Origin of the sequence: Flavobacterium sp. N2038, from assembly GCF_025947185.1 — a bacterium.
In the GTDB taxonomy this organism is placed as follows: domain Bacteria; phylum Bacteroidota; class Bacteroidia; order Flavobacteriales; family Flavobacteriaceae; genus Flavobacterium.
Genome location: NZ_CP110001.1, coordinates 4152338 through 4267680 on the forward strand (window position 1 = coordinate 4152338; position 115343 = coordinate 4267680).

Consider the following 115343-nt stretch of genomic DNA (forward strand, 5'->3'; position numbering starts at 1 on the left):
AATAAATGATGAGGATTCTTAAAAGAAAGGCGACGACATACTCTCCCACATAACTGCAGTACCATCTGCGCAGGCGGGCTTAACTACTCTGTTCGGGATGGGAAGAGGTGAGCCCCGCCGCAATAACCACCTTAAGGTCATTGTTGGCGGTTGTTGGTTTATGGTTGTTGGTGTTTCCACGGGCTACCAACCATCAACTGTCAACTGCAGCTTCGCTGCAAATATCTTAACATACTGAGATAAAGAAACATAAAAGTATTTAGAAAGTTTCCTCCCGAGAGCTTTCGCTCTCGGGAAAAGGGTGTACATAAGCTTACGGATTATTAGTACTACTCGACTATGACATTACTGCCTTTACATCTATAGCCTATCAACGTGGTCATCTTCCACGATCCTTAAAAGAAATCTCATCTTGTGGTGGGTTTCGCGCTTATATGCTTTCAGCGCTTATCCCTTCCAAACGTAGCTACTCTGCGGTGCCCCTGGCGGGACAACAGATACACTAGAGGTTTGTCCAATTCGGTCCTCTCGTACTAGAATCAGATCCACTCAAATTTCTAACGCCCACAGTAGATAGAGACCGAACTGTCTCACGACGTTCTGAACCCAGCTCGCGTGCCACTTTAATGGGCGAACAGCCCAACCCTTGGGACCTTCTCCAGCCCCAGGATGTGACGAGCCGACATCGAGGTGCCAAACCCCCCCGTCGATATGAGCTCTTGGGGGAGATCAGCCTGTTATCCCCGGCGTACCTTTTATCCTTTGAGCGATGGCCCTTCCATGCGGAACCACCGGATCACTATGCTCTACTTTCGTACCTGATCGACCTGTATGTCTCTCAGTCAAGCTCCCTTATGCCATTGCACTCTACGCACGGTTACCAAGCGTACTGAGGGAACCTTTAGAAGCCTCCGTTACTCTTTTGGAGGCGACCACCCCAGTCAAACTACCCACCAAGCAATGTCCCCCACAACGCGGGGTTAGGCCTCAGATAAACAAAGGGTTGTATTTCAACAATGACTCCACAACGCCTGGCGACGCCACTTCACAGTCTCCAACCTATCCTACACATCATTTATCCAAGGTCAATACTAAGCTATAGTAAAGGTGCACAGGGTCTTTTCGTCCCACTGCGGGTAAACGGCATCTTCACCGTTACTACAATTTCACCGAGCTCATGGCTGAGACAGTGTCCAGATCGTTACACCATTCGTGCAGGTCGGAACTTACCCGACAAGGAATTTCGCTACCTTAGGACCGTTATAGTTACGGCCGCCGTTTACTGGGGCTTCAATTCAATGCTTCTCCGAAGATAACATCTCCTCTTAACCTTCCAGCACCGGGCAGGTGTCAGGCCCTATACTTCATCTTACGATTTTGCAGAGCCCTGTGTTTTTGATAAACAGTCGCCTGGACCTCTTCACTGCGGCCAGCTTGCGCTGGCGACCTTTCTCCCGAAGTTACAGGTCTATTTTGCCTAATTCCTTAGCCATGAATCTCTCGAGCACCTTAGGATTCTCTCCTCAACTACCTGTGTCGGTTTACGGTACTGGTACTAATTACCTGAAGTTTAGAGGTTTTTCTTGGAAGCCCTTAGGCGCACTATCTCTTTGTCCGAAGACTCCGAGTACTATCGTATTTCCCCAAAAGATGTGGATTTGCCTGCATCTCTTATAGGTAGGTACTTCAACGAACTATTCCGTCAGTTCGCGGCGCTTTCATCACTCCGTCACCCCATCACAGTAATTAGTAGTACGGGAATATTAACCCGTTAGCCATCGACTGTCCCTTTCGGGTTCGCCTTAGGACCAGACTAACCCACAGCTGATTAGCATAGCTGTGGAAACCTTAGTTTTTCGGTGTGCGGGTTTCTCGCCCGCATTATCGTTACTTATGCCTACATTTTCTTTTCTAACCAGTCCAGCATACCTTACGATACACCTTCAACCCTGTTAGAATGCTCCCCTACCACTTACAGTCAGACTGTAAATCCATAGCTTCGGTAATATGTTTATGCCCGATTATTATCCATGCTCGTCCGCTCGACTAGTGAGCTGTTACGCACTCTTTAAATGAATGGCTGCTTCCAAGCCAACATCCTAGCTGTCTGGGCAGACAAACCTCGTTCTTTCAACTTAACATATATTTGGGGACCTTAGCTGATGGTCTGGGTTCTTTCCCTCTCGGACTTGGACCTTAGCACCCAAGCCCTCACTGCTGTGAAACATTATATAGCATTCGGAGTTTGTCAGGAATTGGTAGGCGGTGAAGCCCCCGCATCCAATCAGTAGCTCTACCTCTATATAACTATCATCAGCGCTGCACCTAAATGCATTTCGGGGAGTACGAGCTATTTCCGAGTTTGATTGGCCTTTCACCCCTACCCACAGGTCATCCGAAGACTTTTCAACGTCAACCGGTTCGGTCCTCCACTGTGTGTTACCACAGCTTCAACCTGCCCATGGGTAGATCACACGGTTTCGCGTCTAACACTACTGACTAAAGCGCCCTATTCAGACTCGCTTTCGCTACGGATCCGTGACTTAATCACTTATCCTTGCCAGCAACGTTAACTCGTAGGCTCATTATGCAAAAGGCACGCCGTCACCCCACGAAAGGGCTCCGACCGCTTGTAAGCGTATGGTTTCAGGATCTATTTCACTCCGTTATTCACGGTTCTTTTCACCTTTCCCTCACGGTACTGGTTCACTATCGGTCTCTCAGGAGTATTTAGCCTTAGCGGATGGTCCCGCCAAATTCAGACAGGGTTTCACGTGCCCCGCCCTACTCAGGATACCACTATCCTTTACACTCATTACCTATACGGGACTATCACCCTCTATGGTTCTACTTTCCAGTAGATTCTAATTCTTTGTGCAAGAAATGTCGTGGTCCTACAACCCCAGCACTGCCGTAACAGCACTGGTTTGGGCTAATCCGCGTTCGCTCGCCACTACTTACGGAATCACTTTTGTTTTCTTCTCCTCCGCCTACTTAGATGTTTCAGTTCAGCGGGTTTGCCCACCTATCGGTGTACTATGTCTTCAACATAGTGGGTTGCCCCATTCGGATATCTGCGGATCAATCGATGTGTGCTCGTCCCCGCAGCTTTTCGCAGCTTATCACGTCCTTCTTCGCCTCTGAGAGCCTAGGCATCCCCCATACGCCCTTATTTTGCTTATTGTACCAATCATAAATTTAATTATGACCGTTTTTTTTTGTCTTTTATTATTTGTATTACTACTAATAACAAAAAACGCTTTCTACTTTTTATTATTTTCTTATCTCAATATGTCAATGAACTTTATTTAGTCGAAGGTCAAAAGTCAAAAGTCGTCAAGTGAATCACTTTGGACTTTATGACTTTAATCTTTATGACTAAAATCGTGGAGAATAACGGAGTCGAACCGTTGACCTCCTGCGTGCAAGGCAGGCGCTCTAGCCAGCTGAGCTAATCCCCCATTTTCTTAGTGATGAGTTATTAGTTATGAGTTATGAATTATTGCTCATAAGGTCTCAACCTCTAAAATTTCCTTTGTTTTAAGTTAAATAGTAGTCCCGGGCAGACTCGAACTGCCGACCCCTACATTATCAGTGTAGTACTCTAACCAGCTGAGCTACGAGACTCTGTTTTACTTAATTTTCATTATTTTTAAATTAACAGCAAGAGTAATTGAATTTTAATATTCAGATCCATTCGATTCACATCTTTTTTCCTCAACGTGTGCAAGCACTAACATTCGAGGCTCTAGAAAGGAGGTGTTCCAGCCGCACCTTCCGGTACGGCTACCTTGTTACGACTTAGCCCTAGTTACCAGTTTTACCCTAGGCAGCTCCTTGCGGTCACCGACTTCAGGCACCCCCAGCTTCCATGGCTTGACGGGCGGTGTGTACAAGGCCCGGGAACGTATTCACCGGATCATGGCTGATATCCGATTACTAGCGATTCCAGCTTCACGGAGTCGAGTTGCAGACTCCGATCCGAACTGTGACCGGTTTTATAGATTCGCTCCTGGTCGCCCAGTGGCTGCTCTCTGTACCGGCCATTGTAGCACGTGTGTAGCCCAAGGCGTAAGGGCCGTGATGATTTGACGTCATCCCCACCTTCCTCACAGTTTGCACTGGCAGTCTTGTTAGAGTTCCCGACATGACTCGCTGGCAACTAACAACAGGGGTTGCGCTCGTTATAGGACTTAACCTGACACCTCACGGCACGAGCTGACGACAACCATGCAGCACCTTGTAAATTGTCTTGCGAAAGATCTGTTTCCAAACCGGTCAATCTACATTTAAGCCTTGGTAAGGTTCCTCGCGTATCATCGAATTAAACCACATGCTCCACCGCTTGTGCGGGCCCCCGTCAATTCCTTTGAGTTTCATTCTTGCGAACGTACTCCCCAGGTGGGATACTTATCACTTTCGCTTAGCCACTGAAATTGCTCCCAACAGCTAGTATCCATCGTTTACGGCGTGGACTACCAGGGTATCTAATCCTGTTCGCTACCCACGCTTTCGTCCATCAGCGTCAATCCATTAGTAGTAACCTGCCTTCGCAATTGGTATTCCATGTAATCTCTAAGCATTTCACCGCTACACTACATATTCTAGTTACTTCCTAATAATTCAAGTTTAGCAGTATCAATGGCCGTTCCACCGTTGAGCGATGGGCTTTCACCACTGACTTACTAAACCGCCTACGGACCCTTTAAACCCAATGATTCCGGATAACGCTTGGATCCTCCGTATTACCGCGGCTGCTGGCACGGAGTTAGCCGATCCTTATTCTTACGATACCGTCAAGCTCCTACACGTAGGAGTGTTTCTTCTCGTACAAAAGCAGTTTACAATCCATAGGACCGTCATCCTGCACGCGGCATGGCTGGATCAGGCTTGCGCCCATTGTCCAATATTCCTCACTGCTGCCTCCCGTAGGAGTCTGGTCCGTGTCTCAGTACCAGTGTGGGGGATCTCCCTCTCAGGACCCCTACCCATCGTTGCCTTGGTAAGCCGTTACCTTACCAACTAGCTAATGGGACGCATGCTCATCTTTTACCGTTGTGACTTTAATAGTGACTTCATGCGAAGTTGCTATGCTATGAGGTATTAATCCAAATTTCTCTGGGCTATCCCTCTGTAAAAGGTAGATTGCATACGCGTTACGCACCCGTGCGCCGGTCTCTATATCCGAAGACATATACCCCTCGACTTGCATGTGTTAAGCCTGCCGCTAGCGTTCATCCTGAGCCAGGATCAAACTCTTCATCGTATATTTTTTATATTATATTGCGATGTATTATCTAGTGGTTCTTTTCGAATCTCTCAATTCTATTACTCTTATTCTTTTGTTCCGATTTTCATCGGAACGGCTGTCAATTCAATATGTCTACGAACGTGTATTTCTTTTTGTTTCGCTTGTCTCTCAAAGCGGGTGCAAAAGTAGAAAACTTATTTCTAACTGGCAAATGTTTTTTGAAGTTTTTTTTGAAAATTTCTTTTCATTTCATACTTCCCAATTTACCAATCCGTCAATGAACTTTCCCTGTTTTGCGGGGTGCAAATGTAACATCCGTTTTTAAATCTCACAAGCTTTTTCTAATCTTTTTTTTCGAAAATTTCTTTCCGTTTGATTTAGCAGCTTGTCAGTATTTCAGGGAACGTTTGTCGTTGTTGCGGGTGCAAAAGTACACAACAATTCCAGTTACACAAGCCTTTTTGCAAACTATTTTTAATCTTTTTTATAAACCACTGGTATATTGTCTTTTACAACATAAAGTTTTTTTGATTCTTTTGCAGTTATAGATATTTTAAGCCATTTCACCTCGCTTTATCTGGTTCTGCCGTGAAGACACTAAGACACGAAGGCTTATTTCATACATCTATTTTTAATCTCACAAAGGCACAAAGGCGCTAAGTTTTCTTTTTTTCTTCTCGAAACGTCTTTTCTTTCGTTGAATTTCTTCCGAAAACTGATCTCCTAGCCCTGATAGAAGAGGAAATCCTTTTTGCGGCGGGGTTTGCCGCAAAAAGATTGAAGCGGATAGCAGGATCAGCTCCTTATTAAAAACAAATCCCAAATTTTTTAAATTGCTTCGCCTGTTCGCTGTCGCTCTAGTCCAAATTCCAAACTTAAAAAGGCTTCGACTTCGCTCAGCCGGACATTACTATATATATTAGGTATAGGCGAATTAGATTTTCTTTGGAGATACTTATTATACGCAACGTAGATGCACTGCTGTGCGTCTCTACGGTGAATTGGGACGCAATTATAATGTTATACATATATATGTACAAAAAACAAACCCGACAGGTTTTGAAAACCTGTCGGGTTATGAGAATAAAATCTACTTTTATTATAGTATACTTATATATGTATACTTTCATTTAGGCTGTCGATTGCTTCTTTTGTGATTTGAATGCTTTTTAGTTTTGCCTGATGATCAAAGATTGGACTTGTTACCATTAGTTCGTCGATTCTTGCATAGTTGATAAACTTTTTTAAGTCGGTTATTAATTGCTCTTTGTTTCCTGTAAAGGTTCCGGCTGTCATTTGGTTGACATGGAAACGTTCTGCTTCATCCATAATATCGTCTAATGACGGAACTGGGGGCTGCAAACCTTTACGGTCGTTTCTAATTAAATTTAAAAACATTTGATACAAACTTGTAGACAATAATTCTGCTTCTTCGTTTGTATCTGCCGCAATAATATTCACACAAGCCATTGTTTTTGGTTTGTCTAAATATTCTGAAGCCTGGAAATTTTCGCGGTAAAACTCAAACGCCTGAATCATTAGTTTTGGCGCAAAGTGACCGGCAAAAGCATAAGGCAATCCGTAAGCTGCTGCCAAAGCTGCACTTTCCATACTTGATCCTAAAATCCATATTGGGACTTTTAAGCCTTCGGCTGGGAATGCACGAACTTTTCCTGCTTCATTTTCACTTGAAAAATACTCTTGAAGTTTGCTTACGTTTTGCGGAAAGCGCTGCGCCTGCTCAAAAAAGTCTTTCCGAATTGCTTCGGCGGTTGGCTGATCTGTTCCCGGCGCTCTTCCTAAACCTAAATCAATTCGGTTTGGGTAAAGCGTTTCCAGGGTTCCAAATTGTTCGGCCACTACTAAAGGAGAATGGTTCGGAAGCATGATTCCGCCAGAACCTACTCGAATATTTTTTGTCTGACTTGCCACATAACCAATTAAAACCACCGTTGCCGTACTTGCAACGTGCGCCATATTGTGATGTTCTGCAAGCCAAAATCGCTTGTATCCTAAAGTATCTGCTAATTGCGCTATATCTTTTGTTTTTTGAAATGTTTCTGCGGCATTACTATCCTGAGTGATGATAGCGAGCTCTAATAATGAGACTGAAATTGGGTTTTTCATATAAAAAAATGCTAATATGCAAAATTAACTCATTTATACGGATGCCTTTTGTTTTCTTATGTTAATTGAATTATAATATTCTTAAAATACTTAAAACGAGTAATTTTTAATAATTAATTATTGTTTTACGATAATTAATTATACATTTGCAATATCAATCTAACTTTTTAATATATGAAGACAACTCATATTATATCTAAAATATTATTTTACTTTACCCGATTTTTGTCTGTCGTTTATTTCTTTTTAGCGGCATATTCTGTTTTTAGTTTGGTGACGGGTTTATTTTTGACTTTTAAGGATAACGGAAAGTATTTTCAGGTTTGTTATCCTTTTACTTCTCATCCATTAATGCTTGGTGATTACAATCTCCCTTATATTCTTTTTGATTTTTTGGCTCCATTGAGCTTGTACGGACTTTTCTTTTTATTGAGTAGTAATGTTTTTAAAGTATTCTTTCAGCCTAAATTATTTACTTCAAACGGAATTTCTCATTTAAGGCGTTTCTATTTATCCAATTTATTAATTCCGAGTATTGTAATATTTGTAGCTTTCTTTTTTGTTCCGCTGGATAATGAAGTTTCACTTTTTATATTATTACACGGAATGCTCGGTGTTTTTGCTTATTTTTTAGCAGCCATTTTTAAACAAGGTTTAAACCTTCAGAACGAACAAGACTTATTTATATAACTATGCCAATAATTGTAAATGTTGATGTAATGCTTGCCAAACGCAAGATGCAGAGTAAAGAGTTGGCAGAAAAACTAGATATTACACCTGCCAATTTATCGATTCTAAAAACGGGAAAAGCAAAAGGAATTCGGTTTGATACGCTCGAAGCTATTTGTAAAATATTGGACTGCCAGCCCGGGGATATTTTAGAATACGTGGCAGAATAGCTTTCTTTTAAATCTTATTTCACTCTTATTAAATCGGTTTTTGAAGCCGACAGGTATTCTATTGCCTAATTTTTTCAAATCATAGTTTAATTCAATCATCAAAATCAATCAAAAAATGAACAGTTTATCAATCAAAAATCTCGGCAAAACGTATGAGAACGGTACAAAAGCGATTGACGATTTATCGCTTGAAATTACAAACGGAATGTTTGGTTTACTAGGTCCAAACGGCGCCGGAAAATCGACTTTAATGCGAACTATTGCCGCTTTGCAGGAACCAACTGCTGGAATTATTGAATTTAACGGAATTAATATTCTGGAAAATCCAATGTTTATCAGGCAAAATTTGGGGTATCTGCCACAGGAATTTGGTGTTTATCCTAAAATTTCTGCTTATCGCCTGCTCGATCATTTGGCGGTTTTAAAAGGAATCGTTGATAAAAAGGAACGTCACGATCAAATTTTGTATTTATTACAGCAGACTAATTTATTGCAACACAAAGACAAGGCGGTTCATTCTTTTTCCGGTGGTATGCGTCAAAGGTTTGGAATTGCGCAGGCTTTGTTGGGAAATCCGAAGATAATTATTGTGGATGAACCTACTGCGGGGCTTGATCCGGAGGAAAGAAACCGATTTAATAATTTGCTAAGCGAAATTGGCGAAAGCATTATTGTAGTTCTATCGACGCATATTGTAGAAGACGTTCGTGATTTATGCCCTAAAATGGCCATTATCTCTAACGGAAAATTGATCTTGGAAGGAAAACCAAATGAAGCAATCGATTCTTTAAAAGGAAAAATCTGGATGAAGGCGATTCAGAAAACAGAACTGAAGGATCATCAATCAAACTTTAATATCATTTCTTCAAATTTAAATTCAGGAAAAATCAATATTCATGTTTTCTCGGATGAACGACCAGATTCTGGTTTTGAATTGATATCGCCAGATTTGAGCGATGTTTATTTTAGTGTTTTAGCTCAAAATCAACTTAAAAATTAGTGTTATGCTTTCTAAATTAATTCAATTTGAATGGCATAACAATACCAAAAGCTGGACTTTTTATGCCACGTTTATCATTTATTTGGTTTTAGGATTTTTTGTGAGTGCTTTTGCGAATTTCTCTTTTTCGGGAGCTCACAAAAATAGTCCGTATGTGCTTACGTATGCGATTGGTCTGATTTCGTTGATGACAATATTTTCGATTACGCTTCAAGTCGCGCAGAGTTTTTTAAAGGAATATGAAACGAAATTTGATTCGATTATTTTCTCCTCACCTATTTCTAAGTTTCATTATTTGGCTCCAAAATTTATTACCGCATTTATAATCGCCGTAGTTTCTTTTGGAATATTTATCGTCGGAATGATTGTTGGACATCAAATGTCGTGGCTTTCTAAAAGTGAAATTGGTCCTTTTGAAATTATAAATTATCTCTGGCCGTATTTTGTAATTGTGATTCCGAATATTTTTCTGTGCCTTTCTATATTGACCGCTTTAGCGTGGCTTACGCGAAGCAAACTTTTTATTTATGTTGGCGGTTTATTAATCTACATCTTATATATTGCGGGTTCTATTTTTTCTAATTCGCCTTTATTTGCAAATGCTTCTCCTTCTTCGGCGAAAGCCATGTCTTTGGCGGCAAAAATAGATCCGTTTGGTTTGGCAGCATTTTTAGAACAAACGAGATATTGGACTGCAATTGAAAAAAATACCGAACTGGTTTCGCTTTCAGGAAACTTTTTATACAATAGAATACTGTGGATTTCGGTTTCACTGCTTTTACTTTTTGTTTCCTATCGCTTGTTTTCCTTCAGAAAAACAAAAACCAAAAAGATAAAAACGCCAAAAACTATTTCAAAAGAAGCAAAAATCCTTTCTTCGGAAATTCCAAAAAACATCGAGTTTAAAACTTTCACGCATAATTTTGCTGTTTTTAGAAGTAATATCAAACTGGATATTTTTTTGGTTATAAAAGGAATTCCGTTTTTATTGATTGTTCTTTTATTTTCGGGATTATTGGTAATCGAAATTTCGGATGAAATTGACGGCGGAATTCGATTAGCGGAAAAAATTACGGATACGGCTTTGATGATTTCCACTATAATGGATCGCCTGCCTTTTATTCTGATCTTGATTCTTCTTTTTTACAGCAGCGAATTATTAAACCGAAGCGAGAATTCGAGATTTGAAATGTTGGAAAATACCGCTCCTTATTCTCAATTTGTAGTTTTACTGGCAAAATTGACAACACTTTTTATAATTCCATTAATCCTTATTAGTATTAGTATTTTAATTGGATGTGCATTTCAGATTGCGAATGCGAATGCTCCAATCGAAATTGGTCTTTATCTTTCTTTGTTTTATTATCTCGGTTTTCCGTTGTTGTTGATCTCAATTTTAGTAATTGCGATTCAGACTTTTATTAAAAATAAATACATCGGACTTTCGGTTGCTGCTTTTGTCTGCATTTTGTTTTGTACGGGAATTGGAGAACAATTGGGAATTTCGCATCCTTTACTGCGATTTGGAGATGCTTTTAAAAGAGAATATTTTGATTTGAATGGTTTCGGAAAATATACTTTTCCGTTTCATATTTCGATGTTGTACAATTTCGGATTGGCTTTACTGCTTCTTACTTTGACTGGAATTTTATGGAAAAGAAATGCTTCAATCGTAAAAGCTTTTAGAAGAAATTCATTTAATGGCATTCAAAAAGTAACTTTCTTCTTGGGAATTATTCTTTTTATTGGTTTTGGAAGTTATCTTTTTTATAAAACGAATATCGAATATCCATATTTGACCGAAGACGATCAGAATAACTGGAGCGAGCAATATGAAACTCAATTTAAAAAATATATCAATCTTGCTCAACCTACGATTATTTCTGTAAAAAGTAAAGTTGATTTATTTCCTGATGAAAATCGTTATAAAGTAAAAGGCGTTTATGAATTGATCAATAATTCTGAAAAATCAATTGATAGTTTACTCCTATATATAGATCGAAATTCAAAGCTGACTTCTGTTGAAATTCCGAATTCTAAAAACCTGGATGATGTTTCAACATTTCATCATTATTGGTCTCTCTTAGTAAAACCTTTGAAACCTCAACAGAAAATGAAAATGAGTTTTTCTTTTGAGTCTTCGTGGTCGCCATTTAAAGGACATACTGCTTTTAATTCTATAATTGAAAATGGATCGTTTATGCGAATAAGCCGTTACTTTCCGCTTTTTGGTTATCAGGAATCGAATGAAATCAGCAGTAAAAAAGAGCGGGCAAAAAGGCATTTGAAACCACAGACACCTCTTAAAAAACTGGAAGATAAATCGGAAATTAGATATGATTTTGTTGATTATGATGCTGTGGTTTCGACTTCTAAAAATCAAACTGCAATTGGTGTTGGAGATTTAATTGGAAACTGGAAAAAAGACAATCGTAATTATTTTCATTATAAATCTAACGGTAGGATTCCGTTTCGCTTTGCTTTTTCATCTGCTGAATATGAAATTCAAAAAACGAATTATAAAGGCGTTTCGATTGAAGTTTTTTATGATAGAAGACATTCAAGAAACATCAAAAAACTCATTCAGGATGTAAAAAATACTTTAGATTACTGCCAAAGTAATTTTGGTAAGTACCCTTATAAAGCAATTCGTTATGCCGAAGTTGCTGCTTTCGCGGATGGATTTGCTGCGACTTCTTATCCGTCTACAGTTTTTATGAAAGAGAATTTTGGGTTTTACAGCAACCTCGACAATAAGGATAAAGAAGATGTAATTAATCAATTAACCGCGCATGAATTGTCGCACGAATGGTGGGGAAATTCACAAATAAGTCCGGAACAAAAAGAAGGAAGCTGGATTTTAACCGAAACTTTGGCGCAATACACCGAGTTGATGTTGTATGAAAAAGAACATGGTTTGGAAAAAGCGCTCGAAACTTTAAAAATTCATCTGGATTTATATCTGAGCAGCCGAAGTTATGATCCTGAAACGCCTTTGTATAAAACGAATTACGATACACCACATTTACCTTATGATAAAGGAATGTTGGTAATGCATCAACTTCGAGTTTTAATTGGTGAAGAAAAAGTAAATCTGGCTTTGAAAAATTTTCTGAATCATTATAAATACCCAAATCCGTTTCCTGATTCTGAAAGTTTATTAAAAGAGATTTATGCTGTTACAGATAAAAAGCTGCATTCTAAACTAGACGAAATGTTTAAGCAGATTATTACCTATTCCTCAAAAATAGAATCTGTTTCAAGTAATAAAAAGAATGGTTTTTATGAGGTTTCTTTTAAAGCTTATTCTAAAAAGTATCAGGAAAATGCTACCGGAGAACGTAGACAAATTGATAATGATACCACAATAGATATTGGAATTTATGATGAAAACGGAAAATTGCTTCTTTATCCTTTTACTATCAAAAACAATAAAGTTGAAGGGAAAATCAAACTGAAAACAGAACCTCAACGTATTGTTATTGATCCGTATTTAATGAATATTGACACTTTTATAAAAGACAACGAAAAGGAGATTGATTAGTTTTTTTGCCATTACCCGAGCGATAGCGAACTGGCGAAGCAATTCCACTAATTTCCACGAATTATTTTTTTTAGCCACAGATTAAAAGGATTAGAATGATTTTTTTGCTTGTGTTAAAGTAAAATCCAAATAATCCTTTTAATCTGTGGCTAAAAACTTTTATTTCAATTGAATCAACATCTCTTTGTGAGTTGTTTTTTCATCTTCTTTAATTTCTAAACTTGCACAATTAGATTCGACTCTTAAAATAATTTCTTCTGAATCAAAAAAGAGAACTGATTTTAAAACTAAATTTGTAGATTAAAATACCAATTCGGTTTTAGCTTATCTGCAAATGACACACAAAATTTTAATTATAGACGACGAAGAAAAACTGAGAAGTCTATTGGCACGTATTATAAAATCGGAAGGATTTGAAGTTTTTGAAGCCAAAGATTTAAAATCCGGTTTTAAAAAACTGGAACAAACGGATATTGATGTTGTTTTGTGTGATGTGAAACTGCCTGACGGAAATGGCGTTGATTTTCTTCAAAACATAAAAGGAAGTTTTCCACTTACAGAAGTTATTCTGCTAACTGCTTTTGGAAATATTCCTGACGGCGTTCAAGCAATGAAAAATGGTGCTTTCGATTATATTGTAAAAGGCGATGATAATGATAAAATTATTCCGCTTCTTTATAAAGCAATTGAAAAAGTTCATTTACAGAAAAAAGTAGAACAACTGGAAAAACGAATTAATGATAAATATTCCTTTAATACAATTATTGGAAAATCAAAAGGACTTGAACAAGTTATTGATCTAGCCCAAAAAGTAGCAAAAACTGATTCAACTGTTTTACTTACCGGCGAAACTGGAACTGGAAAGGAAGTTTTTGCACAAGCAATTCATGAAAACAGTAATCGGGTTGGGAAATCTTTTGTAGCTCTAAACTGCAGTACTTTTAGTAAAGAAATTTTAGAAAGCGAACTTTTTGGTCATAAGCAAGGCGCTTTTACAGGAGCAATAAAAGATAAAAAAGGATTTATTGAACAAGCTCATGGCGGTACCTTATTCTTAGACGAAATTGGTGAAATGCCAATTGATCTTCAGGCTAAATTATTACGTGTTTTAGAAACAAGTGAATATATTCCGGTTGGTGATACCACTCCAAAAAAATCAAATTTCAGATTAATTGCAGCTACAAACCGAGATTTAAAAACAGAAAGTGATGAACATCGTTTCCGTTCTGATTTGTATTTTCGTTTAAATATTTTCGAAATAAAATTGCCTTCTTTAAGAGAACGAATAAAAGATATTGGCGTATTGACTCATTATTTCGTTAAGCAATTTTCAGAAAAAACAAATAAAAAAACATTACATATCTCTGATGATTTTCTCCAAAAATTAGAAAGTTATTCCTGGCGGGGAATATCCGTGAACTTAAAAATATCATCGAAAGATCTGTTATTTTGAGCAATGGTGATACTTTAACTTCGGATGTTCTGCCTTATGAAATGCAGCACCAAGCCGAAAAAAACTCAAAACCAATGTCAGCTTTTTCTATGCAGAGTGTTGAAAAACTTCATATTCAAAAGGTTTTAAATTATACGAAAGGAAATAAAGCTGAAACGGCACGATTATTAAAAATTGGAATTGCGACTTTATATCGCAAGCTAGAAGAGTACAATATACAGCTGTAATCCTGCAAGATTTTCAAAACCTTGTAGGTTTAGATTTTAAATAATTTGAGCTTTAAACTTAAATAGAATACCTACAAGGTTTTGAAAACCTTGCAGGAAACGTTGATTCTCAACATAAATCTTATCATTTCAATAAAAGCTTATCATTTTGATAGGCTTTTTTTGTGCCTGATTTTTGGCACACAGCTACATTCCTTTTATTGACAGCACTTTAGCTATAACTTGATTTTTTCGGAACATATTTTGGCATAAGGAGGGAGAACATTAAAAATTCATTCCAAATGAAAAATCAAGTAACCTCAATCTACAAACAAGCCGAACGGTTTGCTGAGATAACCAAAAAATCTATTATTTCGGGCAATATCGTAAGAGCGAAGAAATGTCTGGCTCTTGCCGAACGTTTGTTTATAACCGGAAGCATCGAAACTAAAAATGCCATTTCTAATGTGTATGTTTTTTCGGTTTCTTCTTTTATGGAAATGCGCCACTGCAATATTTCTCATCTATTTCCTCAAACACTTAAAGCAGAATACATTAAGCAGGTTAATACTTCGGGAGTCTAAAGTTTAATCGAAAAAATCTGAAATCTAAAGTCTACAATCTTAAATCTAAAATAATATTATGATCACTTTTCTTTTACTCGGACTGGCCATCGTGCTGTTTGCAATTTGTTTTCTCTCTATTGAATTTTTTGAAAAAATCTAAATCATGACCGCATTATTTATTATTTCAATCGCTGTTTTCGTGTATTTGATTTATGTATTAATCAAACCCGAAAAATTTTAAATCATGTAAAAAGTGAAATGCTTTATGTGAAATGTAAACTTAAATTTTATTCATCAATTCATTTTACAAATCACCTCTCACCTTTCACTAAAAAATATAAAAATTATGAACACAGAATTATTAGGCGTCATTGGTATTTTTATCCTAACCATTATTTTAGCTATTCCTTTAGGAAAATATATTGCTAAAGTTTATTTGGGAGATAAAACCCTTTTTGATCCGATTTTCAATCCAATTGAAAAATTTATTTTTAAAATCAGCGGTATTAATTCGGCTGAAGAAATGAACTGGAAACAACACTTAAAAGCACTTTTAAGTATTAACATGGTTTGGTTCTTTCTTTGCTTTTTTGTCTTATTATTTCAGGGTTCTTTACCTCTTAATCCAGATAACAACCCGTCTATGACACCGGATTTGGCATTTAATACTGCTATTTCATTTTTAGTCAATTGTAACTTACAGCATTATTCAGGCGAAAGCGGGGTTTCTTACCTTTCACAAATCGTCTTGATGTTCCTTCAATTTGTTTCTGCTGGTATTGGATTAGCGGCTGCCGCTATGATTTTTACAGCAATGAAAGAAAGAACGACAGAACAATTGGGTAACTTTTATAATTATTTCATCAAAAGCTGTACTCGTATTTTATTACCGCTTTCAGCAATTGTAGCTATCGCATTAGTTTTTAGTGGTACACCTATGACTTTTGAAGGTAAAGATGCTATTACAACGCTTCAGGGTGATCACGTAGAAGTTTCTCGCGGACCTGCTGCAGCCTTTATTGCTATTAAACATATTGGTACAAATGGTGGTGGCTTTTTTGGAGCCAACTCCTCACATCCATTAGAAAACCCGACTTATTTCACAAATGCAGTTGAACTTTGGGCACAAATGATTATTCCGTTTGCGATGATTTTTGCTCTAGGTTTTTATTTAAAGAAAAGAAAACTATCCTACATAATCTTCGGAGTAATGACAGTTGGATTCCTATTGTTAGTAATTCCAACAGTTATGAGTGAAATCAACGGAAATCCTGCTATTGAGAAAATGGGCATTGCACAAACAACCGGAGCGATGGAAGGAAAAGAAGTTCGGTTTGGTCCAGCAATTTCAGGTTTTTGGAGTATTGCTACAACGGTAATTTCTACAGGTTCTGTAAACAGTATGCATGATAGTTCTATGCCAATTTCTGGCGCTATGCAATTATTATCTATGATGGTAAATGCCTTTTACGGCGGATGCGGTGTTGGTATTTTGAACTACTATGTTTTCATTATTCTGGCTGTCTTTATCTCCGGATTAATGGTAGGTCGTACTCCTGAATTTTTAGGTAAGAAAATCGAAGCTCGGGAAGTAAAAATTGCCGCTTTTATTGCCATTCTTCACCCTTTATTAATATTGTCAGGAACTGCTTTAGCATCCTATTTTGCTGCGCATGATACTGCAATGGGTTACTGGTTCAGCGGAAATGCAACAGGCTGGCTAAATAATCCTGGTAATCACGGATTCTCAGAAATGTTATACGAATATACTTCAAGTGCTGCCAATAACGGTTCTGGTTTTGAAGGTTTGGGAGACAATAATCCGTTCTGGAATATCACTACAGGAATCGTATTACTGCTAAGCCGTTTTATTCCAATCATTGGTCCATTGGCAATTGCAGGTTTACTGGCAGGTAAAAAATACATTCCAGAGAGTGCAGGAACTTTAAAAACCGACACCTCAATTTTCGGAATCATGACTTTTGCCGTAATCGCAATTATCGCTGCTTTATCGTTCTTCCCTGCGTTGGCGCTTGGACCTTTAGCGGAATTCTTTACTTTAAAATAATATAAAAAATGACAACTAATAAATCCACATCATTGTTTGAAAGTAAACAGGTAAAAGAAGCCTTAGTGCAGTCTTTTGTCAAGCTGAACCCAAAAATGATGATCAAAAATCCGGTAATGTTTACCGTAGAAATTGGAACAGCTATTATGTTTGCTGTCTGTATTTCAATATTAATGGGAGCAAATGATCAGGGAAGTTTTACTTATAACTTAATTGTATTTTTAATTTTACTGGCAACGCTTTTATTTGCCAATTTCGCCGAAGCAATTGCCGAAGCTAGAGGAAAAGCACAAGCCGACAGTTTACGAAAAACACGTGAAGAAACTCCGGCTAAACAAATTATGCCAAACGGAGAAATTAAAAACATTAGTTCTTCGGCATTAAAAAAAGACGATATTTTCGTTTGTGAAGCAGGTGATTTAATTGCTGCCGATGGTGAAATTATCGAAGGTCTGGCAACAATCGATGAAAGTGCTATTACCGGAGAAAGTGCTCCTGTAATCCGAGAAGCTGGCGGAGATAAATCTTCGGTAACTGGAGGAACAAAAGTATTATCTGATAAAATTAAAGTAAAAGTAACTTCTGAACCTGGCGAAAGCTTTTTAGATAAAATGATTGCTTTGGTTGAAGGTGCGAGCCGTCAGAAAACACCAAACGAAATTGCCTTAACCATTTTATTAGCCGCATTTACTTTAATTTTCGTGATTGTGTGCGTTACGCTAAAACCGTTTGCCGACTATGCCAATGCACCCATCACGATTGCGGCTTTCATTGCTTTGTTTGTATGTTTAATTCCAACTACAATTGGAGGTTTACTTTCTGCAATTGGTATTGCGGGAATGGATAGAGCGTTGCGTGCTAACGTAATTACAAAATCGGGTAAAGCAGTCGAAACTGCAGGAGATATTGATGTTTTACTTTTGGATAAAACAGGAACCATTACAATTGGAAACCGAAAAGCAACTAATTTTTATCCAACAAAAGGAATTTCTTTTGATGATTTCGTTAAATCGGCTGTTTTGAGTTCGCTTGCTGATGATACTCCAGAAGGAAAAAGTATTCTTGAGTTAAGCGAGATGATTGATGTAAAAAGTGAGACGAAAGCCAGCTTTTTACAAACTACTTCTAACATTGCACACACCATCAAATTTACTGCAGAAACCAGAACTTCTGGAGTGGTATTAAAAGATGGAACCAATATTAGAAAGGGAGCACAAGATGCCGCTAAGAATATTGCACAACAGGCTGGAAATGCTTTTCCTGACGACACTGCACAACAAGTTATTACAATATCTTCTAACGGAGGAACTCCTTTGGTTGTAATTAAAGACGGCGCAGTTCAAGGTGTTATCGAACTTCAGGATATTATAAAAACCGGAATGAAAGAACGTTTTGAGCGCTTACGCAGAATGGGAATTAAAACGGTAATGGTTACAGGTGATAACCCGCTTACGGCCAAATTTATTGCCGAAGCAGCTGGTGTTGATGATTTTATTGCCGAAGCTAAGCCTGAGGATAAAATGAATTACATCAGAAAAGAACAAGCTGAAGGAAGACTGGTTGCCATGATGGGTGACGGAACAAATGATGCTCCTGCCCTTGCTCAGGCGAATGTTGGAGTTGCCATGAACAGCGGAACTCAAGCAGCAAAAGAAGCCGGAAACATGGTCGATCTTGATAATGACCCAACGAAACTAATCGAGATTGTTGAAATTGGAAAACAGCTTTTAATGACTCGAGGTACTTTAACTACTTTTTCTATTGCAAATGACGTTGCGAAATATTTTGCTATTGTTCCTGCTCTTTTTATTACTGCGATTCCTGCGTTGCAAGGTTTAAATATTATGCACTTGCACAGCCCTGAAAGTGCCATTTTATCAGCTGTAATTTTCAACGCGATTATCATTCCAATTTTGATTCCCCTTGCGCTGAAAGGTGTTGATTATCGTCCAATTGGAGCTAGTGCCATCCTAAAAAGAAACCTTTTGATTTATGGTTTAGGTGGTTTAATTGTTCCTTTTATCGGGATTAAAGTTATTGATTTGCTGGTCTCTTTATGCATGTAAAATCACGACAGGTTTTAAAAACCTGTCGGGTTTATAAAAACTCAAATAAAAACATGACTTCGTATTACTAAGCTTCTGAAAAAAACTTAGAACCTTAGCAACGTAGTCCCTTAGAATCTTCAAAAAAATGAAAAATCTGTTTTCTATAATAAAACTTACCGTATTTACTTTGATTTTGTTTGCGGTTATTTATCCTTTAGCGATTTACGGAATTGCAAAATTAGCTCCAAATCAAGGAAAAGGAGAAACGATTTCGGTTAACGGAAAAGTGGTTGGTTACCAAAAAATCGGTCAGAAATTTGATAAGTCGAATTATTTTTGGGGAAGACCTTCGGCTGTTGATTATAATGCTGCCGGAAGTGCCGGAAGTAACAAAGGTCCAAGCAATGCCGATTATTTAGCTACGGTTCAAAAAAGAATTGATACACTTTTACTGGTTCATCCGTATTTGAAAAAATCTGATATTCCAGCTGATATGGTTACGGCTTCAGGAAGTGGTTTAGATCCAAATATTTCTCCTCAAGGGGCGCTGATTCAGGTGAAGCGTATTGCTAAAGAAAGAAAACTGGATGAAGCGAAAGTAAAAGCTTTGGTTGAATCTAAAATTAATACTGCTGTTGTTGGGCCGGAAACAGTGAATGTTCTGGAATTGAATGTCGCTCTGGATCAATTAAAGTAATACGTTTTTAAATCCGACAGGTTTTAAAAACCTGTCGGATTTGACAAAGTAATTTTGTTATTTTTGTCATCCCGAGAAACGAGGGGTCTCTGTAAGTAACTCGACAAAGAATATCAATCTGTGTCGATCTAGCAACGAAGATTTCTCCTTACGTCGAAATAACAAAACGAGACGTTAAATCAAAAACTTTAAAATTAATACCTTCACCGTTTTGAAAACCTTGCAGGAAACAAAAACGCCTTTTTACCCCAAATGTCCTAGCCCCGATAGAAACGAAAATCCTTTTGTGTGGGGGTTCCACACAAAAGATTGTAGTGGATAGCGGGAAATAGCTCCTAAAAAAAATCTACTAATAAATAATTGAATACCACAAAAATGAAAAAAATAATACTTACTGCTTTAATCGCTTTTGGCTATAGCAATTTACATGCACAAGAAGAATCAAAAAATCCGCTGACGTTTTCAGGATATGTAGAAACCTATTATAGTTATGATTTTGGAAAACCCGAAAATCATACTCGCCCCAGCTTTTTTTATAACTTTAATAAAAGTAATGAAGTAAACATCAATTTAGCACTTGCAAAAGTAAATTATACAAAAGAAAATGTTCGTGGAAACTTTGCCTTAATGGCCGGAACGTATGCTGAATATAATATGTCGGCAGAACAAGGTTTGCTGAAAAATATATACGAGGCAAATGTGGGGGTGAAAATTTCGAAAAGCCATAATTTATGGATTGATGCCGGGATTATGCCAGCTCACATTGGTTTTGAAAGTGCTATTGGAAAAGACTGTCAGGCTTTAACGAGAAGTATTATGGCTGAGAATTCTCCTTATTATGAAGCAGGAGTTAAAATTGGTTATACATCTGAATCTGGAGAATGGTATTTGGCCGGTATGTACTTAAACGGCTGGCAGAGAATAGAAAAAGTAGAAGGAAATCATACGCCTGCTTTTGGAACTCAGGTTACCTACAAACCATCTGATCGGGTTGCGCTGAACTGGAGTACATATGTTGGAAATGAGCAGCCGGATATTGACAAAAAATGGCGCTATTTTAACAATTTTTACGGCCAGTTTAAAGTAACAGAGAAAACAAATGTAACGGCTGGTTTTGATATTGGATCACAACAATCGGCTAAAGGAAGTAATAAATATGATACTTGGTTTTCGCCTGTTTTGATTCTGCAATACAAGCCAACAGACAAAATTCAGCTTGCAGCACGCGGTGAATATTATAGTGATGAAAAAGGTGTAATTATAGCGACTGAAACACCAAACGGTTTTAAAACTTACGGATTTTCAGCTAACTTTGATTACTTAGTCACTGATAATGTTATGTTTAGAATTGAAGCCAGAAATCTTTCAAGTAAAGACGAAATCTTCACCAATAAAGATAATCTTCCAACGGATATAAATACGTTTGTAACAACTTCCTTGGCGATTAGCTTCTAGGATTTATTTGCCACGAATTCACGAATTACTTTAAATAAAAATTCGTGAATTCGTGGCTAAAAAAGCATTGTGACTTAGCGCCTTAGTGGCAAAAAACATGAAAGAAGAAAAAGAAAATAATGCGCAGCACTTTCTCGATTTAATTCAGAAATCACGAAAGGGAAAGTTTAAAATCTACATTGGGATGAGCGCCGGTGTGGGCAAAACTTTTCGTATGCTTCAGGAAGCGCATTCGTTATTGAAAAACGGAATCGATGTAAAAATTGGCTACATCGAAACGCATATGCGAAAAGAAACGCATGAATTATTAGCAGGCTTACCAATAATTCCGAGACGAACCATTTTCTATAAAGGAAAAGAATTGGAAGAACTTGACGTTCAAGCTATAATAAATCTTCGTCCAGAAGTGGTTATTGTGGATGAATTAGCACACACGAACGTAGAAGGAAGCAAAAATGAAAAACGCTGGCAGGATGTTTTAGAAATTCTGGAAGCTGGAATTAATGTGATTTCAGCGGTCAATATTCAGCATATTGAGAGTTTAAATGAAGATGTAAAAAGGATTACCAACATTGATGTTCAGGAACGCATTCCGGATAATGTTTTGCGATTGGCAGATGAAGTCGTGAATATCGACTTAACATCTGAAGATTTGATTGCGCGTTTGAAAGAAGGAAAAATTTATACTCCGGATAAAATTCAGACGGCTTTAACGAACTTTTTTAAATCGGAACAGATTTTACAACTTCGAGAACTGGCTTTGAAAGAAGTAGCGAGTCAGGTCGTTCGAAAAGTTGAAAATGAAGTTCCGAATCTTCATGCTTTACGACATGAGAAACTTTTGGCCTGTATTAGCAGTAATGATAAAACGGCCAAAATTGTAATTAGAAAAGCAGCGCGACTGGCAAGTTATTACAACGGATCCTGGTATGTTTTGTATGTAGAAACTCCGCAGGAAAGCAGTAATAAAATTGCTTTAGACAAACAAAGGCATTTGATTAATAACTTTAAACTCGCCGTACAATTAGGTGCTGAAGTCATTAAACTGGAAAATTCAAATATTGCCAATGCTATTTTGACAACCGTAGAGGAAAAACAAATTACAACTGTCTGTATCGGAAAACCACATTTGAATTTATTTAAAGTAATTTTGTCTACAACAATTTTCAGACGTTTGCTGAACAAACTATCTTTATCAAATGTTGATCTTGTTATTCTGTCTTGAAAAATTTTTAAACCATATAAGTGATATAAGTTCATTTTATTAAGGGCGTTGAAATTTAACCGCAAAGGCGCAAAGTTCACTAAAGTTTTTTGTTTATACTATGGAAAAAATATTTGCGTGCTTTGCGAAACCTTTGCGCTTTTGCGGTTAAAAAAAACAATTCTAATATTTTCTTATATCACTTATATGGTTCAAAAAAATTAAATGTTTTATAAAATGAGAATTAAATGAGAATTAAATGAGAATTAAAACTAAATTGAATCTGGGTGTTGGATCGTTATTTTTGATGATCATCATTCTCTCGTTAGTGAGTGCTTATTCTGTTTTTTTGATTAAGCAGGACACAGAGAATATTCTGAAATCCAATTATAATACTTTGGAATATTCCAGAAATATGATTTCTGCATTGGATGGAATCAAATTGGGTTCGAAAGAAACAATTCAGAGTTTTGAGGAAAATCTCGAAAAGCAAACTCAAAATATTACGGAACCAGGTGAAAAACAAGCAACTGAAAAGCTGAAAGAAAGTTTTGCCCTTTTAGCTAAAAACAATGCTGATGAAAGTGTAAAAGCGCAAATTCGTCAAGATCTTTTTGCAATTATGAAATTGAATCTCGATGCCATAAAGCAGAAAAGTGATATTGCAAAACATACTGCCGAAACAGCCAATCTTTCTATTGCGATTGTGGGAACTTTATGTTTTTTGATTGCTTTTAATTTATTGGTTAATCTGCCTAATAATATTGCGAATCCAATTAAGGAATTAACGCTGAGTATTAAAGAAATTGCAAATAAAAATTATTCAGAACGTGTTCATTTTACAAGTCATAGCGAATTTGGAGATCTTGCAAAATCGTTTAATACCATGGCACAAAAACTCGAAGAGTATCACGACAGTAATGTTTATAAACTTCTTTTTGAGAAAAAACGATTGGAGACCCTTATCAATAATATGAACGATCCGATTATTGGTCTGGATAATGAAGGAATTATTTTGTTTGCCAATGATGAAGCACTAAAAATTATTGGTTTGAAATCAGAAGATGTAATTGGAAAATCATCATCTGAATTAGCTGTTTCTAATGATTTAATTCGTTCATTAATTCTGAAAGAAGATACAGAATCCCCTAGAAAACAACCTCTTAAAATTTTTGCTCATGGAAAAGAAAGCTATTTCGAGAAAGAGATTCATGGTATTACAATAACACCAACAGGCGAAGAAAAACAAATCAATATTGGTGATGTAATTATTCTGCGAAATATTACGCTTTTTAAAGAACTTGATTTTGCCAAAACTAATTTTATTGCCACAGTTTCTCACGAATTAAAAACACCAATTGCTTCTATAAAATTAAGTCTTCAATTGCTTGAAAATGGTAAAACAGGCGACATGAATAACGATCAGAAACAATTGGTTGAAAGTATTAAAGATGATAGTCAGCGCTTGCTGAAAATCACAGGAGAATTATTGAATTTATCTCAATTAGAAACTGGAAATATTCAGTTGAATATTGGAAAAAGCAATCCACATGAAATTGTAAATTATGCAGTAGAAGCGGTAAAAGTTCAGGCAGATCAAAAACAGATTCAATTGATTGTTGATGCTGATGAAAATCTTAAAAATGTAAAAGCTGACAGCGAAAAAACAGGCTGGGTTCTGATTAATTATTTATCGAATGCTATTCGATATTCATCTGAAAAAAGTACCATTCTAATTAAACTAAAAGAAGAAGCCAATCAAATGGTTTTTCAGGTTATCGACACTGGAAAAGGAATTGAACCCCGATACAAAGACAAAGTTTTCGACAAATATTTCCAGATTCCGGGCAGTCAGAAATCCGGTACAGGATTGGGGTTAGCCATAAGCAAAGAATTTATTGAAGCACAAAATGGAAGTGTTGGAGTAGAGAGTAATTTAGGGTTGGGAAGTACTTTTTGGTTCACATTAAAAGTGTAAGAAAAATTACAGATAATGAATTATAAATTGTAAATTTAAAAATGAAAAATCCCGAAGCTTTGAGACGTTGCTACAACATCGATCATTTCTACGGAATTCTAAAAATTTTAGTTAATCTTAAGTCAATTACCCTATTTAAAACCAGTAAATTAATATTCACTTAAGGTTCAATTAAGCCCAAAATACTTGCAATAAACATTCGTTAATTTTGTACTATAAAACGACAACTAAAGATGTTTTACAAAACGATTTTTCTGGTATTTCTCTTTGGATTATTTTCTGCAAATGCGCAGCAAAATGATTCGATTACAAAAATTGACAGTACTTCACATCAGCTAAAATTCAATTATAAACAATTGATTATTCCTGGTGTATTAATTGGGTACGGCGTTATTGGACTTGAAAGTGATCAGTTGTTGAGTTTTAATCATCAGATTAAGGATGAAGTTACTGAAGACATTGATGAGAAAGTTACAATTGATGACTTTTCTCAATATGCACCTGCAGCATCGGTTTATGCTTTAAATGCTTTTGGTGTAAAAGGCAAGAATAATATGCGGGATCGTTCAGTCATATTTGTGACCTCTTATGTTATAATGGCTTCAACGGTTTTAGGGCTAAAATCTATTTCACATGTAGAAAGACCTGACGGAAGTTCAAATAACTCCTTCCCTTCCGGTCACACAGCTACAGCTTTTGCCGGAGCCGAATTTTTATGGCAGGAATACAAAGACAAATCTATTTGGTACGGAATTGCTGGTTATGCTGTTGCCACAGGAACAGGATTATTTAGAATTTACAACAACCGTCATTGGTTAACAGATGTAGCAGCAGGAGCCGGAATCGGGATTCTGAGTACCAAAATCGCGTATTGGATAAATCCCTATATCACTAAAAAATTATTCAAATCATCCTCTGAAAATAAATCGACTTCTATGATCATGCCTTTTTATAATGGCCAGCAATATGGCTTGGGGTATGTAAAGGTTTTTTAAAGATTCATTTCCATAATGGGCATAAATCTATTTTTAATAGAAGTCTCAAACTCTCCGATTTTTCTAAATCCGATTTTTTGGTAAAACTGTTCTGCATTGGGTTCTGAATCTAAAATTATTTTTTTGATTTTTTCATTTCGCATTCTTTCTAAAAAATCATTCATTAAATAACTGCCCAATCCTCTTCCTATATATTCGGGCAAGATAAATAAGTTATCTAATTCTACCTGATTATTGTCTTGTATTATATAGGAATAATAACCAATGATTTTAGTTTCCTCAACTAAATTAAAAACATTATTCTTTTCAATATAATCTTCCGTTACAGTTAGATTATTACTCCATTCTGTAATTTGTTCTTCAGAATATCCCCAGTAAGCTTTTGACTTTTTGGTGATTTCTGTCAGTAGAATATGATCTTCGGCTGTGGCTTTTTGGAGCTTCATTTATCTCTTATTATTATCTGGTCAGTAAAGTTAAGTAGTTTATTCTTAACAACATTCATAAAAAAACATTCAAAAATATTTGCGTAACTCAAAAGTTACATATAAATTTACGTAACCTTAAAGTTACTTAACTATGAAAACAGAAATTAACCACAAATGGTTTTACAGCCAAACTCCCGAAGAAATCTGGATGTATCTTACGGAGACAGAATTAATTGCACAATGGATTATGCCAAATGACTTTAAACTTCTTTTAGGACATCATTTTACATTTCGTACCAATCCGATTCCAAGTTTAAATCTTGATGGAATTTTTCATTGCAAAATATTAGAAATTGTTCCTTTCAAAAAACTTGTTTACAGTTGGAAAGGCGGACCGGGAAATGATGAAACGATCTTTGACACTATTGTCGAATGGACACTGGAAAAGAAAGATAATGGTACCGAATTGTATCTTCTTCATACCGGATTTAAAGAAGAAAATGTTTCTATCCTAACCGGAATGACAGAAGGCTGGTTGAAAAAAATGGAAAAAGTAGAAAATCTTTTAAATGAAAAATAATGTCACTACCTAATCTTGATGCTTTACAAGTAATTGCAGATCCGAGCCGCAGGCAAATTCTGCAATTACTTACTAAAGAAACGTATAATATAAATGCTTTGGCTGAAAACTTTGATATGAGTCGTCCTGCGGTTTCAAAACATATTAAAATATTGCAGCAGGCAGGTTTTATTTCTATTCAGGAAATTGGACGAGAACGTCATTGTGTTTTAAATCAAAAAGGATTTAATGATGTTAAAGCCCTGATCAGTCATTTTGACCAGTTCTGGGAAAACAAACTCAGCAGACTGGAAACTATTCTGAACAAAAAGAAAGACTAATTTAAAAAACAAGAAATCATGCAAAAACAAATTTTACTTGATCTTTTAGATCATAACCGCTTTGTCTGTAATGCTACATTTAAAAATATAACTCCGGAAAACAGTCGTTTTCGTTTGAATGAAAAAACAGCTTCGGTTGGGTTTATTTACAGACATATTGGCGAAACGGCAAACATATTAGGAGCATTTTTCGGAATTAAAACGGATGTCGAAAACACAACAATCGGGCAATCTGATACTGGAAAACATTATGATCTTCAAGCCAGTCATACCTTTATGGAACAAGGATATAAAACACTCGAAGATGTTATAAATAATTCTTCTGATCAGGATTGGTTCGAAGAAGTAGAAACTTCTTTTTTAGGAACAATTCCAAGAATTAAATTATTATCGATTATTCTTTTTCACAATTCACATCATTGCGGACAAATTGCATCAGCTATTGTTAAAGGAAATTAAATCTGTTTATTTCCAATTTTCATTCGCCACGAATTCACAAATTTTCATTTAAAATAATTCGTGAATTCGTGGCGGAAAAAATATTTTTAATCTATATATCCCAAAGTTATCAGGAATAACAAAAAAACTTTACGTATTAGAAGTATTATTCTTAATCTCTCTAACTTCTCTTTTCAATTCTAAAAGCAAATCTTTCATTGCTCCGGTTTCCGTCATTTCTTGTTTTTTATCTGAACGGCCAATGTTGCATTCATATTCCCAAATCTCCAAAATATCAGACGCTTTCACTTCATAATTCGGATAAAAACTATTATCTGATTCCAAAACCAAAGCGTTCTTTTTATTTTTATTAAGACGTTTATAAACCATTCCTTCATTTTTAGTAATCAGAATATAGGTTTTGCCGTCCATCACCTCTCCTAGCTTTTCGACATAACGACCAATAATAATAGAACCAGCTTCGTGTGGTGGCATCGAATCACCTTCAACGGGAAATCCGCGGTGTTTTCCAGGTCCTAAAAAAGGAAGTGTAATCTGCTGTAAACTTTCGATATATTCCGGATCAGCATATCCGTTTAGATAACCTGCTTTTGCTTTTTGAGATACAATTTCGATATAATTTTCTCCAAAACTATCCACTTGAATTGGTAAAATAAGTCGATTGCCTTCCAGTTTTATCAAATTTTGGACATCAATTTTGCGTATATCGACAGATAATATCAAATCAATACTCATATGAAAATACAAGGCAATCTTCTTTAAAATATCATACGGAGCTTCTGAAGTTCCATCTTCGTATTTTACATATCTTCCTCTTGTAATGCTAAGGTTTTCGGCTAATTTCTCTTGTGATATTTTATGCTTAACCCTTAACGCTCTGATGTTGTCTGAAAATAAGGACATAATTAATTTGTTATAATTTAGAACATCAAATATATAAAAAAATGTTCTAATCTGTGCTAATTTTGTTTCATACAAAAACAAAGGAAAATGGCAAGGGCAATTGTACATATGGATCTGGATACCTTTTTTGTATCCTGTGAGCGACTCACAAATTCGCAACTCGAGGGAATTCCGCTTATTATTGGCGGTGGCGATCGTGGTGTTGTTGCATCTTGTTCATACGAAGCCCGTCGTTTTGGCGTTCGTTCTGCCATGCCAATTCGTATGGCAATGAAACTTTGTCCAGACGCAAAAATCATGAAAGGTGATATCGAATTATATTCCCGATTATCTCATGATGTTACCGAAATTCTTCAGGAAAAAGCACCTGTTTTGGAAAAAGCAAGCATTGATGAATTTTATCTTGATATTACCGGAATGGACCGTTTTCACGGAAGTTATAAATGGACAGATGAGTTGGCACAAAAAGTAATTAAAGAAACGGGGCTACCTATTAGTTTTTCTTTGTCCATCAATAAAACCGTTTCTAAAATTGCAACAGGCGAAGGCAAACCAAGAGGAAATCTTGAGATTCCGGAACAGGACGTTCAGGCATTTTTGAATCCGTTATCAATTCAGAAAATCCCAATGGTAGGAACGGTAACATTTCAGCTTTTATCCCGAATTGGTGTTCGCACCATTCAGACTTTATCTGAAATGCCTGCCGAAGTTTTGCAACAAATGATTGGTAAAAATGGTCTCGATATCTGGAAAAAAGCCCATGGAATTGACCATACACCTGTAGAACCTTATAACGAGAGAAAATCTATTTCGACTGAACATACTTTTACTCAGGATACAATCGATATTATAAAGCTAAAAAGAATCCTTCAGGGAATGGTGGAAAAACTGGCATTTCAATTAAGATCTGAACAATGGCTAACCTCAACAATTACAGTAAAAATTCGTTATGCCAATTTTGATACTGAGACCAAGCAATCCAAAATCGCTTATACATCAGCAGATCATATTCTGAACAAAAATGCAGCCGATTTATTCGATAAAGTATATCAGCGTCGTATGCGTCTTCGCTTAATTGGTGTTCGTTTCAGCGGATTGGTGCGCGGAACCTATCAAATCAATCTTTTTGAAGATACTCAGGAAATGCTTTCACTATATGCCGCTATGGATAAAATGAAAAGCCGTTATGGTTTTGATGCCGTAATGCGCTGTGCAGGAGCTTCTATTAAACCGAATACGAAAGACGAAATTTTAAAACGCATCAAATAACATGTATCTTAATTGTCATTCTTTTCATTCTTTGCGTTACGGCACAATTTCTCTTGATAAACTTATCGGGCAAGCTGTTTCTTGTGGCGTAAAAGCAATGGCTCTAACAGATATTAATACTGTAACAGGAATTTATGATTTTATAAGAGAATGTGAGAAAAACGAAATAAAGCCTCTTGTTGGAATGGAATTTCGTTGTAATCATCAATTGCGCTATATTGGATTGGCAAAAAATGCTGAAGGTTTAGCCGAAATGAATCGTTTTTTAACGGACCATAATTTCAGTGGAGAAGCTTTGCCTTTTCGTGCTCCTGAATTTAAATCAACTTTTGTTATTTATACTTTAGAAAATGCTCCTGAAAAACTACATGAAAATGAATTTATCGGAGTTCGTCCTCAAGAAGTTTCAGGTCTTCTAACTTCAAAACATAAAAATAAAATCTCTAAAATGGTTGTTTTGCAACCTGTGACTTTTACCAATAAAACAGAATACAATCTGCATAAAATTCTTCGGGCAATTGATACCAATATTATTTTATCAAAACTTACTGAATCTGATTATTGCAAAACTTCAGATATCATGCAGCCTGTAGAATCTCTTTTGCCATTCTACGAAAATTACCCCGAAATTGTATTAAACACACAACGTATTATTGATGATTGTAATTTTCAATATGAATTTGGTGTTCCAAGAAATAAAAAATTTTATACTGAAAACCGTCAGAGCGACATAAAAAAACTAACCGAATTGGCAATGGAAGGTTTTGAATGGCGTTATGGAAAAGAAAACACAATTGCCAGAAGACGCGTCGAAAAAGAATTAAAAGTTATTGATGAACTGGAATTCAGTGGTTATTTTTTAATTACCTGGGATATCATTCAATTCAGCAACAGCCAGGGATTTATGCACATTGGACGCGGAAGCGGCGCCAACAGCATTATAGCCTACTGTCTCGGCATTACAGATATATGTCCGATCGAACTTGATCTGTATTTTGAGCGTTTTTTAAACCTCAACCGAAAAAGCCCTCCCGATTTTGATATTGACTGGAGCTGGCAGGAACGTGATATAATCCTGAAATATATATTTAAAAAATACGGTAAAGAACATGTTGCCTTTTGTGGCACCAATGTCGAATTTAAATACCGGTCTATTTTCAGGGAAGTTGGAAAAGTTTTTGGTCTTCCGAAAGAAGAACTCGATATGCTGGCTAAAAATCCTATGACATTGCATGAAACAAACAAAATTGTAAAACTGGTTCAGCAATACGGAATGTTACTCGAAAAATACCCCAATCAACGCAGCATGCATTCCTGCGGGATTATTATTTCTGAAGAACCTATTACAAATTATACCCCTCTGGAAATGCCTCCAAAAGGATTTCCGATTGTGCTTTTTGATATGCATATTGCGGAAGAAATTGGTTTTGAAAAATTTGACATTCTAAGTCAGCGTGGTATTGGCCATATTGACGACAGCGTAAAACTAATTGCCAAAAATCAAGGTATAAAAGTAGATATTCGAAATACTTCGATTTCTAAAGATGAAACTGTATGCAATGCTTATCTGGCAAAAGGAAATACCATAGGCTGTTTTTATATCGAAAGTCCCGCTATGCGAGGTTTATTACGCCGACTGAATTGTGATAATTACAAAATTCTGGTTGCCGCATCTTCTATCATCCGTCCCGGCGTTGCACAATCCGGAATGATGAAAGAATATATTTTTCGTCATAATAACCCGAATCAATTTGAATATTTTCATGAAGTTTTCAAAGAACAGCTTGGCGAAACTTACGGTATTATGGTATATCAGGAAGATGTTATCAAAATCGCTTTGCATTACGGCGGACTTCCTGCGGCTGATGGCGATATTCTGCGTCGCGCTATGTCTGGAAAAGGACGCTCTAAAGAAGCTTTGCAAAAAGTAAAAGATAATTTCTTTTCCTGCTGTGCACAAAAAGGACATCCCGAAGTTTTGAGTCAGGAAATTTACCGTCAGATTGAATCTTTTGCAGGATATTCTTTCTGTAAAGCGCACTCGGCTTCATACGCTGTCGAGAGTTATCAGAGTTTATATCTAAAAGTGTATTACCCTGTAGAATTTATGACAGCGGTAATCAACAATCAGGGTGGTTTTTACAGAACCGAAGTTTATGTACATGAAGCCCGAATGTCTGGTGGCACCATTCATAATCCTTGTGTAAATAAAAGCGAATATCAAACGACTTTATACGGCACTGATATTTATCTCGGTTTTATGCATTTACAGAGCCTGGAGTCTAAAATTGCTCATTTAATTGAATCTGACAGGGAAAAAAATGGCGAATATCTTTCTTTAGAAAATTTCATCAATCGTATTCCGATAGGTATTGAAGGCGTAAAAATACTGATTTTCATTGGAGCATTTCGTTTTACCGGAAAAACCAAAAATCAGCTTTTAGTCATTGCAAGTTTGCTTTTAAACAATTTCAAACCAGAAAACAGAAATCTCATGCTCTTGCAGGAACCTGTTAAAGAATATAAACTTCCAACTCTGGAGCGTTCGGTTTTTGAAGATGCTTTTGATGAAATTGAACTTTTAAGCTTCCCCGTTTCCTGCAGTGTTTTTGATTTATTACAAACCAAACATCGCGGTGATATTATGGCAAAAGACTTAGTAAAATATCATAAAAGACAAATCAGAATGTTGGCGTATTTAATTTCAAGAAAACATGTTCCTACTAAAAAAGGAGCAATGTATTTTGGCACCTGGATTGATCACGAGGGGACTTATTTTGATACGGCACATTTTCCGGATAGCCTGGCGCAGTACCCTTTTCAGGGTGGAGGCTGTTATCTATTGTTAGGCAATGTCGAAGTCGATTACCACTTCCCTACCATTACGATTAGTAAAATGGCAAAAATGCCTTTTATTCCTGATCCTCGATATATGGATGCTAAAGATCAGTATCAAACACAAAATCAGATTAAAGAAGATGTTAGCCTCACACATAGAAAACCGTATCCTTCAGGACATGAGATTAACATTCCAAGACACCGACTGAAATTTTAAACAACAGAAACAGAACATTTTACGTTATATACAAATGAAGAATCAGGAATATGCCATAGTCGATATCGAAACCACAGGTGGTAATGCCAGTGGAAGCCGTATTACAGAAATTGCCATTATCATTCATGACGGTACAAATGTTCTGGATCGTTATGAAACACTTGTTAATCCACAGCAGGAGATACCACCTTCTATTTTTGGATTAACAGGAATTAATAACGAAATGGTTGCTAATGCACCAATCTTTGATGATATTTCAGAAAAAGTTTTAGAAATGCTCACAGATCGTATTTTCGTGGCGCACAATGTCAACTTCGATTATTCATTTATACATCATCAACTGGAACAAGCGGGTTTTAAATGGACAGCGAGAAAATTGTGTACTGTTCGTGCTGCTCGAAAAATCAAGCCGGGATTAGGTTCATACAGTTTAGGAAATCTGTGTAATTCTTTGAATATATCTTTAGAAAACAGACACCGTGCAGGTGGAGATGCCGATGCTACTGCCCTTTTATTTTCTCTTTTACTCGAATGGGACGATGCCGGAGAAATTGATAAAATGATAAAAAAAACGGCTCAGGATCAACGATTGCCTCCAAATCTTCCGCCAGATGATTTTAATAATTTACCTGATAAACCCGGAGTCTATTATTTTTATAATCAGGCAAAAAAAGTGATTTATGTTGGAAAAGCCATTAATCTAAAAAAACGGGTTACATCACATTTTACGGGTAATAATATTAATCCGCAAAGACAACATTTTTTACGCGATATCTACGGAATCACTTTCGAAGTCTGTGCAACCGAATTGATGGCGCTTCTTTTAGAATGTACCGAAATCAAAAAACTGTGGCCAACTTATAACAGAGCTTTAAAACGTTTTGAAGCCAAATTTGGTATTTATCAATACGAAGCCCGAAATGGTTACAAATATTTGGCAATCGGAAAAGTGAGTAAATTTCAAATCTGTATTCATGAGTTTAATAGCCAATACGATGGCATCAATTTATTGAGAAGTCTGGCAGTACAGTTCGAAATCGATCATCGCTTTTGTAAATACTCAAGACCTGAAGAAGGAGATTTTTTTCAAAATAATGAAATAAAAGATTTGCCAGATGTTTTGCTTCACAATGAACAAGTTGACAATGCAATAGATTTTTTATTAAATAACCGCCCGAGTTTTGCCATAATTGATAAAGGAAGATCTTCAGATGAACGAAGCTGTATCTGGATTGAAAACGGCCATTTTCATGGAATGGGTTATATTCCGAAAGATGTTGCCATTCATGATCCCGAAGATGTAAAAAGTTATGTTACACCTTATAAAAGCAATCAATATATTGAACATTTAATTTTTGCTTACGCTGAAAAACATCCGGGTAAAGTATTTTTTAACAAACAATTTTTAAGCAAAGCTTCCTAAACCAAATAAAATATAAAATAGAGCTGTAAAACTAACATAATGAATTATGACACTATTTAGCGATACCGAATTATTTACCCCAGGCAGCAGTGGTAAAATTATATACGATTTGCCTGATTGCGAATTAATTTTAATCGATAATTTTTTTAGCAAAGAAGAATCTGATCGTTTTTACGAAAAATTACTTCATCAGACCAAATGGAGAGAATACGAAATGGAAATGTTTGATAAAATCGTTACAGCTCCAAGAATGATTTCCTGGTACGAAGACAAAGACAATCCCGGTGCCGATCAAAAAGGTCCCGACTGGACGTACGATTTATTAACTATTCGAGGGCGCGTAGAAAAAGAAACAGAAGTAGATTTTAATAGTCTGTTGTTAAATTTATACCGAAACGGCAATGATAGCGTCGCCTGGCATAGCGATAAAGAACACAATTCAGTACCTAACCCCATTATTGCTTCTGTAACTTTTGGCGAGACCAGAATGTTCAGACTCCGACATAAATTCAGGAAAGATATTCCTCAGGTTGAGATTCCGCTGCATCATGGTTCTTTTCTATTAATGGCTGGAACAACCAATAGTTTTTGGCAGCATCAGGTTCCGAAAACAACACGAGATGTTTTACCAAGGATCAATCTTACCTTTAGAAGAACTAACCGAAATCTTTGATTTTTATAGAATTGAATCTCTTAAAATATTTTTTCACGCAAAAAAACCGTAAGATATTACTTCTTTAAAAAGTTAAAACACACACTGTATGAACCTTTTATTAGGCAGACCTTTTCTTTTTTACTATTTTTGCAACCTTTTTTTAAATACAATACCATAATGGCTTATTCTAACAATGATTTATCGCGTTTCCTGGATGCGCAGAACAAACTTTATCTTACCGCTCTTTCTGAAATCAGCAAGGGAAAAAAAGAAACACACTGGATGTGGTTCATTTTTCCACAAATAAAAGGGTTAGGTAAAAGCGATACAGCAAATCTTTATGCGATTGCCGATTTAAAAGAAGCAACTGAGTTTTTAGAACATCCGATATTAGGAAAACATCTAATTGAAATTTCAGAACTTTTATTAACCTTCAAAAGAAAATCAGCTGATGGAATTTTAGGAGACCTGGATGCACGCAAATTGCGTTCCTCAATGACTCTTTTTTCGATGGTTGAGAACACCAATCCTGTATTTCAGGAAATACTGGACGCATTCTTTTCTGGAGAATCAGATCCTCTTACTTTGTCTATTATTAATTCAACAATAAAATTATCTGCTGAACCTGTTATTATATAATTACCGTTTCCAGATTATTTATATCAAAAAGCACTGCGTAATTGCAGTGCTTTTTTTTATCCCTAAATGTAAACAACAGTATACAATAAGCTTGAAACAGACGGGGTTTACAGCTTTTTTCTTATTGAAATTTTTAAAAGAATTAATTATACCTTGCATCCTCAAATCAATCCCATATTTAACCAAATCATGACTGAAAAAATTAAAACACTTCAGATTATTCATCTTGCAGTTTGTGCAGGCACTGCCATTGCTTATTTTATTATAGGTGATCTTTCAATTGAAAAATTACAAATTCCCGCTATTGATTCCTCTTCAGTCATATATCTGGCAATTCCTGTTTTCGCATTTATACTAAGTACTTTTCTATTTAAATCACAACTAAAGCAAATCGATCCTAAATTAAATATAGAAGAAAAATTGCCTGTTTACCAGACTGCCTCAATTATGCGTTGGGCAGTTCTTGAGGGCGCCGCATTTTTAATCTTAATCCTGAAACCGGATTTTATATTATTCGGAATACTGCTTATAATATATCTTGCTTTTCTAAGACCTACAGAAGAACGAATCAATAATGATCTCTCTAATATCTAATTAAGATTCAAACAAATTTTAATTTAGCATTTTCTATGTAAAAATTAAAACGAAAGCGCCTTGTATTAAAACTACAAGGCGCTTTTATTTATCTGCAAATATTTAAATTTTAAATCTAAAATACTTATATCTATTCCTCTTTTGGTTTGGTTAAATAATAAACCGGAATTCCGGTTAACATAATCAGCACTCCCCAACCACAAGTTGAGAATTTTGTAATTAGCAAAGAAATACAAATTGCTGTTGCTACAATGATATAAAGCAATGGTAAAAATGGGTATCCAAAAGCTCTATATGGTCTTTCTGCATCTGGCATCTTCTTTCTTAAGATGAAAATCCCATAGATCGTCAGAATATAAAATATCAGTACGATGATGATTACAAAATCTAATAAATCTCCATATTTACCTGTTAAGCACAACGCCGAAGCCCAAATACATTGTGCCCAAAGTGCCCATGCAGGTACACTTGAGCTGTTTAAAACAGCCGCTTTTTTGAAAAACAAACCATCTTTGGCCATGGTATAATAAACTCTTGCTCCTGCCATAATTAAACCATTATTACAGGCAAAAGTCGAAATCATAATCATAATAGCGATAATCAGGGTTCCGATATTTCCAAAAATATATTGCGAAGCTACAACCGCTACCCTATCTGATTTTGCTGTAGCAATTTCTTCAAATGGAATTACAGCCAAATACATGATATTGGTTAAAACATATATTATGGTAACAATGAAAGTTCCCAGGAATAAACTGAAACCAACATTACGTTTTGGATTTTTAATTTCGCCTGCAATAAAAGTAACACCATTCCAGGCATCACTTGAAAAAAGAGATCCAACCATAGCTGCCGAAATTCCTGTAATCAAAGTTTTTCCACCAATTGGGAGCCAGGAATTATTTTCAGGATTATAGGAACGTGGTGTCCAGGCATCTGTCCAGTTAGCATCCCAAACAGAAGCTTTTGCTGCCAATGTAAATCCAAAAACAATTAATCCCAGCAATGATAAAATTTTAATAATCGTTAAAACGGTTTGCAGAATTTTTCCGTTTTTCACTCCACGACTATTTATGTACGTTAATAAGATAATCGTAAAAATCGAAACAATTTGTGCTGCATTGAGTTTAAACGAACCCAATTCAAACAAGACATTTTCGTCGCTTAATGGCTCATAGAGATAGGCAGCAAATTTTGAAAATGCAACACCAACAGCTGCAATAGTACCAGTCTGTATTACAGCAAAAAAACTCCAGCCGTACAAAAAAGCAATTAACTTATTGTATGCTTCTTTTAGATAGACATATTGCCCTCCGGCTTTAGGAAACATAGCACTAAGTTCGCCGTAACTTACTGCAGCAATAATGGTGATTAATCCCGAGATTAACCAAATAAGCGTTAACCATCCGGCCGATCCAACCTGCCTGGCGATATCTGCACTTACAATAAATATTCCTGATCCGATCATAGAACCTACAACAAGCATGGTTCCATCTAATAATCCGAGTTCTCTTTTAAAATGTTCCTGGTCGTTTTCTTGCATTTTTTTGTGGTTTTGGGTTGGCTAAAGATATACTTTTTTTTAAAATTTTATCATTTGATTGTTAGATTCTTGGATTAGAAAAAAATCAGTTTTAAATTTATTAAAAAATCTGTCAATCTAACTTTTAGAGTGACTTATCTTTTCATTTATAACCTCCAAATGAATCGTTATGACCTGGGATCCTAAAAAATATAATGAATTTAAAGAAGACAGATATAAGCCATTTGAGGATCTGACAAATCATATTATTGACAAACCAAATTATGAAGTTATAGATTTAGGTTGTGGTACAGGTGAGCTAACACAAAAGTTATCAAATATGCTAACAAATGCCAATATCTTAGGTATTGATTCTTCTGCCGAAATGTTAGCAAAAGCTCCTCTTCAGGAAAATATTCAATTTAAGCGACTATCGATTCGGGAACAACTAGATCAGGAAAAAAAATGGGATTTGATTTTCTCTAATGCAGCTTTGCAATGGGTAGATAATCATAATGAACTTTTCCCTAAAATAATATCACGTCTCAATTCTGGTGGACAATTGGCAGTACAAATGCCACAGCAAACCGAAAACATTCTGAACAAAATATTACTGGATTTAGCTCAGGAAGAACCTTATGCTTCCTATTTAAAGAATTGGACAAGACCTTCTCCTGTTCTTACTTTAGATGAATATGCTAAAATTCTTTTTGATTGTGGAGGAAAAGATTTAGTCTTATATCAAAAAGTATATCCGCTTATATCTTCACATCATGATTCTTTTTTTGATTTTATTTCTGGCTCAGCATTAACCGTTTATCAGGAACGTTTAAGTGAAAATGAATTTCAGGAATTATCAACTGAATTTAAAAAAAGAATTAATCATTTTTTCCCAAGTCTACCTTCTATCTATGCTTTTAAACGGTTGATTATGTATGCGACTTTTTAACTCAAAATTTCAAAATTAGATAAACTCCCTAAAATAAATACTAAAGACAGAGTACTGATAACCAATACAAAAAGCTTCAAACATTAAAATTTGAAGTTTTTTTATACTCAAAAATTTGCTTTTACGTCTTCCCGTAACAATATACTATTTCAACTTTTTATATTTGGGAAACAAAACTATAAACCAACCAAAAACCAATTCATGGAAACCACAAAACCCGAATCGCACGATGATGTTGCCAATCAATTTTATAGTTATGCTGCTAACATGCTTTTGCATGAAAACAAATCAGCTTACGAAACAAAAGCAAAACTTACTGAACAAGGATTAAGCGCTGAGATTGCAGGATTAATTGTTGAAAATCTGGAGATCCAGATCCAGGAAGCCAAATATGAAAAAGCCAGAAAAGATATGGTATATGGTGCTTTATGGTTCTGTGGGGGAACCATTTTGACAATTGCTGATATTGGCTTTATATTTTGGGGAGCCATTTTATTTGGTGGAATTCAGTTTTTCAAAGGTTTGATTAATGTATATTCTTAATCAGTATTGGGCAAATTAATATTTTTTAGTATTAACCTTTTTAAATCAAAATTTGAAAACAAATACAATAGTCATTATTTTACAAAAATAAATTAGGCAAAATTTACAAAACAAACTCTTCTAATATTCTAATATTTTAAAAACTAATACCAAAATACTTATGGGAATATTTGATAAACTTTTTGGCAAAACACAAAAAAACGAGACGTCTGAATATATCAAAAAGATAGATAGTTCTGCTTTTGAAATATTGATGGAAGAAGATTTATTTTGGAAAATTATTCAAAAAACAAAAGATAACTCTAATGGTAATTTTGAAGAACAACAGGAAGAATTAGCAAACGAACTACGAAAGTTAACGCCAGACGAGCTAATTCTATTTGATAATAGCTTTAGAAATTTTAGAGGCCTTGCTAATACCTGGGAACTCTGGGGTGCAATTTATATTATTCATGGAGGCTGTAGCGACGATAACTTTATTGATTTTCGCGAATGGGTAATTGCACAAGGCCAAAAATTTTATTATAAAGTTACACACGATCCTGAATCTCTTGTGGAAATCGAAACGCATCTTATTGAAGAATTTGACTGGGAAGGTTTTGGTTATTTACCCGGAATAATTTTTGAAGAACTAACAGGTCAAAAAATGCCTTACACATTTCAGGAAAAATTTGATACAACCGGAAATGAATGGAATGAAGACAGCGACGATTTAAAAGTCATGTTTCCTAAACTTAGCGCCAAATATTGGGACAATAATTAAATTTGTAACCAACTCTCATTTAAAACAAAAGCTGTAAGTATAAAAACTTGCAGCTTTTTCATTTACAAAAGCTTAGCATAAAAAAGCCGATCTAATTCCTACATTTTACCATATCCTTTTTTTGCTATTTCAGACTAAAACCAAACCATCATAGGCAAAAAAATGTTTAGTTACAAAGCACTTTAATCGTTAAACAAAAAAAGATAAAATCTGTAATATTTTTTCTTTTTAAAAACTCATTCATTTTAACACTTAATTAAAAATGAAAATAAATACCATTCATCAAATAAACACAAACAACTAATTATCAAATAAATACATAACAAAAACCATTGTCAAAGAAGAAAATTGGTAACGATACGTTAAACTGCATTATTTTTTTATTAAATTTGATAGAAAGGATCAAATCATAAAACAGTATTTATTTTATTAACATTTGTTTATTTTTTACACTATTAAACAATCAATCCCCCAAGATTATTTAAATAGAAAAAAAACATATGCAACAAATTCATTATTCAGAAGTGAATCAAATTATCAACCTACAAAAAAAAGTTATGCGCAAGATCCTATTCCTAAAAAAGTTACGCTTTCCAAATGTGTTTATACTTTTACTAATTGTATTTATTTCCTGTGCTTTATTGATATGCATAAATTTTTTCACAATTAAAATACTTTCTGCCAATCGGGCTTATGTTAATGGCGAATCACATTATTCCAAAGGCCAAAAAGATGCATCAAGACATCTCATTACCTATCTCTACACTCAGGATCAACAACAATGGAAACTATACCTTGAAGAATTAAAAGTTCCTCAGGGAGATGGCCTGGCCAGAATAACATTATTAAAAGCCGGTGACAACAAAATTGCCCGTAAAGCATTTCTGATTGGCAGAAATCACCCAGACGACTTAGACGATCTCGTTTGGTTATTTGACAATTTTAAACACGTTTCTTTTTTGGCAAAAGCAATTCACGAATGGGAACAAGGCGACAATTTAATTTTTGAATTATTTGTTATTGGAACGCAAATCAATGCAAAAATCATTCATAACTCATTAACTCCAACAGAACAAAGAAAATTTCTGGAACAAATTGGCTCTATTAGTGAAAAACTCACCATAAACGAGCGTAACTTTTCTAATACCCTGGGAGAAGGAACCCGTAAGATTAAAGACTTACTTATCAAAACCAATATTATTTTCATATTAATTATTATTTGCAGTGTTTGCCTTTATTATTCTATTATGGTAAAACGTTTAATTACTTCTAAGAAAGAAATTGAAGCGAAAAATGAAAATCTAATACTAGCAAATCACGAACTGGATCGCTTTGTTTACAGTGCATCACATGATTTAAGATCTCCAATTACATCGCTAAAGGGCTTAATAAAAATTACGCAATTGGAGGACGATATTAACCAAATTAAAGACTATCTGACTTTAATGCAACAAAGCCTTGTCAAACAGGACCAATTTATAAGTGACATTATTGATTACTCAAAAAACAAGAGAACACAAATCATCATGGAGCCAGTAAGTTTAAAAGAACTATTTGAAGAAGCCATTTCTCAGTTAATGCATATTGAAAATGCCAACAGAATTATTTTTACACAAGAATTATTAGTTGACGAGATTCATAGTGATGGTTTAAGATTAAAAATTATTATTTCAAATTTGATTTCGAATGCTATTAAGTACGCTGACGATAGTAAACAGGAAATGTATATTTCTATTAAAACCTCTCTTACTGATGGTTTTCATAAAATTGAAGTATCTGATAATGGAATCGGGATTAAAGATGAATTTAAAGAGAATATCTTTCAAATGTATTTTGGCACTAATAAAAATAAGGGCTCCGGATTGGGACTTTACATTGTAAAAGAAGCAGTCGAAAACATAAAAGGCAATATATCTGTATGTTCACAGAGCACAATAGGAAGCAAATTCACCGTAACAATACCAAGTTTTTATGGAATCTAAACTCTCATTCTTATTAATTGAAGACAACTTGATTGATCAGCTTGTCATTAAACAGCTATTAAAAAAAATGCTTTTTATAGAGGAAATCTACATTACTAATGATGGTCATGAGGGACTTCAATGGCTTCGTGATAATAAGAGAATAAACAAACCTTTAATCATTATTCTTGATATACAGATGCCTTTAATGAATGGATTTGATTTTTTGGATGCGTTCGACCAACTTGATGAAATATTAAAAAAAGAAGTTCAAATTTATGTTCTTTCTTCAACGCTGGATCCGGATGAAATTACACGAATTAATCAAAACAAATATGTTTACAAACTTCTAAATAAACCTTTCCCAATAGAGGAGTTTAAAAAAATAGTTTATCAAGAGAACACGTTATAACTTCTTAAGATCTTCTTCTAAAACACGATTAACTTGCGAAAAAGCTCTTTCGTAATAAGGCTCCTTTGTAGAAGAAATCATTACACCTCCATGAGTAGAAGAATGTACAAATTTAATTTCACCGTCATTAACATCTACAACCATTCCAACATGGTTTATATGACGTCTCCCATTAGTTCTAAAGAAAATTAAATCGCCTTTTTGAGCTTCGTCTGAAGCCACTTTATTACCAATACGTGATTGTTCTATAGAACTTCTAGGCAGCTTAATATCAAAATTACCAAAAGTACAAAACATTAAACCAGAACAGTCAAAACCAGCCTTAGTAGTTCCGCCAGAGCGGTAACGGGTTCCAATATTTTGTGTTGCATTCGAAATTAACTGATCAATCAATTCTGAATGATTACTTACACGAACAAAAGCTGAGTCTCTTTTCACACTTGTATTATCAGCCACCTGAACATTTATTTCCTGAAGTGGTTTGATTTCATTTGTTTCCTGAACCGAATTTATAGCAGCTGCAGCATCTGCTTTTTCTTTAGAAGTTTTAATTTTTAAAACATAACCTACTGCAAGTTTTCCTTTTATAAAAGGATTTTGCTTTTCCAGCTCCGCAACCGTAATTCCATATTTTTTAGCAATGGCGTATTTGGTTTCTTTCGGCTGAACCTCAACAATTACCTCCACATCTGATGACGGAACAATCTCTGTTTTTGAGATTTCTTCAGTTTTTGCTGTATCGTTAGAAAGTGCGATTGCATTTTTGGAAGGAATTGCAAGTTTTTGTCCAATTTGTAAACCATCTGATTCTAATGATGGATTTGCTTTTTTCAATTCATCTACAGAAACATTATACTTTTTTGAAATAGCCCAAAGTGTTTCTTTGGCTGCCACTTCGTGAGTATCAGAAGTTGTATTGAAAGAAGTATTATTTACCGCAACTTCAATATTTTTAGTTTTTGCGTTTGCGTTGTTTTTATTTTTGTTTGGAATTAAAAGGGTCGAATTTAGTTTTAATATTTTAGGAGCATTTGGATTTGCATCTGCAATCTCTTTTACTTTTACTCCATATTTTTTAGCAATAACAGAAAGATTATCTCCTTGTGAAATTTTGTGCTTAATAAAATTATCCTGCGCCAAAGCTCCAACACTGAAAAAAAACAAAACTATTATAAATCTAAAAATCATATTTACCCTTTAAAATTTGCCATCCTTTTTTTAAGTTTAGGTAACATTTAAACTTAAAAATCACAAATATATTACTCCAAAGGCGAATTTAACTTTTAAAACCATAAAAACAATGTTTTTTAACAATTAATTTACCTCAAATTAACAAGCTCGGCATAGAAATTGAGCCAACTTTTTGAAACCGTTGATTTTACAAAAAACCACTATTAACAAGCCATAATCAACTTAAAATCCAAAAATATTGTGAAAAAACTACTTGTAATTCTCATTCTTTTTCCTTTTTCGTTAATAGCTCAGAATGTAAAAGGCATTGTAGTTTCTCAAAAAACAGAGCTTCCGATTGAGGGTGTTAACATTTTTGATTTATTAAGCAACTCTGCAACCACAACAAATGACAAAGGAGAATTTAACCTCAATCTCCCAAACAACTTTAGAGAAGAGACTATTTTTCAATTTTCACATATTGGGTATATCACTAAAAAAATCTCTTTAGCCGATGTAAAAAAACTCAATTTTAAAATTGGCTTGTCTGAAGAAGTTGAAAATTTATCCGGATTGACAATTGGCGAAGGCCAAAGGGTTAAATTAAAACCAAAACTTTCTTACACAAAACTTACATCTTTAAAATATGGTGTTTTTTCGTTTGGTTCAGTTTTAAACAATGGTAAAATTTATATTATTGGCGGTGACGCAAGTTATAAAATGGATACATGGGAAAAAATAAAAAAAGACAGACCGGAGTTTACCACACTGGATTATCTTAAAGAACTTTCATATCAATCTACTGCCGAATTCTACAAGAACAGCTTACAGATTTATGATATAAAAACAGATACCTGGCAATATTTTAAACTCAATTTTAAAAAGAGAGCATATCATAACCTCAACTTTTACGACAATAAACTGTATGTTCTTGGCGGAAAAAGTTTATCTAAAAATGCAGCATTTGAATATTTAGAAAATGAAATTGAAGTTTTTGACCTGAATAGTCAAAATATTAAAATTGACAAAACATATCCACATCAGGCTTCAAACGCTGTTTCTATTACTTACAAAGACAATATCATTATAATAGGAGGCTCAACAAAAGCGAAAGAAAAAGGCCCTACAGAATTCACAAACAAAGTGCATCTCTATAATATTACTTCGGGTTATTGGTATGAACTTCCGAATATGCCAACAGCCAAAGAAACTTCTGGAATCCTTGTTAATGGCAAAATATATGTGATTGGAGGCAACAATGGAAATCCAATATCAGAAATGGAGACTTTTGATTTAGTTACAGAGAAATGGCAAACTGAAGGCGAATTATTTTCGGCTCTTGAAAAACCTGCTGCTACTTTTCATGATAACATTATTTATTTTTTCGAAAATAGAAAAATGTATCTCTATGATACAAAATCGAAACAATTAAAAGAATACGCTGTAGATTTAGGATTAACAGAATGTGCTTTGTATTATGACAACAACAAATTATATATTTTAGGAGGAGCTATAGAAAATAACCTTACAAAAGCACCATCATCAAACGTATATAGTATTAATGTTGATGAATTTGAAACCACAAAACCGGATCGTATTAAAATTTTATCTCCAAACTTAAATTTAGCTAAAGCAACGGAATAATTCTTCTTGTTAAAAACAAATCTTCTTTTGAAAATGAGCACCCTAGCCCAGATGGGAACGGCATCCTTTTTCTGTCAGCCGAGGCGGACAGAAAAAGATATAGCGGACAGCTGGACGCGAGCGACAGCGAACTGACGAAGTAAATAGCTCCTAAATAAAAAAAACGCCCTGTTATCACAGAGCGCTTTTAGATATTTAAATAGTAAGTATTAAGCTTTTCCTGCCGCAATTAAGTTCAAAGCAGAACCCGCAACAAACCAGCCAATCTGACCAGCATTGTAAGTATGGTTTGCTAAAATAATATCTTTTGTACCATCTGCGTGAACAAATTCTAATGTCAGCGGTTTACCTGGAGCAAACTCAGTTAGATCCGTAAAGTTGATTGTATCATCTTCCTGGATTTTATCATAATCTGCTTCGTTTGCAAATGTCAACCCTAAAAGACCTTGTTTTTTAAGGTTTGTTTCGTGAATACGAGCGAAAGATTTTACTAATACCGCTTTTACTCCTAGGAAACGCGGTTCCATTGCAGCATGCTCACGAGAAGAACCTTCGCCATAATTATGATCTCCAACTACAATAGACGGAACCCCAGCTGCTTTGTATGCACGGGCAACAGCCGGTACAGCATCGTACTCGCCTGTCAATTGATTTTTAACAGCGTTTGTTTTTTGGTTGTACGCATTTACAGCACCAATCAACATATTGTTTGAAATATTATCTAAGTGTCCGCGGAAACGCAACCATGGTCCTGCCATCGAAATGTGGTCTGTTGTACATTTTCCAAAGGCTTTGATCAATAGTTTTGCACCAGTAATGTTTTTACCATCCCAAGGGGCGAACGGAGCTAATAATTGCAAACGCTCTGAAGTCGGATTTACCACAACCTGAACCCCTGATCCATCTGTAGCCGGAGCCTGAAACCCAGGATCTTCAGCATAGAAACCTTTAGAGGGAAGTTCATCTCCCGTTGGAGCATCAAGCATTACTTCTTCACCTTCTTCGTTGATTAATTTATCAGTTAGTGGATTAAAACTTAAATCACCAGCGATAGCCAAAGCCGTTACCAATTCCGGAGAACCCACAAAAGCTAAGGTATTTGGATTACCATCTGCACGTTTTGAGAAGTTACGGTTGAAAGAGTGAACAATAGTGTTTCTTTCTTCCTTTTCTGCACCCTCTCTGTCCCACATTCCAATACATGGTCCGCAGGCGTTAGCAAAAACAGTTGCTCCAATTTTATGGAAAGTATCAATAAATCCATCTCTTTCGATTGTAGAACGAACAACTTCAGATCCCGGAGTGATTGTAAACTGTGATTTGGTTTTCAAATTTTTATCAGCAACTTGTCTTGCCAATGAAGCAGCTCGTGAAATATCTTCGTAAGAAGAGTTTGTACATGACCCAATTAAACCAACCTGAATTTGCAGTGGCCAGTTATTTTTGATTGCCTCTTCTTTCATTTTAGAAATTGGAGTAGCTAAATCCGGCGTAAAAGGACCATTTAAGTGTGGTTCTAATGTAGATAAGTCAATTTCGATTACCTGATCAAAATATTTTTCCGGATTAGCATATACTTCCGCATCTCCTGTCAAGTAAGAAGCTACTTTATCTGCAGCATCAGCAACATCTGCTCTGTTTGTAGAACGCAGGTAACGACTCATTGAATCATCGTAGCCAAAAGTTGAAGTTGTTGCTCCAATTTCTGCACCCATATTGCAAATCGTACCTTTACCAGTACAAGACATAGATGTTGCACCTTCACCAAAATATTCAACAATCGCACCAGTACCACCTTTTACAGTAAGAATACCGGCAACTTTTAGGATAACATCTTTAGGAGCTGTCCATCCTGATAATTTACCAGTTAATTTTACTCCAATTAATTTAGGAAATTTCAATTCCCAAGCCATACCAGACATCACGTCTACAGCATCAGCCCCACCTACACCAATGGCTACCATTCCTAAACCACCTGCATTTACAGTATGAGAATCGGTACCAATCATCATTCCACCAGGGAACGCATAATTTTCAAGTACGACCTGATGAATAATTCCAGCTCCTGGTTTCCAGAAACCAATTCCATATTTATTAGAAACTGACGACAAGAAGTCGAAAACTTCATTACTTTGTGTTTTTGCTCTGGCCAAATCGGTAGCTGCATCTACTTTTGCCTGAATCAAGTGATCACAATGAACCGTTGTAGGAACTGCAACTTTTGATTTTCCAGCATGCATAAACTGTAATAATGCCATTTGTGCTGTTGCATCCTGACACGCAACACGATCTGGTGCAAAGTCAACATAATCTACTCCTCTACCAAACGCCTTCGTTGGATTTCCATCCCAAAGGTGATTGTACAAAATTTTCTCTGTTAAGGTAAGTGGACGCCCAACAATCTCGCGTGCTTTATCAACACGACCTGGCATGTTTTCGTACACTTTTTTAATCATTTCAATATCAAAAGCCATAAGATATAATTGTTTTTGTTGTTTTTTTTTGAACACCACAAGTTACAAAAAAATAAAGCTACTATTACAAAAAAAGCCCGAGTTTTATGGCTCGGGCTTTTTAAATATGACAAAAAATTATGTATTACATAACCAACTGTTTGTGAGAAGGCGCAAACTTAGTTAAGTTGATACCATCTACAGCAGCAGTATATTCATCGATTGTTGGGGTTCTACCCAAAATTGTAGATAAAACTACAACCGGAGTAGATGAAAGCAATGATTCTCCTTTTTTACCTTCAGAATCTTCTACAACTCTACCTTGGAAAAGACGAGTTGAAGTTGCCATTACAGTATCTCCTTTAGCCGCTTTTTCCTGGTTACCCATACAAAGATTACAACCTGGACGCTCTAAATATAACATGTTTTCGTATTCAGTACGTGCCGCACCTTTAGGAGCATCATCATTGAATTCAAAACCAGAGTATTTTTGCAATACTTCCCAGTCACCTTCAGCTTTAAGTTCGTCTACGATATTATATGTAGGAGGCGCTACCACAAGCGGTGCCAAGAATTCTACTTTACCTTTTTGCTCTTCGATGTTTTTAAGCATTTGAGCTAAAATTTTCATATCTCCTTTATGAACCATACAAGATCCAATAAATCCAAGATCAACTTTTTTCACACCACCATAGAAAGATAATGGTCTGATAGTATCGTGAGTATATCGTTTAGAAACATCAACGTTATTTACATCTGGATCAGCAATCATTGGCTCAGAAATCAGATCCAAATCAACCACAACTTCAGCGTAATATTTAGCGTTTGCATCCGGAGTTAAAGCTGGTTTCTCAGCAGATTTAATTTCTGCAATTCTCTTATCCGCTTTATTGATCAATCCTTGAAGAACACGTTTTTCGTTATCCATACCTTTGTCGATCATGATCTGGATTCTTCCTTTTGCAATTTCCAATGATTCAATCAAAGTATCATCTTCAGAAATACAGATAGAAGCTTTTGCTTTCATCTCTGCAGTCCAATCTGTAAATGTAAAGGCCTGATCCGCAGTTAATGTTCCAATGTGAACCTCAATAATTCTTCCTTGGAATACATTTTCTCCTCCAAATTGATGAAGCATTTGTGCTTGAGTAGCATGAACCACATCACGGAAATCCATATACCCTTTCATATCTCCTTTGAAAGTAACTTTTACAGATTCCGGAATTGGCATTGAAGCCTCACCAGTTGCCAATGCAAGAGCTACAGTTCCAGAGTCAGCACCAAAAGCAACACCTTTTGACATTCTTGTATGAGAGTCACCACCAATAATGATAGCCCACTCATCAATAGTAATATCGTTAAGTACTTTATGGATAACGTCTGTCATTGCATGATAAACACCTTTTGGGTCACGAGCTGTGATCAAACCAAAATCGTTCATGAATTTCATCAATTTAGGAATATTAGCCTGAGCTTTTTTATCCCAAACCGAAGCAGTGTGACAACCTGATTGGTATGCACCATCAACGATTGGCGAAATTACTGTTGCAGCCATAGACTCTAATTCCTGAGCAGTCATAAGACCTGTAGTATCTTGCGAACCTACGATATTAACTTCTACACGAACATCAGAACCAGCATGTAATACTTTACCTGGCGCAATACCAACAGCATTTTTATTGAAGATTTTTTCTACTGCAGTAAGACCTTGTCCTTCATGAGAAATTTCTTTTGATGGAGCAAATACAAGAGGAGCTTCAACATCTAAAACTTTTGCAGCTAACGTTTGTAATTTTTTACCAAACACGATAGCATATGAACCACCAGCTTTAATGAACTCTAATTTCTGAGGAGTAAAAGCCTTAGAAATATCAATTAATTCTTTATCACCGTTATATAGTTTTTTCTCTTTAATACTGATTGTAAGAACCGTACCTGTTTCAACAGAATAGGTTTGCTCTAATATTGGTTCGTCGTTTTCATTACGAACAACGTTACCTTCTGAATCTGTTTTTTTAACCCAGTTTTTAAGATCTAATCCAATACCACCTGTAACATCTACAGTTGTTAGGAAAATTGGAGAAATTCCATTTGTTCCTGCAACGATTGGAGCAATATTAACGAACGGAATATATGGGCTTGCTTGTTTACCTGTCCAAAGTGCCACGTTATTTACACCTGACATTCTTGACGAACCTACTCCCATAGTTCCTTTCTCAGCAATTAACATTACACTTTTATCAGGATGTTGCGCCTGAAGTGCTCTAATTTCTTGCTGTGCCTGAGGAGTAATCATACATTGGCCATGAAGTTCACGGTCTGAACGTGAGTGAGCCTGGTTACCCGGAGAAAGTAAATCTGTTGAAATATCACCTTCACCAGCTATAAAAGTAACGACTTTAACTTCATCAGCTACTTCTGGAAGTTTTGTAAAAAACTCAGCCTGAGCGTAACTTTCAAGGATTTCTTTTGCAACTGCATTATTATTTTTGAATGCTTCTATTAAACGATCAGTATCTGCTTCGTAAAGGAAAACTTGTGTTTTAAGCACTTTTGCAGCTTCTTTTGCAATAGCAGCGTCATTACCTAAAGCTAAATCCAACAACACTTCAATAGAAGGTCCACCTTTCATGTGAGATAATAATTCAAATGCAAAAGCTGGCGTAATTTCTTTTACAACAGCCTGACCAAGAATAATCTCCTTTAAAAATTTTGCTTTTTCACCAGCAGCACTTGTAGTTCCCGGTAAAGTATTGTAAATAAAAAACTTAAGAGAATCCTCTCGATATTCGTTATCTAAATCTTTAATTTGTTTAATAATTTCGCTTAATAATTCAGCGCTATCAATTGGTTTTGGGTGAAGTCCCAGATTTTTTCGTTCTTCAATCTCTTGGATATAATCCTGATAAATATTCATATTAAGGCAGATTTATTTTTTTTACGCAAATTTAAGCATTAATGCCGATAATTAAAAATAATATAATAGAAGTCGTGTTTTCAAAAATTATTATTGCTAAAAAACGATTTTCACTGTTAGTTTTTGTTAAAACCTCAATTTTGAATTAAAAAAATGAATTTTTGACATTTTAAAATCCTTTCTTTAGCAAAGTCGAAATTCAACACTAAGAAAGAAGTGCGATTTTACTTCAATTTTCTCAAAGAATTGTTCTAAATAAGGAATTATAACGTTATAGTTGCGGTTTTTATATCGTTTTAATACTATTCACCGATTTAAATTTAGCAATACATTAAGCGCAAAAAATCCTGACAATAAATTGCCAGGATTTTTTTTATAAATTGTCTTTAAATCTACATCAACTTCTGAATAATAACTTCTTCGGTTATTCCTTCAGCATCTGCTTTATAATTTTTAATAATTCTGTGGCGTAAAATTCCAGTTGCAACTGCTTTTACATCTTCAATATCTGGTGAAAATTTACCATTAAAAGCTGCGTGCGCTTTTGCTGCCAAAATCAAATTTTGAGAAGCTCTTGGTCCCGCTCCCCAATCCAGATAATTTTTCACAAAATCATTTGCTAAACGATTATCAGGACGAGTTTTACTCACTAAAGTCACTGCGTATTCAATTACATTATCTGCAACAGGAATTCTACGTATCAAATGTTGGAAATCGATAATTTCCTGCGCTGAAAACAATGGATTAATTGTTGTTTTAACATCAGATGTTGTGCGTTTTACCACCTGCACTTCCTCTTCAAATGTTGGATATTCTAGCTTTATAGCAAACATAAAACGGTCTAATTGTGCTTCCGGTAACGGATAGGTTCCTTCCTGCTCAATTGGATTTTGAGTCGCCAATACAAAATATGGCAAATCTAATTTGTAATTCTGTCCAGCAATAGTAACAGAACGCTCCTGCATTGCTTCAAGCAAAGCTGCCTGTGTTTTTGGTGGTGTTCTGTTAATCTCATCAGCCAAAATTATATTAGAAAAAATCGGTCCTTTAATAAATTTAAAATGTCTGTTTTCATCCAGAATTTCACTTCCTAAAATATCAGAAGGCATTAAATCTGGTGTAAACTGAATTCTTTTAAAATCTAAACCTAAAGCTTGTGATAAAGTATTTATCATTAATGTTTTTGCCAAACCGGGAACTCCGATTAATAAGGCGTGTCCTCCTGAAAATATACACAGTAAAATTTGATCTACGACTGCATCCTGGCCTACAATGATTTTTGCTATTTCTGATTTTAATTCGTTTCGTTTTTGAACTAAATTATGAATTGCTGCTACGTCAGACATTTAAGTATGTTTTTTAAATTAAAAAGAGTTAGCTCTATGAATTCATAAAACTAACTCTTTTTCTTTATTTAATAAAAATTATTTTTTTAACCAGTTGTTTGTAAAAGTACAATCTCTGTATTCGCCAATAATTTTGATGTAAGTATCTTTAATTTTAGTATCAAACCATTTTGCAATTGCGTTGATTTGTTTTTCTTTCAATGCAAGTTCTTTAATTTTTGTATAATCCTTTGCATAATCAGCAACGTGTTCGTCAATTCTGTTGGTAACTGTAATTAACTTATATGTTTTTTTACCTTTATCATCTACATTTAAAAGCGGTTGGGAAATTTCGGTATCTTTTAAATTTGAAACCTGACCATATAAAGTCGGATCCATTTTTGTCAGCTCAAAACGAGTATCCTGAGTATTAGGATTTACTAAAGTTCCTCCGTTTGCTTTTGTCTCTTTTTCATCAGATTCTGTTCTGGCTGCATCTGCAAAAGAAATTTCTTTATTGATTATCTTATTTCTAATATTGGTAATTCTTTCTTTAGCTTCTTTTAACGCTGCTTCAGAAACAGTTGGCGAAATTAGAATGTGACGCAATTCAACTTCTTGTCCTTTAATTTTATCTATCATAATAATATGATATCCATAAATTGTTTCAAAAGGCTGAGAAATTTCACCTTCCTGTAAACTAAAAGCAACATCTTTAAACTCTTTCAGAAAAGGGGTTTTTCTGGTCATTTTATAATAACCTCCATTTGAAGAAGATCCCGGATCCTGTGAATATAAAACTGCTTTTGTTGCAAAACTTGAACCGTCTAAAACATCTTGTCTTATAGCATTCAGTCTGTCTATAACCTTTTGTTTATCTTCTTTAGAAACTTTAGGCTCCACTACAATCTGGGCTACTTCCATCTCTGCTCCAAAAGTAGGCAATTCGTCTTTTGGTATCTTTTTAAAGAAATTACGAACCTCCTCTGGTGTAATCTCTACTCCATCAACAATTTTTTTCTGCATTTCTCCAGCCAGCTTTTGCTCTTTCAGGATATCAGCAAAATAGGTTTTAAATTCTTCAACAGAACTTTTTTTATAATATTCTACCACTTTATTAATGTCTCCAACCTGTTTAATCATATAGTTCAAACGGTCTTCCATCATACCTCTAACTTCGGCATCACTTACAATAATACTATCCTGAATCGCCTGATGTGCATATAATTTATCTTCCAAAAGCTTACCCAGCATCTGGCATCTAGTGATATCTTTAATACTACCACCCTGAGCCGAAATTTCTAAAAACCCTTTATCAATATCTGAGTCTAAAACAATATAATCTCCAACTGTAGCAATAATACCGTCAACTTTTTGCTTTTTGCCAGAAGGAACTTCCGCTGGTTTTTGAGCTACAACATCCGGAATAATTTCCTGAGCCGAAACAAGTGAGCTGAAAAAAAGTAAAAAACACATTGTCAATGCTAACTTGAAATCAATTGTTTTTAGCTGTAATTTTTTTAATAACATTATTTTAAATTTAATTTGAATGTAAGATCTTGCTTAAGAAATTCTTATTTAAACTAAAATCTTTCTATTCCTTATTTTAAGGATTATCTCCAAAACAGTAAAGAATTAAGACCTAGTTCTTTTTAACTTATAACGAACAAAAATAACAATTCAATTACATAATACAACTATCAGCTATACTATTAACAAAAAATTATATGGACAGTGTTTTAATTTTTTAAAATGAATCGATTTCCAGACGATTAATTCCATTAAATTCTTTAAAATACGAATACTAAAATCCTTTTATTAAATCTTTTACTTGTGCAAGTATAAAACTACAAACTGCTAATTTGCAACTGAATAAAAATAAGTTTTCAACACTACAACGTTTTCGTGATATAAATATTTTCTTATAAAAAGCAATCAAATCAAAAAACACATACTTTAGATGCGTAATTATTAATTTATAGCGTCTAAAATTAAGAATATCAATCGTTATAGACGAAAAAATTAAATAATTACAAGCTTTATTACTTAATCTTAACCAAATCTATTATGAAAAAAACACAAGTAAGATTTCTGTACATTGGTATGATTGCGGCACTTTTAAGCTCGTGTTCACAAAATGAAACATCAGAAACAGATTCAAAAGCTGAAAGTCAGAAATTCGAAATTATTAATGTTACACATCACGACGGAAAACCTTTTAGTACAGGAACTTCATCTACCGGAAAATATGTTGATAATCCTGGTGGAGGTGTTATGATGCAGGCCTTTTACTGGGATGTTCCTGCAGGAGGAACCTGGTGGAATACTGTAAGCAGCAAAGTTACGGCCTGGTCCAATGCAGGAATTGGCTCTATTTGGCTACCACCTGCCTCAAAAGCACAAAACGGAGCATTTTCTATGGGATATGATCCAACAGATTATTTTGATTTTGGTGATTACAATCAAAACGGAAGTATCGAAACCAGATTTGGTTCAAAAACAGAACTGGTTAGTTTAATTACTAATGCACATACTGAAAACATGAAGGTATATGCTGATATTGTAATTAATCATAACAGCGGAGGCCAATCAGAAGCGAATCCTTTTACAGGTACCAATACCTGGACTAATTTTACAGGAGTTGCTTCGGGTAAATTTCCTCGTAACTATAATGATTTTTACAAAAATAGTTTCGGAAATAATGACGAAGGTGCTTTTGGAGGATTTCCAGATCTATGTCATGCAGCATCAAATGTACAAAACTGGCTATGGCTGAGAACTGACGGAGTTGGTAAATATTATAAAAATACCATGAAATTTGATGGCTGGAGATTTGATTATGTAAAAGGATTTGGTGCATGGGTTGTAAACTCATGGAATGCTAATGTAGGTGGATTTTCGGTTGGAGAATTATGGGATTCAAATGTAAATGTATTAAATGATTGGGCCAACAACGCTAATAGCTCTGTTTTCGATTTTGCCTGTTATTACAAAATGAATGATGCTTTTGATGGAAACAATCTAGCACTGTTAAATGATGACATGATGTGGAAAAGAAACCCATATAAGGCGGTAACTTTTGTAACTAATCATGATACAGATGAAATTTGGAGCAAAATGCTGGCCTATTCATACATTTTAACTCACGAAGGATATCCAACCATTTTCTACAGAGATTATGAAGAATGGCTGGATAAAGCCAAATTAAATAATCTTATCTGGATTCATAACAACAAAGCAACAGGTACAACTTCTATTCTGTATTCAGATAATGACGAATATGTGGCAAGAAGAAATGGTTACAACGGAAATCCTGGATTAGTGGTTTACATCAATAATTCTGATGCCTGGCAGGAAAGATGGATTCAAACCAATTGGGCCAATACTCAAATTAAAGACTTTACAGGAAATTCAACTTGGTATCCAACAACTCAGGCAGATAAATGGGTAAAAATACAATGCCCTCCAAAAGGGTATTCGGTGTGGTCAATTAATCAGTAATTTAAAATGACTATTATGGGCTGTTGTTAAACAGCCCATTTTTTTTTCTTCAAAAAAGAAAGAGTTCCAATTTATGAACTGAATATTTTTATTAAGCCGTAATTAAATAGTACTTTTGCAACCTATTTATACGAAATATGAGCTTTTTAAAAGAAATACAACGCAGAAGAACATTCGGAATTATATCACATCCCGATGCTGGTAAAACAACTTTAACTGAAAAATTACTATTATTTGGAGGTGCAATTCAGGAAGCGGGAGCTGTAAAAAATAATAAAATTAAAAAAGGAGCAACAAGTGACTTTATGGAAATCGAACGCCAAAGAGGTATTTCGGTTTCTACATCTGTTCTTGCTTTTAATTATAAAGACAAAAAGATCAACATTCTGGATACACCAGGACACAAGGATTTTGCAGAAGACACCTTTAGAACTTTAACTGCTGTTGACAGTGTTATTGTTGTGATTGACGTTGCTAAAGGGGTTGAAGAGCAAACCGAAAAACTGGTTGCAGTTTGTAGAATGCGTAATATTCCGATGATTGTTTTCATCAACAAATTAGACCGTGAAGGTAAAGACGCTTTTGACTTGATGGATGAAGTGGAACAAAAACTGGGCTTAAAAGTTACACCTTTAAGTTTCCCTATCGGAATGGGTTATGATTTTCAGGGAATTTATAATTTATGGGAAGAAAACATTAATCTTTTTAGTGGAGATAGCCGTAAAAACATCGAAGAAACAATCGCTTTTTCTGATGTTCAAAACAATCCTGAACTAGATAAAATTGTTGGTCAAAAAGCAGCAGAAAAACTGCGTGAAGAATTAGAATTAATTGATGAAGTATATCCAAAATTTGAACGTCAGGATTATTTAGACGGAAAAATTCAACCTGTATTTTTTGGTTCAGCTTTAAACAACTTTGGAGTTCGTGAGCTTTTAGATTGTTTCGTTACAATTGCTCCATCTCCTCGTCCAAAAGATTCTGAGACACGTTTAGTAGATCCTACAGAAGAAAAAATGAGTGGATTTGTGTTTAAAATCCATGCCAATATGGATCCAAAACACAGAGATCGTCTTGCCTTTATAAAAATTGTTTCAGGAACTTTTGAAAGAAACAAGCCTTATTATCACGTTCGCCAGAAGAAGAATTTAAAATTCTCAAGTCCGAATGCCTTTTTCGCAGAAAAGAAAGAAATCGTAGACATTTCGTATCCTGGAGATATTGTAGGTTTACATGATACGGGAAACTTCAAAATTGGGGATACTTTAACTGAAGGTGAAGTAATGAGCTTCAAAGGAATTCCAAGTTTCTCTCCGGAACACTTTAGATACATCAATAATGCCGATCCGATGAAAGCTAAGCAATTAGACAAAGGTGTCGATCAGTTAATGGATGAAGGTGTTGCGCAGTTATTTACACTTGAAATGAATAACCGTAAAGTTATCGGAACTGTAGGTGCTCTTCAATATGAAGTAATTCAATATCGTTTAGAGCATGAGTATGGAGCAAAATGTACCTATGAAAACTTCCCGGTTCATAAAGCTTGTTGGGTAAAACCGGACGATGCTAAAAATGAAGAATTTAAAGAGTTTAAGCGCATTAAGCAAAAATTCTTAGCACATGATAAATATGGTCAATTGGTATTTCTTGCCGATTCTGATTTTACTATTCAAATGACTCAAAGTAAATATCCAACTGTGAAGTTATTCTTTACTTCAGAATTTGATTAATATTTTTCTTGAAGAAAAAACACAAAAGGCTGTCAATATTATTTAGACAGCCTTTTTTATTTACATTCCCCAATATGTAAATTTGATTATTGTCCTGTATAATTAATTCCTAATCCACCGGCAATATAAATTTTAGTGAGTTCTTCTGAAGCAATAATGATATTTTGCTGCAACACATTTCCCTTAACTGATTTTATGTTAAAAGGAATTTCTTTAGCAAGATAATAGTCATTTCCACTTATCGTAATCATAAGTATTTTACTGTCTTTTGAAACTTCTGTTGTTATAGAAAATTCTCCAGTTTTGGGATTTACTTTTACTGCATTTCCTGAATTATTAATAGACAGCATTAAATTAGAATATGTTTCTCCTCCAAATGGTCTATTAGACTTCTCTTCAATTAATTTCCCTTTTATTGTTATCAAAACCTCTTTATTTACCGTTTGATTATGAGCTACTTTACCTAATCTATACATAATAGGTGCTACGTAAGATTCTTCAGTTTTAACGGGTTCTTTTTCCTGCGCAGTAATGTTTGAAGCCAGTAAAACAGATGCCGCAACCGCTGCATATTTAAGATTATGTATTCTAGAGGTTTCATTATATTGAAATTCTTGTTCTAACTGCGTTACTTTTAGTCGTGCACAAATATTTTTATCCTTCGTTTCTGCAATGAACGTAGCAACTTCAGAATTTGTTTTTTTACTCAAATCAATTACATTTTTCATACAAGAACCACAAAATGAACCGTTTGAATTCGGAATCATTTTATCAAAATTTTCAGAACAAGGGCTTGCTATTTCTAAGGTGAATTTCTTCTTCATAATATACTTTTTAAAATTAAAATCTTTCAAAATGATTCTTAATTCTATAGAGTATACTTTTGATAAAAAGGTTGGGAACAAATTATATTTTATTTCTAAATTCAATTATATAAAAAAAGCGCTAACTTATCATTAGCGCTTTTTATATTTGAATTAATTCCAACCTCATTGTCTTTACATTCCAAAAAATTGTCCTTTCTAATTAGGAATCACTAAAATATAGAAATCTGGACTAAGAATGAAATTTAGTCGATAAACGGAAGGGTAAATCGGATAAACTACATTTAAATGCTTTTCATAAAAAAAGCCCCATTACTGGGGCTTTAAAATTTATGCTTGTCCCGCAGGACCAAAATTAAGCGGTATAGGTGCTTGTTCCGTTTCTTTGATTTCGCCATGAGCGGCTTCAAATCTATGGATATTTTCACCAATTGCTCTCAATAATCTTTTAGCATGTTGTGGTGTCAAAACAATTCTTGACTTTACCTTGGCTTTAGGAATACCTGGCATAATGCTCACAAAATCTAAAACAAACTCTGATGATGAGTGATTTATAATTGCAAGATTAGAATAAATTCCCTCTGCAATTGTTTCATCTAACTCAATATTAATTTGCTCTTGCTGTTGTTTCGGATTACTCATAGTTTCCTAATTAATAAATATATTCTTCTTTATTAGCCATCATTTCATTGTAATCATCTTTAGATCCTACGATTGTATTATCGTATTCTCTCATACCAGTTCCTGCAGGAATTCTGTGTCCAACAATTACATTTTCTTTTAATCCTTCTAAATCATCTACTTTACCAGCTACAGCAGCTTCGTTAAGTACTTTTGTTGTCTCCTGGAAAGAAGCAGCAGAAATGAATGATTTAGTTTGTAACGAAGCTCTTGTAATACCTTGTAAAACTGGCGTTGCAGTTGCAGTAATTACATCTCTTGCTACAACAAGATTTTTATCATTTCGTTTCAATAATGAATTCTCATCACGTAATTCACGAGGAGAAATTATCTGACCTGGTTTCAATACTGAAGAATCTCCAGCATCTTCAACTACTTTCATACCGTATAATTTATCGTTTTGAACGATGAAATCTTTAGTGTGAATTAATTGATCCTCTAAGAATAAAGTATCACCTGGATCCTGAACTCTTACTTTACGCATCATTTGACGAATAACTACCTCAAAGTGCTTGTCATTAATTTTTACCCCTTGTAAACGGTAAACCTCTTGAATTTCATTTACCAAGTACTGTTGAACAGCAGCCGGACCTTGAATTCTCAAGATGTCATCTGGTGTAATTGCACCATCAGACAATGGAACTCCCGCTCTTACGAAGTCATTTTCTTGTACTAAGATTTGGCTAGAAAGTTTAACTAAATACTTTTTAATTTCACCAAATTTAGATTCGATAACGATCTCACGGTTACCTCTTTTGATTTTTCCGAAAGATACAACACCATCAATTTCAGATACAACTGCTGGGTTTGAAGGGTTACGAGCCTCTAAAAGCTCAGTAATTCTTGGTAAACCTCCCGTGATATCGCCTGCTTTAGAAGAACGACGTGGGATTTTTACTAATACTTTACCTGCTTTAATTTTCTCACCATTTTCAACCATTAAGTGTGCACCTACTGGTAAGTTGTAAGAACGAATCAATTCACCTTCTTTACCATAAACTAATAAAGTTGGGATTAATTTCTTGTTTCTAGCCTCAGAAATTACTTTTTCCTGGAAACCAGTCTGCTCATCGATCTCCACCATGAATGATTGTCCTTGCTCTAAATCCTCGTAAGCAATCTTACCAGTAAACTCAGAAACAATTACACCATTATATGGATCCCACTTACAGATTACAGTTCCTTTTGCCACAGCTTCACCATCTTTAACAAAGATACTAGAACCGTAAGGAATGTTATGTGTATTTAAGACGATTCCAGTTTTCTCATCAACTAATTTTAATTCAGTTGAACGTGATACTACGATATCTACTGCATTACCTTCGCTGTCTTCACCTTTAACAGTTTTTAAATCTTCAATCTCAAGTCTACCAGCAAATCTTGTAACAATACTAGACTCTTCAGAGATACCTCCGGCAACCCCTCCAACGTGGAACGTACGAAGTGTTAACTGTGTACCTGGCTCTCCAATAGACTGAGCTGCAATAACTCCGACAGCTTCACCTCTTTGTGTCATTTTTCCGGTAGCTAAATTTCTACCGTAACATTTCGCACAAATACCTTTTAAAGCTTCACAAGTTAATGGAGATCTAACCTCTACTTTTTCAATTGGAGAAGCTTCGATAGTTCTCATAATTGCTTCAGTAATTTGTTGTCCAGATTGAACTAGAACTTCATTAGTAAGAGGATTAATAACATCTTGCAATGCAACACGTCCTAAAATTCTTTCTCCTAAAGATTCAACAATTTCCTCATTTTTCTTCAAAGCAGCAACTTCAACACCTCTTAAAGTTCCACAATCTTCGATGTTAACAATAACATCTTGAGAAACGTCATGAAGCCTTCTTGTCAAGTAACCAGCATCGGCCGTTTTAAGAGCCGTATCCGCAAGACCTTTACGAGCACCGTGAGTCGAAATAAAGTACTCAAGGATCGAAAGACCTTCCTTAAAGTTAGAAAGAATCGGGTTTTCAATAATCTCACCACCACCAGCAGTAGATTTTTTAGGCTTAGCCATCAAACCACGCATACCAGTTAACTGACGAATCTGTTCCTTAGAACCCCTCGCCCCAGAGTCAAGCATCATATATACAGAGTTGAAACCTTGTTGGTCTTCTCTAATATTTTTCATTGCTAATTCTGTTAACTGCGCATTTGCTGAAGTCCATACGTCAATAACTTGGTTGTAACGCTCGTTATTTGTGATAAGACCCATGTTATAGTTAGTTGAGATACCTTCAACTTGCTCTCTGGCATCTGCAATTAACTTAGTTTTTTGTTCTGGAATTCTAATATCACCTAAAGAGAATGATAAACCTCCTCTAAATGCGAATTTATAACCCATATCTTTCATATTATCCAAGAAAGCTGCCGTTGTAGGTACATCAGTCACACTTAAAATGTGTCCAATAATATCTCTAAGGTTTTTCTTAGTCAATACGTCATTGATATATCCAGCTGCTTCAGGTACTACTTCGTTAAATAATACACGTCCTGCAGTTGTTTGAATAATTTTGTACACTAATTCTCCAGCGTCATTAAAATCTTTAGCTCTAATTTTTACACGAGCATTCAATTCTAATCTTCCTTCGTTTAATGCAATATTTACTTCTTCAGCAGAATAGAAAGTCAAATCCTGACCTAAAATAATGTGATCTTCTGTAGAAATACGTTCTTTGGTCATATAGTATAGACCCAAGACCATATCCTGAGAAGGTACAGTAATTGGAGCACCATTTGCAGGGTTAAGAATATTGTGAGAAGCCAACATTAATAATTGTGCCTCTAAAATAGCCTCTGGTCCTAATGGTAAGTGAACTGCCATCTGATCCCCATCGAAATCGGCGTTGAATGCCGTACATACTAATGGGTGTAACTGGATCGCTTTTCCTTCAATTAATTTTGGCTGGAATGCCTGGATACCAAGTCTGTGCAAAGTAGGAGCACGGTTAAGTAATACCGGGTGACCTTTAATTACATTTTCAAGGATATCCCAAACTACAGGCTCTTTTTTGTCAATTATTTTCTTAGCAGATTTTACTGTTTTTACAATACCTCTTTCAATCAATTTACGGATAACGAAAGGTTTGTATAACTCAGATGCCATATCTTTTGGCAATCCACATTCGAATAATTTTAATTCAGGACCAACAACAATTACCGAACGAGCAGAATAATCCACACGTTTTCCAAGTAAGTTTTGACGGAAACGTCCTTGCTTACCTTTTAAGGAATCAGATAATGATTTTAGTGGTCTGTTTGATTCTGTTTTAACAGCAGAAGCTTTACGAGTGTTATCAAATAATGAATCTACAGATTCCTGTAACATACGTTTTTCGTTTCTTAAGATAACTTCAGGAGCTTTAATCTCCATTAATCTTTTCAAACGGTTGTTACGGATGATTACACGACGGTATAAGTCATTTAAATCTGAAGTTGCAAAACGACCTCCATCAAGTGGCACAAGCGGACGTAATTCCGGTGGGATAACAGGAACCACTTTCATAATCATCCACTCAGGACGATTTTCACGGTTTAAGTTAGACTCACGGAAAGACTCAACAACTTGTAATCTTTTTAAAGCTTCAGTTTTACGTTGTTTAGATGTTTCATTATTAGCACTGTGTCTCAATTGGTAAGACAACTCATCTAAGTCGATACGAGCTAATAAATCCATAATACACTCTGCTCCCATTTTGGCAACAAATTTATTAGGATCTAAATCATCTAAATATTGATTTTCTTGCGGAAGAGTATCTAAAATATTCAAATATTCTTCTTCAGTTAAGAAATCTAATCTTTGTAAAGATTCTCCATCTGCATTTTTAGCAATACCAGCCTGAATTACTACGTATCTTTCGTAGTAAATGATCATATCTAATTTCTTAGATGGAAGACCAAGGATATAACCAATTTTGTTTGGAAGAGAACGGAAATACCAAATGTGAGCGATTGGCACAACAAGGTTGATGTGTCCTACTCTGTCACGACGTACTTTTTTCTCAGTAACTTCAACACCACAACGGTCGCAAATGATACCTTTGTAACGAATTCTTTTATACTTACCACAAGCACATTCGAAATCTTTTACTGGTCCGAAGATTCTTTCGCAGAAAAGTCCGTCACGCTCTGGTTTGTGAGTTCTATAGTTAATTGTTTCCGGCTTTAAAACCTCTCCTCTTGATTCTTTCAGGATAGATTCTGGTGAAGCCAATCCAATAGAGATTTTGTTAAATCTTTTTACTGGATTCTTATCTTTATTGTTTCTGTTATTCATCATAGTTTTTACTATTGATTTATTTGCAATTAAAAAATTGATTTTAGATTTATAATCTACTCTTTAAATAAAAAGAGTTAATCATTCAGCTACTACCTCGGATTACTTCTCAAAACTTCAAAATTAAATTTGAAGTGCTAGTTATAAAATGCCTTGCATTGTTATAAAAAATCGGAACGGGTTACGGGTATAAATCCTTAAAAACTTATATAAATGAGTAATCAGTCCCATTAAAAAATGAGACTGATTACAAAACTTTTATTATTCTTCCAAACGAAGATCTAATCCTAGACCTTTCAATTCGTGCATTAATACATTGAATGATTCTGGTAAACCTGGTTCTGGCATAGTTTCACCCTTAACGATAGCTTCGTAAGTTTTAGCTCTACCAATAACGTCATCAGACTTAACAGTTAAGATTTCACGTAAAGTACTAGAAGCTCCATAAGCCTCAAGTGCCCAAACCTCCATCTCTCCAAAACGCTGACCTCCAAATTGAGCTTTACCTCCAAGTGGTTGTTGCGTAATCAATGAGTATGGTCCGATAGAACGTGCGTGCATCTTATCATCAACCATGTGTCCTAATTTAAGCATATAAATTACACCCACAGTTGCTTTTTGTGCAAAACGCTCTCCAGTTCCACCATCATAAAGATATGTATGTCCGAAACGTGGTACGTTAGCCTCATCAGTCAAAGCATTGATTTCGTCAAGAGAAGCACCGTCAAAAATTGGAGTAGCAAATTTTCTACCCAAGTTCATACCAGCCCATCCAAGAACAGTCTCATAAATCTGACCAATGTTCATACGTGAAGGTACCCCAAGTGGATTCAATACGATATCTACCGGTGTTCCATCTTCTAAGAAAGGCATATCTTCATGACGAACGATTCTTGCAACAATACCTTTGTTACCGTGACGTCCTGCCATTTTATCACCAACTTTTAACTTACGTTTTTTAGCGATATAGATTTTAGCCAATTTCAAGATTCCAGATGGTAATTCATCCCCAACTGTAATAGTGAATTTCTCTCTTCTTAAAGCTCCCTGTAAGTCGTTCAGCTTAATTTTATAGTTATGAATTAAATCATTAACCATTTTATTTGTAGCGTCATCAGCAACCCATTGACCTTTGCTTAAGTGAGCAAAATCTTCTACTGCGTAAAGCATTTTTTGAGTATACTTTTTACCTTTTGGTAAAACTTCTTCACCCAAATCATTCATTACACCTTGAGATGTTTTTCCGTTAACGATCAGGAATAATTTCTCAACCAATCTGTCTTTTAATTCAACAAATTTAGTTTCGAATTCCATTTCTAAAGCGCCTAAAGCATCTTTATCCTGAGTACGTTTACGTTTATCTTTCACGGCTCTTGCAAATAATTTTTTGTCAAGAACTACACCATGTAAAGATGGAGAAGCTTTTAATGAAGCATCTTTTACATCACCTGCTTTATCCCCGAAGATTGCACGAAGCAATTTCTCCTCTGGAGTAGGATCTGATTCTCCTTTTGGTGTAATTTTTCCGATCAAAATGTCGCCAGGTTTAACCTCTGCTCCAATTCTAATCATACCGTTTTCATCTAAATCTTTAGTAGCTTCTTCAGAAACGTTAGGAATATCGTTTGTTAACTCTTCGTTTCCTAACTTAGTATCTCTAACCTCTAATGAATAATCATCAACGTGGATAGAAGTAAAAATATCATCACGAACTACTTTTTCAGAAATTACAATCGCATCCTCGAAGTTATACCCTTTCCATGGCATGAACGCAACTTTTAAGTTTCTACCTAAAGCTAATTCTCCATTTTGAGTAGCATATCCTTCAGACAATACTTGTCCAGGAATAACTCTGTCACCTTTTCTTACGATAGGTTTCAGGTTAATACTTGTACCTTGATTGGTTTTTCTAAATTTAATAAGGTTGTATGTTTTCTCATCAGCATCAAAACTAACCATTCTTTCGTCTTCTGTACGATCGTATTTAATAGTAATGATATTTGCATCAACATATTCAACAGTTCCATGCCCTTCAGCATTGATTAATACTCTTGAATCTGAAGCTACCTGACGCTCTAAACCTGTACCTACAATTGGTGCTTCAGGACGGATCAAAGGAACTGCCTGACGCATCATGTTTGATCCCATCAACGCACGGTTCGCATCATCATGCTCCAAGAAAGGAATCAAAGATGCAGAAATCGATGCAATCTGGTTAGGAGCAACGTCTGTATAATGAACTACAGAAGGTTCAACAACCGGGAAGTCACCTTCCTCACGAGCAATAACATTGCTAGCTGTAATTTTACCTGTAGCATCCATTTCAATGTTTGCCTGAGCAATCATTTTACCTTCTTCTTCTTCAGCACTTAAGTAAACTGGAGTACTTTCTAAATCAACTACACCATTAGTTACTTTACGGTATGGAGTTTCGATGAATCCCATTCCGTTTACTTTTGCATAAACACCAAGAGATGAAATCAAACCAATGTTTGGTCCCTCAGGAGTTTCAATCGGACATAAACGACCATAGTGAGTATAGTGAACGTCACGAACCTCGAAACCAGCTCTCTCTCTCGAAAGTCCACCTGGTCCAAGTGCAGAAAGTCTTCTTTTGTGCGTAATCTCAGCTAATGGATTCGTTTGATCCATAAATTGAGATAACTGGTTAGTTCCAAAGAAAGAGTTGATAACTGATGATAATGTTTTAGCATTGATCAAATCAATTGGTGTAAACACCTCGTTATCTCTAACGTTCATTCTCTCACGAATAGTTCTAGCCATACGTGCTAAACCAACACCGAATTGCTGAGACAATTGTTCACCAACTGTTCTAACACGACGGTTTGATAAGTGATCAATATCATCAATCTCTGCTTTAGAGTTGATCAATTCGATCAAATATTTTACAATGGTAATGATATCTTCTTTGGTAAGCACTTGCTTATCCATAGGGATATCTAAGGCCAATTTTTTGTTCATTCTATAACGACCAACTTCACCTAAGTTGTAACGTTGATCAGAGAAGAATAATTTATCTATAATACCACGAGCAGTTTCCTCATCAGGCGGTTCAGCGTTACGCAACTGACGGTAAATGTGCTCTACAGCTTCTTTTTCAGAGTTTGTTGGATCTTTTTGTAACGTGTTGTGGATAATAGCATAATCTGCTTGATTGTTATCCTCTTTATGTAACAAGATAGATTTAACGTTAGAATCAATGATCTCTTCAACATTATCTTTGTCGATAATAGTATCACGATCAAGGATGATTTCGTTACGTTCGATAGAAACTACCTCTCCAGTATCCTCATCTACGAAATCCTCGTGCCATGTGTTCAATACACGCGCAGCAAGTCTTCTTCCAATATATTTCTTAATACCAGTTTTAGAAACTTTAATTTCTTCAGCTAAGTCGAAAATTTCAAGGATATCCTTATCTCTTTCGAAACCGATAGCACGGAATAAAGTTGTAACAGGTAATTTTTTCTTTCTATCGATATAAGCGTACATAACGCTGTTGATATCTGTAGAAAATTCTATCCAAGAACCTTTAAAAGGAATTACTCTGGCAGAATAAAGTTTAGTTCCATTTGCGTGGAATGATTGTCCAAAGAAAACCCCTGGAGAACGGTGTAATTGAGATACTACAACACGTTCGGCACCATTGATTACAAAAGTACCACTTGGAGTCATGTAAGGTATTGTTCCAAGATAAACATCTTGCACAATAGTTTCAAAATCTTCGTGTTCTGGATCTGTACAGTATAGTTTCAACCTAGCTTTTAAAGGTACACTATAAGTAAGACCTCTCTCTATACATTCTTGAATTGTATAACGCGGCGGATCAACAAAATAATCTAGGAATTCCAATACAAAGTTATTTCTTGTATCTGTAATTGGGAAATTTTCCATGAAGGTATTGTATAACCCTTCGTTGCCTCTTTCGTCAGATTTCGTTTCTAATTGGAAGAAATCTTTAAAAGATTTAACCTGAACATCCAAGAAATCCGGATAGTCAGGAATATTTTTTGTAGAGGCAAAATTCAATCTTTCAGTCTGATTTGTTATCATCAATGGACAAAATTTTGATTAAAAAAAAGTAATTTTTTTGTGTAAAAACACACTGCTTAGTTTATACTTTCTTTTTAAAATCAATACATCTTTAAAAATAAACCGATAAAATTTAGTTCAATTTTCTTTCTTCGTATTGATCAAAAACTTTTTCGTATTTTAAACTATTTGATAATAAAATTTAATGGATTTTATTATACGAAAAATGGTTTAGGCCTTTGAGTGTTAACTCAGGACCTAAACCTAGTTCTTAAAACCGAGTTGAATTATTTTAATTCAACTACAGCTCCAGCTTCTTCTAATGATTTTTTAAGACCTTCAGCCTCTTCTTTAGAAACACCTTCTTTAACGTTGCTTGGAGCTCCGTCAACTACATCTTTAGCTTCTTTCAAACCTAAACCTGTAAGTTCTTTAACTAATTTTACAACTGCTAATTTAGAAGCACCAGCTTCTTTTAATACAACTGTAAATTCAGTTTGTGCTTCTTCAGCAGCACCTTCTCCACCACCAGCAGCAACTACTACAGCTGCAGCAGCAGGCTCGATACCATACTCGTCTTTTAATATTGTTGCTAATTCGTTAACTTCTTTAACTGTTAAGTTAACTAATTGTTCTGCGAATTGTTTCAAATCTGCCATTTTTTCTATCGTTTAAAATGATTTGTAAAATTATATTTTGTTTATTGTGCGCTATTTAAGCTGCAAGGAAAAACTCCTTACAATAATTATTAAGCTTCAGCTTCTTCTTCGCTACCAGCGAATTTGTTTTGCAAAGCAGAAATAATTCTTTGAGCTGGAGATTGTAATAATCCAATAAGTTCTCCAAGAAGCTCTTCTTTAGATTTAATAGTTGCTAACGCATCTAATTGATTATCTCCAATATAGATTTCATTGTTAATGAAAGCACCTTTTAAAACTGGTTTATCAGATTTCTTACGGAAATCTTTAATAATTTTTCCAGGAGCATTAGCTACATCAGAAATGAATATAGCACTATTACCAGTCAAAACTGAAGGTAAATCACCATAATCAGTAGAAGAAGCTTCCATTGCTTTTGCAAGCAAAGTGTTCTTTACAACTTCTAATTTGATACCTGCTTTAAAACAAGCTCTACGTAAGTTTGAAGTCGTTTCTGCGTTTAATCCAGAAATATCCGATACATAAATAATATTTGTACCAGCTAACTGCGCAGTTAAATTTTCAATCGCGATTGATTTTTCTTCTCTAGTCATACTAAAAATTTTTAACTACCAATTATACTGCTTTTGGATCCAATGCAATAGCTGGACTCATAGTGCTAGTTAAGTGAATACCTTTAATGTAAGTACCTTTAGCAGCAGTTGGTTTAAGTTTTATTAATGTTTGAATAATTTCGTGTGCGTTGTCAACAATTTGCTCAGCTCCAAAAGAAACTTTACCAATTCCTGCGTGAACGATACCAGTTTTATCAACTTTAAAGTCAATTTTACCAGCTTTAACCTCTTGAACAGCTTTTGCAACATCCATAGTTACAGTACCTGTTTTAGGGTTTGGCATTAAACCTCTAGGTCCTAAAATACGACCTAATGGACCTAATTTACCCATAACAGCCGGCATAGTGATGATTACATCAACATCTGTCCAACCATCTTTAATCTTTTGTAAATAGTCATCAAGACCTACATAGTCTGCACCAGCTTCTTTAGCTTCCGCTTCTTTATCTGGAGTAACTAATGCTAATACTTTAACATCTTTACCTGTTCCGTGAGGTAATGTAACCACACCTCTAACCATTTGATTCGCTTTTCTTGGATCTACACCCAAACGAACTGCGATATCAACAGACTCATCAAATTTTGCTGAAGCAACAACTTTCAATAATGCCGCAGCATCTTTTAGAGAGTATAATTTGTTCTTTTCAATTTTTGAAGCAGCCTCTTTTTGCTTTTTTGTTAATTTTGCCATGTCTTTTTCTTAATTAAAAAGGAGCATCTCCTGATACAGTTATACCCATAGATCTAGCTGTTCCAGCAACCATACTCATTGCTTTTTCTACTGTAAAAGCATTTAAGTCAGGCATTTTGTCTTCAGCAATAGCTCTAATTTGTTCCCAAGTAACACTAGCTACTTTTTTACGATTAGGCTCACCAGAACCAGATTTTAGCTTTGCAGCTTCCATTAACTGAACTGCTGCTGGAGGAGTCTTAACGACAAAATCAAATGATTTGTCTTTATACACAGTGATTTGCACTGGGCATATTTTGCCAGGTTTATCCTGAGTTCTAGCATTAAATTGCTTACAAAACTCCATGATGTTTACCCCAGCAGCTCCTAAAGCAGGTCCAACCGGTGGCGACGGGTTCGCAGCACCTCCCTTAACTTGTAGTTTAACTACCTTACTAATTTCTTTAGCCATTTTTAAAAAATTTAACACTGCAATCAATGGAAGCGATTGCAATGGATATTATATATGTAACAAAAAATTATACTTTTTCAACTTGCATAAAACTTAATTCCAATGGTGTCTTTCTTCCGAAAATCTTAACCATTACTTCAAGTTTACGCTTTTCTTCATTTATTTTCTCAACTGTTCCGTTAAATCCGTTAAAAGGACCATCGATCACTTTAACTGTTTCACCTAAGTTGAATGGAATAGCACGAGTATCTGTATTTACCGCAAGCTCATCTACTTTTCCTAACATTCTATTTACTTCAGAAAGTCTCAAAGGAACAGGTTCCCCACCTTTAATCTCTCCTAAAAATCCAATTACACTTGTAATAGATTTAATAATATGAGGTATCTCACCAACTAAATTGGCTTCGATCATAACATATCCAGGGAAATAAACTTTATCCTTAGACATTTTCTTTCCTTCTTTTACAGTAACTACTTTTTCTGTAGGTACTAAAACTTGGGAAACATAATCACCCATACCTAATCTGGCAATCTCAGTTTCGATGTAAGCTTTGACTTTATTCTCTTGTCCGCTTACTGCTCTAACTACGTACCATTTTTTCACATTATTATCTGCCATCACAAAAAAATTATCCTTTTAACCAGTTAAAAAATCCAGCCAAAGCTTTTGCAAAAAATTCGTCTACTCCCCATGTTGCCAAAGCGAAAAGAATCGAAAATACAGCCACAACAATTGTCAATTTTTGAACCTCAGCCCAAGCAGGCCAAGTAACATTTGACTTTAACTCTCCGAAAGCCTCTGATAAATAATTCGTAACTTTTGTCATTTGATATATTTTTTTATTGCACGGGCGGAGGGATTCGAACCCCCATCAACGGTTTTGGAGACCGCTATTCTACCCTTGAACTACGCCCGTAATTAAAGCCAGTGACTTCAGTTAAGAAAATCAACTGGCTTTTATAGTTTTTATAGGATTATCCTACGATTTCAGTTACCTGACCTGCACCTACAGTTCTACCACCTTCACGGATAGCAAAACGTAAACCTACGCTCATTGCGATTGGGCTTAATAAAGCAACATTGATAGTCAAGTTATCTCCTGGCATTACCATCTCTACTCCTTCTGGTAAAGTAATAACTCCTGTTACGTCAGTTGTACGTACGTAGAACTGTGGACGGTAGTTATTATGGAATGGAGTATGACGTCCACCTTCTTCTTTTTTCAAGATATAAACCTCAGCTTTGAAAGTAGCGTGTGGTTTTACTGATCCTGGCTTAATGATAACCATTCCTCTTTTGATAGATTCTTTATCAATACCTCTTAACAATAAACCTACGTTATCTCCAGCTTCACCTCTATCAAGGATTTTACGGAACATCTCAACTCCTGTAATAGTAGAAGTTAATTTATCAGCTCCCATACCAATGATTTCAACTGGATCTCCTGTATTAGCAATACCTGTTTCGATACGACCTGTAGCAACAGTTCCACGACCAGTAATTGTAAATACATCTTCAACCGGCATCAAGAATGGTTTAGCTACGTCACGCACTGGCTCTTCGATCCAAGCATCAACAGCTTCCATTAATTCAATGATTTTTGGTACCCAAGCAGGATCATTATTCAATCCTCCTAAAGCAGAACCTTGAACTACAGGACCATTATCTCCATCATATTCGTAGAAAGATAATAAATCTCTAATTTCCATTTCAACAAGCTCTAACAACTCAGCATCATCAACCATATCCACTTTGTTCATGAAAACAACGATTCTTGGAATACCAACCTGACGACCTAAAAGGATGTGCTCACGAGTTTGTGGCATTGGACCATCTGTAGCAGCAACTACTAAGATAGCTCCGTCCATTTGAGCAGCACCAGTAACCATGTTCTTTACGTAATCCGCGTGACCTGGACAGTCAACGTGAGCGTAGTGACGGTTAGCTGTTTCATACTCTACGTGTGATGTATTAATAGTAATACCTCTTTCTTTCTCCTCTGGAGCGTTATCGATTTGATCAAACGATTTTGCTTGACAGTAACCAGCATCAGACAATACTTTTGTAATTGCAGCAGTTAATGTAGTTTTTCCGTGATCCACGTGTCCAATTGTACCTATGTTTAAGTGCGGTTTGGAACGATTAAAATTCTCCTTTGCCATTTTACTTAATTTTTAATCTTAGTTATATATTAATTTTCAATTTCCTACTTACTTGAGCCAATGTCGGGATTTGAACCCGAGACCTCTTCCTTACCAAGGAAGCACTCTACCCCTGAGCTACACCGGCAGAGAGTTCTGATTTTAGATTTTTGAATTCAAATTTCAGGTTTTAAAAACCCGAAATCTAAGACCCGAAATCTTAACTTCTTTTTTTTGTGGGGAGAGCAGGATTCGAACCTGCGAAGTTCACACAGCAGATTTACAGTCTGCCCTCGTTGGCCGCTTGAGTATCTCCCCTAATTTTTAAAATTCCATTATTTTAAAAGAACAAATTTCAAATCGCATTTGAAATATTTTGAGCCGATAGAGGGACTCGAACCCACGACCTGCTGATTACAAATCAGCTGCTCTAGCCAGCTGAGCTACATCGGCGAATGCATTAAAAAAGTCCGCTATTTCTAACGGACTGCAAATGTAGCTATTTTATCTTTTAATCAAAACATTTTTTGAAAAAAAATTTCAATTATATGTGTGCTCTTATTTTTTCTTTCCTTTTTACAAGCAAACGCTCTAAAGATTCTGCCGAAAGCTCAACCGCCTCTTCAAATGTTTTACATTGTTTTTTTACCAAAAAATCATCTCCCGGAACATTAATCTTAATCTCTACTGCCTTATTCTCCTTATCACTTGTTCTCTCAACCTTTAAAAAAACATCAGACGAAACAACTCGATCATAATATTTTTCCAATTTACCCATTCTCTCCTGGATAAAATCCACCAATTTTCGGTCAACAGTAAAGTTAACTGCATGAACATCTACCTTCATAATACTAATTTTAGGGTTAAACATTTCAGAAATCATTATTTATTCCGAGGATGCGCATCAGCATACACTTTCTTAAGTTCCGCTAAACTATTATGAGTATAAACTTGCGTAGACGCTAAACTCGAATGCCCTAATAACTCCTTAACTGAATTTAAATCTGCTCCATTATTTAACAGGTGAGTCGCAAAAGTATGCCGAAGCACATGAGGACTTTTTTTTACCTTTTCAGAGACCCTACTAAAGTAAGAATTTATTAATCGATACACAAAAGATTCACTCATTTTTAACCCTTTTTTCGAAATAAAAAAATAATCCCTATCAACTATATTTTCAACCAAAGCACGCTCCTCCAGATAAACCCTAAACTGATCAATAATAACCGGCAAAACTGGAACTATACGCTCCTTATTTCTTTTACCCAAAACCTTAATCACATTTGAAGACATATCAACATTATAAGCCATCAAATGAATCAGCTCCGCCCTACGCATTCCAGTAGTATAAAAAAGATCCACAATTAACTTATCCCGAATCTCCTCAAAACCAACAGGAGAATTCACCTCCTGCATTAAATCCGTCAATTCCTTTTCAGAAAACGGAATCTGAACAACCTTAGGCGTTTTTAACGCCCTATGCTTCAACATAGGACTAACCTCTATTTGCTTTGTTTTAAGAAGAAATTTATAAAAAGACTTCAAAGAAGCCATTTTTCTATTAACAGAAACATTAGAAATATTTTGATCCACCAAAGAAACAATCCAACTTCTAATCTGACTATAACTCACTTTCTCTATACCATCTTGTTCAAAATGCGTTTTATTAAAAACTTCAAAAAACTCAATATCATTTAAATAAGCCAAAACGGTATGATCCGAATATTTCTTCTCCAATTGAAGATAATCTCGAAAAGCATCTTTATTTGATTTCATCAGAACCCATATTATTTACCAACACAAAACCTTGCACCTCAAAATTAAGCATAAAAAAAACCGTTAGCATCAAAATATTGATTACTAACGGTAATTATTTTTTAAAAAGTCTGATATTAACTTTCTAGACTATCTCTCAAGCCTTGGATGTAAGCAGCTTTTTGAATTTGAGCTCTTTTGATAACAGAAGGCTTAATAAAAGCAGTACGTGCTCTTAATTGACGAACAGTTCCTGTTTTATCAAATTTTCTTTTATAGCGCTTTAATGCTCTATCGATATTTTCTCCGTCTTTAATTGGTATAATTAACATAATATAGACACCTCCTCTCGTTAAGGTTGCAAAAGTATATATTAATTATGAATTATGAGTTATAAATTATAAATTATTTTTGCAATAAAATGTAAAATATAGAAATACAAGCTGTTTTACACCCGTAAAGCTGTACTTTTCGCCACTTCTTTTTACTTTTTCAAATTATCTCTCCACAAAAAATTACCCTTTATATTACTCTTTCAATAAATTCCTAGAGATAACTACTTTTTGAATTTCAGTAGTTCCCTCTCCAATTGTACAAAGTTTAGAATCTCTGTAGAATTTCTCTACTGGAAAGTCTTTTGTATATCCGTATCCTCCATGAATCTGAACAGCATCATTTGCAACTTTCACACAAGTTTCAGAAGCATACATCTTTGCCATTGCTCCAGATGTTGTTACTGGTTTATGCTGTTGTTTTAAATATGCTGCTTTATGCAATAATAGTTCCGAAGCTTCAATCTCGGTAGCCATATCAGCCAATTTAAATGAGATTCCCTGAAAACTACTTATAGGCTGGCCAAACTGATATCTTTCCTTTGAATATTTCAATGCAGCTTCGTAAGCTCCCTTTGCAATTCCTAAAGACAATGCTCCGATAGAAATTCTGCCTCCGTCTAAAATCTTCATTGCCTGAACAAATCCCTGACCAACTTCACCTAATCTGTTTGCATCTGGAACCCGACAATTATCAAAAACCAATTCAGCCGTTTCACTTGCGCGCATTCCTAATTTATTTTCTTTTTTCCCTGAAGAAAATCCTGGCATTCCTTTTTCAAAAACAAATGCCGTCATTCCTTTAGAATCACCTTTCTCTCCAGTACGAACAATCACAACAGCAATATCTCCCGAAATCGCGTGCGTAATAAAATTTTTTGCCCCGTTAACGATCCACGAATCTCCATCCTTGACAGCAGTAGTATTCATACCACCGGCATCAGAACCTGTATTATGTTCTGTTAATCCCCAGGCACCAATAAATTCGGCTGTAGCTAATTTTGGCAGCCACTTTTTCTTTTGCTCTTCATTTCCAAAAGTCAAAATATGATTTGTACATAATGAATTATGAGCAGCAACAGACAAACCTATTGATGGATCAACTTTTGAAATTTCTTCTATAATAGTAATGTATTCATGGTAACCCAATCCGGATCCGCCATATTCTTCTGGCACCAAAACGCCCATAAATCCCATTTCTCCTAATTTTTTAAATAATGGAATTGGAAAAATTTGAGCTTCATCCCACTCCATTATATTAGGTCTAATGTTTTTATCTGCAAAATCCTTAATAGACTGCGCAATCATTAACTGTGTTTCGTTGTAATCAAAATTCATTGTGGCTATTTTTTTTTAGAACTCCAAATATAAACTAATTATTTTTGCTTTTTCAACAGGAAAACCTTTAATTTTTGATAAATCCTCAATATTTTCAAAATTTCCGTTCATACTTCTATAAGTGACAATTTGTTTTGCCAGTGCATATTTAAAATATGAAAATTGCGACAACTCTTTTAACGAAGCGTCATTTATAGCAATTTTTCTAAAATCTGAAGGCACTACAGTTTTAAAATGAGAATTTAATTCTACTAAAACCTGTGGTGATAATCCCCAAATTTCATTCAACTGTTCCATAGAAACAAAACAGCCTAAAATTTCCTTTTGTTTTAAAATTCGCAATGATAATGCTTCACCTATTCCGTAAATTTTAATTAAATCTTCCTGAGTTGCCTGATTAATATCCAAAACTTTAATTTTTTCCTTTTTGAAATCCGTTTTCTGAGCATACTCCTTTCTCTCACTTTTAAAGCTGGGTTTATTCTGAATCCAATCCGGGAATTTAAAGAAAGGCGAAATAACCTTTAATAAAGAATCTGAAACTTTTGTCACCTCTTGAAATTCTTCGGCTGAGTTTACATATTTATTTTGTTTTCGAAAACTCAACAATCTGTCAATTTCTTCAACAGACATTCCCAGTTTGTACCCTTTGTAATCAGAAATAAAATTTGGATTAAAAGAATACACTTTTGGCTTTTGATTATATTGAACAGAATGAATAGAATCTACTTTAACCTGTAAAGTCATCCATTTCTCTTTATCAGAAAAAGATTGGGCAACCTGTTCAAAGCCTACAAAGAAGTATATCATCTGTAACACAATTATAATTAAAAAAAGTAGAAAAAGTCCTATCCGCTCCTGACTGGTAAATTTACAATATTGCTGTAAAGCTTTAAAGTAACTTTTCTTCATATGTATTAAGTTTCATATCGAATACGAATATAAGCAAATTATTTTAATTTGTAAGAAAATTAACACTTAATTAAATTTATAAAGAATTGTATTATTCAAAATTTATGCTGGTATAAATTGATAAATCACAGGCTCCAAAGATCGTAAAGCCTTACTTTTATTAATATTTTAAACATTTTATAACTTAAAACATGATAATTGTTTTTATTTTTTACAAAAAACAATACATTTGGAGCTTAATAACAAATAAACCAATATTATAGTATGTCAATTTGGAAAACTAAACCTCTTTCGGTATTGCTTGGTGAAGCATCCGAATCTGAAAAAGGATTAAAAAGAACCTTATCTTCACGTTCGCTTGTTGCACTTGGAGTTGGAGCAATTATTGGAGCGGGACTTTTTTCGCTAACCGGAATTGCAGCTGCAGATCATGCAGGTCCTGCCGTTACAATTTCTTTTATTTTAGCCGCAGTAGGTTGTGCATTTGCAGGACTTTGTTATGCTGAATTTGCTTCAATGATTCCTGTTGCCGGTAGTGCATATACGTATTCTTACGCAACTATGGGGGAATTTATGGCATGGATTATCGGTTGGGATTTAGTTTTAGAATATGCTTTAGGAGCTGCCACAGTAGGTGTGAGCTGGTCTCGTTATCTTCTTGAGTTACTCGCTAAATTTAACATACATCTTCCTCCTCAATTAATTTGCTCTCCGTGGGAAACCTTAACATTAAGTAACGGAACAGTGGTTGAAGGCGGAATTGTAAATTTACCTGCAATATTTATCGTCTCTTTACTTTCTTTATTATTAATAAAAGGTACTAAAGAGTCTGCATCATTAAACAATTTCTTAGTTGTTGTAAAAGTGGCTGTTGTTCTTATCTTTATTGTATTAGGATGGAAATTTATCGACCCTAGTAATTACACTCCATACATTCCTGAAAACACTGGTGTATTTGGAAAATTTGGATGGTCTGGAATTGCTGCCGGAGCCGGAACTGTATTTTTTGCTTTTATTGGTTTTGATGCTGTTTCAACTGCGGCGCAGGAAGCTAAAAACCCACAAAAAGGAATGCCAATTGGTATTTTAGGTTCTTTAGTAATTTGTACTATATTATATGTACTATTCTCTCATGTTATGACAGGACTTGTACCTTATTATAAATTTGCCGGAGATGCAAAACCAGCTGCCACTGCATTTGCTGTAACTGGATACGACTTTTTACAAACAGGCTTAATTGTTGCCATCTTAGCAGGTTATACTTCTGTAATATTGGTAATGCTTATGGGGCAAAGTCGTGTTTTTTATACTATGAGTAAAGATGGTTTATTACCTCCTTTCTTTAGCGACATCCACGCAAAATTCCGTACTCCTTGGAAAACCAATCTTTTCTTCCTTGTATTTGTTAGTTTATTTGCAGGACTTGTTCCTGTGAGTGATTTAGGACATATGGTAAGTATTGGTACATTACTAGCTTTTGTACTTGTATGTATTGGAGTTATGGTTATGCGCAAAAAAATGCCAGAAGCACCAAGAGCTTTCAAAACTCCATGGGTTCCTTTTGTGCCAATTGCTGGTATTGTAATATGTCTGGCTTTGATGTATTCTTTACCAAACGAAAGTTGGGCAAGACTTGTAATCTGGATGGCTTTAGGTATTCTTATCTACTTTGTTTATGGTAAGAAAAACAGCAAATTAAACAATCCGGAAAAATAATTTTCGAAACAATAGAAAACAAAAAAAGGATCAGAAAGTAAATTTTCTGATCCTTTTTTTTATGATTATGATTATAATTACAAGTCAAAAACCGAACTTCTTTTTGCTCTGATTAAATCTTTAAGACGAATCCAAAATGCCAAAGTAAGATAAACTCCAAATCCCAAACCGACAGTAACAAATGAAATATAGATAAAGAATAATCTAACACTCGTTACTCGCATTCCGAGCTTATCTGCCAATCTGGAGGAGACATGAAAACCGTATTTTTCGAAAAAGAATTTAAGTTTTAAAATTGCAGACATTTTGCTTTTAATTTTGATATGAAAACAAAAATACAAATTATCTGATCATTTTATTTTCTGATTTTCTAATTATTTTTCATTAACTCCATTCCTACTGCACATTTCAGACAAGCTTTCTTATTACAATACTCATTTTTTAATTCTAATAATGACTGAGTTTCAAAGGCACTTTTTGGTATAATACCGAAGGACTCAAATTTTGTAATTATTGCATTATTCTCTCCAGATACCTCATTCATAAATGTTACCAAATCTTCAGAAACAGATTCATCAAATACATTTGAATAAGCAAACTGAAGTGGAATTATTGTATTTATAATGATGAGATCTAAAAATTGCTTTGATAAAGGCTTAAGCTTCTTTGGACTTTCTTTATCGAACTGATAATGATTTTGCCAGTATAAACTAGTTGAAACCGACAGTAAATCGTATACACTTTTAGCAGATCTTAAAAGGATTATCTTAGAAAATAAATTTTGATGAGTATGGTATAAACTTGCTAATTGTGAAAGTCTAATGGTTGGAAAATTATCCGGACGGTGTTTAAAAAACTGAAGCGGACTAACATATGTTCTTTCTAACTGATATTTATGTAAAAGATAAAAATACCTGAATTTTAAATCGAAAAAATAGACATCTTCTTTTTCAGTATCTAATAAGCCCGAAGCTCCAAAAAGCAATGCTTCAAGATTTTCAATCTCAAAACTTTCTTTTCTAACAATAGTAAATGGAATAGCTTTTGCAATCTGCAAAAATGACTCTCCATTTGTATTTAGTCCAAAATTTTTAGCTAAAAGACAAAACAAAACGGCTTCCCAATCATTATTTGTTTCTGCCAGCAGATTAAAAATAAATTTTGATTTGCGCTCCAAACGTTCAAAAAATAGTCTTTCCTGCCAGTTTTTAAACACAAAACTATCTATTCCGGCAATTTCTTTTTCACAAAAAATCCAGGACTTAGCACTTATAAGTGATTGATAATTTGAAATAATATCAGATGAAACATAATCTCTTAAAATTAATACCGGAATTTCAGAATTATTTTCCCTGTATATCTCTGCATTATGTTCCCAAACAACATGTAGAATCACATTGTCATATGCGCGATCTTTCTCATGATGATGCAAATACCAATCGGAAGATTTTAAATGAATTTCGACATTTCCAGCCCATTTTTGTTCTCCGATTTTAATTTGTGCATTAAAGAAATCCGGGCCCGACAATTCTAAATAATCACCAGTCTTAATAATGGTAAGTATTTCTTTCTGAGCGGTCTTTAAATTCAAAGTATCAAACTTTTTGAATTTCCAGAGATAATGAAGAAAGTCTTCTCTCATATTAGATTTTGTTTTATTACAAAATCTAAATTACAAATTTTAATATTATTCCTACAAAATATACAAAATTTTATTGAAGCATATATAATTTGGCACAAGCTCTTGCATCTGATAATGCTTCGTGATGATTTAGCTGAATATTCATTTCACGACAACAATCACTCAGTTTGGTAGGTTTTACACCTTTTGCTTTATATATTTTAACTGTACATTCCCATTTTGCAGCTATGTTTAAGTCTTCATAATTCAATCCGTAAAGCAGCATTGACTTCATTAAAACATTACGATCAAAACTTTCATTGTGAGCTACTACAACTCTGTTTTTTAATCTTTTTTCAATTTCCGGATATACCTGTGCAAATGATTTAGCATTTACTGTATCGCGAGGATAAATACCATGCACCTGAATAGTATACGGATTGTATATATTATTTGGTGGTTTTATTAAAGTGACAAATTCGTCCACTATTACTCCATTTTGAACCGTAACAATCCCTACTGAACACGGATGATAGCTGGTTGCTGTTTCAAAATCTATTGCTGTAAAATTCATTTTCTATATTTAAAAAAAATATCCATAAATCCAATTGCAATATTCAATCAGATTTATGGATAAATTCAATTTATAAAGATCTATTTTATTGATCCGATTATATCATATTTAGTAATAATATGATGATGTCCGTTTCCTAAATCAACTAAAACGGCATCGTTTTCTTTTGTGAAAAGTTTAGAAACTTCTTCTATCGGAGTTCCCTTTTTTACAATTGGAAAAGGCTTACCCATTACTTCTTTAATAGGTTTTTCGGCAACATTTTTATCAGCTACATAACTTCTGAATAGGTCTGTTTCATCAACAGATCCAACAAATCCGTTTATATCTACAACCGGAATTTGAGAAATTTTGTATTTACGCATACGCTCAATAGCATGCGATACTAATTCTTCTGTACGCACCACAATTAATTCTTTATCTATGTGGTCTTTAATAACGTCTTCTGCCTTGGTAATATTCTCTTCAAGAAATCCACGCTCACGCATCCAGTCGTCATTGAACATTTTACCTACATAACGACTTCCTGAATCGTGAAAAAGAACCACTACAACATCATCTGGCTTGAAATGTTCTTTTAACTGTAATAATCCTTTAATACAAGCTCCCGCAGAATTACCAACAAAAATAGCCTCTTCAAGTGCAATCTTTCTGGTGTAAACTGCTGCATCTTTATCTGTTACTTTTGTAAAACCGTCAATTAAAGAAAAGTCAACATTTTTAGGTAAAATATCTTCTCCAATTCCTTCTGTGATATAAGAGTAGATTTCGTTTTCATCAAAAATTCCCGTTTCATGGTATTTTTTAAAAACGGATCCATAGGTATCAATTCCCCAAATTTTGATGTTTGGATTTTTCTCTTTTAAATATTTCCCCACACCAGAAATTGTTCCTCCGGTTCCTACTCCAACCACAAAATGAGTTATTTTACCTTCTGTTTGTTTCCAGATTTCTGGCCCGGTTTGCTCATAATGTGCCAAAGAATTTGACATATTATCATATTGATTTACGTACCATGAATTTGGTGTTTCTTCTGCCAAACGCTTAGAAACAGAGTAGTATGAACGTGGGTCTGTTGGCTCTACATCTGTTGGACAAACGACAACTTTTGCACCAACAGCACGTAAAATATCCATTTTCTCTTTAGATTGCTTATCCGATATAACACAAATTAGTTTATATCCTTTTACAATTGCAACAAGGGCCAGTCCCATTCCGGTATTACCAGAAGTTCCCTCAATAATAGTTCCTCCGGGTTTTAGTCTTCCATCAGCCTCTGCGTCTTCAATCATCTTAACGGCCATTCTGTCTTTTACAGAATTCCCGGGATTAAAAGTTTCGACTTTTGCCAATACTAATGCATCAATTTCAGCAACAATTTTGTTGAGTTTTACTAGTGGTGTATTCCCTATTGTTTCTAAAATATTTTTTGAAAAGTCCATTTTATTTAAATTTAATATTTGGTTTTAACGATAAAACAATGCCTTTTTATTGGAAGAAATTCCAAACTAAACCAAATCGGATAACAAAATCACGATAAGGATTATTAGGCGCTGAGTAATAATTACTTTGAGAAAAAGCAGCATTAAAGTGCTCTGCTTTTAAATAAATTCTGGTTTGACGAATTCTTGCATTTACAAAAAAATCAAAATTGGCATAGTTTCCAATTTCTTTTGTATTCTGAACAAAAAACTCTCCAACAACCGGGTTATAACTATTTCCATAGTATTTGGTAAAATAATTAAATATGATACCTGTTTGCATAAACAATGCTTTCTTGAAAAAATGAGTTGAATAATACAATGTGTTTCTCGTTACAAAATCAGGCACATTTAAGATTAAATCGGACTGATCTACTTTTTGATACAAAAGTGTATTGTCTAATGCAAATTTTCCAAACGTAAACTCTCTGCTTGCTTTTACAGAAAAATAATTGATTGCATTTCCATATTGTGCAGGATTTATAATCTGAACATTTGCTGCTGCCTGAGCAGGAGTCGAAACATCTGCAAAATATAAATGATCCTTTAATACAGAATATTGTACCTCAGCATTTAACCAGGGTGTAAAAACATTCGCACCTAGCTGATTAATCTTTTCATTTTTAAAATTATTTGACCAATTGTATTCTACATAACTGCTTTGGTATAAATTGTAGTTATTGTTTGGCAGTTTATTAATGTTTCTAAATCTGAAATCAAATTGAATTTTTTCATTTAAATCATATCTCAGCTTTGCATCAAGATCAGAAAGTGACTGATTGGTAATGGAGCGCGTATATAAGAAACGGCCATTCCATTTGTTTTTCTGATATTCATATTGTCCTCCAACATTATTAATCTGCAGGAATAAATTATTTGGAATAACTGTCCCGTCTTTTTTTACAATAATTCGATCGTATTCAAAATTTGATCTGTAATCGTCAACAAAAAAATTAAATTTCCCCAATAGTGTATTTTCATATGCTAATCCTACCTTATTATATAGCTTCTCAAAACGAGTCTGGTCATTGATATTACCAGTTACGTAAGCTGCACCAAAACGTTGAACAGATGTTGTCCCTACATTAGAAAGCAATGTTGGCTGTTTGTACTCGAAATATTTGCCTTCGTAATTAAATTGATGTGTTACATATAAATTATTATCTCCTCCCGTTGGATTTACCCTAAAAGCATGGTCTAAAAAGAATCTTCTTCCTTTTAGCAGAGATTGGGCATCCGTTAAATACACTTGTAGACGTTGCCTGTTTTTATAGTCCTTATTATCACTTTCAAAATCTTCAGGAGTTGTTATTCCACCATTTTCTTCGTTGGTAACATCCTGATAAGTCACGTGAGCATTTAAGGCATATCGTTTATTTGTAGTAGTATAACTGGTTGTAAATCTAAAATTTCCAACACTTACTAATTGATTTATATAATCCCCTTCTGAACGCAAACCTCTGTAAGCAATCGAAAAATTAAGGTTTTTGGATGTATTCAACGTAATAAAAGAATCTACGTTTTGACCTTTATTTATAGTTGTGTTAAAAAATAACTCTGTTAATGGAGTTGCTGCCGAATAATATCTAATATCCTCCGCCTGCAGGTAATCAAAATGTTTTCCTGAAAAACCAATTTCCGGATAAGGAGAAAAACTGGTCAGACTATATTGTAATGTATTATAAGTTTGCCCAATGTTCGAAAAAGAGAGTAATCCAAAATTATCTTTTCGAAGATAGTTTTGTCTATAAGCGCTTTTTATTGTTAAAGACGTATCAACATAAGTTGTATCATGTTCTAATGTAATTATTTGATATTGATCGATTGTCGCAATTTTTGCTTTTTTCTTTTTTACAGTATCGGTTATACTTGAATATTTAGAATTCATGTCTAAACCCTTTTTAGAAGTAGTTTTTTCCTGAGAAAACAATAATGTAGGTACAACTAATAGATATAGAAAAATGAATATTCTCATTTGATGGCTTTATATAAAATTATTTCGAAAAATTTAGTGAAGCAAAGGTAAAAGATAAATACGTATAAATAAAAAAACATAATAGATAATATAAAATCTCAACAGATACTATTATAAGCAAGAACCCCGATCACAAAAGTTGCAATCGGGGTCCTAAAATTCAAAATAATTATTGTTTACTATTCTAAGTTAGCATTTGTTTTGATGATTGAATTTATTGAAAACTCTAAACAGCCATCATAAAAACAATATTAAAACTTATCCCAGAATAATTTTGTATTCATTAAATCTCCACCAATATCGCTGGCAGCTTTTTTATAATTTGTTCCGTTAACTGACTGCTCAACTCCTGGATAAGTATATCTAACCGGAACTGTAAGGATGTTTTTATTTACAGCAGTAGTTGGTGATTTCAAAATAGGGAAATCTAATCTTCTGTAAGATGTCCATGCCTCAAATCCTCTATTATAAAGAGCAAACCAAGCTTGCATACCAATTTTCTCTTTCCAGGTTGCTCCACTTAATGGGTTTGTATAACTTACTTTTGGTTGTGCCAAATAAGTCGTAATACTTGCTGGTGCTACTCCCCAATCTGTCATCGAAGCAGTAATCGCAGCATCATAATACGTTTTTGCTGCAGCCGAACCACCAGGAATTAAGCCTTTCTCAGCTGCTTCAGCCAATAAAAATTGCAATTCAGAATAGTCAAATATTGTAGCTGGATAAGCTGGATTATTTAATGTAGCGCTTATATGTGAGTACGTTGCAAAAACGTTAGCTTCACCATAAGTACCTCCAACAAAAGTTCTTCCTGCTGGAATAACCGGAGCTGGTTTTGTAGCATTAACAAAATATTTTGTCATCCTTGGATCTCCACCTGGTACAACAGCATCCATTGCTGCAACAAAAGTTTCAGCCGGAATAAAATCATCTCTCTTACTAACCACTAGATCAGCATATAAAGGGTTTTGATTTCCTGAAGTAGTTAAGTAAACTAATTTAGTATTATCTGCATTAGCAGTCATTACACCAGAAGCAATAGCTGCCTGAACCTGAGTAGCTGCATAAGCCTGATCTACATCTGAAATGTTTACTGCTAATCTTACGATTAATGAGTTAGCAAATTTTACCCATTTTCCATTACTTGCTGCATCACCTGCATAAATAATATCTGCACCACCAAAGTTTGGACTTGCGGCATTTTTTTTCAATACTGCAACATCAGCTGCTAATCTTGTAATAAGATCTTTGTAGATTGTCTGAGCATCATCATAAGCTGGTAATGGATATTTTACAATATCACCTGCTTGTGTGTAAGGAACGTTTCCGAAAGTATCCACTAAAATACTATAAGTATAAGCTTCTAAAATATCAATAAGAGCTAATTTATTTTGCTTAACATTAGCAGCTTCGTCAGATTCAGTAACTTGCTTATTAATCATCCCTTTAGCATCATAAAAATCAGCTAAGACATCTCTGTACAAAACACGAAAATGGCTATCCGGAATTTTTCTTGCTGTTAGATCGTATTGACTTTCATTAGGATAAGTCGTTTCTGCCCATTGTTGAGCAAACAATCTAAAAACGTTTAAGTTAACACTTGTACTTGCCATCTGGTCTACTAATTTCTTTTCAGCATTAGTAAACATGTATTCTGCTTTGGTTGTCGTTGGTCTTTTAGGATCAACGTTCATATCTGTAATATCAGTACTACATGATGTAGCAATACCGATAAAAGACATTAATAAAAGTATTTTTTTCATGATTTAGAATTTTAATGTTAGATTACAACCAATGTTTCTTGTTGTAGGTAGTGACCCTCCTGAATAACCTGAAGACAAGTTACCTGAACTGATTCCACTCTCCGGATCTGCATCTGGAAGATTTTTATGAATGATCCATAAGTTAGATCCAACTAAAGAAAGTCTTAAATCTGTTAATTTTAATTTAGAAACCAATGTTGATGGGAAACTGTAAGTAATATTCACTTCTCTTAATTTCACATAACTTGCATCGTATACGAATGCTTTTTGTGGGTTTTTAGTATATCCGTAGATACCTCCTGCTACTTCTGGAGCTGGTGTTCTTGTTGTATTTGGTGTACCGTCAGCATTCACACCTGGAAGAATAACTCCACCACCATTAGCCAATGTATTTCTTACTGGGTTTCCTAACTCGTTAACTCCGGCTGTAGACTCATACAAACCTGAGTTTTGTCCGTAATATTGATCTAAAGAGAAAATATCACCACCTTTTTGCATATCAATTAAGAATCCTAAAGAAACTTGTTTGTATGTAAATTTGTTACGAATTCCACCAATCCAGTCTGGAGTAACATTTCCGATTACATTAGTAACAGATTCAGTCATTAAATAAGTTCCTCCTTTAGTTACTTTTTGTCCGTCTGCAGCATACACGTAATCTTTACCAATGATATCACCATAAGCATGACCTGGTTTTGCAATAATACTTACACCACCTTGGAATGTTCCTAAAGTTAATGTTTCAATTCCTGGCGCTAAAGCCTCAACTGTGTTTTCGTTTTTAGACCAGTTTACAAAAATATCCCATTGAAAATCTTTTGATCTTACCGGAGTTGCATTAAACTGCACCTCAATACCTCTATTCTCAACAGAACCTGCATTTGCATATCTTGAAGAATATCCTGAAGATGTAGAATAATCTACAGGGAAAATCTGATCAGAACTTAAACTTTTATAAACACTTGTTTCAAAACCTATTCTTCTATCAAAAAATTGCATCTCTAAACCAATCTCCTGAGATTTAGTTTTTACAGTATGTAAATCCGGATTAGCACTAATATCAGGTCTTGAGTACAACGGGTTTGATCCGAAGTTATTGAATTTGCTAAAAACGCTTTGTAATGCATACAAGTCAATATTTCCTTGTGGGTTTTCAGCATAACTTGCTCTTAATTTTCCAAAAGTCAACCATTCTGCGTTAACATGTTTAGTGAAAACGTAACTTGCAGATGTAGAGAATGTATTTACAGAGTTACCTCCTTTTGGTAATGTAGAAAACGCATCATTACGTACAGTACCATCTAAGTATAAAAAGTCTCTGTAACCTAAAGAAGCAGATGCATAAGCACTGTTTACTCCAGAATTATCTTCAGCTTCGATTGAATATGGAGCTGGATTTAATGAATTAGATAATGCATAAATTCCAGGAATAATAAGTCCTCCATCTGTAGAACCAAGTGTAGAAGTACGTCTTGTTCTTAAAGCATTAAGACCTGCTAAACCGTTTAACGAAATATCTTCAGTTAATTTATGATTAAAATTCAACGTTAACTGATAGTTTTGCTCAGAAAACATTCCACTATACTTTTGGTATCCTGAACCTACTGCTAATCTGTTTATTCCAAATGTAGCCGGTAAAGAACCTACTGCTTTTCTTTCTTCACGTAATTCAGAATAACTATCTGTACTTACTTTTCCAGTTGCAGATAACCAGTTTGCAAATTTATAATCTAACTGAGCGTACCCGATAAAACGGTTTCTCTCATCAGACTGATAATTATTGTATCTTGTAAAATAAGGATTATCAGCATATTTAGGGCTAGTATTTCCGTTCGCAGGATCTGCCATATTCCAAGATATGTTTTGTCCTCCTGATTTTTCATAAACATCTTTTTGAGCCTGAATATCAACGTTTGTTGCCCACCATTGACGGAATGACCCCATGATATTATCTCCACCATATCCTGTTGTATTTCTACCAACCGTATTTTGAGTCATATAGTTTGCAAATACATTAGCAGAAAGTCTATCTGTAAACTTATGATTGATTTTAACACTTAAATTGTTTTTCTTTAATTCACTATTTGGTAATATTCCGTTTTCTTTATAGTTATTGAAGTTCAAAACAAAATTAGTTTTGTCATTACCATCCTCCATAGAGACAGAATTGTTGAATGTAGTCGCTTTCTGAAAAAAGGTAATAGGACCATTTTTAGCTGCTTTCCATTCTGTTTTTTTACCGTAGTTTGGAGAATAAATAGAATAAGCATCCCATTGATACACAGAAAGACTTGGATCAAAAGCTACACCATAAGAAGCATCATCTGTTGTAGTTGCCACTTGGTTTCCTTTACTGTCAATTGTAAAGAAAGCTCCTGTTGGTCCAACCGGAACACCTTTAGGATTACCATTAGCATCATAAGTTGGTCCATAACCCTGACCGTATTTGTTTTGATAAACAGGGAACGTTTTTTTATCTACTGAACCTACAGTAAATTCACTAGAAACAGTTATTCCCAATCCTTTTTTAGCTTTTCCTTTTTTGGTTGTAATCATAATTACACCATTTCCAGCCTGCCATCCATACAATGCAGCTGCTGCCGCACCTTTCAGAACGTTTAATGTTTCAATATCATCCGGATTAATATCCATAGCAGCGTTACCATAATCGTATGTGTTACGTGCTCCTTCAGTTTGTTTTCCTGCACTTGAATTTGTATTAGCATTATTGATAGGCATACCATCAATAACAATAAGCATTTGGTTATCTCCTGTTAAGTTTTTAACACCTCTGGAAACTACGTTTGTAGACCCTCCAAAATTGGTATTCTTTCTAATATTTACACCAGCAGCTTTTCCAGAAAGCTCATTAAGAAAGTTTCCACTTGCAACCCCTGAATTTAAATCAGCACCTTTAATTTCTTGTGAAGCGTAACCTAAAGATTTTTTCTCTCTTTTAATCCCTAATGCTGTTACTACTACACCTTCAAGTTCAACTGATGAACTTACTAATTTTACATTTACTGCAGTTGAGCTAGCTGCTAATTCTTGAGATCTCATCCCAATATAAGTAAATACCAAGATTTGACTTGGTGCTGCTTTGATAGAATATTTTCCATCAAAATCTGTTTGTGTTCCAACTTTTGTCCCTTTAACTAATACACTCACACCTGGCAAAGGCATTCCTGCATTATCGGAAACAATTCCTGAAACAGCTCTTTCTTGCGCAAAGGTAAGTTGCGCCATAAGTACTAGTAGTAGCACTAAGAATCCATTAAACTTTAGTTTCATTTTATAAATTTTGAATTAGTATGCGGCAAACATCATAATATTTTCTTAAAACAACAATGCTATTTCTTAACATTGCTAAAATCTATTTTAATATTATTTTAACATTTGTTTATATTTATGTATTTAATTATCACAAAATAAGTACTATATGTAATTTTATGCATAAAATACTGTAATTTTGTTAATATCAATATTAACATTTAATTAACATTTAAAGGAAGAATATCCTCAATAAAAAAGAAACAAACTTAAAAAAAATATAGCTTTAATCCTACAAAAAAAGACGAAATAAAAACATTCTCTATTGAAAATGTTTTTATTTCGTCTTTTTTAAATTTACAAGCCATCATTTGACCGTAATAAATTGTAATTCAATTCTTCTAAGTTTTACATTCTCGTACTTTCTCTTTTTAATGTAGATTTTCTAAAAAATTCCAACTAAAAATTTCGCAAAAAAAATCTTAAAAACTCAACGTTTCCTCTGTTTTTACAGTAGATCACAGATTTAAACTCATTTTTATTTATTACCGGATTTATGCCAATTTTGCTTTTTAATATAAGTATTCCAAAAAAACAAATAGGCCTCTGTAATCCGTTTGAATCTATTTATGATTTTTAGAAAAAAAAGTACAATATTTGCTTTTTTAAAATTTAAAAAATGCTCGAAAAAAATTACTCAGGATTTGTTTTGGAAGCCGGAACCGATGAAGCCGGAAGAGGATGTCTCGCCGGACCAGTTACTGCCGCAGCTATAATTCTGCCAGCCGATTTTGAGAATCAAACCTTGAATGACAGTAAACAATTATCTGAAAAAACAAGAGCACTCTTAAAACCTGTTCTGGAAAAAGAGGCATTATGCTTTGCGGTTACACATTTATTTCCTGAAGAAATTGATGAAATAAACATTCTTAACGCATCCATGAAAGGTATGCAGGAATGTATTCTAAAATTAAAACAAACTCCTGAATATATTATCGTAGATGGGAACCGTGCTCTAAATGCTAAACTAGGCATTAAAAACACCTTTGGTAAACAATTCTCTACAACTGAAATGGAGCTTTTAAAATCGATTCCAAATCAAAGCATTATAAAAGGAGATGCCAAATATTTAAGTATTGCCGCAGCTTCTGTTTTGGCCAAAACGTATCGAGATGAATACATGGATCAGATTCACGAAGAATTCCCTATGTACAACTGGAAACAAAATAAAGGATATCCAACAAAAGAGCACCGGGAAGCGATTAAAGAATTTGGAACAACAAAATATCACAGAATGAGTTTTAGACTTTTACCCGAACAACTCACTTTAGATTTCTTTGAATAATAAAAAACGACCTGATATCAGGTCGTTTTTTATTACTTTTTACTTTTCAAAAATTCAGCAAACTGTTTAGTATCAAAATAAAAGGGCCTTACGGCAGTAATTTTTCCATTCTTTAAATCAAAATGTTCTGAAATCGGCACAGACATTGTCTTCCCTGACTTCTTAGCCCTACAACTTATGGTAAAATAAATAATCACCTCATTCTTAGAAGCGTCACTAAAATAAGTTGGTTCTTTTTCTATTTGCAAATCAAAAAACTCATTTGACTTTGTAAACATTTTAGTCCATTCGCTAAAACCTATATAAGTCCCTCCGTAAGGCAAACCTACTGCCTGATTGTAAACAGCGCCATCTTCAATTAAAGTTGCCATGGTATTAAAATCTTTTGTTTTAAAAAGACATTCATAATACTTTGCAACCACATTCAGATTCTCTGCTTCCAGATTTTTAAGTATATCAGCCTCTGATAATGTTGCCGTTGTATCCCAAAAACTTATAATTTTACTGACTTGCCCTTTTCCGTTTAATCTGGCAAAGTCCCTACCCGCCATTATTAGTTTATTTTTTGAATCCAGAATTTTCCATTCCCACGTTACATAATTATCTTTTACAACTTTAGCTCCTGAAGTTAAAATTGCATCCGGATATTTTTTGTAAAACTCATTTATAACATTATTAAAAGGAACAATTCCCTTTATAGAAGCCGAAGGATCTTCAAAGGTACTATCGTCTAACCAAATCGATTTAATCAATTTTAGTCGCGCATCACTGTTTTTTTCTTGCCAGACTTTTTCGTAAATCGTAACAGGATATAATTTATCTTTCTTTTGAGCAAAAAGACCATTAAGCATAAACAGGAAACATACAAAGTAGATTTTTCTCATAAGTTGTTGGATTAGATTTCGTTAATAGCTTATATTAAAGTATAAAACCAAATTTACCATAAAAACATCAAAAAACCACGATATTGTTGCAATTTACCATCAATTGAAAATCTAAGTTCTGAACCGACCATTTTTAGTTTTTTTTCAATGATTCTTTTAAAAAATAAATTTCTATTAAAAAACAGAAACTTCATCAATCTGTTTAAAAGCATTTTTAAGCTCATTTTCCCATTCTAAAACACTTTCTGCCGAAGCTCTGTCTGCCTTGTCAAAATAAAAATGCTGTTTGACTTCTAGTCCACAATACCTAAAAACTCCGGTATCTGAAGTTAATTCCAAAGCTTTATCCATTCCCATTGCTTCATATTCAGCATTTGATTTTCCGTGAGAATTTACAATAATGGCTTGTTTTCCTGTCAGAAGACCTTTTTGGACGCCCTGATCGTATCGATATGCAAATCCGTAACTAAAAACGCGGTCAATATAACCTTTCATAATAGCCGGCATTCCGGTCCACCAAATTGGGTAAACAAAAATAATCTGATCTGCCCACGAAATAAAATCCTGTTCTGTTTTGATATCCTCTGCAACTTGTCCCATTCTTTGCCCCTGCATATCCTGCAAAGAAAGAATAGGATTAAAATTGATTTCGTTTAAATCACGAACCACAATTTCCTGCCCTGATTTTTCTAAAGATTCTACAATTGTGTTTTTGAAGAAATGATTTAAACTTGCTTCATTTGGATGTGCGTAAATAATTAAATTTTTCATGTTTTCTAGTTTTTAAGATTGAACATGACAAATGTATAACGCAGGTTTGGGGAGTAATTGTAAGAAAACGAAATCGGTCTTATAGAGGTTTTGAACTACAGATATCGCTTTGAAATTTGAGGAACTTTGTTGGCGAAATATTCATATAATATTTAAAGTCGTGAATAAGCTGGCTTTGATCATAATATCCGCATTCGTCAACAATCGTTAACCAGTCTATTTTTAACTCGTTTAGAATATTTTTTTGAATTTGATCAACGGCTTTTAAAAATCGTTCATAGCGATTGGCTTCTTTAACCGAATATCCAAAAACCTTTTTTTGATTGAGCTGAATGTTTCTTTCGGTTTGATTTATCTGTGAAGCAATCGCTTTTATGGGATTTAAATTCTCGTCCTGAAAATCGTTTAAAAGAGTCGTAATTGTCGTTTGTTCCCGCAAATAAGGTTTACAGAAATCTAAAATAAAATCGACACGTTCTTTTGGATCAGGAATATTTTGAAGTTCTTCCCATAAAACCGTAAAACAGTTTTCATTAATTAAATCATCAGGATGAATGGGCATCGAATCAAAAAGCGCATTGCCAAAGAATCTGTAAAAGCATCTTCTTTAAAATTGGCAACCAAAATTTGCGAACCAGGTTCTAAAGTATAATCAAAAGCTTGTTTGATTGGTCCCAAAACAATGCATTTTTCTACTTCTAAAAAAGTATTCTGCTGCGATTTTAAAGAGGATTTTGTTCCGAAGTTAAAAGCCAGAACGCTTTGAAAACTTGGCAATAAAGTTTTGGTTATAGGAAATTCTGTTTTATTTTCAGCAAAGTAGAAATGCGAAAAAACAGTTTCAAATGCTGAAGGAACAGCAATTCTATAATTGTTATTTTCTTCAGCATTTTTCATACTATATAAATTTTCAAAAGCTTAATTAATAAACTCAGCTTCAAATAATTCGGTTAAATGTTTGATGATTTTAGCCTTAACTTCTTCTTCATCGACCTTTTCAACACCAAGTTCTACGTTTAAAGAGGTAACACCTTTTCCGCGAATTCCACACGGAATAATATTATCAAAATAACCTAAATCCACATTTACATTTAATGCAAATCCATGCATGGTTACCCAGCGTGAAGCACGAACACCCATTGCGCATATTTTACGGGCAAATGGTGTTCCAACTCCTAACCAGACACCGGTTTCACCTTCGCTTCTGCCCGATTCTAAACCATATTCGGCCAGAGTGAGGATAATAGATTCCTCAAGCAAACGAAGATATTTATGAATATCAGTAAAGAAATTTTCTAAATCAAGAATCGGATAACCAACAATTTGTCCCGGACCATGATATGTAATATCACCACCACGATTGATTTTATAAAAAGTAGCTCCTTTTGCTTCGAGCTGTTTTTCATTTAATAATAAATTTTCAAGATCACCGCTTTTACCCAATGTATAAACATGTGGATGCTCTACAAATAACAAATAATTTGGAGTTGACAGATCTAGTTCTTCTCTTCTGTTTTTGATTTTTAAATCGACGATAGCTTTAAAAAGCTCTTCCTGATATTCCCAGGTAGATTTATAATCTCTGTTACCCAGATCCTGAAGTTGGATTTTTTTATTCATTTTAATTATTTTTCAAACTCAACATCAAAGTTAAGTTTGTCAGGATTCTCCATATAATCCGTAAAAGTGTATTGAATTGTAATTGATTTTCGATCGTCACTAAACAGCGCATTCGGGTTAGAGACTTTCTTTATCTTTTTTGGAAAGTGATATTTTAAAATATAATTTGACGAAGCAAAAATCATTTTAGACATGTCTGCTGCAGAATCTTTAGCTTTTGCAGCTCGTTTTTGTTCATCAATTACTGCTTTTCTGGTAAATTTCTTTCCGTCGTACGTGTAACTTAATTTACTGTTATTGTCTCCAAAACCACTGCCCATTGGGTTTGCACTTGCCCCACCTTCCAGTTTCTGAAGCGTTCCCATTGTTTGCAAAATATCCTGAAGCTCATTTACATTTTTAAAGTCAGTCGATAAGGTCATTAAGAATTGTTTCTTAGCAGAACTCATTTTTGTATCCACTACAAAATTTTCTAATTTTTTAAGCTCTTTTTGAGTTTCAGGAGAAAGCTTGGCAATACTGTCTTTTTTCTCTTCAAACAATTGTTTAAAAGTAAAAGTAGAATCGATATCTTTTTTTGCATCGGCCCCCATTTGGCTGCCAATTTGGTCCCCTGCCATTTCCATCAGGGCAGAACCGTCCATATTTACAGAGAATTTTCCGGAACCATTATCGTTAACATAAATATTTTCGGTAAAAGTGCAACTTGTTAATGTTGCTAATAAGAAGAAAAAACTTAATAGTTTATATAATTTCATCGTCATGTAATTTTTATCAAATATACGAACTCTATTTCTAATAGTTTTATTGTCGCTTTTATACTGCATTATTAATTTTCAAATAATACTTTGAATCCCAATTTTTCTTCATCATCCGGAAGTTCTTTAATTGGAATATCCAAAGTAAAGCTCTTCTTATCTTTTGATATGACTGCATTTTTCAATGAAATTGTCTTGATTCTTTTCGGAAAATGGTATTCCATTGAATATTTGCATTCCTTAAAAACCTTATCCATTTGTTTTCCTAAGGCATTTTCCTCCTCTTTTTCCTTTTTCTTATTTTCTTTCTTTATTTTATCAATATCTCCTTTAATTAAAATCTTTTCAAAAATCTTCCCATCATAATTATATGTAAACCTGCTTTTTTTCTTTTCTTCCTCCGGAACTGCATTTAATGCTCCTAATTGTTTACCCGGCCCTAATTTTGGCATCGCTTCAAGTCCTTCTAAAGGTGAAATCATATTTTTAAGACTATCTGTTGATGGAAAATTATATTCCATACTAAATTCAAATTGTTTTTTATCTTCATTTGACTTAACACTTACTTTAAATTTTTCAAGTGCTTTTATTTTTTGTTTATCTGCATCAGATAATTTAGCAATACTATCTTTTGCTTTTGCAAAAACCTCTTTAAACGTAAAAACAGTATCTAGCACCTGCTTCTTTTTTATAGAATCATTACTCTTAAATCCCATTTTAAACATTCCTGATAAATCGAAACTGTATAAAAAACTTCCTGAACCATTCTCATTTATCACCATTTTTTCCTTCATTACACAGCTGGAAATAGTAAAAACAACAACTAAACAAACTAAAATTTTCTTCATTCTTTTTTTTTTAAAATCTTTTAAATTAATGTATTATTCCAAAACCACTTCCAGATTAGTACTCTCAGGATTTTTTAAAAAAGCTAAAAGCTGAAATTCTATGGTTAAGGATTTTTTATCTGAGCTCACAATTGCTTTTTGATTTGAAACTGATTTTATTTTCTGCGGAAAATGATATTTTAAAACATAAGATTGTGTCAGAGAAAACGAACCAAATTTGTTTTCAAATTTTTTACATTCTTCTCTTGCCTTTTCTAATTCAGCTGTATTTATAATTGAAACCGCACGTTTAAATACTTTTTCATCAAAAGAATAGCCAATTCGGTAATAATGATTTTCTGCTGTCAGGGCATAATTATGCTGAATATCTGAGGCATAATTTTCGGTTTTATATAAATCGGGAATTTCAGAGACTTTATCAAAGTGTAGTGAAAATATATTTTTGTATTCTTTTTCGAAAGAACTTTTCTTAAGATGCACTCTTACATTGGCATATTTTTGAAATATTTTTTGCTCTTCAGGCGTATATTTTAAAAACGTTTCATTGTACTTATTAATATATTCTTTAAAAACATAAGTCGTATCCTGAAATACATTTTCTTTAGAATATTCTTCACCTGCAATTTGCATATAACTATTTTCATCCCTAAACTGAACTACTTCTATATCGCCGCTCCCATCTGGATTGATTATGATTGTTTCGGTAATCTGACAACTTGCAAAAGAAATTAAGAACAAAAAGGCTAATAAATATTTCATTTTTTTGATAGCGAATAAAATTTTAAGCAGCTAAGGTAATAAGATTTTTAGTTGATTTCTTACAATAAATTTTTATTTAAAAACGTAAAAAACATCCTTATCAAAGCTTCTTTTAAAAACAAAAAAATCTAATCTGGCTCAGGTAGAAGCGGCATCCTTAATTTTTCTTTTTATACAAAAAAGATACATCATTTCGATAACTACCGGAATAGTACAAAATGTGATTGAAAGACAATAAATTGATGGTACAAAAAATCTAAAATCTGCATTCTAAAATCTACATTCTTTTCTTTATCTTTGCACTCTTAAAAAAAGAGCACAAAATGGCATTATCAGAACAAGAAATCATCCGAAGAGAAAAACTTCAAAACTTACGAAGCTTAGGAATCAATCCTTATCCAGCTAATCTTTTTCCTGTAAATCATACTTCTAAGCAAATTAAGGAGTCGTTTGAAGAAGGTAAGAAGGTCATTGTAGCAGGTCGTTTGATGAGCGTTAGAGATCAGGGAAAAGCTTGTTTTGCTGAATTGCAGGATAGCGAAGGACGTATACAATTGTACGTGAATCGCGATGTTTTGTGTGAAGGTGACGATAAAACTTTATACAATCAGGTATTCAAAAAATTAACCGATTTAGGTGATTTTATTGGTATTGAAGGAGAATTGTTTACAACACAAGTTGGTGCAAAATGTATTCGTGTAACTGGTTTTACTTTCTTGAGCAAAACATTACGTCCGTTACCGTTACCAAAAGTTGACGAAGAAGGAAATGTGCACGATGCATTTAATGATGCTGAATTACGTTACAGAATGCGTTATGTAGATTTAACAGTAAATCCGCAGGTTAAAGAAACTTTTATCAAACGTACAAAGTTATTTACTGCGATGCGTGGTTATTTTAATGATGCAGGATACCTTGAAGTAGATACTCCAGTTTTACAATCAATTCCTGGTGGAGCATCGGCGAGACCATTTATTACGCACCACAACTCGCTTGATATTCCGCTTTACATGCGTATTGCGAATGAATTATATTTAAAAAGATTAATTGTTGGTGGATTTGAAGGTGTTTATGAGTTCTCAAGAAACTTCCGTAACGAAGGAATGGACAGAACGCATAATCCTGAATTTACTGCAATGGAAATATACGTAGCCTACAAAGACTACAACTGGATGATGGAATTTGCTGAAGGCTTATTAGAGCATTGTGCAATTGCTGTAAATGGCACAAGCGAAGTTACTTTTGGCGAGCACAAAATCAACTTTAAAGCACCTTATGCACGTGTTACGATGACAGATTCTATCAAACATTTTACTGGATTTGATATTTCAGGAAAATCAGAAGAAGAATTGTTTGAAGCTGCAAAAGGAATGGGTATTGAGGTTGACAAAACAATGGGTAAAGGAAAATTGATTGATGAAATTTTTGGAGCAAAATGTGAAGGAAATTATATTCAGCCAACTTTCATTACAGACTATCCAAAAGAAATGTCTCCGCTTTGTAAAGAGCACAGAGATAACCCAGATTTGACAGAACGTTTTGAATTAATGGTTTGTGGTAAAGAAATCGCAAATGCATATTCTGAATTAAACGACCCGATTGATCAGAGAGAGCGTTTTGAAGATCAAATGCGTTTGGCTGCAAAAGGTGATGATGAAGCAAACGGAATTATCGATGAAGATTTCTTAAGAGCACTTGAATACGGTATGCCACCAACTTCCGGAATGGGAATTGGAATGGATCGTTTGATTATGTACTTAACAAACAATGCTTCTATTCAGGAAGTTTTATTGTTCCCACAAATGCGTCCGGAAAAGAAACAACTAGTTGAATTATCTGATGAAGAGAAATTTATCGTAGATTTATTGAAAGGAAACGAAAATAAAATGGATTTAACGCAATTAAAAATTACTGCAAATTTAAGTGGTAAAAAATGGGATGCGTCTATGAAAAACTTATCTAAACATGGCTTGACTAAAGTTGTTGTTGAAGGTGAGTTTAAATTTGTGGAATTGGCAGGATAAATTATTAAAATTCCAATTTTTGGAAATTCCAAATTCCAAGTTGGGTTCTATAATATTTCAAACCCGACAGGTTTTTAAAACTTGTCGGGTTTTGCTTTATTTTTAAAACGAATACTTCACAAATTTTTTATCTGTAATACTCAAAACCTTGGTACTTTCTTTCGGGATTTGTTCCTTGTATACTTCCTGAACAGAAGGATTTGAAGGGTATTTCCCATTCTTCATTTTTAAATAATGAAATTTACCTCCGCTTTCAAATATTAGATCATAAAATTTTTCGCTTGAAGAAGTCATTACATAAATTGGAAAATCGGTTACAGAAAAATGATTAATTACACTTCCGTCATTGTTTAAAATATAACCCGAACAGCCTCCACTTCCACAGAAATACGAATTAGAGAAACCAACAAAGTATTCGTTTTTCTTATCGTTGTTTAAATCAAACTCTTCATAATAAAATGACCGGTCATCTTTTGTCATTGCCGGAAGATCTTTTTTTAGCAAAACATTTAATTGTTTCCGAATCAGCTCGACAGCTTTGTCATCTCTGGGCGGAGCATCACTTAAATCTGCTGTTCCTCCAATTGTTTTCGACAAAGTGTCCTGCACAATAGTTTTAATAATATTTTTTGATTCGTTTTTATTCTGGCAGGAATACAAAGCCAAAATTCCCATTAGGATTAAAATTTTATTCTTCATAGTCTTATATTTTAAATTCTTATTTACGTTTCAAACCCGATAGGTTATCCAATTAGGATAACTTATACTAACAACGCTGCCTTATTTTCAATATCATGCTGCTCTAGCAGAGATTTGATATTATTAAAAGTAACCAAAGCAATCTGTGTTAAAGCTTCATTGGTAAAAAAGGCCTGATGTGCTGTTACCAGAACATTCGGAAAACTCATTAACCGCTGAATGGCATCGTCCTGGATAATATCTGCAGAAAGATCTCTAAAAAACAGTTTTTCTTCCTGTTCGTAAACATCGATTCCCAGATAACCAATTTTACCTTCTTTTAAACCTTCAATAACAGATGAAGTTTCTATTAACCCGCCACGACTTGTATTGATAATCATAACACTGTCTTTCATCAAAGTAATTGATTTTTGATTCACAACATGTTTCGTCTGAGCGTTTAATGGACAATGGAGCGAAATAATATCACTTGACTTAAATAGTTCTTCTAAACCTACAAAAGAAACCCCATCTTTTATCATTTCATCATTTTCAACAATATCATAAGCCAAAACCTTACATCCAAAACCTAAGGCAATTTTAGCGAACGCTTTTCCAATATTTCCAGTTCCTATAATTCCAATTGCTTTTCCGAATAAATCAAATCCTAATAACCCATTTAACGAAAAATTCTGCTCGCGAACCCTGTTATAAGCTTTATGCGTTTTTCGGTTTAAAGTTAAAATCATTGCCATCGCATGTTCTGCAACTGCCTGCGGCGAATAAGCAGGAACACGACATACTTTTAAATTGTATTTTTTTGCCGCTTCTAAATCGACATTGTTAAAACCCGCACAACGCAAAGCTATAATCTTTACATTTTTCTCTGCTAGTTGTTTAATAACCGATTCGTTGACAATATCATTTACAAAAACACAGACAATCGATGTATTTTCAATTAGAATTACGGTTTGTGGATTAAGCTGTGTTTCGAAGAAATCCATTTCAAAACTAAAATCTGCATTATATTTATTGAAGAACAATTTATCATAAGGCTGCGTAGAAAAAAAAGCAATTTTGGTATTGGCTGATATAGTAGCATTTAAGCTCATAGTAATTTATTTTTCAGATTCTCTAATTATTTACATCTTAAAAGTAAACAATTTATTCTGTAATTTTAATACACAACACTCTTTAATACTTTATCAATCAAATTGTTAATTAAACTATAATTTTATAGATCAGATTAAACCAATTAATTTTTGCAAAGTCTAAAATCGTATAACAATTAAAAAACTTACATCATGAAAAAATTATTTATTGCAGCAATGTTGTTCATCGGAATAGCAAGCTTTGCACAAGACATGGGAAAAAGAGAAAAACTTACTCCGGAACAACGTACAGAAAAGCAGTTAAAAAAACTGACTACCGAATTAAATCTGGACGCCAATCAACAGATCCAGGTTAAACAACTTCTGACTGACCGAAATGCTAAAGCAGAAAAATTTAAAGAAACCCGCAAAGAAAAAAAAGAGAGCAATGTAAAACCAACTGCAGCTGAGAAGGAAGCCTTTAAAAAAGAAGTGATGGCCGAAAAAGAGGCAAATGATGCTAAAATGAAATCAATTCTGAATGCTGACCAATATACAAAATGGAAAAAAATTCAGGAAGAGAACAAAGACAAAGCAAGAGAAAAAATGAAAGAATATCGTAAAGAAAACTAATAAAAAAGGAGGCTTAATAGCCTCCTTTTTATATTTAAAATGTTTTTGAAACTTTATCAATCGCATTAATTGTAAAATCTAAATCTTCATAAGTTAATGCATCTGTAATAAACCATGTTTCATAAGCTGAAGGTGCAATATAAACACCTTCCTGAAGCAATCCGTGAAAAAACTTCTTAAATGTTTCATTATCTCCTTTTGCAGCCGTTTGAAAATCGGTAACCGGATTTGCATCAAAATGTACCGAAATCATAGAACCTACTCTATTGATTGTAAACGCAATATTATTTGCTTTTAAAACTCTGTCTATCCCGGCTTCTAAATAAGCTGTTTTCTCTTCTAAACGGGTAAAAATTTCACGGTCATTATCTAATGCTTTTAACATTGCGTATCCTGCCGCCATTGCTAAAGGATTTCCTGATAATGTTCCAGCCTGATAAACTGGTCCAAGTGGCGCAAGATAATTCATGATTTCTTCACGCGCAGCAAAAGCTCCAACCGGAAGTCCTCCTCCAATTACTTTCCCAAAAGTTACAATATCAGCATTGATATTATACAATTCCTGAACTCCTCCGCGAGCCAAACGGAAACCGGTCATTACCTCATCAAAAATCAGTAAAATTCCGTTTGCTGTACACAATTCTCTTAATCCTTCTAAAAATCCTTTTTGAGGCGGAATACACCCCATATTTCCGGCAACTGCTTCTATAATAATAGCAGCGATTTCGCCTTTATTAGCTTCAACCAACGTTTTTACATTCTCTAAATCATTGTATTTTGCCAACAAAGTATCTTTTGCAGTTCCTTCTGTTACACCTGGACTATTTGGTGAACCAAAAGTTACTGCTCCACTTCCTGCCTGAATCAAAAATGAATCAGAGTGTCCGTGGTAACAACCTGCAAATTTTACAATTTTATCTCTTTTTGTAAATCCGCGAGCCAGACGAATCGCGCTCATACAGGCTTCTGTACCTGAATTTACAAAACGTATTTTATCAATATTCGGAACCATAGAAACGGCCAAAGCCGCGATTTCAGTTTCCAGTTCTGTTGGCATACCAAATGAAGTTCCAAGCTTTGCTTTTTCGATTACGGCATCAACAACCGGCTGATAAGCATGTCCCAAAACCATTGGTCCCCAAGAATTAATGTAATCTATTAATTTGTTTCCGTCTTCATCATATAAATAAGCACCTTTGGCACTTTTTACAAAAATTGGAGTCCCACCAACCGCTTTAAAGGCTCTAACTGGTGAATTTACTCCTCCGGGAATTACTTTTTCTGCTTCAGCAAAAAGCTGACTACTTCTTTTATATAACATTTTTTATTTTTGATTATCTCAATAATTGTAAATTATCAATTATGAATTGTAAATTATTTCACTTTCAATCTTTGCCCTATTGAAATGGCATTATCAGTTAAGTTATTTTTCTGTTTCAAGTCATCAACCAATACATTGAATTTCTTTGAAATGGAATATAGTGTATCTCCTTTTTGAACTTCGTACAAATTCGGGTCGTTTGAACTTGAATTTGGCTTTGTATTAGATGTCGCTACCGAAGATGAACTTTTAGTTGGGACTGTTTTATTGATTGGTGAATAGTTTTTTCCGGTAATCTGGCAATCGTATTGATGTAGATTATATCTTTCGATATAACTAATTAATTTGTCCGGATAATTAGGATCTGTAGCATAACCACAAGCTCTTAACCCTTTTGCCCAAGCTTTATAATCATCTTTTTCATAAGTAAATAAGGAGGCATATCTTTTTTTTCCAACCAAAAACAGGGCATGATCACGATATGATTCTGATGCTTCAGTATATTTTCTAAAACATTCCTGAGCCGAATCATCATCATGGCGTACACTTTCTCCAAGCCAATCTTTATGACATTTAATTCCGAAATGATTATTGGCATCAATCGCCAAATCACCTTTTCCTGCACCAGATTCCAAAATCCCCTGAGCCAGAATAATACTTGCAGGAATACCATATTTCTGCATATTTCCCATTGCAATATCTTTAAACTGCAAAATATAATTATTAACTAGATCACTGGTGACAACTGTTTTTGAAGTAGATTGAATAACCTCAGTTGTATTATTTGTAGAAGGGTAATTTTTTCCGATAGGTTTAACAGGGTTACTTCTTTTTGTCGAAGCTGTCCTGGTCTGAATTGCTGCCGCTTTTTTAGTCGTCGCGATTGCAGGCTTACTAGATGAGCAACTTGCTATGGCTAATATTACGAGAAGTAATACAATTTTTTTAATCATGTGTTTTGAGTATTGGTAATTTTTTCTGCATCAATTTTATGTTCATTCCTTCAATTCCCTGTAATCCGCCAGTATGAATGAGTAAAATTTTTGAATGTGCAGGAAAATAATTTTTGCTGATTAAATCTATAACGCCAAAAACCATCTTTCCTGTATAAATTGGATCTAAGGGTACTTTATTCTCTTCAAAAAAAGCATTAATAAATTCGATTAACTCTAAATTTACCTTGCCATAGCCTCCAAAATGATAGTCAGAAATTAAATTCCAGTTATCTTGTTTTGCAAAAATACGAATTTCATCTTTTAAAAAGTCACCTTTTAATGCCGGAAATCCCAAAATTTTCTGATTTGGCAATGCACTATTTATTAATCCGGAGATTGTTCCACCGGTTCCAACTGCGCAACAAACATAATTAAAAACCGAATCTTCTGCTGTTAAAATTTCTTCGCAGCCTTTTACAGCCAAATCATTTGTTCCGCCTTCTGGTACCAGATAAAAATTACCAAACTTATCTTTCAGCTTTTCAATAAAAGAATCCTCACTCTTGAGACGATACTCTTCTCTCGAAACAAATTCAAATTCCATTCCGTTTTCCTTAGCAAATTTCAGTGTTGGATTTTCTTCGATTTTATCCAAAAGCTCATCTCCGCGAATAATTCCGATGGTCTTAAAACCTTGCTCTTTTCCTGCGTAAGCTACTGCTGCGATATGATTTGAAAATGCGCCTCCAAAAGTTAACAGCGTCGTTTTGCTTTCGGCTTTTGCCTGAAGCAAATTATATTTTAACTTTCTGAATTTATTTCCGGAAACAAACGGATGAATTAAATCTTCACGCTTAATTGTCAAAGAAATAGAGTTCGGAAAATGAATATGAATTGGCTGATTGAAAACTGGTTTCATTTTAATCTGATGTAATTTAAAACCTCAAAAAAAGATCGGTTTTTTAAATAATTTAAATTGGTTTCGTTTGTATAAGCTTCTCGCTCAAAACTAATGTTACGATAGGCTAAATCCTTGTTTTTATATTGAATTAAACGAATTAAAAACTCTGCAAAATACCAAACAAAAAACGGAATTACTAAAAGTTCTAATTGTTGCCTTAAATGTATTTTTTCGTGATTTACAAATATTCCATTTGTTTTATCAAAACCATATTTCACAACAACAAACGGAAACACAGCCATTCCCCGATATCCTTTCGGAATTAAATATTTAGCAACAATCAGAAACATTGGCTGTAAAATTTATAAATTTGTAGCTATAAAATTGTTTCATTTCAATAAAATCATAATCAAATATTTTTATTTTTGATTTTAGGTTTAATTGAAACTGAACCACAAGCAGATTTATGAAAGAGCAAAGTAATGAAAATAAATTAATCGAAGGTGAAGATTTTTATTATACACCAGAAGGTTATAAATGCTTTACTGAGAAACACCATCTAAAGCGTGGTTACTGTTGTAAAAGCGGATGCCGCCATTGCCCTTACGGATTTGATAAAAGAACGGGTGAAATCAGGAAGAAAAACTAATTATAAAATGTGTCAATTTGATCATGAGATAATTTAAAAAATACGCTACAATCTAAAATCAATAATCTAAAATAATTATATGGATATCCATTCACAAAAATTCAGGATTACAATCCACAAATCCTATCACAGGTCGGATATCCGCTATCCCTAGTTTTTTTAATTAGAAAATGTGTCAATGTGGGAATTAGATAATTTAAATAAATTCCAATCCCAAAACCTTGGGATAAATTCCAAATTCCAATTGTATCAATTAAATATTGTCCACATTTAAAGCCCAACAGGGTGATATAATCTAAAAAACAAAAAAAATTAATCTGTTGTTAATCTAACAAAAATACCTTAGCGTCTTAATAGCTTAGCAACTCAGCATCTTAAAAAAATGACTTTTAAAGAACAAATACAACAAGGGATCCCTTCAATATTACCTCCAAAGGCAGCATACGATTTAGCAATTAATCATGCGCCAAAACGAAAAGAAATTCTTTCGGCAGAAGAAAAAAAACTAGCCTTAAAAAATGCTTTGCGTTATTTTAGTGCCAAAGATCATGCTGAATTAATTCAGGAATTCTCAGAAGAATTAGAAACTTACGGACGTATCTACATGTATCGTCTTCGTCCTGATTACAAAATGTATGCTCGCCCAATTGATGAATATCCGGGAAAATCATTGCAGGCAAAAGCCATTATGCACATGATTCAGAATAATCTGGATTATGCTGTAGCACAACACCCGCATGAGTTGATTACATATGGCGGAAATGGAGCCGTTTTTCAAAACTGGGCTCAATATTTATTGACAATGCAATATTTGTCTGAAATGACAGATGAGCAAACTTTAACTATGTATTCTGGACATCCAATGGGACTATTCCCTTCACATGCTGAAGCGCCAAGAGTTGTAGTTACAAACGGAATGGTAATTCCAAATTATTCTAAACCGGACGATTGGGAAAAAATGAATGCTTTGGGCGTTTCGCAATACGGACAAATGACTGCTGGAAGTTATATGTACATTGGTCCACAAGGAATTGTACACGGAACGACGATTACAGTTTTGAATGGTTTTAGAAAAATAAAACAAAATCCGGAAGGAAGTTTATTTGTAACTTCCGGATTAGGCGGAATGTCGGGTGCACAGCCAAAAGCAGGAAATATTGCGGGTTGTATAACAGTTTGTGCCGAAGTAAATCCGAAAATCACTAAAATTCGTCACGAGCAAGGATGGATCAATGAAGTGGTAACTTCTACAGATGAACTGGTTGCCAGAGTAGCTTTGGCAAAAGCAAATAAAGAAACTGTTTCTATTGCTTATTTAGGAAATGTTGTGGACGTTTGGGAACGTTTTGATCAGGAAAACATTAAAATTGATTTAGGATCAGATCAGACTTCATTACATAATCCTTGGGCCGGAGGTTATTATCCGGTTGGAATTTCCTTTGAGGAAGCAAATGAAATGATGGCTAATAATCCGGAATTATTTAAAGAAAAAGTTCAGGAAACTTTACGTCGTCACGCTGCTGCAATTAACAAACACACTGCAAAAGGAACTTACTTTTTTGATTACGGGAATGCCTTTCTATTAGAAGCTTCACGTGCCGGTGCAGATGTAATGGCAGAGAATAATATCGTTTTTAAATATCCTAGTTATGTTCAGGATATTATGGGTCCAATGTGTTTTGACTATGGATTTGGCCCATTTAGATGGGTTTGTACATCTGGAAAACCTGAAGATTTACAAAAAACTGATACTATTGCAAGTCAGGTTTTGGAAGAAATGGCAAAGACGGCTCCAAATGAAATTCAGCAGCAAATGCAGGACAATATCAAATGGATCAAAGGTGCACAGGAAAATAAACTGGTTGTAGGTTCTCAGGCTCGTATTTTATATGCAGATGCCGAAGGACGTATTAAAATTGCCGAAGCTTTTAATCAGGCGATTGCTAAAGGAGAAATTGGAACTGTTGTTTTAGGACGTGATCATCATGACGTTTCAGGAACAGATTCTCCTTACAGAGAAACTTCAAATATCTACGACGGTTCTCGCTTTACTGCAGATATGGCCATTCATAATGTTATTGGAGACAGCTTTAGAGGTGCAACCTGGGTTTCGATTCATAATGGCGGCGGAGTTGGCTGGGGAGAGGTCATAAACGGCGGATTTGGTATGGTTCTTGATGGCTCTAAAGAGGCTTCAAAACGTTTAGCATCAATGCTTTTCTGGGATGTTAACAACGGAATTTCAAGAAGAAGCTGGGCGCGAAATGACGAAGCTATTTTTGCTATAAAAAGAGCAATGGAAGTTCAGCCTTTACTAAAAGTAACTTTACCTAATATAGTTGACGAATCTCTATTTTAGCCTAAAGCTTTCTTATTTAATTAAAAATGAGAACATTAAATCTTAAATATATGAAAACATTCAAATTAGTACCCGTTTTTCTGCTTTTAATTCTTGTAGCGTCATGCGATACCATCAGTGTTTATTCTGATTATGACAGAAACGTAAATTTTGCGCCTTATAAAACTTATGCTTTCTTTAAGCCGGGAATTGATAAGGTCGAGATCTCTGATTTGGATAAAAGACGTATCCTTCGTGCCATTGACGATCAAATGCAGGCCAAAGGTTTTACTAAAAGCGAAAATCCAGATTTACTGGTAAATATTTTTACCAAATCGAGAGAGCAAATAGATGTAAACCAGTTTAGTGCCGGTTGGGGTTATGGATGGGGATATGGATGGAATCCTTACATGATGTACGGAGGAACAACTACCGTTTCAAGCTCTACTGAAGGAACTTTATATATTGATTTAATCGATGCTAAAAAGAAAGAAATGATCTGGCAAGGTGAAGGTGTTGGTACTCTGACCCGAAACGTCGATAAAAAAGACGAAAAAATTGCCGAGTTTGTGGGCAAAATTTTAGCTCAATATCCTCCGGTAAAAAAATAATTAATTACATTTGTTTTTCAAACAATTAAAAATGACAAACTTTAGTAACATTATTATCGCTATTATCAGCATTATTGCAATTCAGCAATAATGGCGAGGTGTTATATAAATAAGTAAAATATAATTTATAAGAACCTCCCACATCGGGAGGTTTTTTATTTTAAGAAAGTTTAAGACAAATATGTTTTGCCACAGATTTCACAGATTCACCCAGATTAAAAATCATTACAATTCTTTTAATCTGTGGCAAAAAAATAAAAACAAAACACCATGAGTTTATTCAACGAAATCCTTAATGCAAAAAAGCAGCTCGAAGATGTAGTTGCGGCGACGCCCCTTACACAAAATTTAAATCTTTCAGAAGAATTCAAATCAACTATTTTATTAAAAAGAGAAGATTTACAAATTGTAAGATCATACAAAATCAGAGGAGCTTTCAACAAGATTTCTTCGTTAACTGATGCTGAAAAACAAATCGGTGTAGTATGTGCCAGTGCAGGAAATCATGCGCAGGGAGTGGCTTATTCCTGTAATCTTTTGAAGATTAAAGGTAAAATCTATATGCCTAAAACAACTCCAAAACAAAAAGTAAAACAAGTACAGTTATTTGGAAAAACGTTTGTTGAAATTGTCCTTACCGGAGATACTTTTGATGACGCTTATGCATCAGCGACGGCTGACGCTATCAAAAATCATAAAATATTTATTCATCCTTTTGATGATGAAAAAGTAATTGCCGGCCAGGGAACTGTAGGTCTGGAAATTCTGGAAAGCTTTAAAGAACCAATCGATTACGTTTTTGTACCAATTGGCGGTGGAGGACTTGCTTCCGGTTTATCAGAAGTATTCAGGCATTTAAGTCCGAATACGAAAATTATTGGTGTTGAGCCAAAAGGTGCACCATCTATGAAAACATCAATCGAAGAAAATAAAAATACAGCTCTAAAAACAATAGACAAATTTGTAGATGGCGCCGCAGTAAAACAAGTTGGTGATATGACTTTTGAAATCTGCCGATACAATCTTGAAGATATTGTTTTAGTTCCGGAAGGAAAAGTATGTACGACTATCTTACGTCTGTACAATGAAGAAGCAATGGTGGTAGAACCTGCAGGAGCTTTAACAATTGCGGCATTAGACTTTTATAAAGATAAAATTAAAGGCAAAAATGTAGTTTGTATAGTAAGCGGAAGTAATAATGATATTGAAAGAACTGCCGAAATAAAAGAGCGTTCTCTACTTTATGAAGGTTTAATGCACTATTTCATGATTCAGTTTCCACAACGTCCGGGAGCTTTAAAAGAATTTGTAAATAACATTTTAGGTCCCGATGATGATATCACTTATTTCCAGTTTGCAAAGAAAAACAGTCGTGAAGTAGGTTCTGTTGTTGTAGGTCTGGAATTGAAAAACAAAAAAGACATTATGCCAATTAAATTAAAAATGACTCAAAATGGTTTTGAATTTCAATATTTAAATGACAATCAGGATCTTTTTACCCAGTTAATAGGTTAATAATTTCCTAATGATAAATATCATAGAATAAACAGTATACGAAATCGTATTTTTGCAATTCAATTTAGACAACAAAACATGGAAACGCTTAAAGATATTTCAACCTTAGAAGACATTAAACAAATGGTAGACAGCTTTTATGCCAATGTGAGAAAAGATGATCTTCTTGGTCCAATCTTTAATGATAAATTACAAGATCGCTGGGCTGAGCATTTACAAAAAATGTATGGTTTCTGGCAGACTATTTTATTTGATGTTCGCGCTTATTCAGGAACTCCATTTCCGCCGCATAAACAATTACCTGTAGATAAAACTCATTTTGATCGCTGGATTGAAATTTTTAATACTACAATTGATACTCAATTTTCAGGACCGATTACAGACGAAGCAAAAATGCGTGCCACAAATATGGCATTTATGTTCAATCATAAAATTGAATATTTTAGAAACGCAAACCATCATTAATTTAAAATTGTAGGGTATTTCTCTTTATAGTGTTGGATTAGAAATTTTAAATAGCTAAGTTTGGCTTCAACAATATTTGAAATATGATAAAAGCAATACTCTCTTTTTTTCTTTCACTTTTTATTTTTAACAGTACTCAGGCGCAAACAGTTAAATCTATTTTATACAAAGGTACTATTGACGGAAAAACCGCTGTAACTTTTTATATAAAAGCTGAAAATCATCCTTGCAACGCTGATCTCATGTATACTTCGATGTATCGTTACGACAAATCCGGCAATTGGATTCAGTTAAATGCTACTCAAAATAAAAAAAATGAGAGCGAATTTGTATTTGTTGAACAAGGATTTACCGGTGTCATGATTTTAAAGAAAGATAACGCTACTTTTAATGGTCTATGGATAAGTCCCGATACCAAAAAGCAACTAAAAACAGAGTTGAAGAAAGTCCCCATGACATCAAAAGATATTGAATTCTATGAAGACAAAATGGAAAAGGTAAATTATGAAAACAATGATTGCTAAAGCCTTACTTCTATAATAATTTAAAAGACTCTTTTAAAACTAAAACCATAGCCCTTATGGAAGCGGCATCCATTTGTGTCTGCCACAGCGGACACAAAAGATTAAGCAGACAGTAGAAAACAGCTCCCGAAAATCAAAATAAACGATAAGCCAATACCTAAAGAAACTGCAATAAAAAATCATTTCGAGCAAAAAAATTGTGATGAATAGCAAAAAATAGCGTCTTAAATTCGTAATTTTACATTCTAATCTACAACGTTTTCGAAATGAATGCAAGTATTGAAACAAACCCATTATTAGAGCGATTGCCTAAACATTTAAAGCAATTTATTAAACCTCAGGATTATAGCGATTATACGCCAATAAATCAGGCGGTTTGGCGCTATGTAATGCGTAAAAATGTAGATTATCTTTCAAAAGTTGCTCATAGTTCCTATTTAGACGGTTTACGCAAAACCGGAATTGAAATTGATTCTATTCCCAGCATGTACGGAATGAACCGAATTCTAACCGAAATTGGCTGGGCTGCAGTTGCTGTTGATGGTTTTATTCCGCCAAATGCTTTTATGGAATTTCAGGCCTATAATGTTTTGGTTATTGCCTCAGATATCAGACAATTAGAACATATTGAATACACCCCTGCACCAGATATTATTCACGAGGGTGCCGGCCACGCCCCTATTATTGCCAATCCTGAATATGCTGAATATTTAAGACGTTTTGGCGAAATAGGATGTAAAGCGATTTCTTCTCATAAAGATTATCAAATGTATGAAGCAATTCGTTTGCTTTCAATTTTAAAAGAAGCCGAAGATACACCTCAGGAAAAAATCGACGAAGCCGAAAAAGCAGTTGCCGATTTACAAAACAATATGGGCGAATTATCTGAAATGGCTCAAATTCGTAATTTACATTGGTGGACTGTTGAATACGGATTGATTGGAACAGTTGAAAACCCAAAAATATATGGTGCCGGTTTACTTTCTTCGATTGGAGAAAGTGCCTGGTGCATGACCGATAATGTTAAAAAGATCCCTTACGACATTTCTGCTGCAAATCAGAATTTTGATATTACACAGTTACAACCTCAACTTTATGTAACACCAAACTTCTCTTACTTAAGCTTGATTTTGGAAGAATTTGCCAATAAAATGGCACTGAGAACCGGTGGTTTGTCCGGAATTCAGAAATTGATTCAATCCAATGCTTTAGGAACAATTGAGTTGAGCACCGGTTTACAAGTTTCTGGCGTTTTTACTAATGTTATTGAAGACGAAGGAAGACCAATTTACATCCAGACAACTGGACAAACAGCTCTGTCCTATCGTGAAAAAGAATTAGTTGGTCACGGAACATTGACACATCCACATGGATTTGGAAGTCCGATTGGAAAATTAAAAGGGTTCAATTTGGCGATTGAAGATATGAGTCCGAAAGATTTACAGGCTTACAGTATTGTTGAAAACGAAACCGTAAAACTAGAATTTGAAGGTAATATTAAAGTTGAAGGTGAAATCATTACAGGATCACGAAACCTGCACGGAGAAATTATCTTAATTAGTTTTAAAAATTGCACCGTAACACATGGCGAAACCATTTTATTTCAGCCGGAATGGGGCAATTATGATATGGCAATTGGTAAAAAAGTGGTTTCTGCTTTTTCCGGTCCAGCTGATGTGAATAGTTTTGACTTAATTAATATTGTTCCGACGACTAAAACTATAAAAGCAAAACATACCCACGAACGTGATGAATTGGAGGAATTATATTCGACAGTTCGAAACATCCGAAATAATAAAGATTCTGAAACCGATCTAAAATCTGTTTTCGAAAAAGTTAAACACAATCATCCTAACGATTGGTTATTAACTGTTGAAATTGCAGAACTTCTGAAAGATTCAGACGAAAAACAACTTTTACAGGAAGTATTGGTTTACTTAGATCAACTAAAAGAAAGACGTCCTGAAGTGGCACATTTAATTTCTGGGGGATTGGATTTGATTTTTGATAGTTCTTTGCCACAATCCCGATAGCTATCGGGACTAAGACGCTAAGATTTTTTCACGCTGATTTTTTTTTAATCTCGCAAAGACGCAGAGTCGCAAAGTTTTTACTTCATAAGTTTGCTTTGCGACTCTGCGTCTTTGCGAGATTCTTTTTTACAACTTATAATTTCAAATCCTGATTCAACTCAGTCTCTGACTCAATAGTTTTTCCATTGTATTGCAGTTTCCAGCCCATTGAATTAGTCATAATTAAAATCTTAGACAATTCGCTTATTAATCGGTTTTCGGCATTTGTTTTTAATGACGACGTTTCTATTTTTTTTGCCAGATTTGCTTTTACCGATTTATTGATTTTATTGTAATCATCTCCCGTAAACGGATTCAGTTTACTTTGTTCCACATCATAAAACTGAATATCAGGATTGATGGTAATTTCTTCTTTTGGAATATTTAAAATCGTAATCGTTTTATTCTTTTCGTCAATATCATATTTCATTTTATGCAGATCGTAGGCTACTGTAACATTTGCATTTACAACCACAAGTGCTTTCTTCTCAAAAGAAATCATGTCCATGAAATATTTCTGCTGATTTTTATAGGTAATGACTTCTGAAAAATGTCCTTCGGTGACCACCAATTTCCCAACATTAAGTATCTGTTGCTGAATTAAATTGGTATTATACTGAATATCAGAATCGTCTTCTTTCTTGAATTGGCAATATTTGAAAGCCAAAATAATGACTAAAACAATAACACTAACACCAATAATTCTTTTGATCAAGTTTTGCATTCCTTTAAAATATTTTAGACCAATTTACTTCATTTTTTTCTTTTTTAGCCACGAATTTTCGCTAATCTCTTTGTCTAATAATTTTTCCAATTTCACAAATTAAAATTTATAAAATTCAATCATAAATATCCGCATAGATTAACGAAAATTCGTGAATTCGTGGCGGAAAAAAAATGACAAAAAAACTAAAACGGATATCCAATAGCGATATTCAAAATCAGATTGTCTTTTCTCCAGGAACTGCTTCCCAAATTTATATTATCAATCACCCATCTTTGCCCGTCTGGCAACGTGGGATTTCTAAGCGGAATAGCTAAATCTGTTCTCAAAACAAAGAACGATAAATCAAAACGTAAACCGGCGCCGGCACCAATGGCAATCTCTTTCATGAAATCTTTTGAAATTTCAGCACCGGGTTTATCCGGATCAGCATGCAAAAGCCAGATGTTTCCAGCATCTAAAAATAAGGCCCCTCTAACAATGCTAAAAAGTTTTGCACGATATTCCGTATTGAATTCCAGTTTTAGATCAGCGGACTGATCAGGTGTATAATTTGAATTTGTGGTTGGCGGAATTACATAACTACCGGGCCCAAGTGTTCTTGCTCTGAAAGCTCGGATACTGTTGGTTCCTCCTACCACAAACTGTTTGGATGCTGGAAGTGTATTCGAATTTCCATAAGCAAATCCCGCTCCCACAATCAATCTGCTGGCCAATTCACTTTCTTTTCCCAATTTTAAATAATGTCTGAAATCAGATCTGATTTTTACATATTGACTAAACGGAACATCAAATATTGTTTTTACATTATTTGGATAGTCTGCACCCGTAACTAACCCCGTAAGATTTCCCGCCAAATCAAATTCACCATTAAAATAAATGGTATTCTTTCGGCGTTTCTGCATTGTATTGGTATAGGTATAATTGTAAGTTGGACCAAAAATCAATTGTTTTTCAATTACCTTCCCTAATGCCGGATCATCTTTAATATCTTCTAAATATTCTTCGGTAACATGATTCGGACTCACATAAGTCACATCTACAATATTTAACTGGTGTTCTTTTCGGATATTTTCTTTCCATAAATAACCGAAAGTAGAATTAAAAGAATTCAGTGCATACAACTGCGTTCTTTTTTGATATTCGTATCTTAAAGTGGCCTTGGTTCTCGGCACAAAGTCACTGTTTCCTTCTATATTAAAAGGTGTAATAAATCTTGGCCAGGTCAAACTAACTTCTCCTCCAAGCTTATAAATATTCTTTCCTTTATTGACACCGCCTAACTGAAAATCGGCACCGCCAAAAATTGACGCTGTAAACATTTCTGCGCCACGAAAAAAGTTTCTGTTATTCCAATTTAAATTGACTTCTGTACCCGTGTAACTTGCCGAATTCGTTTTTCCGATAACCTCAACTCTTATAAACTTTTTAGGTAAAAGTGTCAAATAATAATAGGAATCCAATGCATTTTCAATACTATCAGAAGGCTTAAATTCATTTTTTACAAAACTAAAAGTCCCAAGATTCACAAAACGGTTTAGCGTTAAATTATGGTCTTTTCTATTATATAAATCTCCTTTTTTAAAATAAATCGTTCGATCGAAAACTCTTGGTTTAAAGGTTTCTGTTGTATCTATAATAGTAAAATCTTTGTATTTTGTACTATTTTTTTTTCTATACACAGCACTGTCATTTCCGAAAGAATAATTTGGATACACAAATATGTTGTTGATTTTATAAGCAGTTAAAGCCTTAACCGGCGTTTCGTCTTTTATAACCAACCTTATTTTTACTTCGTGATCGCCTTTACTGCTGTCTACTTTTGCTAAAATATAATCCGGATTAAAATAGAAATAGCCTTTTTCTTTTAATCGCGCATCGATGCGTTCTCTTTCTGCTTTTATAACATCCAAATCATACGGATTTCCAACTTTCAGTAAACTTCTTCGGCTTGATCTGGCAATTATTTTTGACATTTTAAGAGAATCATCAGGAAAAGTCACACTCTTAATAATATATTGCTTTTTTGGCACAACGATATATTCTGCAGTTACCCTTTTGTTTCGAACAGTTGAATCGGCACTTACCCGAGTTTTAAAATAACCTCTGTTTTCGGTAAAATTGCGCAAAACCGATGCATTATATTCTAAATCTACTTTACTGAAAAGTACCGGTTCTTCTCCCACTTTATTCTTCAGCCAGTATCTGAATCCTTTTTGTTTTTTTGGTGTACCGGCAATATTATAAAACCATAGTTTTGGACGTAAACCTAAAAAAGTTTTATTGGGTTTCGGGCGAAGCAATCCTTCAAGTTCAATTTCCAGTGCTTTTCTTTCTTTCTTTTTTATGATAGAATCCTTGACCTCTACTGAACCACCAGTATAAAGCAAATCGCCTTCCGGAAGATATTTTGTATTACTGCATCCTAAAACAAAAAACAAGGATATCAGCACAAAATACTTTGCAAAATGATCTTTTATATGATTATGTTTTTTGTTCATTCCCTTTAATTTGATTTTCCTGATTTTCCTCCTGCTTCTCCTTTTCTTTCTCTTTTTGCTTTTGCTTTTCTTTTCGCAGTTTTTCTTCTCTTATCAATTCTTTTTCTTTTTCTGTACGATGAAAAAGTTCTCTGAATTTATTGTAACTCATCGTTATAACAAAAGCAATTCCCGTTTCTACGACCTGACCTTCTACTGCTACCTGATATTGATTTTTTCTATACGCACGAACCATATATCGGCCATCTTTTGTAAGCTGATAATCGAGTGCTACATCTCCTGCAATATTGGTACTTTCTTCATTGGCACGTTCCTCGCCTTCTACTCCAAAACTGCTTCCAACGGTCACTTTTAAACGGTCATCCAATAATCTTTTTGAAACTTCAACATTCAGATCGGTTCTGTTTTGCATGGTTCCTGTAGTATAATCTTCTGTTGATTCTAAATCAAAATTGACTTCAAACCCTGTGATTAATTCTCCTGCAAGATTATTTAATTGTTGTGAAAGAATTTTACTCACACTCTGTCTCGCCATAGATTCTGCGCTTGTACCGCCACTTTCGCTGGAAAACGGATTTTCGCCTACAAATCGGTTTAACAATAAAAGAGCAAAGACCTGCTTGTTTAACTCCGCCGGATCTTGTTCTATCTGTTTTAATTTTGACTGAGTCATAGTTACGACAGCTGCAGAAACATCGTAATTGCCGTCTGGAAGATCAATTCCGAACGAAATTTCAGGTTTCATTAATTCTCCGTTCATTTTCAATAAAGTCTGAAAAGGAAGCTTTTGTTTATACGTATTTTTTTCAGCCTGCTCCTTACCTGCTAACTGATTCCCAAGCAAATCTATCGGAGCTGCATTGACTTTATAAATCGCGGTAATATTTACATTAGCCTGAGTAGGTTCTCCATTCCAGGTAATATAACTGCCTTTCTGAATGTCGAATTTTCTTTTGATTCCATTGAAGTTCATTTCGTACGATCCATCCGAAAACTCATATTTTCCAGTCAAAGTGGTTTTTCCTGATTGATCAATTCCTCCAACTAATTCTGCTTCGCCTTTTAATTTTAAATAATCGCCGTTTGTTTTATCAATCAGCAAAGTCAATTCAGCTTCTTTGTCAATCGAAATGGCGACATTCACATTCATTCCTTTCAATTCCGATTGATCTAATTTATTTTTCATGTCAACTGTTTGTTTCAGATACATATTATCTTCATCAACAAACTCAACAATTCCTTCCCGATCTGCAATTGACGGATCTGACTGAGGCATGACAACCGTAAACTTCGTTTCTTTATTTATTTTAATCGTTCCGTCAACAACCGGACTTTCTAAACTTCCTTTAATATTTAGTTTTGTATCCAAAAATAAATCGCCGTAAAACAAATCATTATCTGCCGCTTTAGAATTAATAGCTCTAAAATCACTAGCCTCTACAAGAAGATTAAAATTGTATTTAACAAAATCCGCAGATTGAATTGTTCCGTTGACAAACAATTCATTATCATTTTCATCTAAAAGAGAAAACTTATCAAATG

At 34.5% G+C, this 115343-nt stretch carries 90 protein-coding genes, 6 tRNA genes, 3 rRNA genes and 1 pseudogene (1 of these 100 cut by a window edge); 42 read left to right on the plus strand and 58 right to left on the minus strand.

Annotation, left to right across the window (positions count from 1 at the left end):
• Window positions 1–24: 24 nt before the first annotated feature.
• From rrf to OLM51_RS18165, 6 genes are all read right to left on the minus strand, one after another.
• Window positions 25–134 (minus strand): 5S ribosomal RNA (gene rrf / locus OLM51_RS18140).
• 169 nt (window positions 135–303) lie between these two features.
• A 23S ribosomal RNA gene (locus tag OLM51_RS18145) occupies window positions 304–3184 on the minus strand.
• A 203-nt stretch (window positions 3185–3387) separates the two neighbouring features.
• Window positions 3388–3461: transfer RNA gene (locus OLM51_RS18150), tRNA-Ala, on the minus strand.
• Between the two features lie 92 nt (window positions 3462–3553).
• Window positions 3554–3627: transfer RNA gene (locus tag OLM51_RS18155), tRNA-Ile, on the minus strand.
• A 125-nt stretch (window positions 3628–3752) separates the two neighbouring features.
• A 16S ribosomal RNA gene (locus OLM51_RS18160) occupies window positions 3753–5266 on the minus strand.
• The 16S, 23S and 5S rRNA genes sit together here with 2 tRNA genes alongside, the layout of an rRNA operon.
• A 1095-nt stretch (window positions 5267–6361) precedes the next feature.
• Complete coding sequence (locus OLM51_RS18165) at window positions 6362–7378, minus strand: LLM class flavin-dependent oxidoreductase (RefSeq protein WP_264552007.1); 1017 nt, start codon at window positions 7376–7378, stop codon at window positions 6362–6364.
• 174 nt (window positions 7379–7552) lie between these two features.
• Between OLM51_RS18165 and OLM51_RS18170 the strand changes: the two genes are divergently transcribed.
• The 14 genes and pseudogenes from OLM51_RS18170 to OLM51_RS18235 all read left to right on the plus strand — a co-directional run bounded on the left by OLM51_RS18170 (window position 7553) and on the right by OLM51_RS18235 (window position 25491).
• Window positions 7553–8068 (plus strand): DUF2975 domain-containing protein, encoded by a 516-nt coding sequence (locus OLM51_RS18170; protein WP_264552008.1) that lies wholly within the window; start codon window positions 7553–7555, stop codon window positions 8066–8068.
• Between the two features lie 2 nt (window positions 8069–8070).
• Complete coding sequence (locus OLM51_RS18175) at window positions 8071–8277, plus strand: helix-turn-helix domain-containing protein (RefSeq protein ID WP_012024053.1); 207 nt, start codon at window positions 8071–8073, stop codon at window positions 8275–8277.
• A gap of 115 nt (window positions 8278–8392) precedes the next feature.
• Entirely contained in the window at window positions 8393–9277 is an 885-nt protein-coding gene (locus OLM51_RS18180) for an ABC transporter ATP-binding protein (protein WP_264552009.1), read from the plus strand.
• Window positions 9278–9281: 4 nt separating this feature from the next.
• Entirely contained in the window at window positions 9282–12821 is a 3540-nt protein-coding gene (locus tag OLM51_RS18185) for an ABC transporter permease/M1 family aminopeptidase (protein ID WP_264552010.1), read from the plus strand.
• 334 nt (window positions 12822–13155) lie between these two features.
• Window positions 13156–14501, plus strand: a pseudogene (locus OLM51_RS18190) (sigma-54-dependent transcriptional regulator).
• 281 nt (window positions 14502–14782) lie between these two features.
• Window positions 14783–15064, plus strand: a complete 282-nt coding sequence (locus tag OLM51_RS18195) for a hypothetical protein (protein ID WP_264552011.1) — start codon at window positions 14783–14785, stop codon at window positions 15062–15064.
• A 145-nt stretch (window positions 15065–15209) separates the two neighbouring features.
• A complete protein-coding gene (gene kdpF / locus OLM51_RS18200) occupies window positions 15210–15287 on the plus strand; it encodes a K(+)-transporting ATPase subunit F (protein ID WP_073099479.1) in 78 nt (25 codons plus the stop codon).
• Window positions 15288–15392: 105 nt separating this feature from the next.
• Complete coding sequence (kdpA, locus tag OLM51_RS18205; protein ID WP_264552012.1) at window positions 15393–17114, plus strand: potassium-transporting ATPase subunit KdpA; 1722 nt, start codon at window positions 15393–15395, stop codon at window positions 17112–17114.
• A gap of 8 nt (window positions 17115–17122) precedes the next feature.
• Window positions 17123–19180 carry a potassium-transporting ATPase subunit KdpB gene (gene kdpB, locus OLM51_RS18210; RefSeq protein WP_264552013.1) on the plus strand — a complete coding sequence of 686 codons (2058 nt, stop codon included), beginning with the start codon at window positions 17123–17125 and terminating at the stop codon, window positions 19178–19180.
• A gap of 127 nt (window positions 19181–19307) precedes the next feature.
• Entirely contained in the window at window positions 19308–19859 is a 552-nt protein-coding gene (locus OLM51_RS18215; RefSeq protein ID WP_264552014.1) for a K(+)-transporting ATPase subunit C, read from the plus strand.
• 375 nt (window positions 19860–20234) lie between these two features.
• Window positions 20235–21314 carry a porin gene (locus OLM51_RS18220; protein WP_264552015.1) on the plus strand — a complete coding sequence of 360 codons (1080 nt, stop codon included), beginning with the start codon at window positions 20235–20237 and terminating at the stop codon, window positions 21312–21314.
• 97 nt (window positions 21315–21411) lie between these two features.
• Window positions 21412–22539 carry a sensor protein KdpD gene (locus tag OLM51_RS18225; RefSeq protein WP_264552016.1) on the plus strand — a complete coding sequence of 376 codons (1128 nt, stop codon included), beginning with the start codon at window positions 21412–21414 and terminating at the stop codon, window positions 22537–22539.
• Window positions 22540–22777: 238 nt separating this feature from the next.
• Window positions 22778–24496: an ATP-binding protein gene (locus OLM51_RS18230; protein WP_264552017.1), complete on the plus strand. Its 1719-nt coding sequence runs from the start codon at window positions 22778–22780 to the stop codon at window positions 24494–24496.
• A gap of 233 nt (window positions 24497–24729) precedes the next feature.
• On the plus strand, window positions 24730–25491 hold the full coding sequence (locus OLM51_RS18235; protein WP_264552018.1) for a phosphatase PAP2 family protein: 762 nt from the start codon (window positions 24730–24732) through the stop codon (window positions 25489–25491).
• Here OLM51_RS18235 and OLM51_RS18240 read toward each other — a convergent pair.
• Complete coding sequence (locus OLM51_RS18240) at window positions 25488–25937, minus strand: GNAT family N-acetyltransferase (RefSeq protein WP_264552019.1); 450 nt, start codon at window positions 25935–25937, stop codon at window positions 25488–25490. The two genes, OLM51_RS18235 and OLM51_RS18240, sit on opposite strands and share 4 nt — an antisense overlap.
• A gap of 133 nt (window positions 25938–26070) precedes the next feature.
• On the opposite strand from OLM51_RS18240, the gene OLM51_RS18245 reads away from it, so the two are divergent.
• From OLM51_RS18245 to OLM51_RS18255, 3 genes are read left to right on the plus strand one after another with little or no spacing between them, the layout of a single operon-like run.
• Complete coding sequence (locus OLM51_RS18245; protein WP_264552020.1) at window positions 26071–26499, plus strand: SRPBCC family protein; 429 nt, start codon at window positions 26071–26073, stop codon at window positions 26497–26499.
• Window positions 26499–26819 carry an ArsR/SmtB family transcription factor gene (locus tag OLM51_RS18250; protein ID WP_213254177.1) on the plus strand — a complete coding sequence of 107 codons (321 nt, stop codon included), beginning with the start codon at window positions 26499–26501 and terminating at the stop codon, window positions 26817–26819. Before OLM51_RS18245 ends, OLM51_RS18250 begins: the two co-directional genes overlap by 1 nt.
• Before the next feature lie 18 nt (window positions 26820–26837).
• Entirely contained in the window at window positions 26838–27278 is a 441-nt protein-coding gene (locus OLM51_RS18255; RefSeq protein WP_264552021.1) for a DinB family protein, read from the plus strand.
• 129 nt (window positions 27279–27407) lie between these two features.
• Here the strand turns inward: OLM51_RS18255 and OLM51_RS18260 are convergent, their stop codons facing one another.
• On the minus strand, window positions 27408–28181 hold the full coding sequence (locus OLM51_RS18260; protein WP_264552022.1) for an XRE family transcriptional regulator: 774 nt from the start codon (window positions 28179–28181) through the stop codon (window positions 27408–27410).
• Window positions 28182–28268: 87 nt separating this feature from the next.
• On the opposite strand from OLM51_RS18260, the gene dinB reads away from it, so the two are divergent.
• From dinB to OLM51_RS18290, 6 genes are all read left to right on the plus strand, one after another.
• The gene (gene dinB / locus OLM51_RS18265; RefSeq protein ID WP_264552023.1) at window positions 28269–29450 is read left to right on the plus strand and encodes a DNA polymerase IV; all 1182 of its coding nucleotides are present in this window, start codon (window positions 28269–28271) and stop codon (window positions 29448–29450) included.
• 1 nt (window position 29451) lies between these two features.
• Complete coding sequence (locus OLM51_RS18270) at window positions 29452–32505, plus strand: DNA polymerase III subunit alpha (RefSeq protein ID WP_264552024.1); 3054 nt, start codon at window positions 29452–29454, stop codon at window positions 32503–32505.
• A gap of 34 nt (window positions 32506–32539) precedes the next feature.
• Window positions 32540–33928, plus strand: a complete 1389-nt coding sequence (locus OLM51_RS18275) for an exonuclease domain-containing protein (protein ID WP_264552025.1) — start codon at window positions 32540–32542, stop codon at window positions 33926–33928.
• A 46-nt stretch (window positions 33929–33974) separates the two neighbouring features.
• Window positions 33975–34601, plus strand: a complete 627-nt coding sequence (locus OLM51_RS18280; protein ID WP_264552026.1) for an alpha-ketoglutarate-dependent dioxygenase AlkB family protein — start codon at window positions 33975–33977, stop codon at window positions 34599–34601.
• Between the two features lie 159 nt (window positions 34602–34760).
• Complete coding sequence (locus OLM51_RS18285; protein WP_264552027.1) at window positions 34761–35222, plus strand: DUF1810 domain-containing protein; 462 nt, start codon at window positions 34761–34763, stop codon at window positions 35220–35222.
• 189 nt (window positions 35223–35411) lie between these two features.
• Complete coding sequence (locus OLM51_RS18290; protein WP_264552028.1) at window positions 35412–35816, plus strand: MFS transporter; 405 nt, start codon at window positions 35412–35414, stop codon at window positions 35814–35816.
• Window positions 35817–35946: 130 nt separating this feature from the next.
• Here the strand turns inward: OLM51_RS18290 and OLM51_RS18295 are convergent, their stop codons facing one another.
• Entirely contained in the window at window positions 35947–37359 is a 1413-nt protein-coding gene (locus tag OLM51_RS18295; RefSeq protein ID WP_264552029.1) for an APC family permease, read from the minus strand.
• 169 nt (window positions 37360–37528) lie between these two features.
• On the opposite strand from OLM51_RS18295, the gene OLM51_RS18300 reads away from it, so the two are divergent.
• From OLM51_RS18300 to OLM51_RS18320, 5 genes are all read left to right on the plus strand, one after another.
• Complete coding sequence (locus tag OLM51_RS18300) at window positions 37529–38287, plus strand: methyltransferase domain-containing protein (RefSeq protein WP_264552030.1); 759 nt, start codon at window positions 37529–37531, stop codon at window positions 38285–38287.
• A gap of 201 nt (window positions 38288–38488) precedes the next feature.
• Complete coding sequence (locus OLM51_RS18305; RefSeq protein ID WP_264552031.1) at window positions 38489–38830, plus strand: hypothetical protein; 342 nt, start codon at window positions 38489–38491, stop codon at window positions 38828–38830.
• 160 nt (window positions 38831–38990) lie between these two features.
• Entirely contained in the window at window positions 38991–39593 is a 603-nt protein-coding gene (locus tag OLM51_RS18310; RefSeq protein WP_264552032.1) for a DUF4240 domain-containing protein, read from the plus strand.
• Window positions 39594–40150: 557 nt separating this feature from the next.
• A complete protein-coding gene (locus OLM51_RS18315; RefSeq protein WP_264552033.1) occupies window positions 40151–41575 on the plus strand; it encodes a sensor histidine kinase in 1425 nt (474 codons plus the stop codon).
• The gene (locus OLM51_RS18320) at window positions 41565–41966 is read left to right on the plus strand and encodes a response regulator (RefSeq protein WP_264552034.1); all 402 of its coding nucleotides are present in this window, start codon (window positions 41565–41567) and stop codon (window positions 41964–41966) included. Before OLM51_RS18315 ends, OLM51_RS18320 begins: the two co-directional genes overlap by 11 nt.
• Here OLM51_RS18320 and OLM51_RS18325 read toward each other — a convergent pair.
• Entirely contained in the window at window positions 41961–43154 is a 1194-nt protein-coding gene (locus tag OLM51_RS18325; RefSeq protein WP_264552035.1) for a peptidoglycan endopeptidase, read from the minus strand. The genes OLM51_RS18320 and OLM51_RS18325 overlap by 6 nt on opposite strands.
• Window positions 43155–43397: 243 nt before the next feature.
• Here OLM51_RS18325 and OLM51_RS18330 point away from each other — a divergent pair, with 243 nt between their 5' ends.
• Complete coding sequence (locus OLM51_RS18330) at window positions 43398–44780, plus strand: kelch repeat-containing protein (protein WP_264552036.1); 1383 nt, start codon at window positions 43398–43400, stop codon at window positions 44778–44780.
• A gap of 209 nt (window positions 44781–44989) precedes the next feature.
• Here the strand turns inward: OLM51_RS18330 and OLM51_RS18335 are convergent, their stop codons facing one another.
• The 4 genes from OLM51_RS18335 to OLM51_RS18350 all read right to left on the minus strand — a co-directional run bounded on the left by OLM51_RS18335 (window position 44990) and on the right by OLM51_RS18350 (window position 53005).
• Complete coding sequence (locus tag OLM51_RS18335) at window positions 44990–47254, minus strand: aconitate hydratase (protein WP_264552037.1); 2265 nt, start codon at window positions 47252–47254, stop codon at window positions 44990–44992.
• Window positions 47255–47378: 124 nt separating this feature from the next.
• Complete coding sequence (locus OLM51_RS18340) at window positions 47379–50150, minus strand: bifunctional aconitate hydratase 2/2-methylisocitrate dehydratase (RefSeq protein ID WP_264552038.1); 2772 nt, start codon at window positions 50148–50150, stop codon at window positions 47379–47381.
• A 392-nt stretch (window positions 50151–50542) separates the two neighbouring features.
• Window positions 50543–51496, minus strand: coding sequence for an AAA family ATPase (locus tag OLM51_RS18345; RefSeq protein ID WP_264552039.1), 954 nt, complete (start codon window positions 51494–51496; stop codon window positions 50543–50545).
• Window positions 51497–51574: 78 nt separating this feature from the next.
• On the minus strand, window positions 51575–53005 hold the full coding sequence (locus tag OLM51_RS18350; RefSeq protein ID WP_264552040.1) for a peptidylprolyl isomerase: 1431 nt from the start codon (window positions 53003–53005) through the stop codon (window positions 51575–51577).
• Between the two features lie 537 nt (window positions 53006–53542).
• Between OLM51_RS18350 and OLM51_RS18355 the strand changes: the two genes are divergently transcribed.
• Entirely contained in the window at window positions 53543–54976 is a 1434-nt protein-coding gene (locus tag OLM51_RS18355; protein ID WP_264552041.1) for an alpha-amylase, read from the plus strand.
• 137 nt (window positions 54977–55113) lie between these two features.
• The gene (locus OLM51_RS18360) at window positions 55114–56706 is read left to right on the plus strand and encodes a peptide chain release factor 3 (RefSeq protein WP_264552042.1); all 1593 of its coding nucleotides are present in this window, start codon (window positions 55114–55116) and stop codon (window positions 56704–56706) included.
• A gap of 86 nt (window positions 56707–56792) precedes the next feature.
• Here the strand turns inward: OLM51_RS18360 and OLM51_RS18365 are convergent, their stop codons facing one another.
• The 20 genes from OLM51_RS18365 to OLM51_RS18460 form a co-directional block, all read right to left on the minus strand.
• Window positions 56793–57530 (minus strand): hypothetical protein, encoded by a 738-nt coding sequence (locus tag OLM51_RS18365; RefSeq protein WP_264552043.1) that lies wholly within the window; start codon window positions 57528–57530, stop codon window positions 56793–56795.
• Window positions 57531–57860: 330 nt separating this feature from the next.
• A complete protein-coding gene (locus tag OLM51_RS18370; RefSeq protein ID WP_012024017.1) occupies window positions 57861–58172 on the minus strand; it encodes a DUF3467 domain-containing protein in 312 nt (103 codons plus the stop codon).
• 10 nt (window positions 58173–58182) lie between these two features.
• On the minus strand, window positions 58183–62490 hold the full coding sequence (gene rpoC, locus OLM51_RS18375) for a DNA-directed RNA polymerase subunit beta' (RefSeq protein WP_264552044.1): 4308 nt from the start codon (window positions 62488–62490) through the stop codon (window positions 58183–58185).
• A gap of 258 nt (window positions 62491–62748) precedes the next feature.
• Window positions 62749–66561 (minus strand): DNA-directed RNA polymerase subunit beta, encoded by a 3813-nt coding sequence (rpoB, locus tag OLM51_RS18380; RefSeq protein WP_264552045.1) that lies wholly within the window; start codon window positions 66559–66561, stop codon window positions 62749–62751.
• A 266-nt stretch (window positions 66562–66827) separates the two neighbouring features.
• Entirely contained in the window at window positions 66828–67199 is a 372-nt protein-coding gene (gene rplL, locus OLM51_RS18385) for a 50S ribosomal protein L7/L12 (RefSeq protein ID WP_007807437.1), read from the minus strand.
• 89 nt (window positions 67200–67288) lie between these two features.
• On the minus strand, window positions 67289–67792 hold the full coding sequence (rplJ, locus tag OLM51_RS18390; RefSeq protein WP_213254224.1) for a 50S ribosomal protein L10: 504 nt from the start codon (window positions 67790–67792) through the stop codon (window positions 67289–67291).
• Window positions 67793–67814: 22 nt separating this feature from the next.
• Window positions 67815–68504: a 50S ribosomal protein L1 gene (gene rplA / locus OLM51_RS18395; protein WP_035619180.1), complete on the minus strand. Its 690-nt coding sequence runs from the start codon at window positions 68502–68504 to the stop codon at window positions 67815–67817.
• 13 nt (window positions 68505–68517) lie between these two features.
• Window positions 68518–68955: a 50S ribosomal protein L11 gene (gene rplK, locus OLM51_RS18400; RefSeq protein WP_026713295.1), complete on the minus strand. Its 438-nt coding sequence runs from the start codon at window positions 68953–68955 to the stop codon at window positions 68518–68520.
• A 67-nt stretch (window positions 68956–69022) separates the two neighbouring features.
• Window positions 69023–69574 carry a transcription termination/antitermination protein NusG gene (gene nusG, locus OLM51_RS18405; protein ID WP_029273444.1) on the minus strand — a complete coding sequence of 184 codons (552 nt, stop codon included), beginning with the start codon at window positions 69572–69574 and terminating at the stop codon, window positions 69023–69025.
• Between the two features lie 10 nt (window positions 69575–69584).
• Window positions 69585–69782 carry a preprotein translocase subunit SecE gene (secE, locus tag OLM51_RS18410; protein ID WP_264552046.1) on the minus strand — a complete coding sequence of 66 codons (198 nt, stop codon included), beginning with the start codon at window positions 69780–69782 and terminating at the stop codon, window positions 69585–69587.
• Between the two features lie 19 nt (window positions 69783–69801).
• Window positions 69802–69872: transfer RNA gene (locus OLM51_RS18415), tRNA-Trp, on the minus strand.
• A gap of 58 nt (window positions 69873–69930) precedes the next feature.
• On the minus strand, window positions 69931–71118 hold the full coding sequence (gene tuf, locus OLM51_RS18420; RefSeq protein WP_031456758.1) for an elongation factor Tu: 1188 nt from the start codon (window positions 71116–71118) through the stop codon (window positions 69931–69933).
• Window positions 71119–71173: 55 nt separating this feature from the next.
• Window positions 71174–71245, minus strand: a tRNA-Thr gene (locus tag OLM51_RS18425).
• Window positions 71246–71334: 89 nt separating this feature from the next.
• Window positions 71335–71415, minus strand: a tRNA-Tyr gene (locus OLM51_RS18430).
• A gap of 61 nt (window positions 71416–71476) precedes the next feature.
• Window positions 71477–71550 (minus strand) — tRNA-Thr (locus OLM51_RS18435).
• 91 nt (window positions 71551–71641) lie between these two features.
• On the minus strand, window positions 71642–71944 hold the full coding sequence (gene hpf, locus OLM51_RS18440; protein ID WP_213254229.1) for a ribosome hibernation-promoting factor, HPF/YfiA family: 303 nt from the start codon (window positions 71942–71944) through the stop codon (window positions 71642–71644).
• A 35-nt stretch (window positions 71945–71979) separates the two neighbouring features.
• Window positions 71980–72873, minus strand: coding sequence for a tyrosine-type recombinase/integrase (locus tag OLM51_RS18445; RefSeq protein ID WP_264552047.1), 894 nt, complete (start codon window positions 72871–72873; stop codon window positions 71980–71982).
• Between the two features lie 116 nt (window positions 72874–72989).
• On the minus strand, window positions 72990–73184 hold the full coding sequence (rpsU, locus tag OLM51_RS18450) for a 30S ribosomal protein S21 (protein ID WP_115889621.1): 195 nt from the start codon (window positions 73182–73184) through the stop codon (window positions 72990–72992).
• A 195-nt stretch (window positions 73185–73379) separates the two neighbouring features.
• The gene (locus OLM51_RS18455; protein WP_264552048.1) at window positions 73380–74522 is read right to left on the minus strand and encodes an acyl-CoA dehydrogenase family protein; all 1143 of its coding nucleotides are present in this window, start codon (window positions 74520–74522) and stop codon (window positions 73380–73382) included.
• A gap of 15 nt (window positions 74523–74537) precedes the next feature.
• Window positions 74538–75332 (minus strand): ComEA family DNA-binding protein, encoded by a 795-nt coding sequence (locus OLM51_RS18460; protein ID WP_264552049.1) that lies wholly within the window; start codon window positions 75330–75332, stop codon window positions 74538–74540.
• A 366-nt stretch (window positions 75333–75698) separates the two neighbouring features.
• Here OLM51_RS18460 and OLM51_RS18465 point away from each other — a divergent pair, with 366 nt between their 5' ends.
• Complete coding sequence (locus OLM51_RS18465) at window positions 75699–77150, plus strand: amino acid permease (RefSeq protein WP_264552050.1); 1452 nt, start codon at window positions 75699–75701, stop codon at window positions 77148–77150.
• 77 nt (window positions 77151–77227) lie between these two features.
• Here the strand turns inward: OLM51_RS18465 and OLM51_RS18470 are convergent, their stop codons facing one another.
• From OLM51_RS18470 to OLM51_RS18500, 7 genes are all read right to left on the minus strand, one after another.
• Entirely contained in the window at window positions 77228–77455 is a 228-nt protein-coding gene (locus OLM51_RS18470; protein WP_213254239.1) for a PspC domain-containing protein, read from the minus strand.
• 65 nt (window positions 77456–77520) lie between these two features.
• Complete coding sequence (locus OLM51_RS18475; RefSeq protein ID WP_264552051.1) at window positions 77521–78792, minus strand: DUF2851 family protein; 1272 nt, start codon at window positions 78790–78792, stop codon at window positions 77521–77523.
• A gap of 70 nt (window positions 78793–78862) precedes the next feature.
• Window positions 78863–79345, minus strand: coding sequence for a 3'-5' exonuclease (locus OLM51_RS18480; RefSeq protein WP_264552052.1), 483 nt, complete (start codon window positions 79343–79345; stop codon window positions 78863–78865).
• 80 nt (window positions 79346–79425) lie between these two features.
• A complete protein-coding gene (locus OLM51_RS18485; protein WP_264552053.1) occupies window positions 79426–80787 on the minus strand; it encodes a pyridoxal-phosphate dependent enzyme in 1362 nt (453 codons plus the stop codon).
• 46 nt (window positions 80788–80833) lie between these two features.
• Complete coding sequence (locus OLM51_RS18490; RefSeq protein WP_264552054.1) at window positions 80834–82801, minus strand: putative porin; 1968 nt, start codon at window positions 82799–82801, stop codon at window positions 80834–80836.
• A 251-nt stretch (window positions 82802–83052) separates the two neighbouring features.
• Window positions 83053–84564: a SusD/RagB family nutrient-binding outer membrane lipoprotein gene (locus tag OLM51_RS18495; RefSeq protein ID WP_264552055.1), complete on the minus strand. Its 1512-nt coding sequence runs from the start codon at window positions 84562–84564 to the stop codon at window positions 83053–83055.
• A 3-nt stretch (window positions 84565–84567) separates the two neighbouring features.
• Window positions 84568–87855, minus strand: coding sequence for a SusC/RagA family TonB-linked outer membrane protein (locus OLM51_RS18500; RefSeq protein WP_264552056.1), 3288 nt, complete (start codon window positions 87853–87855; stop codon window positions 84568–84570).
• Between the two features lie 658 nt (window positions 87856–88513).
• On the opposite strand from OLM51_RS18500, the gene OLM51_RS18505 reads away from it, so the two are divergent.
• The gene (locus OLM51_RS18505) at window positions 88514–89179 is read left to right on the plus strand and encodes a ribonuclease HII (protein ID WP_264552057.1); all 666 of its coding nucleotides are present in this window, start codon (window positions 88514–88516) and stop codon (window positions 89177–89179) included.
• A gap of 32 nt (window positions 89180–89211) precedes the next feature.
• Here OLM51_RS18505 and OLM51_RS18510 read toward each other — a convergent pair whose 3' ends face one another.
• From OLM51_RS18510 to OLM51_RS18545, 8 genes are all read right to left on the minus strand, one after another.
• Window positions 89212–90063, minus strand: a complete 852-nt coding sequence (locus OLM51_RS18510; RefSeq protein WP_264552058.1) for a nuclear transport factor 2 family protein — start codon at window positions 90061–90063, stop codon at window positions 89212–89214.
• 174 nt (window positions 90064–90237) lie between these two features.
• Entirely contained in the window at window positions 90238–90834 is a 597-nt protein-coding gene (locus OLM51_RS18515; protein ID WP_264552059.1) for an NAD(P)H-dependent oxidoreductase, read from the minus strand.
• A 79-nt stretch (window positions 90835–90913) separates the two neighbouring features.
• Window positions 90914–91396 carry a helix-turn-helix domain-containing protein gene (locus OLM51_RS18520; RefSeq protein ID WP_264552060.1) on the minus strand — a complete coding sequence of 161 codons (483 nt, stop codon included), beginning with the start codon at window positions 91394–91396 and terminating at the stop codon, window positions 90914–90916.
• The gene (locus OLM51_RS18525; RefSeq protein ID WP_264552061.1) at window positions 91372–91731 is read right to left on the minus strand and encodes a hypothetical protein; all 360 of its coding nucleotides are present in this window, start codon (window positions 91729–91731) and stop codon (window positions 91372–91374) included. The genes OLM51_RS18520 and OLM51_RS18525 overlap by 25 nt, the downstream gene beginning before the upstream one ends.
• Before the next feature lie 21 nt (window positions 91732–91752).
• Window positions 91753–92454 (minus strand): lipoyl(octanoyl) transferase LipB, encoded by a 702-nt coding sequence (gene lipB, locus OLM51_RS18530; RefSeq protein WP_264552062.1) that lies wholly within the window; start codon window positions 92452–92454, stop codon window positions 91753–91755.
• A 5-nt stretch (window positions 92455–92459) separates the two neighbouring features.
• A complete protein-coding gene (locus OLM51_RS18535) occupies window positions 92460–93212 on the minus strand; it encodes a hypothetical protein (protein ID WP_264552063.1) in 753 nt (250 codons plus the stop codon).
• Window positions 93213–93283: 71 nt separating this feature from the next.
• Window positions 93284–94060, minus strand: coding sequence for a hypothetical protein (locus OLM51_RS18540; RefSeq protein ID WP_264552064.1), 777 nt, complete (start codon window positions 94058–94060; stop codon window positions 93284–93286).
• Between the two features lie 33 nt (window positions 94061–94093).
• Window positions 94094–94819: a hypothetical protein gene (locus tag OLM51_RS18545; RefSeq protein WP_264552065.1), complete on the minus strand. Its 726-nt coding sequence runs from the start codon at window positions 94817–94819 to the stop codon at window positions 94094–94096.
• A gap of 323 nt (window positions 94820–95142) precedes the next feature.
• Here OLM51_RS18545 and lysS point away from each other — a divergent pair, with 323 nt between their 5' ends.
• A complete protein-coding gene (gene lysS / locus OLM51_RS18550) occupies window positions 95143–96843 on the plus strand; it encodes a lysine--tRNA ligase (protein ID WP_264552066.1) in 1701 nt (566 codons plus the stop codon).
• Between the two features lie 102 nt (window positions 96844–96945).
• On the opposite strand, the gene OLM51_RS18555 is transcribed toward lysS, so the two are convergent.
• Together OLM51_RS18555 and OLM51_RS18560 are read right to left on the minus strand one after the other, a co-directional pair.
• Window positions 96946–97542 (minus strand): hypothetical protein, encoded by a 597-nt coding sequence (locus OLM51_RS18555; protein ID WP_264552067.1) that lies wholly within the window; start codon window positions 97540–97542, stop codon window positions 96946–96948.
• Window positions 97543–97604: 62 nt separating this feature from the next.
• Window positions 97605–98633, minus strand: a complete 1029-nt coding sequence (locus OLM51_RS18560) for a 2-hydroxyacid dehydrogenase (protein WP_264552068.1) — start codon at window positions 98631–98633, stop codon at window positions 97605–97607.
• A 192-nt stretch (window positions 98634–98825) separates the two neighbouring features.
• Between OLM51_RS18560 and OLM51_RS18565 the strand changes: the two genes are divergently transcribed.
• A complete protein-coding gene (locus OLM51_RS18565) occupies window positions 98826–99245 on the plus strand; it encodes a hypothetical protein (protein WP_264552069.1) in 420 nt (139 codons plus the stop codon).
• Between the two features lie 34 nt (window positions 99246–99279).
• On the opposite strand, the gene hemL is transcribed toward OLM51_RS18565, so the two are convergent.
• From hemL to OLM51_RS18585, 4 genes are read right to left on the minus strand one after another with little or no spacing between them, the layout of a single operon-like run.
• A complete protein-coding gene (gene hemL, locus OLM51_RS18570) occupies window positions 99280–100566 on the minus strand; it encodes a glutamate-1-semialdehyde 2,1-aminomutase (protein ID WP_264552070.1) in 1287 nt (428 codons plus the stop codon).
• Between the two features lie 53 nt (window positions 100567–100619).
• A complete protein-coding gene (locus OLM51_RS18575) occupies window positions 100620–101519 on the minus strand; it encodes a glucosaminidase domain-containing protein (protein WP_264552071.1) in 900 nt (299 codons plus the stop codon).
• A complete protein-coding gene (locus OLM51_RS18580; RefSeq protein WP_264552072.1) occupies window positions 101512–102420 on the minus strand; it encodes a 1-aminocyclopropane-1-carboxylate deaminase/D-cysteine desulfhydrase in 909 nt (302 codons plus the stop codon). The genes OLM51_RS18575 and OLM51_RS18580 overlap by 8 nt, the downstream gene beginning before the upstream one ends.
• A complete protein-coding gene (locus tag OLM51_RS18585) occupies window positions 102417–102752 on the minus strand; it encodes a hypothetical protein (RefSeq protein WP_264552073.1) in 336 nt (111 codons plus the stop codon). Before OLM51_RS18585 ends, OLM51_RS18580 begins: the two co-directional genes overlap by 4 nt.
• Before the next feature lie 116 nt (window positions 102753–102868).
• On the opposite strand from OLM51_RS18585, the gene OLM51_RS18590 reads away from it, so the two are divergent.
• The 7 genes from OLM51_RS18590 to OLM51_RS18620 all read left to right on the plus strand — a co-directional run bounded on the left by OLM51_RS18590 (window position 102869) and on the right by OLM51_RS18620 (window position 110537).
• Window positions 102869–103051: a DUF5522 domain-containing protein gene (locus tag OLM51_RS18590; RefSeq protein ID WP_264552074.1), complete on the plus strand. Its 183-nt coding sequence runs from the start codon at window positions 102869–102871 to the stop codon at window positions 103049–103051.
• Between the two features lie 382 nt (window positions 103052–103433).
• Window positions 103434–105410, plus strand: coding sequence for a urocanate hydratase (locus tag OLM51_RS18595; RefSeq protein WP_264552075.1), 1977 nt, complete (start codon window positions 103434–103436; stop codon window positions 105408–105410).
• Window positions 105411–105460: 50 nt separating this feature from the next.
• Window positions 105461–106000 (plus strand): DUF4136 domain-containing protein, encoded by a 540-nt coding sequence (locus OLM51_RS18600; protein ID WP_264552076.1) that lies wholly within the window; start codon window positions 105461–105463, stop codon window positions 105998–106000.
• Window positions 106001–106270: 270 nt separating this feature from the next.
• Window positions 106271–107515, plus strand: a complete 1245-nt coding sequence (gene ilvA / locus OLM51_RS18605; protein ID WP_264552077.1) for a threonine ammonia-lyase IlvA — start codon at window positions 106271–106273, stop codon at window positions 107513–107515.
• A gap of 78 nt (window positions 107516–107593) precedes the next feature.
• Window positions 107594–107980: a group III truncated hemoglobin gene (locus OLM51_RS18610; protein ID WP_264552078.1), complete on the plus strand. Its 387-nt coding sequence runs from the start codon at window positions 107594–107596 to the stop codon at window positions 107978–107980.
• Between the two features lie 83 nt (window positions 107981–108063).
• Window positions 108064–108504, plus strand: a complete 441-nt coding sequence (locus tag OLM51_RS18615) for a hypothetical protein (protein ID WP_264552079.1) — start codon at window positions 108064–108066, stop codon at window positions 108502–108504.
• Between the two features lie 266 nt (window positions 108505–108770).
• Window positions 108771–110537 carry an aromatic amino acid hydroxylase gene (locus OLM51_RS18620; protein WP_264552080.1) on the plus strand — a complete coding sequence of 589 codons (1767 nt, stop codon included), beginning with the start codon at window positions 108771–108773 and terminating at the stop codon, window positions 110535–110537.
• A 133-nt stretch (window positions 110538–110670) separates the two neighbouring features.
• Here OLM51_RS18620 and OLM51_RS18625 read toward each other — a convergent pair whose 3' ends face one another.
• From OLM51_RS18625 to OLM51_RS18635, 3 genes are all read right to left on the minus strand, one after another.
• Window positions 110671–111300, minus strand: a complete 630-nt coding sequence (locus OLM51_RS18625) for a DUF4230 domain-containing protein (RefSeq protein ID WP_264552081.1) — start codon at window positions 111298–111300, stop codon at window positions 110671–110673.
• Window positions 111301–111485: 185 nt separating this feature from the next.
• On the minus strand, window positions 111486–113801 hold the full coding sequence (locus tag OLM51_RS18630; protein WP_264552082.1) for a BamA/TamA family outer membrane protein: 2316 nt from the start codon (window positions 113799–113801) through the stop codon (window positions 111486–111488).
• On the minus strand, window positions 113785–115343 hold the end of the coding sequence (locus OLM51_RS18635) for a translocation/assembly module TamB (protein ID WP_264552083.1). Its footprint extends 3541 nt past the window's final position; 1559 of the gene's 5100 nt are visible here — the last part of the coding sequence; its start codon lies off the right edge, out of view; it ends in the stop codon at window positions 113785–113787. Before OLM51_RS18635 ends, OLM51_RS18630 begins: the two co-directional genes overlap by 17 nt.

Excerpts from the sequence above, each read along its gene's own strand:
- OLM51_RS18165 (WP_264552007.1), bottom strand. The coding sequence starts at position 7,378 with ATGAAAAACCCAATTTCAGTCTCATTATTAGAGCTCGCTATCATCACT.
- OLM51_RS18170 (WP_264552008.1), top strand. The coding sequence starts at position 7,553 with ATGAAGACAACTCATATTATATCTAAAATATTATTTTACTTTACCCGA.
- OLM51_RS18175 (WP_012024053.1), top strand. The coding sequence starts at position 8,071 with ATGCCAATAATTGTAAATGTTGATGTAATGCTTGCCAAACGCAAGATG.
- OLM51_RS18180 (WP_264552009.1), top strand. The coding sequence starts at position 8,393 with ATGAACAGTTTATCAATCAAAAATCTCGGCAAAACGTATGAGAACGGT.
- OLM51_RS18185 (WP_264552010.1), top strand. The coding sequence starts at position 9,282 with ATGCTTTCTAAATTAATTCAATTTGAATGGCATAACAATACCAAAAGC.
- OLM51_RS18195 (WP_264552011.1), top strand. The coding sequence starts at position 14,783 with ATGAAAAATCAAGTAACCTCAATCTACAAACAAGCCGAACGGTTTGCT.
- kdpF (WP_073099479.1), top strand. The coding sequence starts at position 15,210 with ATGACCGCATTATTTATTATTTCAATCGCTGTTTTCGTGTATTTGATT.
- kdpA (WP_264552012.1), top strand. The coding sequence starts at position 15,393 with ATGAACACAGAATTATTAGGCGTCATTGGTATTTTTATCCTAACCATT.
- kdpB (WP_264552013.1), top strand. The coding sequence starts at position 17,123 with ATGACAACTAATAAATCCACATCATTGTTTGAAAGTAAACAGGTAAAA.
- OLM51_RS18215 (WP_264552014.1), top strand. The coding sequence starts at position 19,308 with ATGAAAAATCTGTTTTCTATAATAAAACTTACCGTATTTACTTTGATT.
- OLM51_RS18220 (WP_264552015.1), top strand. The coding sequence starts at position 20,235 with ATGAAAAAAATAATACTTACTGCTTTAATCGCTTTTGGCTATAGCAAT.
- OLM51_RS18225 (WP_264552016.1), top strand. The coding sequence starts at position 21,412 with ATGAAAGAAGAAAAAGAAAATAATGCGCAGCACTTTCTCGATTTAATT.
- OLM51_RS18230 (WP_264552017.1), top strand. The coding sequence starts at position 22,778 with ATGAGAATTAAAACTAAATTGAATCTGGGTGTTGGATCGTTATTTTTG.
- OLM51_RS18235 (WP_264552018.1), top strand. The coding sequence starts at position 24,730 with ATGTTTTACAAAACGATTTTTCTGGTATTTCTCTTTGGATTATTTTCT.
- OLM51_RS18240 (WP_264552019.1), bottom strand. The coding sequence starts at position 25,937 with ATGAAGCTCCAAAAAGCCACAGCCGAAGATCATATTCTACTGACAGAA.
- OLM51_RS18245 (WP_264552020.1), top strand. The coding sequence starts at position 26,071 with ATGAAAACAGAAATTAACCACAAATGGTTTTACAGCCAAACTCCCGAA.
- OLM51_RS18250 (WP_213254177.1), top strand. The coding sequence starts at position 26,499 with ATGTCACTACCTAATCTTGATGCTTTACAAGTAATTGCAGATCCGAGC.
- OLM51_RS18255 (WP_264552021.1), top strand. The coding sequence starts at position 26,838 with ATGCAAAAACAAATTTTACTTGATCTTTTAGATCATAACCGCTTTGTC.
- OLM51_RS18260 (WP_264552022.1), bottom strand. The coding sequence starts at position 28,181 with ATGTCCTTATTTTCAGACAACATCAGAGCGTTAAGGGTTAAGCATAAA.
- dinB (WP_264552023.1), top strand. The coding sequence starts at position 28,269 with ATGGCAAGGGCAATTGTACATATGGATCTGGATACCTTTTTTGTATCC.
- OLM51_RS18270 (WP_264552024.1), top strand. The coding sequence starts at position 29,452 with ATGTATCTTAATTGTCATTCTTTTCATTCTTTGCGTTACGGCACAATT.
- OLM51_RS18275 (WP_264552025.1), top strand. The coding sequence starts at position 32,540 with ATGAAGAATCAGGAATATGCCATAGTCGATATCGAAACCACAGGTGGT.
- OLM51_RS18280 (WP_264552026.1), top strand. The coding sequence starts at position 33,975 with ATGACACTATTTAGCGATACCGAATTATTTACCCCAGGCAGCAGTGGT.
- OLM51_RS18285 (WP_264552027.1), top strand. The coding sequence starts at position 34,761 with ATGGCTTATTCTAACAATGATTTATCGCGTTTCCTGGATGCGCAGAAC.
- OLM51_RS18290 (WP_264552028.1), top strand. The coding sequence starts at position 35,412 with ATGACTGAAAAAATTAAAACACTTCAGATTATTCATCTTGCAGTTTGT.
- OLM51_RS18295 (WP_264552029.1), bottom strand. The coding sequence starts at position 37,359 with ATGCAAGAAAACGACCAGGAACATTTTAAAAGAGAACTCGGATTATTA.
- OLM51_RS18300 (WP_264552030.1), top strand. The coding sequence starts at position 37,529 with ATGACCTGGGATCCTAAAAAATATAATGAATTTAAAGAAGACAGATAT.
- OLM51_RS18305 (WP_264552031.1), top strand. The coding sequence starts at position 38,489 with ATGGAAACCACAAAACCCGAATCGCACGATGATGTTGCCAATCAATTT.
- OLM51_RS18310 (WP_264552032.1), top strand. The coding sequence starts at position 38,991 with ATGGGAATATTTGATAAACTTTTTGGCAAAACACAAAAAAACGAGACG.
- OLM51_RS18315 (WP_264552033.1), top strand. The coding sequence starts at position 40,151 with ATGCGCAAGATCCTATTCCTAAAAAAGTTACGCTTTCCAAATGTGTTT.
- OLM51_RS18320 (WP_264552034.1), top strand. The coding sequence starts at position 41,565 with ATGGAATCTAAACTCTCATTCTTATTAATTGAAGACAACTTGATTGAT.
- OLM51_RS18325 (WP_264552035.1), bottom strand. The coding sequence starts at position 43,154 with ATGATTTTTAGATTTATAATAGTTTTGTTTTTTTTCAGTGTTGGAGCT.
- OLM51_RS18335 (WP_264552037.1), bottom strand. The coding sequence starts at position 47,254 with ATGGCTTTTGATATTGAAATGATTAAAAAAGTGTACGAAAACATGCCA.
- OLM51_RS18340 (WP_264552038.1), bottom strand. The coding sequence starts at position 50,150 with ATGAATATTTATCAGGATTATATCCAAGAGATTGAAGAACGAAAAAAT.
- OLM51_RS18345 (WP_264552039.1), bottom strand. The coding sequence starts at position 51,496 with ATGTCTGACGTAGCAGCAATTCATAATTTAGTTCAAAAACGAAACGAA.
- OLM51_RS18350 (WP_264552040.1), bottom strand. The coding sequence starts at position 53,005 with ATGTTATTAAAAAAATTACAGCTAAAAACAATTGATTTCAAGTTAGCA.
- OLM51_RS18355 (WP_264552041.1), top strand. The coding sequence starts at position 53,543 with ATGAAAAAAACACAAGTAAGATTTCTGTACATTGGTATGATTGCGGCA.
- OLM51_RS18360 (WP_264552042.1), top strand. The coding sequence starts at position 55,114 with ATGAGCTTTTTAAAAGAAATACAACGCAGAAGAACATTCGGAATTATA.
- OLM51_RS18365 (WP_264552043.1), bottom strand. The coding sequence starts at position 57,530 with ATGAAGAAGAAATTCACCTTAGAAATAGCAAGCCCTTGTTCTGAAAAT.
- OLM51_RS18370 (WP_012024017.1), bottom strand. The coding sequence starts at position 58,172 with ATGAGTAATCCGAAACAACAGCAAGAGCAAATTAATATTGAGTTAGAT.
- rpoC (WP_264552044.1), bottom strand. The coding sequence starts at position 62,490 with ATGATGAATAACAGAAACAATAAAGATAAGAATCCAGTAAAAAGATTT.
- rpoB (WP_264552045.1), bottom strand. The coding sequence starts at position 66,561 with ATGATAACAAATCAGACTGAAAGATTGAATTTTGCCTCTACAAAAAAT.
- rplL (WP_007807437.1), bottom strand. The coding sequence starts at position 67,199 with ATGGCAGATTTGAAACAATTCGCAGAACAATTAGTTAACTTAACAGTT.
- rplJ (WP_213254224.1), bottom strand. The coding sequence starts at position 67,792 with ATGACTAGAGAAGAAAAATCAATCGCGATTGAAAATTTAACTGCGCAG.
- rplA (WP_035619180.1), bottom strand. The coding sequence starts at position 68,504 with ATGGCAAAATTAACAAAAAAGCAAAAAGAGGCTGCTTCAAAAATTGAA.
- rplK (WP_026713295.1), bottom strand. The coding sequence starts at position 68,955 with ATGGCTAAAGAAATTAGTAAGGTAGTTAAACTACAAGTTAAGGGAGGT.
- nusG (WP_029273444.1), bottom strand. The coding sequence starts at position 69,574 with ATGGCAGATAATAATGTGAAAAAATGGTACGTAGTTAGAGCAGTAAGC.
- secE (WP_264552046.1), bottom strand. The coding sequence starts at position 69,782 with ATGACAAAAGTTACGAATTATTTATCAGAGGCTTTCGGAGAGTTAAAG.
- tuf (WP_031456758.1), bottom strand. The coding sequence starts at position 71,118 with ATGGCAAAGGAGAATTTTAATCGTTCCAAACCGCACTTAAACATAGGT.
- hpf (WP_213254229.1), bottom strand. The coding sequence starts at position 71,944 with ATGAAGGTAGATGTTCATGCAGTTAACTTTACTGTTGACCGAAAATTG.
- OLM51_RS18445 (WP_264552047.1), bottom strand. The coding sequence starts at position 72,873 with ATGAAATCAAATAAAGATGCTTTTCGAGATTATCTTCAATTGGAGAAG.
- rpsU (WP_115889621.1), bottom strand. The coding sequence starts at position 73,184 with ATGTTAATTATACCAATTAAAGACGGAGAAAATATCGATAGAGCATTA.
- OLM51_RS18455 (WP_264552048.1), bottom strand. The coding sequence starts at position 74,522 with ATGAATTTTGATTACAACGAAACACAGTTAATGATTGCGCAGTCTATT.
- OLM51_RS18460 (WP_264552049.1), bottom strand. The coding sequence starts at position 75,332 with ATGATATACTTCTTTGTAGGCTTTGAACAGGTTGCCCAATCTTTTTCT.
- OLM51_RS18465 (WP_264552050.1), top strand. The coding sequence starts at position 75,699 with ATGTCAATTTGGAAAACTAAACCTCTTTCGGTATTGCTTGGTGAAGCA.
- OLM51_RS18470 (WP_213254239.1), bottom strand. The coding sequence starts at position 77,455 with ATGTCTGCAATTTTAAAACTTAAATTCTTTTTCGAAAAATACGGTTTT.
- OLM51_RS18475 (WP_264552051.1), bottom strand. The coding sequence starts at position 78,792 with ATGAGAGAAGACTTTCTTCATTATCTCTGGAAATTCAAAAAGTTTGAT.
- OLM51_RS18480 (WP_264552052.1), bottom strand. The coding sequence starts at position 79,345 with ATGAATTTTACAGCAATAGATTTTGAAACAGCAACCAGCTATCATCCG.
- OLM51_RS18485 (WP_264552053.1), bottom strand. The coding sequence starts at position 80,787 with ATGGACTTTTCAAAAAATATTTTAGAAACAATAGGGAATACACCACTA.
- OLM51_RS18490 (WP_264552054.1), bottom strand. The coding sequence starts at position 82,801 with ATGAGAATATTCATTTTTCTATATCTATTAGTTGTACCTACATTATTG.
- OLM51_RS18495 (WP_264552055.1), bottom strand. The coding sequence starts at position 84,564 with ATGAAAAAAATACTTTTATTAATGTCTTTTATCGGTATTGCTACATCA.
- OLM51_RS18500 (WP_264552056.1), bottom strand. The coding sequence starts at position 87,855 with ATGAAACTAAAGTTTAATGGATTCTTAGTGCTACTACTAGTACTTATG.
- OLM51_RS18505 (WP_264552057.1), top strand. The coding sequence starts at position 88,514 with ATGCTCGAAAAAAATTACTCAGGATTTGTTTTGGAAGCCGGAACCGAT.
- OLM51_RS18510 (WP_264552058.1), bottom strand. The coding sequence starts at position 90,063 with ATGAGAAAAATCTACTTTGTATGTTTCCTGTTTATGCTTAATGGTCTT.
- OLM51_RS18515 (WP_264552059.1), bottom strand. The coding sequence starts at position 90,834 with ATGAAAAATTTAATTATTTACGCACATCCAAATGAAGCAAGTTTAAAT.
- OLM51_RS18520 (WP_264552060.1), bottom strand. The coding sequence starts at position 91,396 with ATGCCCATTCATCCTGATGATTTAATTAATGAAAACTGTTTTACGGTT.
- OLM51_RS18525 (WP_264552061.1), bottom strand. The coding sequence starts at position 91,731 with ATGAAAAATGCTGAAGAAAATAACAATTATAGAATTGCTGTTCCTTCA.
- lipB (WP_264552062.1), bottom strand. The coding sequence starts at position 92,454 with ATGAATAAAAAAATCCAACTTCAGGATCTGGGTAACAGAGATTATAAA.
- OLM51_RS18535 (WP_264552063.1), bottom strand. The coding sequence starts at position 93,212 with ATGAAATTATATAAACTATTAAGTTTTTTCTTCTTATTAGCAACATTA.
- OLM51_RS18540 (WP_264552064.1), bottom strand. The coding sequence starts at position 94,060 with ATGAAGAAAATTTTAGTTTGTTTAGTTGTTGTTTTTACTATTTCCAGC.
- OLM51_RS18545 (WP_264552065.1), bottom strand. The coding sequence starts at position 94,819 with ATGAAATATTTATTAGCCTTTTTGTTCTTAATTTCTTTTGCAAGTTGT.
- lysS (WP_264552066.1), top strand. The coding sequence starts at position 95,143 with ATGGCATTATCAGAACAAGAAATCATCCGAAGAGAAAAACTTCAAAAC.
- OLM51_RS18555 (WP_264552067.1), bottom strand. The coding sequence starts at position 97,542 with ATGAAGAATAAAATTTTAATCCTAATGGGAATTTTGGCTTTGTATTCC.
- OLM51_RS18560 (WP_264552068.1), bottom strand. The coding sequence starts at position 98,633 with ATGAGCTTAAATGCTACTATATCAGCCAATACCAAAATTGCTTTTTTT.
- OLM51_RS18565 (WP_264552069.1), top strand. The coding sequence starts at position 98,826 with ATGAAAAAATTATTTATTGCAGCAATGTTGTTCATCGGAATAGCAAGC.
- hemL (WP_264552070.1), bottom strand. The coding sequence starts at position 100,566 with ATGTTATATAAAAGAAGTAGTCAGCTTTTTGCTGAAGCAGAAAAAGTA.
- OLM51_RS18575 (WP_264552071.1), bottom strand. The coding sequence starts at position 101,519 with ATGATTAAAAAAATTGTATTACTTCTCGTAATATTAGCCATAGCAAGT.
- OLM51_RS18580 (WP_264552072.1), bottom strand. The coding sequence starts at position 102,420 with ATGAAACCAGTTTTCAATCAGCCAATTCATATTCATTTTCCGAACTCT.
- OLM51_RS18585 (WP_264552073.1), bottom strand. The coding sequence starts at position 102,752 with ATGTTTCTGATTGTTGCTAAATATTTAATTCCGAAAGGATATCGGGGA.
- OLM51_RS18590 (WP_264552074.1), top strand. The coding sequence starts at position 102,869 with ATGAAAGAGCAAAGTAATGAAAATAAATTAATCGAAGGTGAAGATTTT.
- OLM51_RS18595 (WP_264552075.1), top strand. The coding sequence starts at position 103,434 with ATGACTTTTAAAGAACAAATACAACAAGGGATCCCTTCAATATTACCT.
- OLM51_RS18600 (WP_264552076.1), top strand. The coding sequence starts at position 105,461 with ATGAAAACATTCAAATTAGTACCCGTTTTTCTGCTTTTAATTCTTGTA.
- ilvA (WP_264552077.1), top strand. The coding sequence starts at position 106,271 with ATGAGTTTATTCAACGAAATCCTTAATGCAAAAAAGCAGCTCGAAGAT.
- OLM51_RS18610 (WP_264552078.1), top strand. The coding sequence starts at position 107,594 with ATGGAAACGCTTAAAGATATTTCAACCTTAGAAGACATTAAACAAATG.
- OLM51_RS18615 (WP_264552079.1), top strand. The coding sequence starts at position 108,064 with ATGATAAAAGCAATACTCTCTTTTTTTCTTTCACTTTTTATTTTTAAC.
- OLM51_RS18620 (WP_264552080.1), top strand. The coding sequence starts at position 108,771 with ATGAATGCAAGTATTGAAACAAACCCATTATTAGAGCGATTGCCTAAA.
- OLM51_RS18625 (WP_264552081.1), bottom strand. The coding sequence starts at position 111,300 with ATGCAAAACTTGATCAAAAGAATTATTGGTGTTAGTGTTATTGTTTTA.
- OLM51_RS18630 (WP_264552082.1), bottom strand. The coding sequence starts at position 113,801 with ATGAACAAAAAACATAATCATATAAAAGATCATTTTGCAAAGTATTTT.